The following is a 102,962-nucleotide window of genomic DNA, read 5'->3' on the forward strand; positions in this document are numbered from 1 at the left end:
GACCGACCACCGTTTCTGCTGACCTCTCGAGAAACAACCGAATGATCCCGCTTCAGCAGTCGCCCGATCGCCCGGTACGATTGCCCCTTCGCCAGCTCACGAGAAATGATTTCTCGCTCGTCCGGGCGCAGTTCGACACCCCGCACTGCGACAATAGTTCCTTTCCGGCAGGCCCGTTAAATGAATGCTATGATCTTACCAAGCACGTGGTGCACTGATCATATGACCCCGCCCTCGCATACCCGTACCTGGACCGATGCCAACGCCCAGCGCGATTTCTTCTTGCGTCACGGCGGCCAGCAGATCCCACTGTCAGAAGCTCGACCCGGTGACATCGTCTATTTCGAACAGCAAGGAACCGGTGGACCAACACCGGCGGACCCGGGAACCGTTCATCACGCCGCCCTGGTTACATCGGTCACCCCGGACGGCGATATCCACTACACGCAGCACACCGATTCACGGCTGAATGTCAGCCTGAACGGCCGGCTGCCCCACAATGAGTTCGAAGAGGGACAGCAGAAGGTGGTCGTCGTTCGAGTCAACCCGAACTGGTACGGACACTGAGGAATGTGCATCCGGGAGGTGGCCAAAGAGTATCAGCATGAACCCGGAGCCGATACATCAGGCGGGCAACGACATTGCCGATATCTCGGCTGCTGCCCGGGAACGTACCAAGAACCTCCTGGCAAGCCTCGATGATGCGGCGTCCGGGGCTCCCGGCTGGCGCAGCGGCCAGGAACTACGGAATCTGCGACAGGCGTGGGAGCGACGCATTGAGCAACTTGTTGACGACACCGCGAATGCGGCACAAGCACTGAGAGAAGCAGCAGGTACCGTAGCGGCCAGCGATCAAGAGGGTGAACGGCGCATGATGCAGGTTCTCCACGACATGACCGGAGAAAGCCGGTGACGAGGATGCCGGCGAACGCCTCGGAAGCTGGTGTTCGGCCGACGCTGCGGTGGTGGCTTCTCGGCGGCCTCCTTCTGGGCGTGGCCAGCGTGGGCATCGGTGTGTGGGCAGTCCAACTCAGCTACGACGTAGTACGCGAACGGGAACGAACCTGCAACGGTCGCATTCCTGTGCCGCACACGGCGTTCGCGTTGGGGTGGACAGCGGTCGCACTGGCGGCGGCAGCACTCGGCACAGCGTTGGTGGCGCATGCGCTGCGCCGCCAAGGTGACCGCATTACCGCGTCAATCCTCGCCCTTCCGCTAATGGGCGGGGGCGTCGTCGCCACGGTGGCGGCCGCGCTTACCAGGGCATGGATCCTCGCCCTCGCCGGAGTGGTAGCCGTTACGTCCGGAATCGCTTTTACGTTTGTGCGCCGTGGCCGCACGACCGAACTCTCCACTGCTTCACGACGCGGGAGCGGTGCCCTCATCGGCATTGAAATCGCTGGAGCGATCCTGGCCACACTGCTGACGCTGTTCCTGCTCACCAGGGTCTACTCAGACGCGCCCACGCATGCGCATATCTGTTCCGGCTGACAGCCGACGGCAACGCCCGGGGTCGGCTGGCGTCGTGCCGTCGTCATGGCGTCAGGGACTTGCACCACGTGTCGATGGTGGCGACATCGGCCCAGCGGGGAAGCGGACACCGACGACCTCGGTGAGCACAGGACCCGGCAGTATCAGTGGCTCAGGATGCGTCTCAAGGAGATCAAGACACCGTTCGTGGTTGGCGTCGTCCTGGTTGAGCACCGCGACCAGCGGCCCGTGTCGCATACGATCACGCCGTGTGATGCCCGAACTCGGTACGCAGGATGTCTTCTGACCGCTCCGCGAGACCGGGTTCAGCATGCATGATCCTCGCAAACGGCAGCCGACGGCGACGGGCGGACGGCGACGCGGTGCCCGCCTCGTCGTCGGAAGGGTGGCTCTTCACCAGTTCCAGCGCGACTGCACGGAGCGCCCTCGCCTGATCCGGCGTCAGCCGATCTACCAGACGATGTAGCTCCTCATAGTCGTGATCGGCGGGCATGGTGTCAGTGTGGCGCAGGCTTGCGGGATCTTGTCGCCAACTGTGGCGATCCGGAAGCAAGGAGTCACATGCTCGGACGTCACCAGGAGACGGGACCGTTCTCGTCGAAGAAGCCGGCGGTGGGGCCGTCCGGTTCGGCGGTGGCCAGCTCGATGGCGATCTTGGCGCCCTGGGCCGGGGTGCGGTCGCCCATGTGGCCGTTCAGGTCGGTCGCGCACAGGCCGGGAGCGCAGGCGTTCACGGCGATCCCGGCGTCCCGCAGCTCCCGCGCGTACTGCACGGTGACCGCGTTCAGCGCGGTCTTGGAAGTGCTGTAGGCGAAGTACAGGCCGAGGGTGCAGCCGGGCGCGGTGTGCCGGGCGAGCGAGCCCAGCCCGCTGGAGACGTTGACGATGCGGGCCGAAGGGGCGTTCCTCAGCAGCGGCAGCATCGCGTTGGTCACCGCGACGACGCCGAACACATTGGTCTCGTAGACCCGGCGCAGGTCCCCCAGGCTCGTCTCGCTGGGCGGGGTCACCAGGTCGTTGGTGATGCCGGCGTTGTTGACGAGGATGTCCAGCCGGCCGAAGTCGGCGGAGATCAGCTCGGCGGCCTCGGCGACGGACCGCTCGTCGGTGACGTCGAGCCGGACGAACCGGGCGTCCAGCCCCTCGCCGGCCAGTTCGGCGACCGCCGCCGCGCCGCGTGTCTCGTCGCGGGCCGAGGCCAGCACCGTGATGCCGAGCTGGCCGAGCCCGCGCGCGATCTCCTTGCCGATGCCCTTGTTGGCCCCGGTCACCAGGGCCACCTCCGTGGTCGTCATGACCCGCAGTCCAGTACCTGGTGCGCGCTCAAGGTCAAGGCCGGCGGCCGGAAGACCACTCCCGCGGTCAGTGGCCCCGGTCGACGCGCTCGATCCGCTGGGTGACCTCGGTGGCGGCCTCGCGGCCGGACCGGCCGGCGCGGCGGGCGTTGAGGAACTCGATGATGATCGGGATGACGGAGACCAGCACGATCGCCACCAGGATCAGTTCGATGTTCCTGCGCACGACGTCGAACTGGCCGAGGAAGTAGCCGAGCACGGTGACCCCGCTGGCCCAGACCGCACCACCGATGAACGAGTACGTGAAGTAGCTGCGCGGCTCCATCCGGCCCACGCCGGCCATCGCGGTGATGAAGGTGCGCACGATTGGCACGAACCGGGCGAGCACGATCGCCCTCGGCCCGTACTTCTCGAAGAAGGCGTGCGTGCGGTCCACGTACTCCTTCTTGAACAGTTTCGAGTCCGGCTTGCTGAACAGCGCCGGCCCGACCCGGTAGCCGATGCCGTAACCGACCACGTTGCCCACGAAGGCGCACACCGTCAGCAGCACGCAGGCCAGCCACAGCGGCGTGCCGATCCAGCCCTTGGCCACGAACAGGCCGGCGGTGAACAGCAGCGAGTCGCCGGGCAGGAAGAACCCGATGAGCAGGCCGCACTCGGCGAAGACGATGCCGCACAGGCCGATCAGCACGTACGGACCCAGCAGGTGCAGCAGGTTCTCCGCGTTGAGCAGGCTCAACGGGCCACTGGACGCCGCGAGGGTGGGCATGACGGTGGTCACGGGGACAAGGTACATGGGGCCACCTGAGAGAAACCTGTCGGCGGCGTTGGAGATTCGTCAGAGCAAGGTGATCAGTGCGGCCACCGCGCCGGCGGCCAGGCCGAGCAGCACGGCCAGCAGCAGCACCCACCCGGCGGCCAGCGGCCGGCTCGGCTCGCCGGCGCCCGGGGCCGGGGACGCCGCGGGCGCGGGACCGGCCGGCGGCGCCGGCTGGCCGGCGCCGGTGACCAGCGGATCGGGCGGACCGTCCACACCGGAACCGGAGATCAGCCCGTAACCGGGGCCGAGGCCAGCGACCTCGTGCCCGCCGGTGCCGGGCACCGCCGGGTCGTCTCCCGGCGTGAGGTGGACGCCCTGACCGGTCGCGGTCACCGGGCTCTCCGCCGGGGTGGGTGGGAGCGGCGCGCTCGCGGCCTGTGCCCGCAACGCGTCGGCGAGCAGCCGTTCCGGATCCTCCGTGCTCACCGTTCCGACGCTAGCCTACCGCGCTGGCGACCGGCAGCGACCTGCGGAAACTCGTCACGGCCTCACCCATTCCCCGCAGGCCATCACGCGCACCGGGCGCAGTTCGGCGTCCAGCAGCACCAGGTCGGCGGCCAGGCCGGGGCGCAGCGCGCCGGTCCGGTCGGCGCGGCCGAGCAGTGCCGCCGGCCGCGTCGCGGTGGCCGCCACCGCCTCGACCACGGTCAACCCGCAGCCCCGCACCAGGTTGCGGAACGCGGCGTCCATGGTGAGCGTGCTTCCGGCCAGCGAGCCGCCGCCGTCCAGGGTGGGCACCCCGTCCCGCACGGTGACCCGCAGCCCGCCCAGGTCGTACACGCCGTCGCCGATGCCGGTGGCCGAGATCGCGTCGGTGACCAGCACGGTGCGGTCCGGCGCGGCGTGCCGGGCGGCCAACCGGACCGCGGTCGGGTGCACGTGCACCAGGTCGCAGATCAGCTCGACGGCGACCCGCTCGTCGTCCAGCAGCGCGCCGATCGGGCCGGGCTCCCGGTGGTGCAGCGGCCGCATGCCGTTGAACAGGTGTGTGGCCACCGTGGCCCCGGCGTCCACCGCCGGCCGGACCTGGGCCTCGGTGGCGTCGGTGTGCCCGATCGCGGCGAGCACCCCGGCGCCCGCCAGCCGGCGCACCGCGTCCACCGCGCCGTCCAACTCGGGGGCGAGAGTGACCATGCGGACCTGGCCGCGCCCCGCGCCGAGCAGCGCGTCCACCGAGGCGGGGTCCGGCGGGCGCAGCACCGCCGGGTCGTGCGCGCCGCAGCGCGCCGCGGAGAGGAACGGACCCTCCAGGTGGATGCCGGCGACCAGGCCGTCCTCGGCCAACTCGGCCAGCGCGGCGATCTCCCTGGCCAGGTCCGGGACCGGCCGGGACACCAGGCTGGCGAGCATCGTGGTGGTGCCGTGCCGGCGGTGCGCGGTGACCGCCCTGGCCACCCCGTCCGGATCGGCCGAGCCGAATGCCTCGCCAGCGCCGCCGTGGCAGTGGATGTCCACGAACCCGGGCACCACCCAGCACCCGATGGCGTCCACCGACTCGCCGGGCGGCGGGTCGCCGTCGCCGACCGCGGTGATCGTCGCGCCGCGCACCGCGACCCAGCCGCCGGCCAGCACGCCGTCCGCGCCGACCACGTCGCCGCCGCGGATCACCACGTCGTTCGCCGGGCCGGTCATCGGGACTCCCCGGCCCGCGAGCCCTGGCGCGCGCCGCGGTCTCTCCGGGAACCGCGCCTCGGCACGATCATGGCCGCTCCAACAGGTCGATGGCGAGCAGGGCGGCGCCGAGGCAGCCGGCCTCGTCGCCGAGTTCGGCCAGCCGGATCTCCGGCCGGCGCTGGAAGGTGGCCAGCTCGTCCAGCCGCGCCCGCAGCGGCGCGACAAGGGTCTCGCCGGCCAGCGCGAGGCCGCCGCCGAGCACCACGGCCTGCGGGTCCAGCAGCGTCGCCACCAGCAGCAGGCCCCTGGCCAGCGCGTCCACCGCGTCCCGCCACACGGTAAGCGCGTCGGCGTCACCGGACCGCACCGCGCCGGCCACGTCCACCGCGCCGCGCACCGGCCGGCCGGTGCGCTCGGTGTAGCGGCGGGCGATCGCCGCCGAGGACGCCACGGCCTCGACGCAGCCGCGCTGGCCGCAGCCGCACGGCTCGCCGTGGCCGACGTCCACGTGCCCGATCTCGCCGGCCCGGCCGCCGCCGGAATGCAACCGGCCGCCCACCACCAGCGCCGCGGCGATCCCGGTGCCGATCGGCATGACCACCGCGTCGGTCAGCCCGCGGGCCGCGCCGAGGCGGTACTCGGCCAGCCCGCCGGCGCGCACGTCGTGCCCGAACGCCACCGGCAGCCCCAGCCGGCCGCGCAGTTCCCCGGCGAACGGGAACTCTCGCCAGCCCAGGTTCGCCGAGAAGACGCCGACGCCGCGGCGGTCGTCCACCACGCCGGGCAGCACCACGCCGGCGGCCTCGACCGGGCCGTCCGCCGCCCCGGCCAGCTCGTCCACCAGCTCACCGACCGCGCCGACCACGGCCTTGGCGGTGGCCTCCCCGTCGCCGGCCCGGGGCGTGCGCCGCCGCCGGTGCGCGAGCGCGGTCACCGACCGCGCCGTGCCGGCCACCAGCGCGGCCTTCGTCTCGGTGCCGCCGACGTCGACGGCCACCACCTGCCTGGTGCGCTCCACGCTCCGATCCTCCGTCACCGGAGCACCGATGGTCTATACCAAATTCGCCGGTCTTCGCGCGTCACGCGGGTGCGCCGCCGCGCTCAGCGCGGCACGATGATCTTCTGCAGGGCGTCCAGCGCGCGGCTGGCCGTCGACTTGACCGTGCCCTTGGAGATTCCGGTGGCCTCGGCGATCTCCGCCTCGGTCAGGCCGCCGTAGTAGCGCAGCACCAGCACCTCCCGCTGCCGCGGCGGCAACTGGGACAGCGCGTTGACCACCGCCTGGTGTTCGGCGGTCAGCATGGCCAGGCTCTCCGCGGACCGCGCGTTGGCCACGTGCGGCGGCGTGTAGTCCCGGGCGGTCTTGCGCCGCCGCAGCACGCTGCGGGACCCGTTTACCACCGCGGTGCGCAGGTAGCCGAGCGCGGCGGAGGCGTCTCGCAGGGTGTGCCAGTTGCGATGCAACCCGGTGAACGCCTCCTGCACCACGTCCTCGGCGGTGGCCGGCTCGTCCACCAGCAGGATGGCCAGCCGGACCAGGCGCATGCGGTGGGTGCGGTAGAGGTCCTCGAGGGTCAGCGGGCCGCCGGCCGGGCGAGCCGGCGGGCTGGCGTCGACAGCGCGTAGGTGGCCGAGGGTCCGCTCGACGGTCCGCTCGGCGGGATGGGTCACCGGCGCCTCGCCGTCCTGCCGCCCATGCACGCCCTGACAGTACCCAATGGGTGACGCTGCCCGGTCACGGACGACTCACGTCAAGGTTTCACAGCGTCGCTGGCGGCCTGTTCCGGAACCCGACCGACCTGCGATGACGAGCATGGGAACGCGCCGGGCACGTTCGGCGAACAGGCACCGACGTGCCTGGGGCCGGGCGGTACCGTCCACCTCGAGCCACCCGCGGACGAAACAGGTAGGAGGCCGAGGCGGCATGGCGACGTTCGCCGTCGAACTGTGCTACGGGCGGGACACGGCCGAGCAGGAGCGGGTCCGGCCCGAGCACCGCGCGTACCTCCGGCAGCTCGCCGAGCGCGGCGTGGTGCTGGCCAGCGGCCCCTTTCCCGACGAGAACGGCGGCCTGGTCATCTACCAGGTCGCCGACGAGGCCGAGCTGCGCGCGGTGCTCGCGGATGACCCGTTCAGCAAGGCCGGCGTGATCGTCCGGACCACCGTGCGCCAGTGGAACCCGCTCTTCGGGACCTGGATCTCCTGACACCTGTTCCCGGAACAGGCACTGACGGCCGGTCAACCGTCCTGGCGGACCGCCGCCTGGCCGCCGGGGCCGACCGGGCGGGATGCCTCGGCGCCGCGGCGGCGCACGTCCTCCTCGGCGGCCCGGTCCGTCTCCGCCACCGTCCGGTTCGACACCGCCTCGATCAGCCGCGGCAGCCAGCCGCGCATCGCCCGAACCGCGCCCACCCAGCCGGGCACGTAGACCGACCGGGCACGCCGGGTGATGCCAGAAACCACCGCCTCGCCCACCGCGGACACCGGATAGGTGCGGCCGGCCGGACCGGGCAGCTTGGCGCGCATCCTGCCGAACACCGGGTGCTGGTCCGCGCCGGCCACCATGTCCGTGGCGATCCAGGAGAAGTAGCCCACGCCGACGTCCACGCCCAGGTGCTTCACCTCGGCCCGCAGGCAGTCGGCGAACGCCTCGCAGCCGGCCTTGCTGGCGCAGTAGGCGGACATGCCCGGCGCGTGCTCGATCGCCGCCAGGGAGGACACCACCAGGCAGTAGCCGCGCCGGTCGATCAGGTGCGGCAGGCAGGCCCGCACCGTGCGCCACACGCCGAGCAGGTTCACCTCGATGGTGCGGTCGAAGGCGGCCGGGTCCATGGAGCGGACGAACCCGGTGGGCGCGATCCCGGCGTTGGCCACCACCACGTCGATCCCGCCGAACCGCTCGACCACCTCGGCCACCGCCTTCTCCAGCGCCGCGGCGTCGGTGACGTCGACCTCCCAGGCGGCGGCGTCGGACCCGCAGGCGCTGGCGGTCTGCCGCAGTTGCTCACCCTCCAGCCCGAGCAGAGCCAGCCGGGCGCCCCGGCCGGCGAGCCGGCCCGCCACCTCGGCGCCGATTCCCCGGGCCGCCCCGGTGATCAGGACGACCTTACCCGCGACATGCCACTCGCCGGCCACCGGAACCTCCCTGTTACGCAGCCGTTCTCGCCAAGCTCCGGGGAGACTCTAGACCTACCTACTACGAGTAAGCTACTGGCGAGTTAAAGATCGTTGTCCCGGGCCCGCTGCTTCCGGTGGACATCGTCGCCACGCCGCAGCGCCGGACGATACGGTGACCGCGCATCGGCCGGGGTGCGCTGACCTCGCGGCGTGCGGCGGACTCGCCACCGCGTCGAGGGGCGGGTGACTCGTACGATGACCGTAGATACGGCGTTTGCGCAGCCTGCAGGGCACTGTGAGCGTCATTGGCGAACCGGTCCAGCGACCAACCGGCCGCCAGCCCCGTGCCAGCGGCCGGGGTGCCGGCGGCGTGGCGACCGCACGGGCTCGCTGAATGGCGCGAGCTTTTGAACAAGGCACTGAGGAGGACGACCGATGCCCATCGCGACCCCCGAGGTCTACGCGGAGATGCTGGACCGGGCCAAGGCGAACGAGTTCGCCTACCCGGCCATCAACGTGACATCGTCGGAGACGCTGAACGCAGCCCTCCGCGGCTTCGCCGAGGCCGAGAGCGACGGGATCATCCAGATCTCGACCGGGGGCGCGGAGTTCCTCTCCGGCACGAAGGTCAAGGACATGGTGACCGGCGCGGTGGCGTTGGCCGAGTTCGCGCACGTGGTGGCGGAGAAGTACCCGGTCAACATCGCGCTGCACACCGACCACTGCCCGAAGGAGAAGCTGGACGGCTATGTCCGGCCGCTGCTGGCGATCAGCCAGGAGCGGGTGAACAGCGGGCAGAACCCGCTGTTCCAGTCGCACATGTGGGACGGCTCGGCCGTCGAGCTGGAGGAGAACCTGCAGATCGCGTCCGAGCTGCTGGAGCAGGCGGCCAAGGCGAAGATCGTGCTGGAGATCGAGATCGGCGTGGTCGGCGGCGAAGAGGACGGCATCTCCCACGACATCAACGAGAAGCTCTACACCGCCCCCGGCGACTACCTGAAGACCGCCGAGATGCTGGGCACCGGCGAGCGCGGCCGCTACCTGCTCGCCGCCACGTTCGGCAACGTGCACGGCGTCTACAAGCCGGGCAACGTCAAGCTCCGCCCGGAGATCCTCAAGAACGGCCAGGAGGTCGTCACCGAGAAGCTCGGCCTGCCGGCCGGCTCCAAGCCGTTCAACCTGGTCTTCCACGGCGGGTCCGGCTCGCTGCTGGAGGAGATCCACGAGGCGGTCTCCTACGGCGTGGTGAAGATGAACATCGACACCGACACCCAGTACGCGTTCACCCGGCCGATCGCCGCCCACATGTTCACCAACTACGACGGCGTGCTGAAGGTGGACGGCGAGGTCGGCAACAAGAAGGCGTACGACCCGCGGAGCTACCTCAAGCAGGCAGAGCAGTCCATGGCGGCCCGGGTGACCAGCGCCTGCGAGCACCTGAAGTCCGCCGGCCGGATGCTCGCCGGCTGACCCCTTCCTCGCCCACCGCATTCAGCGGGCTCAACGGGGGTTCGGGCACCCCTCGAACCCCCGTTGAGCCCGCTGAATGCGGAGTCGGCGGGTGCGCCACGCTTCCGCGCCGTACCAGCCGAGGGCCAGCACCGCGGCGGTGGCCGCCGCGGACGGTTCGGACACCGGCGGCGCGGCGATCCACTCGGCCTGGCCGGCCAGGGCGAGGTAGCCGGCGCCGGTGACGACCACCGCGCCGGTCAGCGGCGCCACCGCGCCGGGCAACCCGGCCAGCGCCACCGCGTCCACCGCGAGCCCGACCGCCAGCAGGTAGAACGGCACCGTGGACGGCGGGAACCCGGCACCGACCAGCACCGCCCACACCACGCAGCGGTAGCCGACGTAGCCGGCGGCCACCGCGGTCGCCGCCCACTGCCGGTCGACCAGCCGCCGGGTCACTACCAGGACCAGCGTGGCGGCGAGCACGCCCCACAGCGGGTACACCCAGTCCGGCACCGGAAGGGCGAAGTGCGCCACCGCGACCCGGTCGACCGGGTGGCCGATCTGGTTCGCGGCGAACGCCAGCAGGCTGGGCTCGGCGTACGGGTGGCCGGCGTCCCAGGACCGCAGTTCCAGCACGCCGTACTCCTGGTGCTGGTTCGGGAAGAGCACGTTCTCGAGGAAGAAGAACGCGAACGCGCCGAGTAACGCGGTGCGCGGCCGGCCGAGCGGCGCCGCCCGCCACCAGCCCACCGCGGCCCCGGCCACCATCAGCGCGGTGCCCAGGTAGAGCAGCGCGTGCGACGGGCTCCACGCGGTGATGTCCAGGCCGTTGACCCGATGGTTGATCACGTCCAGCGGGATGGCCACCAGGAAGATCCCGGTGCCCCACTGCATCAGCCGCAGCGCCCGTTGGTCCACGCCGTAGCCGGTGTAGGTGTGGAACACCACCAGCGCGACCACCAGCACGGTGCCCACGCTGTTCAGCAGGTGCGGCGGCGCGAAGTCGTCGCGCAGCCACCGGAAGTGCCAGGAAACGTCCCAGGAGGAGCCCAGCACCTTCAGCGTCAGGGCAACCAGCCACAGCCGGTACAGCCCGACCACGGCCGCCTCCGGCGTGGCCCGCCCGGCCGTCCCCCGGGTCCAGTACGCGCTTCTCAGCTCGGTAAACCGGCGAGTAACCCCCGTCGTCACGCGAGCATCATTCCCCCGCGTCCGCCCCCGGCAAAGGGCTTTGCGGCAAGTTCCGGGGGATTCGCGGGATCACCCTTACGGGTGGGTGACCGGACTTGCCCGGAGAGTGGCCAACCAGCAGGGTCGGCGAGGGTGGACGAGCCCGGGGGGAGGTGAATGGCATGAACAAGCGGGTGATCGCGGGTGTCATCGTCACGGTGCTGATGCTGGCCGGCGCGGGCGTGCTGGTCCGGGTGCTCCGCTGAACGTGCGGCGGCGCGGGTCCCCGGGACGAATGACGGGCACGGCCCCGCCTCACCGCGGTGGTGCGCGACGATGAGGGCATGACTTCGTCGCACGGCAATCTCATCAGCCCCGAGCCGACCCGGCTGCCCGAGCGGCCCGAGCCGCAGGCCGCCATCGACGGTGGCGCCGATCCCGCCGAGGTCGCCCGGGCCCACCCGGACTTCTGCGAGGCGTGGGCCCGGCTGGCCGAGCAGGCACTGGCGGCGGACCACGTGATCAACGCCTACGCCTTCGCCCGCACCGGCTACCACCGTGGCCTGGACCAACTGCGGCGCGCGGGCTGGAAGGGGCACGGGCCGGTGCCCTGGGCACACCGCCCGAACCAGGGCTTCCTGCGCGCGCTGGCCGCGCTGTCCCGGGCCGCCGCGCGGATCGGCGAGGAGGACGAGCACGCCCGCTGCCGCCAGTTCCTCGCCGACTGCGACCCGGAGGCGCCGACCGCCACCGCCGTCGGCTGACCGCAACGCACCGGGGCGGGCACGGTCACACCAGGCCGCGGACCAGCCGCAGGTCCTCGGTGTGCCGGTACCACGTCCACCGGTTCACCGGACGGGGATGCGCCACCCCGTCGGAGACCGCGCGGGTGGGCAGGCAGCCGATCTCGAACGCCCGCCCGGTGGCCGTGCGGGTGCGGCGCAGCAACAGCCCGTGGCGCACCCGCACGGCCACGCCGCGGCCGCGCGGGTCGGGGCTCACCTCGATCCGGCTCGCCTGGCCGCGCAGGATCCGCTCGTTGTCGCAGTACGCCACGCCGCGCACCGGGCCGAGCGTGCCGCTGCCGAGCAGCACTCCGCCGCTGTCGTCGCGGACCAGCGGCACCGGGTCCGGATCGCCGGCCACCGCGAGGTCCAGCGCCCGCCGCGGATCAGTGGGCAACCCCCACAACTCGGCCACCGCCGAGTCCGCCGAACGCGGAACGTAACCAACGGGCACCTCGCCCAGCCGCTCGGTGCGCAGCAGCCGCAGCACCACGGCGGCCAGGTCGGCGTCCGTGCCGAACACCACCAGCCGCCGCCCGCCCAGCTCGCCCAGCAGCGGGTCGACATGCGGCTTGCCCGGCCGCGCCGGCACCTCGTGCCACTCCACGTCGTCACGCTGGGCAACCGCCCGCCACTCCCCGTTGGCCGCGTCGTTTCCGCAGGCCAGTGCGACCACGTTCACGCTCGGCTCCTGGTTTACGCTCGTGCACCGGCATCGCTCGTCCGTCCGGGTTGGAGTTTCACATGCCGGCAATCGTCCTGATCGGCGCCCAGTGGGGCGACGAGGGCAAGGGCAAGGCCACCGACCTGCTCGGCGAGCGGGTCCAGTGGGTCGTGCGTTACCAGGGTGGCAACAACGCCGGGCACACCGTGGTGCTGCCCGACGGGCAGGACTTCGCGCTGCACCTCATCCCGTCCGGGATCCTCACCCCCGGCGTCACCAACGTGATCGGCAACGGGGTGGTGGTCGACCCGGGCGTGCTGCTGGAGGAGCTGGCCAGCCTGGAGGAGCGCGGCGTGGACACCAGCCGGCTGCTGGTCTCCGCCGACGCGCACTTGATCATGCCGTACCACGTGGCCATCGACAAGGTCACCGAGCGCTACCTGGGCAAGGCCAAGATTGGCACCACCGGCCGCGGTATCGGCCCGTGCTACCAGGACAAGGTGGCCCGGGTCGGGGTTCGGGTGCAGGACCTGCTGGACGAGAAGATCCTCCGGCAGAAGGTGGAGGCCGCGCTGGAGGTGAAGAACCAGATCCTGGTCAAGGTCTACAACCGCCGGGCGCTGGACCCCGAGCAGGTCGTGGACACCGTGCTGGCGCAGGGCAGCCGGTTCGCCTCCCGGATCGCGGACACCCGGCTGCTACTCAACCAGGCCCTGGAGCGCGGCGAGACGGTGCTGCTGGAGGGTTCCCAGGGCACCCTGCTGGACGTCGACCACGGCACCTACCCGTTCGTCACCTCGTCCAGCCCGACGGCCGGCGGAGCGTCCGTGGGCTCCGGTATCGGCCCGACCCGCATCGGCACCGTCATCGGCATCCTCAAGGCCTACACCACCCGGGTCGGCTCCGGCCCGTTCCCCACCGAACTGCACGACGCCATGGGCGAGCACCTGCGCAAGGCCGGCGGCGAGTTCGGCGTCACCACCGGGCGGTCCCGCCGCACGGGCTGGTTCGACGCGGTGATCGCCCGGTACGCGGCCAGGGTCAACGGGATCACCGACTTCTTCCTCACCAAGCTGGACGTGCTCTCCGGGCTGGAGAAGGTGCCGGTCTGCGTGGCCTACGACGTGGACGGCCGGCGGGTCGACGAGATGCCGATGACCCAGACCGACGTGCACCACGCCGTGCCGGTGTACGAGGAACTGCCCGGCTGGTGGGAGGACATCAGCCACTGCCGCACCTTCGAGGATCTGCCGGCCAACGCGCGGGCCTACGTGCACCGGCTGGAGGAACTGGCCGGAGCCCGGGTGTCCGCGATCGGCGTCGGACCCGGCCGCGACCAGACGATCGTCCGCCACGAACTGGGCTGACGGTCGCCGGGTTCACTCCCGGGACAGGGCGGCCTCCTCCAGGTCCAGCTCACGCAGCACGGTGCGGAGCACCTCGTCATCGATCCGGCCGGCGTCCCGCGCCGCCACGAACACCTCGCGCTCGGCGTTGAGCATCGTGCGGCGCAGCCGGCGGAACGTGGCGGCCGGGCTCTCCAACTCCTGGCGGCCCAGCCGTTCCCACGCCGCGTTGCCGCGCAGTTCGGCGATCGCCCGCAGGCGCCGCACCACGTGTTCCGGCGGTGTCTCCGCACTGATCTCCGCGTCGAGCCGGTCCAGTGCGGTCCGCGCGGCCCGGTGCTGGATCTCCGCCTCGGCCAGCGCGTCGCGTTGCGCCTCGCCACCGCCCAGCCGGAGCGTGCGGATAATCCAGGGCAGGGACAGCCCGTGGATCAGCAGCGTGCCCACCGTGACCACGAAGGCCAGCAGGACGATCGCGTCCCGCCCTGGGAACGGGGTCCCCGCGCCGGTGGCGGCAGGCAGCGCCGCAACCGCCGCCAGCGTGACCACGCCGCGCATCCCGGACCAGCCGACCAGCATCGGCGCCTGCCACGGCACCGGGTCCCTGGCCCGCAACCGCGGCGAGGCCCAGCGCGGCAGGTAGGTGGCCAGGAAGACCCACCCGATCCGCACCAGGATGGTCGCCGCCAGCACCGCCGCGCAGGCCACGACGAGCGTGGTGCCCGACCACCCCGCTCCGCCCACCCCCGCGGCCACGGCCCGCACCGAGAGCCCGATCAGCCCGAAGACCAGCGACTCCAACAGCACGTCCAGCGCGCGCCACACCGCCGTCTCCTGCAACCGCACGGCATACCCGGCACGCGGCGCGTTGTGCCCCAGGTACAGCCCGGCCACGACGACGGCGAGCACGCCGGAGGCGCCGACCTCCTCGGCGGCCAGATAGGTGCCGAACGGCACCAGAAGCCCGAGCGCGCACTCCAGCACCGCGTTCGCCAGCCGCTGCCGCACCGCATGCACCACCAGCGCGGCGGCCAACCCGACGACGACACCCCCGACCATGGCGAGCGCGAACTCGCCCAGCCCGCGCAGCCAGGACACCCCCGCCCCGACCACCGCCGCGACCGCCACCTTGTACACGGTCAGCGCGGTGCCGTCGTTGACCATGCTCTCCCCGCTGAGCACGGTGATCACCCGGCGGGGCAGCCCGAGCTGGCGGCCGATGGCCACCGCGGCCACCGCGTCGGTCGGAGCCACCACCGCGCCCAGCACCATGGCCGAGGACAGCGGTAGGCCGGGCAGCACCAGATGCGCGACCACGCCGACCACCACCGTGGTCACCAGCACCAGGGCCACCGCGAGCAGCGCGATCGGCCGGACATTGGCCCGGAACCCCAGGTAGGAGCTGTCCAGCGCGGCCGAGTAGAGCAGCGGCGGCAGGATCAGGGCGAGGACGAGGTGGGGGTCGAGCGCCGGCGCGGGAATCCCCGGCACCAACGAGATGACCAGCCCGACGGCCACCAGCAACAGCGGCGCCGACCACCCCAGGCGCCGGGCCACCGCGGCCACTGCCAGCGACCCGGCGAGCAGCGCGAGCATCTCAACGCCGGACATCCCGACCACCCCCTGCCACCGCATGGACGCGTGTGGTCACACCGGTGTCCCCCGCCCGGAAGCCGGTGCCGATCCGCCGACGCGGTACCCGGCGCGGGCGAGGATGACGGGGTAAGGATGAGGGGGATACCGCAACCGCGCAGGGGAGGTTCGCGGATGGGATGCCAGCACGTTTCGGAACTCATCGAGGGGGTGCGGCCGGGCACCCCGGAGGGCTGTGCCGAATGCATGGCCCTGGGCGAGCGGGGCTGGGTGCACCTGAGGATGTGTCTGACGTGTGGACATGTCGGCTGCTGTGACTCCAGCCCGCACCGGCATGCGACCGCGCACTACCGGCACTCGAATCATCCGGTGATCCGATCCTTCGAACCCGGCGAGGACTGGCGATGGTGCTACGTGGACGACCGGCTCGTCTGAGCACCGGCCGACCGTCCCGCCGGCTTGCCCGGGGCTGCACCATCGGGCGCAGCCGATACCGCCGGCTGACTCCCGGCGGGCCACCCGGGCGGCGGTGCGCCACGCGCCCCGCGGCTGGTGGACCCGGTGCCGCCGACTATTCTGGCCAGTCGTGCGTGTCCTGGTGATCGGATCCGGTGCCCGCGAACATGCCCTCGTTCTCGCCCTCGCGCGGGACCCCCGGGTAACCGCGCTGGCGTGCGCGCCGGGTAACGCGGGCATCGCCGCGGTGGCCGAGGCCGCCGCGGTCGACGTGGCCGACCCGGCGGCGGTGGCCGCCCTGGCCAGGCAGTGGCGGGCCGACCTCGTGGTGATCGGCCCCGAGGTCCCGCTGGTCGCCGGCGCGGCGGACGCGGTGCGCGCCGCCGGCATCCCGTGCTTCGGGCCGTCCCGGGCGGCCGCCCGGATCGAGGGCTCCAAGGCGTTCGCCAAGGACGTGATGCGCGCGGCCGGCGTGCCCACCGCGGACAGTGCCGTGGTGGACAACCCGGCAAACCTGGACGCCGCGCTGGCCCGGTTCGGCCCCACCTTCGTGGTCAAGGACGACGGGCTGGCCGCGGGCAAGGGCGTGGTGGTCACCCCGGACCGGCCGGCCGCCAGGGCGCACGCGATGACCCTGCTGGACGGCGGCCACCCCGTGGTCCTGGAGTCCTATCTGGACGGTCCGGAGGCCTCGCTGTTCTGCCTGGTCGACGGGACCACCGTGGTGCCACTGCTGCCCGCCCAGGACTTCAAGCGGGTCGGCGACGGCGACACCGGGCCGAACACCGGCGGGATGGGCGCCTACGCGCCGCTGCCGTGGGCGCCCGAGAAACTCGTCGACGACGTGGTCACCCGCATCGTCCGGCCCACCGTCGAGGAACTGGCCGCGCGCGGCACCCCGTTCTCCGGGCTGCTCTACGCCGGCCTGGCGCTGACCTCCACCGGCCCCCAGGTGATCGAGTTCAACTGCCGGTTCGGCGACCCGGAGACCCAGGCGGTGCTCGCCCTGCTGGACACCCCGCTGGCCGGCGTGCTGCTGGCCACCGCCGAGGGCCGGCTCGCCGACCTGCCACCGCTCGCCTGGCGGCCCGGCGCGGCGGTGACCGTGGTGATCGCCGCCGAGGGCTACCCCGGGCGGCCCCGCACCGGCGACGTGATCACCGGCGCCGACGCCGAGGGCGTGCTGCACGCCGGCACCCGCCGCCGGGACGACGGCGCCGTGGTCTCCTCCGGCGGGCGGGTGCTGTCGGTGGTCGGCATCGGCGCCGACCTCGCCGCCGCCCGCGAGGACGCCTACCGGCGGGTCGCCGCCGTGCACCTGACCGGCTCGCACCATCGCACCGACATCGCGCTGCGCGCGGTGCGCGGCGACGTCTCCGTCCCGGTGCCGTCCTGACGGCGTTTCCCGCCGCGGAGCCGCCGAACGCGCCGGGGCGAAGCCCCTGGGATCGTGGGGTCGGGGCGAGCTACCAGGACAAACCGGAGCGTGCCCGGTTACTGCGAGCCCCGGCGACACGATCGCGGCGCGCGTCCAGGAACAGGCACTGAGCCCGACCCGCGTTCGCCGGACGACATCGCCGTTCGGCCGGGCAACCGGAACCGGAACCATCCGCCGCTCGGCCGCGTCCCAACTCAGGTATGCCTCACATCCGGGTGAGTAACCTGTCCGGGTGAAGCCGAACGGGTAGGCGAGCGTATGGGGGTACTCATGGCGGTCCTGCCGCGGGCACGGGGCCGGGGCGCGACCGTCCCGACCGCCTACCGCCGGGCCGACGCTGCCGTTCCGGCCGTTGGCCGCCGGGCAGGGCGCGCTCCCGGGAACGTTCCGCCGCGGTGACCGGTACCGGCAGCCTTGTGCTGTCCACGCTTGAGTTCGGCGTGTTGTGGGACGGTGAGCGGCTTCCCGACCCGCACGCCGCGCTCACCCTGCCCCCGCTTGGCCGCACCGAGGCGGAGCGGGCCACCCTCACCGAGAAGGCGTGGGCCTCGCTGGCCGACCGGGGCCTGGCCAGGGGCCGGCGCGCGGTCCCGGAACTCGCCGACCGGCTCGCCATACTCGCGCATCCGGAGGTGTGCGTGGACATCCTGGTACGGTCCGACCGGGAGACCAGCGCGCTCGCCGCGGCCCGCGGCGAGCAGGCCATGCTCGCGGTCATCGACGGCGACACGGTCTTCCTGGTGGAAACCAGGGACACGGCGCTGGCCGAGGCCGCCGTCTCGGTCGCCGGCGACGTCCCCGCCGGATTCGGCGAACCGGTGAGCCTGCCCACCGAGATCCTGGACGCCGCGGCCGCCGCCCCCGGCGGGTTCGCGGACGAACTGGCCGTCCGTGGCGTGCCCGGTGCCGACGCGCGAGTCCTGGCCGCGATGTGCGAGGGCATCGCCACCCGCGGACGGTTCGGTGCGGAGAGCACCCGTTCCGGCCGGCCGGCGGTCCGCGCCGACCGGGTGGTGGCCTTCCACGACACCCCGCGCGGGCGGTACCTGAACCTGGCCCGGCGCGACGTGCACGGCCGGACGTGGACCACCATCGGCCCGGCGGACAACCTTCGCCTGGCCGGCTGCGTCTGGGACCTGCTCGACGAGGTCTGACCCGCTCCGGACCCGGGCTGCCCTGCCACCTCCGCGCCCCGGGCGACGCGATCACGACGTGCGTCCGCACCAGGCGCCGACGCGCGGCGTGACCGCTGCTCCGGGTGGAGCAATTCCTTACCGGCGCGGAACCGCCGCCCCCGGCCCACCGTCACCACCCTCGCGGACCACGACGGAGGTGGGCGATGGTCGACGGCGACCCGCAACCATCGACGCAGGTACCCGGGTGCGGCGCACCGGCAACCGCCGAGATCACTCCACCGGGCGGTGTTGCCCCGCCCGCGCTGCTCGCCCGCCCGCCTACCTCGAGCATGGGGGCCGTGCCGCGCACCGGCCGCCGGCGCCCGCCATCCGGCCGAACCCGGCGGTGCCCTGGACGGAGCCAGCCGTGATCCTCCAGCAGACCACCGTTTCGCTGTCCGCCACCGCCTACCAGGTGGCGTGGGAACATCTCGCCCTGCCCGCGATGCCGATCGTGCTGTACGTGCCCGCCGAGGGAACGCACCCGGAGGAGCGCGAACTCGTCCGCCGATCGGCATGGGCCGAACTGCGCGCCCTCGGCGCCGCGGGCCGGCGCGGGCTGGAACCCTGGTTCGCTGGCGCGCTGCGGCTGCTGGCCCGGCCCCGCCGGTCCATCGACCTGCGGTTCGGCATCGGCCGGAACGCGGTGCGCGGGCTCACCGCCGCCGGGGAGGACGACGCCGTGCTGGCCGAGCGGGCCGGCGGCACGGTGCGCCTCCGGCCGGTCGGCCCCGGCACCCTCGCCGAGCAGATCGTCGGGCTGCTGCCGCCGCACCCACCCGGACCGGGTTCGGCGGTCTCGCTGCCGGTCGACGACGTGGACGCGGCCGCACACGACGCCGGGGGCGCGCTGCTGCCGATCGCCGATCACCTGCGCGGCGGGGGCGTGCCGGCGGAGGCGCTGCGCGCGCTGGCGGCGATGACCGAGGGCATTCTCCGGCGCGGCCGGTTCGGCGCCGCGCTGCGGGACGGCCGCGGGCGCCGGCGCCGCCTCGCGCGGGGCGTCGCCGTGCACGACACCCCGGCCGGCCGGTACCTGATCGCGGCCCACCGCGCCGGCGATCCGCCGCGCACCACGGTGGGTCCGGCCGACCCGGCCACGCTGGCCGGGCACGTCCGGGCGTTGCTCGACGAGCCGGCCTGACCGGGCTTCCGGCCGGTAAGAAACGGCTCACCGGGCGGCCCCGGCGATCTAGAGTTCTTCCGGAACCACCACGTGCGGCCGCGCGTCAGACGTGGTGGCGGCTGCGCAGGAGGGGGTAAGGGCCGTGGCGGTCTCGAAGTACAACGCCGACGCCATCGAGCAGTGCCGCACCATGGCGAGCACGCAGGCCAGCCAGTTCGGCGGCCTGGGCGACGGCTTCGCGCACGTCGGCGGCAACGCCGCGATCTTCGGCAAGCTGGCCAACTCGGCAGGCCTCTCCGCCGCGGTCGACAGCCTCAACGGCACGGCGGCGGCCGAGTTCGCGGCGGCGGAGCGGCTGCTCGGCAAGGTGGAACGCGCGCTGGACGCGGTGCTGTCCTCGGTCGGCAACGTCGAGGACGCCAACCGGCACACGTTCCGGCGTCCGGCCTGACCGGCACCGCCGCGAACACGAGTGACGGGGAGGACTCGAGGTGGGTGCGAAGGACGAGGTGGCGGCGCTGCCGGGCGGGCAGGCCCTGGCCGATCTCGCGGACAAGGTGGACGGCGCCCAGCCGGAGGCCATCCGGCAGATCGCCAGGCACTGGACCGATGCGGCGAGCAGGTGCGGCGAGTGCGACACGGCGGTGAAGAACTCGGTGGCCCAACTCGACGGCGCGTGGCAGGGCGGCTCCGCCGACGGGTTCGTCGCCTACATGGCCGGGTTCGGCAACGCCGGCGCGTCCCTGCAGCAGGCGCTGACCAGCGCGGCCGGCGACCTGAACTCCGCCGCCGATGCACTGGAGAGCGCCAGGGCCTCGGTGGATAACATCTGCGAGCGGCTGCTCGGCCAGGTCCGCCAGTACCGGGCGCAGCACGAGCACGACTCGCCGGACGAGACGAACGCCGCGATCGAGCGGCTGTGCGCCGAGGCCGCGGGCGACGCCCGACCCAAGGTGGCCGAGGCCGACCACGCACTGGCCACCGCGCTGGGCAGGCTCAACGGCCACGCCGGCGCCATCTCCCCGAAGTTCTCCAGCCTGGCCGATCCGAATACGCAGCCCTTCGTGCCCGCGCCCGGCCGCACCATCGACTGGCAGCCGACCGCCGCCCCACCGCAGGTCACCGACCCGCAGAGCGCGGGAGGCGCACCGGGTGCACCCGGTGGCGCGCCGGGCGGGCCCGGCGGGGGCGTGGCTGCCGGCGCCGGTGACGGCGGTGGTTACCAGGCCCTCGCGGCGCACGGCAGCGGGTACGGCGGGTACGGCGGTGGCGGGTACGGCGGTGGCGGGTACGGCGGTGGCGGGTACGGCGGCGGTGGGGACAGCGGCGGCCCGCCGTCGCCCGGTTTCGCGGCGCCCAGCGGCCAGGTCAAGGACTGGATCGAGCAGGCCATCGAAATCCTCCGCGCCCAGGGCGTCCCGGTGGACAAAATGAGCCCGGACCAGATCTGGGCGATTATCCAACACGAATCCGGTGGAAATCCGCATGCGATCAACAATTGGGATTCGAATGCCGCCGCTGGGCACCCGTCAAAAGGGTTGATGCAAACAATCGACTCGACGTTCAACGCCTACAAGTTGCCTGGGCACGACGATATCTGGAACCCGGTGGACAACATTATCGCCGGGGTCCGGTACGCGATCGCGCGGTACGGCTCGGTGTCCAACGTGCCGGGCATCCAGAGCATGGAGCACGGCGGCGGATACCGCGGCTACTGACAGGCTGTGCCCCGGCGCCGCGATCGCGCCGCGCGCTCGCGGAACAGGCACTGACGGCCGCCCGCCCGGGGTCCTCGGACGGGGCGGATCTCCGTCCGGCCGTGGGCGGCGCGGCACCTAGGCTGGCGTCATGCTGCACAGCACCAGCCGGATGACCGCCGCCGCCCGTGCCTCCGTTCCGCCGTTCCACGTGATGGAGGTGCTGTCCGCGGCGGCGCGCCGCCAGCGGGTCAAGGGCGACGTGGTGTCCCTGGCCGCCGGGCAGCCGTCCAGCCCGGCGCCCGCGCCGGTGCTCGCCGCCGCCGAGCGGGCGCTGCGCGAGCATCCGCTCGGCTACACCGAGAACCTCGGCATGCCGGAACTGCGCGAGGCGATCGCCGGGCACTACGCCCGCCGACACGATCTCGACGTGTCACCGGACGAGGTGGTGGTGACCACCGGCTCGTCCGGCGCCTTCCTGCTCGCCTTCCTCGCCGCGTTCGACGCCGGGGACCGGGTGGCGCTGCCCCGCCCCGGCTACCCGGCCTACCGCAACATCCTGCGCGCGCTGGGCTGCGAGGTGGTGGAGCTGGACTGCGGCCCGGAAACCCGGTTCCACCCCACGGTGGAGCAACTCGAGGCGCTGGAGGCGCCGGTGCGCGGCCTGGTGGTGGCCAGCCCCGCCAACCCGACCGGCACCGTGCTGGACCCGGCGGAACTGGCCGAGCTGGCCGGGTGGTGCGCCGAGCACGACGTCCAGTTCGTCTCCGACGAGATCTACGACGGGATCAACTTCGGCCGGCGCAGCGGCTGCGCGTGGGCCACCTCGCGGGACGCCGTCGTGGTGAACAGCTTCTCCAAGTACTTCGCGATGACCGGGTGGCGGCTGGGCTGGATGCTGCTGCCGCACCGGCTGCTGCGCGCGGTGGACTGCCTGGCCGGCAACTTCACCGTCTGCCCGCCCACGCTGGCCCAGCACGCGGCGGTCGCCGCGTTCGACCCCGAGTCCTACGCCGAGGCCGACGCGCACGTGGCCCGCTACCGCACCAACCGCGACCTGCTGCTCGCCGGGCTCACCGAGCTGGGCATCACCCGGCTCGCCCCGGCGGACGGTGCCTTCTACGCCTACGCCGACGTCTCCCACCTCGGCGAGGACTCGATGGCGCTGTGCCAGCGGCTGCTGGACGAAACCGGTGTCGCCGTGGTCCCCGGCATCGACTTCGACCCGGCCAACGGCGGCCGGTTCGTGCGGATGTCCTTCGCCGGCGTCACCGAAGACGTGCGCGAGGCGTTGCGCCGGCTCGGCGAGTGGTTGCCCAGCGTATGATCATCCGGCTGTTCTTTTACGTGTTAAGATTCTTTCACGACTGAAGGGGAGGTCGCCGTGTGGGCCGTCATCGGAGTGCTGCTGCTCGTCTGGCTCGTGGTGACCGTGCTGGGGGCGCTGCTCAAGGGTCTGTTCTGGCTGGCCGTGATCGGCGGGGTGCTGTTCATCGGCACCGCCGCCTACGGCGCGATCAAGAACCGCACCTGAGCTGAGGGCGCTCAGCGACCGGCCGGGAGCACGCCGAACTGGGCCAGCCGGGCACGGATGTGGCCGGGGTTGGTCCACTGCGCGGCATGCAGCCCAGCCTGCCGCGCGCCGTCCACGTTGACCCGCTTGTCGTCCAGGAACAGGCAGTCCTCCGGGCGGGCGCCGAGCCGGTCGACAAGCTGACGCCAGATCTCCGGGTCCGGCTTGGCGATGCCCAGGTCGCCGGAGAACATCAGGTGCCGGAACAACCCGGCCCACGGCTGGCGCTCCGCGGCCCGGCCGAAGGAGGCCGACGCGTTGGACAGCAGTGCGAGCGGCACCTCGGCGGCGGACAGCTCGACCAGCAGCGCCAGGGTGCCCGGGTCGGCGTGCAGCCACCCCGCGATGTCCGCCCGCGCCAACTCGGCGACGAGGTCGTCGTCCACCCGCACGCCGAGCCGCCGGCCCACGGCGCGCCAGTACTCGGTGTCGCCGCAGCCGCGGTCGTAGCGGTCCCGCTCGGCCCAGTACGCCGGAAGCAGGTCGGCGGGCGAAACCCCGAGCATCCCGGCCAGCCGGGGCAGCGCGGCGGTCGGCCGGCTGATCACCTCGCCGTAGTCGAACACCACCCAGTGCACGTCGTCCCTCTCCGGTTGCAAGATCGCCATACCCGGAGCGGTGAGACTACGCCGCGCCCAACCGGCGGATCACCTCCCGCACGTCCGCGGCGGTGACGTCGCGGTGGGTGACGAACCGGACGCGGCCGGACATCGGGGTGGCGAGCACGCCCAGGCCGGCGAGCCGGTGCAGGGTGGCCGGCGGGTCGGCCACCTCGGCGAGCACGATGTTGGTCTCCGGCCGGGTCACCCGCCAGCCGAGGTCGCGCAGGCCGTCGGCGAGCGTGGCGGCGTTCGCGTGGTCCTCGGCGAGCCGGTCGATGCCGTCCAGCGCCACCAGGCCGGCCGCGGCAAGCACCCCGCCCTGCCGCACCCCGCCGCCGAGCATCTGGCGCACCCGCCGCGCCTCGGTGACGAACTCCACCGATCCGGCGACCAGCGACCCCACCGGCGCGCCGAGCCCCTTGCTGGTGCACACCTGAACCGAGTCGACGTCGCCGACCAGCGCGGACGGCTTGACGCCGAGCGCGACGGCGGCGTGCCAGATCCGCGCGCCGTCCAGGTGCACCCGCAGGCCCGCCGCGCGGGCCGCGGCGAGGAGTTCGGCGTGCGCCTCGACCGGGGTGACCACGCCGCCCGCCGCGTTGTGCGTGTTCTCCACGCAGAGCAGCGTGGTGCGCAGCGCGTAGTACGGTCCCGGCCCGCCGGCGGCGGCGCGGACCGCGGCCGGCGAGGGGCGGCCGGGCGCGGCGTCCCAGTCCAGCACCTCGGGCATGCCGCCGGCCAGCCACGCGGCCGTGCCCAGCTCGTGGTCCAGCACGTGCGCCCCGCGCGGGGCGAGGAACCGCTCGCCGCGGCGCAGGTGCAGGGTCAGCGCGATGAGGTTGCCCATCGACCCGCTGGGCGTCCACAGCGCGGCGGGCACGCCGAGCAACTCGGCCACCCGCTCCTCCAACCGGCGAATGGTCGGGTCGTGGTCGAGCACGTTGTCGCCGACCTCGGCGGCCGCCATGGCCGCGCGCATCTTCTCCGTCGGCTTGGTGACCGTGTCGGACCGCAGGTCGATCGGCGCGAGCGTAGCCACGATCCGATGACATCACACCCGCGCCGGCTGCACCGCATGATGCGATGATCGGAATGTGACGTGGATCGCCGGCGCGGTTCGTGCAACCGTGGGCGGCGGGCGTTCCGTCCGGTAGGTGCAGGCACGACGAGCGGAGAGAGTCCGCGTGGACCAGCGCGACGAGCAGGAGTTCGCGGAGTACTTCGCGGCCCGGCGGGACGCCGTGCGGAGGACGGCATTCCTGCTCTGCGGGGACTGGCACCGGGCGGACGACCTTGCCCAGACGGCGTTCGTCGCCCTGCACCGGAGGTGGCGCAAGGTGCGGGACCGCGGGGCGCTGGACGCCTACGTGCGGCGCACGCTGGTGCGCGCGGTGATCGACGAGTCGCGGCGGCCGTGGCGGCGGGAGCGGTTCGTGGACGAGATGCCGGACGTGCCGGTGGCCGGCGCCGACGTGAGCGAGACCGTGGCGCTGCGGCAGGCGCTGATCCCGGCGCTGCGCCGGGTGCCGCCGCGCCAGCGGGCGGTGCTGGTGCTGCGGTTCCTCGACGGCCTGGACGTCGCGGCCACCGCGCAGGCGCTGGGCTGCACCGAGGGCACGGTGAAAAGCCAGACGGCGCGGGGGCTGGAGGCGCTGCGCACCGAACTGGGGGACGCCCTGGACGACCTGCGTCCGGCGTCGTGAACGGGGCGAGGAGGTGACGGACGTGGACGAGCGGGAACTCGCGGAGGTGTTCCGGGCGGCGGTGCGGGACACGCCGCCGGCGTCCTTCGACGAGCGGGACGTGGTGGCCGCGTCCCGGCGCGCCCGCGCCCGGCAGCGCACCGCGATCGTGGCCGGCTCGACGCTCGGGGTCGCCGTGCTGGTCGGCGGCGCGGTGGCCGGCGCCGACCTGCTGCATGGCCCCGCGCACGAGGTGGCGAGCGGCCCGGAGCAGAGCACGACGCACGGCAGGCCCCCGATGAACACCTTCGGCCTGCCGGTACCCGGCACGCCGGCCCCGCACAGCTTCCCGGAGGCGACGCCTGAGCAGGGGGGCGGCGCCGGCGGGGAGGTCGGCCCGAGGGCCGACGGCACCCGGAGCGGGTGTGGTCCGGTGGACCGGGAGCTCGCCGCCGCCCTCGCCGGCGAGCTCCCGGCCGCCGCCGCCGGCGGGCTGCCCGTGGCGGTGGACGCCCAGTGCCCGCAGGGTGCCCGCGCCGCCGGTTACCTGGTGCGGGACGGGGACGACCTGGGCGTGTTCTCCGTGGTGCTGGTGCCGGCCGGAGCGCAGCGGTCGGTGACCCAGTTCTCCGGCCCGGGGAGCAGCACCACGGTCAGCGTGACCACCCGCAGCGGTGGCCAGCTCACCGTGGTGAGCAAGGCGCAGCGCGGGTCGACCGGGGCGCCGTTCGGCGACCGGGTCGCGGCGATCGCCGCCGACCTGGCCAGCCGCTACTGAGCCTCACCCGGGCGGGTCGGCGCTGAGCAGCCGAAACCCGCGCGGGTGCCGCGGTGGCCGGCCTGGCACCATCGGACACCATGACCACGGCGAGCACGCCGAAGGGCGAGCGCCGGCGTCAGGCGCTGGTCGAGGCGGCGGCCGAGCTGCTGGTGGAGGGCGGCTTCGACGCGGTCCGGCACCGCGCGGTCGCCGACCGGGCCGGCCTACCGCTGGCGTCGACCACGTACTACTTCCGGTCCCTGGACGAGCTGGTCGAGGCCGCGGTGGAGCACCACGCCCGCGCCGAGCTGGCCAGGGGCCGGGCCCGGCTGGCGGAGCTGGCTGTCGGGCCGCGCGGGGTGGACTCGCTGGTGGAGATCGTGCTCGACCTGCTGCTCGGCCCGGCGTCGCAGGCCGGGGACGCGGAGGCGGTGCTGCTGCGCTACGAGCGGCTGGTGGCCACCGGGCGGCGGCCCTACCTGCGACCGCTGATGCGCCGGCTGGGCCGCGAGCTGGACCTGCTGCTGCTGGAGATCTTTGCCAAGTCCGGGGTGCCGGCCGACGCGGAGCGGGTGGACCGGCTGGTCGCCCTGGTGGACGGGGCGGTGGTGAACGCGCTGATCGAGGTGGACCCGGACCCGCGTGGCGCGGCCCGCCGCATGCTGCGCGCCGCCCTCTCCTGACCGCAGGCGGCGCACGTAGGCTTCGGCGCGTGACCGTCAAGCCGCGCATCCCGGACGTGCTCGCCGCCCGCTACGCCTCTCCCGAGCTGGCCACCGTGTGGTCGCCGGAGCACAAGATCGTGCTGGAGCGCGAGCTCTGGCTGGCCGTGCTACGGGCCCAGGCGGAACTCGGTGTGGACGTGCCGGACGGGGCGATCGCCGACTACCAGCGGGTGCTCGACCGCGTCGACCTCGCGTCGATCGCCGAGCGGGAGCGGGTCACCCGGCACGACGTCAAGGCGCGGATCGAGGAGTTCAACGCGCTGGCCGGGCACGAGCACGTGCACAAGGGCATGACCTCCCGCGACCTCACCGAGAACGTGGAGCAGTTGCAGGTGCGCCGGTCGCTGGAGCACGTCCGGGACCGGGTGGTGGCGCTGCTGGCCCGGCTGGCCCGGCGCGCCGCCGAGCACGCCGAACTGGTGATTGCCGGCCGCTCGCACAACGTCGCCGCGCAGGCCACCACGCTGGGCAAGCGGTTCGCCACCGCCGCCGACGAGTTGCTGGTCGCGCATGCGCGGCTGGAGGAGCTCCTGGACCGCTACCCGCTGCGCGGCATCAAGGGGCCGGTGGGCACCGCCCAGGACATGCTGGACCTGCTCGGCGGGGACGCGGCGAAGCTGGCCGCGCTGGAGGAGCGGGTGGCCCACCACCTTGGCTTCGCCACCGTGCTGACCAGCGTCGGTCAGGTGTACCCGCGGTCGCTGGACTTCGACGTGGTGTCCGCGCTGGTCCAGGTGGCCGCCGCGCCGTCCAGCCTCGCTACCACGATCCGGCTGATGGCCGGGCACGAGCTGGTCACCGAGGGATTCAAGCCCGGCCAGGTGGGTTCCTCGGCGATGCCGCACAAGATGAACACGCGCTCATGCGAGCGGGTCAACGGGCTGGCCGTGGTGCTGCGCGGCTACCTGTCCATGGTCGGCGAGCTGGCCGGTGACCAGTGGAACGAGGGCGACGTGTCCTGCTCGGTGGTGCGCCGGGTGGCGCTGCCGGACGCGTTCTTCGCACTCGACGGGCTGCTGGAAACGATCCTCACCGTGGTCGACGAGTTCGGCGCCTACCCGGCGGTGGTCGGTCGGGAGCTGGACCGCTACCTGCCGTTCCTGGCCACCACCAAGGTGCTGATCGCGGCGGTGCGGGCCGGCGTCGGTCGGGAGACCGCGCACGAGGTGATCAAGGAGCACGCGGTGGCCGTGGCCCTGGCCATGCGGGAGCGGGGTGCCGAGCGCAACGACCTGTTCGACCGGCTGGCCGCCGACCCTCGGCTGCCGCTGGACCGGCCGGCGCTGGACGCGCTGCTGGCCGAGCCGCTGTCGTTCACCGGCACCGCCGGCGAGCAGGTGGCCTCGGTGGTCCGCCGGGTGGACGAACTCGTCGCCGAGCACCCGGAGGCCGCCGGCTACGCGCCCGCCCCCATCCTGTGACCGGGGATAGCGTCGTTGCCGTGGCTTCCGCAGTGACGATCGACTCGCTGGTCGCCTACCCGGTGAAGGGCTGCGCCGGCGTCGCCGTGACCGACGCCGAGGTCACCGCGACCGGGCTGGCGCACGACCGCAGCTTCATGCTGGTCGACGCCGACGGCGGGTTCGTCAGCCAGCGCACCCGGCCGGCGATGGCGGTGATCCGGCCCCGCGTGCTCGGCGGCGGTGCCCGGCTGGTGCTGTCCGCGCCCGGCGCGCCGGACCTGGCTCTGGACGTGCGGGTGGACGGTCCCCGCCTGGCGGTCTCGGTGTTCGCCTGGGACGGCAAGGGCGTGGACCAGGGCGACGAGGCCGCGGAGTGGTGCTCCGCGGTGCTCGGCGAGCGGTGCCGGCTGGTTCGGGTGCCGCCCGAGCACGACCGGGTCACCTCCGGCGAGACGCCGGGCAGCACCGGGTTCGCCGACGGGCACGCCCTGCTGGTCGCCTCGCTGTCCTCGCTGGACCACCTCAACGCGCGGATCATCGAGCGCGGCGCGCAGCCGGTGCCGATGAACCGGTTCCGGCCGAACGTGGTGGTCACCGGATGGGCGGAGCCGCACACCGAGGACCGGGTGCGCCGGGCCGCCCTGGGCGGCGTCGAGGTGGGCTTCGCCAAGGTGTGCGTGCGCTGCACCGTCCCCATGGTCGAGCAGGAGACCGGCCGCCGGGACGGCCCGGAACCGATCCGCACCCTGGCCGACTACCGGCGCGAACCGGACGGCGGGGTGAGCTTCGGCATGAAGGCCGCGGTGCTGCGCCCCGGCCGGATCGCCGTCGGCGACCCGGTCCACGTGCATGCCTGGGCCACCTGACGGACCTCCCGGCTCGCCGGCTCACTCACCAGGCGTAACGGTCGGCGGCGATTTCGCCGACTTGGTGCCGCCCGGTCACCTGAGGGTCAAGCCGGTGTCACTCCGGCGCGGCGCCATGGGGGCATGGGATCCCCGCTCGCCGTCTCGTTGTCCGGCATCACGGCCGTGACCCTGCACCACGGTGCGGACCTGGCCGCCGAGCTGGACCGGAGGAACGTGCCGCTGTCGCTGCTCGTGGCGCCCCGGCCGGGCCGGGAACGGCCCAGCGCCGAGGTGCTGTCCTGGGTGGCCGAACGCGCCCGCGGCGGTGACGCGGTGGTGATGCACGGATACGACCACGACGACAACCCGTGCCGGCTCGGCGCGCTGGTCCCCCGGCCCAGGGCCGAGTTCGCCGCGCTGCCGGCGCACGAGGCGGGGCTGCGGCTGCTGGCCGCCCGCCGGCTGCTGCGCGAGTTCGGGCTGGCCACCGGCTGCTTCGCCGCGCCCCGCTGGCGCGCCTCCCGGGGCACGCTGGCCGCGCTGCGCCGGCACGGCTTCGCGGTGTGCGCCGACGCGGAGGCGGTCCGCAGCCTGCGCACCGGCACGGAACTGCGCGCCAGGGTGCACGGTTTCGGCGGGCTGGCCGGCGGGGAGGCCGCCGAGCCGTGGTGGTGCCGGGCGCTGGTGCTGGGCGTCGCCAGGGCGGCCCGCCGGGGCCGGCCGGTGCGGATCGCGGTGGACGCCGCCGACCTGGCCCGCTCCGGCCCCCGGCAGGCCGTGCTCGACGCCGTGGACATCGCGCTGCACCACGGCATCGAGCCGACGACCTACGCGGCGTTCGGCCCGCCGGCGGTGCGGCCGGAACGCGTGGTGCGGAGCCCGTCCCGGGACCGCGGTCAGACCTCGGACGGCTCCCCGACGGTGAGCACCCTGACCGCGGTGCCCTCCGGGGCGAGCCGCTCGAACAGCCCGTAGTGCAGTTCCGGCCTGGCCAGCACGGCCTCGTGGATGGGCACGCCCACCCGGGGCGCCACCGCGCGCAGGAACTCCACCGCCTCGGCGGCCTTCAGCCACGGCGCGCCGGTCGGCAGGCCGAGCACGTCGACGCGCTGCTCGGGCACGAAGAAGGAGTCGCCGGGGTGGTAGAACGCGCCGTGGTCGACCACGTACCCGGTGTTCGGCACGATCGGTACCTCGGGGTGGATGACCGCGTGGTCGCCGCCGACCGCGTGCACGGTGGCGCCGCCGATCTCCAGCACGTCGCCGGGGCGGGCCGTGCGCGCGGTGGTCAGCCCCAGTTCGGCGACCTGGCCCGCCGAGCCGGGGTCCACCACGACCGCCGCGTCCGGGTTGGCGGCGGCCAGCGCGGGCAGCCGGTCGGCGTCCAGGTGGTCGAAGTGCTGGTGGGTGATCAGGATGCCGTCCAGGTTCCGCTCGCCCTCGAACCCGGAGGAGAACACGCCGGGGTCGAACAGCAGGCGGGCCGAGCCGGTGTCGACAAGTACGCACGCATGTCCGAAGTGGACGATCCGCATCGGGTTACCTTTCCGGCCGGCAGTTTCCGCACCCCACCCTAGGGCCCGGGGCGTGGCGCGGCCGCCACGGCGCCGTGCTCAGAGCCGGGCGAGCAGGTCGGCCTCGCCGGCGGGGGTCAGCCCGGCCCGGCGCTCCCGGTCCAGGCCGAGGCTCCGCTCGTAGCCGAGCGCGTCCCTGGCCACCTCGGCCAGCGGGCGGGGCCGCAGCCCGGCGGCCAGGGTGGCGGTGGTGTCGTGGGCGACGAAACCGTGGTGGGTGCTCGGCGCCCACAGCGGCAGCGACCGCGGCCCCGCCCAGGGCGTGACACCCGCCTCGAGCAACGTCTCCACCGGGACCGGCACCAGTTCGGTGCCCGGCGCGCCCACCGCGTCGGCGATGTCCCGCAGCACGTCCAGCAGCGGCCGCGCCGGTCCGGCGCCGTCGAAGGTGCCGGGCAACCGCTGCTCGCTCGCGGACACGATCCACGCGGCCAGGTCCCGCACGTCGACGTACTGGAACGGCTGCTTGGGGACGTCCGGCACGGCCACCCGGCCGCCCCGGGAGAACCGGGCCGGCCAGTAGCCGAACCGGTCGTACCGGTCGCCGGGTCCGACGATCAACCCGGCACGCACCACGAGTGCCCGCTCGCCCGTCGCCTCGCGCACCGCGTTCTCGCTGGCCACCTTGATCCCGCCGTACAGGTGGGGATCGACCTCCGGTGTGGGCCGATCGGCCTCGGCGGTCACCGGGTCGAGCAGCGGAGCGTCGGTGGTCTGCCCGACGGTTTCGGTGTCCGCGTACACGTTGATGGACGACACGAACGTCCAGTGCCCGGAGCGGTCGGCCAGCGCCCGCAGCGCCTCGCTGACCCACCGGTAGGACATGGTCGCCACGTCCACCACGGCGTCGAACCGCTCCCCGGCCAGCGCGGCGAGGGCGTCCTCGGCGTTCCGGTCCACCCGGACCAGCCGCGCCCCGTCCGGCACCGTCCCCGACTCGCCGCGCGCCGCGCAGACCACCTCGTGGCCCCGGCGCACCCCCTCCTCGGCGACCGTGCGGCCGAGGAACACCGTCCCACCCAGCACCAGCATCCGCATGTGCTCACCCTGCCGCCGAGATCGCGGCCCCGCCACGGCTCTCGCGCACGGCGAACGCCGACGCCACCCGGGCCGACCTCCCGCGATTTCGGTCCGGCTCACCTTGCCGGGTAGTCTTCGCAGGTACCGTCGGCCTGGAGAAACACGGGAGCATCCCCAGTGGCCCGAGTCGTTGTCGACGTCATGCCCAAGCCCGAGATTCTCGACCCGCAGGGCCAAGCGGTGGCCAAGGCGCTGCCCCGGCTCGGCTTCGAGGGCGTGACCAGCGTCCGTCAAGGCAAGCGCTTCGAGTTGGAGGTCGACGACGCCGTTGACGACGCGACACTCGCCAAGATCGCGGAAACCTTCCTGGCCAACCCGGTGATCGAGGACTGGGTGGTGCGGAGGGTCGAGCCGTGAGCAGGATCGGCGTGATCATCTTCCCGGGCACGCTGGACGACGTGGACGCCGCCCGCGCGGTGCGGCACGCGGGCGCCGAGGCGGTGGCGCTCTGGCACGCCGACGCCGACCTGCGCGGGGTGGACGCGGTGGTGGTGCCCGGCGGCTTCTCCTACGGCGACTACCTGCGGGCCGGCGCGATTGCCCGGTTCGCCCCGGTGATGGGCGAGGTGGTGGCCGCGGCGAAGCGGGGCATGCCGGTGCTCGGCATCTGCAACGGCTTTCAGGTCCTCTGCGAGGCCGGCCTGCTGCCCGGCGCGCTGACCCGCAACGCCAGCCTGCACTTCGTCTGCCGGGACCAGTGGCTGCGGGTGGAGAACACCGCGACGGTGTGGAGCACCCGGTTCGAGCCGGGCGCGGAGATCCTGGTGCCGCTGAAGTCCGGGGAGGGCTGCTACGTCGCCGACCAGCACACCCTCGACGAGTTGGAGGGCGAGGGCCGGGTGGTGTTCCGCTACCTGCTCGACTCCGGCGGCGGCACCGGCAGCCCGAACGGCTCGCGCAACGACATCGCCGGGATCACCGACGCGCGCGGCCGGGTGGTCGGCCTGATGCCGCACCCGGAGCACGCGATCGACCCGCTCACCGGGCCCACCGACGACGGCCTCGGCCTGTTCCTCTCCGTGCTCGACGCGGTGGGTGCCGCCGGTGCGCTCGCGGAGGCGGTGAGCGGCCGGTGACCAGCATCCAGCAGATCGATACGGTCGAGCACGCCGCGGCCACCCGGGATCACCCGCAGCCGTACCGCGAGCTGGGCCTGAAGGACGACGAGTACCAGCGGATCCGGGACATCCTCGGCCGCCGTCCCACCGACGCCGAGCTGGCCATGTACTCGGTGATGTGGAGCGAGCACTGCTCCTACAAGTCCTCCAAGGTGCACCTGCGCTACTTCGGCGAGACCACCACACCGCAGATGCGGGAGAAGATGCTCGCCGGCATCGGCGAGAACGCCGGCGTGGTCGACGTCGGCGACGGCTGGGCGGTCACCTTCAAGGTGGAGAGCCACAACCATCCGTCCTATGTGGAGCCCTATCAGGGCGCGGCCACCGGAGTCGGCGGCATCGTGCGGGACATCCTGGCCATGGGCGCCCGGCCGCTGGCGGTGATGGACCCGCTGCGGTTCGGCCCGGCCGACGCCCCGGATACCCGGCGGGTGCTGCCCGGGGTGGTCGCCGGCATCGGCGGCTACGGCAACTGCCTGGGCCTGCCCAACATCGGCGGCGAGGTCGTGTTCGACCCGTCCTACGCGGGCAACCCGCTGGTCAACGCGCTGTGCGTGGGCGCGATGCGGGTGGAGGACCTGCACCTCGCGCACGCCACCGGCGTCGGCAACAAGATCATCCTGTTCGGTGCGCGTACCGGGCTGGACGGCATCGGCGGGGTATCCGTGCTGGCCAGTGACACCTTCTCCGGCGAGGAGACCGGGCCGGGCCGCAAGAAGCTGCCCAGCGTGCAGGTCGGTGATCCGTTCACCGAGAAGGTGCTCATCGAGTGCTGCCTGGAGCTGTTCCGGGAGGGCCTGGTGGTCGGCATCCAGGACCTCGGGGGCGCCGGGCTGTCCTGCGCGACCAGCGAGTTGGCCAGCGCCGGCGACGGCGGCATGCGGGTCGAGCTGGACCGGGTGCCGCTGCGCGCCGAGGGCATGACCCCGGCGGAGATCCTGTCCAGCGAGTCCCAGGAGCGCATGTGCGCCGTGGTCCGTCCGTCCGATGTGGACGCCTTCATGCGGGTGTGCGACAGGTGGGAGGTGACCGCCACGGAGATCGGTGAGGTCACCGAGGGCGACCGGCTGGTGATCACCTGGCACGGCGAGACCGTGGTGGACGTGCCGCCGCGCACCGTGGCGCACCAGGGTCCGGTGTACCGGCGTCCGGTGCAGCGCCCCACCGACCAGGACGCGTTGCGGGCCAACATCCCGGACGCGCTGCCCCGACCGTCCACTCCGGACGACTTGCGGGACACCGTGCTGCGGATGGCGGCGTCGCCGAACCTGTGCTCGCGGCGCTGGGTGACCCAGCAGTACGACCACTACGTGCGCGGCGGCACCGTGCTCGCCCAGCCCGCCGACGCCGGCATGATCCGGATCGACGAGACCACCGGGCGCGGCGTGGCGGTGTCCACCGACTGCAACGGCCGGTACGTGCGGCTCGACCCGTATGCCGGCACCCAGCTCGCGCTGGCCGAGGCGTACCGCAACGTCGCGGTCACCGGAGCCACCCCAGTGGCGGTGACCAACTGCCTGAACTTCGGCTCGCCCGAGGACCCCGGCGTGATGTGGCAGTTCGAGCAGGCGGTCCGCGGGCTGGCGGACGGCTGCGTGGCGCTGGGCATCCCGGTCACCGGCGGCAACGTCAGCTTCTACAACCAGACCGGGTCGACGGCGATCCTGCCCACCCCGGTGGTCGGCGTGCTCGGCGTGATCGACGACGTGCGGCGGCGCATCCCCACCGGGATCGGCGGGCAGGCCGGCGACGCGCTGCTGCTGCTCGGCGAGACCCGGGACGAGTTCGGCGGCTCGGAGTGGGCGCACGTGGTGCACGGCCACCTCGGCGGTCGCCCGCCCGCGGTGGACATGGCCCGGGAGAAGCTGCTCGCGGAGATCCTCGTCGCCGGGTCGCGGGACGGCATGGTCTCCGCCGCGCACGACCTGTCCGAGGGCGGGCTGGCTCAGGCGCTGGTCGAGGCGGTGCTGATCGACGAGACGGGCTGCCGGATCGCGCCGCCGGACGGCGTCGACCTCTTCGTCTGGCTGTTCAGCGAGTCGGCCGGGCGGGTGCTGGTCACCGTGCCGCGCACCGAGGAACCGCGGTTCACCGACATGTGCACCATGCGCGGGCTGCCGTGGACCCGGATCGGTGTGGTCGACCCGGACGCGCGGGCACTGGAGATCCAGGGCGTCGGCTCGATCGGCGTGGCGGAGCTGCGGGAAACCTGGGAGGGCACCCTGCCGGCGCTGTTCGACTGACCTTCGGGCTGCCCTCACGGGCCGGCTCGGTCAGTTCGTCCCGGGCAACACCGCCAGCCCACGATCGGCGGCCACCCGGGCCAGTCGCTCGTCGAACGTGGCCAGTTTCGACGCACTGACCCGTTCGGCGGCGAGCAGCACGCAGCAGTCGGGCATCTTCAGGCCGGTATGCGCGCGAATCTCGGCCAGTCGCGGCGCTTCGCTGCCCATGGTGGGCACGGCGGTGATCTCCAGTTGGCTGACCAGAATATCGATCACCCGGTCCGCCGCGCCGCGGACCACCGGGCGGACCAGCGTCTCCGCCAGGGCCAGTGCGCTGGTGGCGAACGGGCTGCCCGCCTGCTCGGCGAGCAGGGCGGTGGCCGTGGCGTGATGCGGGTCGGTGTCGTCGAGGTAGGCGATCAGGATCGTCGCGTCGAGCGCGATCACTCCGGCCACTCCTGGTGCAGCCGCTCCAGGTAACCGGCCTCGTAGGTGCCGGAGAGCGCGCCGGCGTTCGCGGTGATGAGCCGGCGCCGGTGCTCGACATCGCCGCGCAGTGCGCGCTGCCCCTCGTTGATCAGGCGCGCAGCAACTGGGGCGGCGTCTCGCCGGGCCACCGCCGGGCCGCCGCGGCCAGCGCGGACTGCACGTCGTCGGTCGCGGTGATCATGTACCGCTGCCGCTCGGTGGGCATACCCGTATCCTACTGAGGTGCAACACTTGGTGCAGCACCGGGCCGATCAGCCGTCCGGGCAGAGCCGGGCGAGGCGTTCGGCGGACGGGGTGCCCGGCTCGGCGGTGAGCACCAGCAGGTGCTGCTCCTGCGGGCCGGCCAGCCGCATCATCTCGTAGTCCAACTCCAGGTGGCCGAGCACCGGATGCTGGTACTCGACCGGACCGTAGCCCGGCTCGACCACGTCGTAGTACGGCCACCAGGCGCGGAACTCGGGGCTCGCCTCGGTGAGCTCGTCGACCAGCTCAGTGACCCGGGCATCGTCCGGCCAGTGCGTGGTGGACGCGCGCAGCCGGGCGATCAGTTCCCGGCCGACGCGCTCCCAGTGCACGTACATCTCCCGGGCGCGCGGGTCGAGCAGCGTGAAGCGGAGCAGGTTGCGCTCCCGCACCGGCAGGTCGGACCAGCGGGTGTGCAGCGCCTCGGCCGGCGCGTTCCACGCCAGCACGTCGAGGCGGTGGTCGCACACCCAGGCCGGGGTGGGCAGCGAGGTGACCACCCGGAGCACCGGCGCGCGCACCTCCTCGGCCGGTGCCGGCGTGCCGGCCGCCGGGCCCTGCTCGGCGAGGGCGAACAGGTGGGCCCGCTCGTCGTCGTCCAGCCGCAGCACCCGGGCCAGCGCGTCGAGCACGCTGCTCGACGGCTGGTGCGCCACGCCCTCCTCCAGCCGCGTGTAGTAGTCCACGCTGAGCCCGGCGAGCAGCGCCAACTCCTCGCGTTGCAGCCCGGGGGTGCGGCGCAGGCTGCCGCCCGCGATCAGCCCCACCTCGCCGGGCCCCACCCGGGTTCGCCGTGACCGCAGGAACGTGCCCAGGTCACCGCCGGTTGTCGCGCTCACGCCTCATTCACCCCTGCCGCCGGATTCCACCCAGTATGGGCCAACCGGGTGCGCCGCCTCCCCGCCGGGGCTCCGGCATCCAGCGGGCGGAACGGGGCTCCGCAGGGTCCTCGGGGAGGAGCAACCCCCGTTCGGCCCGCTGCATGCGGCGTCAGTTCCGGCCCCGGCGCGTTCCTCGACTCGTCATCGTCGCTCCGTCCAGGTCCGGAACGCGCCCTCAGCCGAGCGCCAGTGCGGTCAACCGGTCCGTGGCGCCGTTGAAGTAGTCCTGGTCACCGGGGAACACCCCGCTGTCGGCGTACTGCCAGAACGTCCAGAACGCCCAGCCGGCCGGCAGGGTGCCCGGACTGCTCGCGTAGCGGGCGATGAACAGCGGGTTGGTCGAGCCGAGGCCGGACCAGTTCCCGGTGCACTGCGTCCACCAGGTCGTCGACGTGTAGACGGTGGGGTAGCGGCTGGTGCGGGCGTGCACCCGGTCGCTGAACGCCTGGATCCACGAGCGCATCGCGGCCTGGCTCAGCCCGTAACAGGCGGCCCCGTACGGGTTGTACTCGACGTCCAGCATGGGCGGCAGTGTCTTGCCGTCCCGGGACCAGCCGCCGCCGTGGTTGACGAAGTAGTCGGCCTGGGTGGCCCCGCCGGACCGGTCCGGCAGCGCGAAGTGGTACGCGCCGCGGATCAGGCCGGCCTGGTAGGAGCCGTTGTACTGCTGGGTGAACGAGGGGTTGGTGTACCCGGTGCCCTCGGTGGCCTTGACGTAGGCGAACTTCGCACCGTTGGCCACCACCGACGTCCAGTTCACGCTGCCCTGGTAGGCGCTGACGTCCAGGCCCGGGGTGCGGACGACGTTCGGCAGTACGCCCGACCCGGGCTCGCGGCCCTCGTGCTTGACGATCTCCGAGCCGGCGTGGTCGGCGTCGGGGTGGGTGATCCCGGGCTCCGCGGGGACGCCGGCGGGCGTGGCCGCGGCGCCGGGCGTACCGGCCAGGCCGCATAACAGTGCGCTGGTGAGGAGGCCCGCGGCGGCCGGCACCAGCCGCCACCGGGCACCGAGCATGAGTCGCATCGTGGACCCCTTCCTGGGTGGGACGCCGGCCGCCGGGTGGCGGCCGGCAGGCGACGAGTGTGCTTGACAATGAACCAAAAGTCACGCTTTCGCGTTACTAATTTTCTGTTCACCTGAACGGGCGGCGGACGATCAGCCGAGCGCCAGTGCCCTCAGCCGGTCGAGTGAGCCGTTGAAGGAGTCCTGGTCGCCCGGGAAGGCGCCGGCGTCGTCGTACTGCCAGAAGGTGTGGAAGTCCCAGTCGAACGGCATCGGGCCGGGGTCCGCCGCGTACCGCGCCAACCACAGCGGGTTGGTGTCGCTGAAGTCGCCCAGGTTGCCGGTGCAGGCCGACCACCACCGGGTCGAGGTGTAGATCGTCGGCCACCGACCGGTACGGGCATGCACCTGGTCGCTGAACGCCCTGATCCAGCCGACCATGTCCCGCTGGGACAGCCCGTAGCAGATCGGCCCGTACGGGTTGTACTCGATGTCCAGCGCGGGCGGCAGCGTCCGGCCGTCCGGCGACCAGCCGCCGCCGTGGTCGACGAAGAAGTTCGCCTGGGCGACCCCGTCGGAGACGTTGGGCAGCGCGAAGTGGTAGGCGCCGCGGATCAGGCCGGCCTGGTAGGAGCCGTTGTACTGCTGAGCGAAGAACGGGTTCCGGTAGGTGGTGCCCTCGGTGGCCTTGACGTAGGCGAACGCCGCCCCCTTCGCGACCACCGCCGCCCAGTCGACGTTGCCCTGGTGGCTGCTGACGTCGAGGCCCTGGGTACGGGCCACCCGGGGCGGCGGCACACCGCGGGACCGGCCGGTCCCCTCGCGCCGGGCGATCTGCGCGCCGGCGTGGTCGTCGTCCGGATTGGCCGGACCGGCCGGCGGGGCGGCGGGGCGCGCGTTCGGCGCGGGTTCCGCCTGCGCCGGGGCTCCGGCCGGAAGCAGGGCGGGTGCGGCGCACAGCGCGCCGCCGGTCACCGCCGCGAGCAGCGCCCGCAGCATTCCTCGAACAAGCGATCTCATGGTGGCCTCACAGGTGCGAGCTGGGGCCAGGGGCGGCGGGCACGTGCGGCGCCGCCCTCCGACCGGACAGTGTCGCCGCCTTACCAACTGATTAGCTATATTTGCGGTTAATTTGTCACGGACATGGTGCAAGGAATGCGGCCGACCAGGGCTACCGGTGGCAACCCGTTCAGCGGAGCGCGAATGCGTGCAGTTGGCGCTGGTCGCCGTTGAAGTAGTTCTGGTCGCCGGGCAGCGGTCCGGAGTTCGCGTACTGCCAGATGCGATGCACCGTCCACCCGGCGGGCAGGGCACCGATGCGCGGGCCGTACCGCGGGATCCACAGCGGGTGCGCGCCACCCAGGCTGCGGTCGTTACCGGTACACCGCGCCCACCACCGGGTGCTGGTGTAGATCACCGGGTAGCGGCCGGTCCGCGCCCGCACCCGCTCGCTGAACGCCCTGATCCAGCCGACCAGGTCCCGGGGGCTCATCCGGTAGCAGGCATCGCCGTACGGGTTGTACTCCATGTCCAGCGCCGGGGGCAGCGTCCGCCCGTCGGGTGACCAGCCGCCGCCGTGGTCGACGAAGAAGTTCGCCTGGGCGGCGCCGTCCGACCGGTCCGGCAGGGCGAAGTGGTAGGCGCCGCGCACCAGGCCGGCCCGGTAGGAACCGTTGTACTGCTGGGCGAAGTACCGGTTGTGGTAGGTGGTGCCCTCGGTGGCCTTGACGTAGGCGAACCGGGCGCCGCCCGCGGCCACCGCGGCCCAGTTGACCGCGCGCTGGTGGGCGCTGACGTCCACCCCCCTGGTCAGGCCGGCCCGGGGCGTGGGTGGCGCGGCGCGCTCCAGCACCCCGCCCTCGTGCGCGGCGATCTGCGAGCCGAGGGCATGGTCGTCCGCGTCGCCGGCAGTGGCGCCGGCCTCGGCCGGAGCGGTCGGTGCCAGGAGCAGGACGGTGGCGGCGAGCGCGGCCCCGCCGATCATGGCGATGCGGCGGCGGGCATGGGTTGACGCAATCACGGTTCCCCCTTTGGGCGGGTCCGCCTGGGCGCGGGACAAACGGCGCCGCCGCGAATAGCGGGAGGCCGCGGCGGCGGTTGAGTCCTAACCCCGTGCCGGCCGGGCAGCAATTCGCGCTAACTCGTCCGGCTTACCTTTCCGGGCGTCGAAAGACGTAACCGCGTCATGCGTTCGATGTCATTCCCCGAACCGTTCACCGGGTGGGAAAGTCGATCGGCCGATTCCCGGCCACGGCCCGCTCCGGCCGGCCCAGCACGGTGCTCGAGGACCGCCGGGCCACGGCGCGCGGAGGCCGCGCGGTGTCGTCCTTCCGGGTGGTGTTGCACCGGAACGGGCCGAATCGCCGTGATATCCACCAAAGAGGGGGTCGGCTCGTCCGTCCGGGGCACGGCCCGGGTGCCGGCACCGCCGGCCGGTTCCAGCTCTTGGCGCCCGGCCGGCGTCCGCCCGGCACGGAACGCGGTGCCGACCACGCCGCCCGGGGTGGCCGCCGGAGCACCGTGGTCCCGGCCGGGCCGGACCGCCGCTCCCGGCGGGGCAGGGCCCCGGCGGGCCGGAACCCGGTGCGGTGGGGAGGCGCGGGACTGCCCCAAAAGGGGCTCGCCGGAAAGCGCGATGTAAGTCACGCAGAGTGCTCATGAGGGGCGGTTTCTGCCGGCAAACACCCGGCTCACGGCCGCACAACGGGCCAAGCGGCCGGTGCATAGTCGGTCACCGTCCGCCATGATTGGGTGGTCACGTCCGTATCCCCCCACTCGGGGGCCGCGCGAGGATGAGGTGACCCGTGGGGTGGACCGGCCTCACGCGCGGACGACCGCCCCGTATCCGGGTAGCAGAGAGCAGGTGATCTCCCTGGTCGGCGACGGGCTGGTGGAGGCGAAAGCCGCCGAGCACCCGCCGCGGGCGCTCGATGTGCGGCACGAGCGAGCGGGCCGCGGCCCGACCTCCGCCGGGCGGAGGTGGTGATGGACCAGGTCAGCCAGCACCTCCCGGGCGCGGGTGCCGCCGTCGGGCACGACGTGCTCACCGGCGCGGAGTCGTTCGCCAGGATGTGGGCGGCCGCGGTGATCGGCACCAGCTACGTGCCGATGACCAGGGCCGAGGTGGTCGTCCACCTGCACTGCCTGACCGACCAGTTGGTGGAGGCGCTGTTCGCCAACCCCTTCCGGGCCGCGGTGGGCTACCAGGTCGGCGCCAAGCTGGTCGAGGCCCACTTCACCGGCACCGAGTCGTTGAGTCGGACGATTCACCTGATCGGCGACGAGTTGCTGGTCGAGCTGGGCGTCGTCGAGGACGAGCGCATGCGGTCCCGGCTGGCCGCCCTGCAGGGCACCCTGGCCGCCGGCTACGCGCAGGCGCTGAAGGAGCGGACGTTGCGCGAGCAGGAAGCCATCCGCCAGGCGGTGCTGGACGCCAGGGACCACGCCGAGGCGGCGCTGCGGGCCAGCGAGGCCCGGTTCCGGGCGATCTTCAGCGAGGCCGCCATCGGCATCGGCATCGCCGATCTCTCCGGCCACGTCGTGGACGCCAATCCGTCCTTTCTGGACATGCTCGGGTTCACCGCGGCGGAGATGCGCAGCCGCAACGTGGTCCGGGACTTCATGCATCCGGAGGACGCGGCCAGCGTGTGGCGGCTCTACGAGGAACTGGTGCGCGGCGAGCGGGACCACTACCGGGTGGAGAAGCGGTTCTACCGCAACGACGGCGAGGCGGTGTGGACCCACCTCACCGTCTCCCTGGTCCGCGACGACCGCGGCGAGCCCAAGTACCAGCTCGCCATGGTGGAGGACGTCACCGACCGGCACCTGCTGCAGAACCGGCTGCGGTACCAGGCGCTGCACGACCCGCTGACCGGGCTGCCCAACCGCGCGCTGTTCCTGGAACGGCTGCAGCGGGCGTTCAACACCACCACCCCCGGCGCCAGGGTGGGCCTGTGCTACCTGGATCTGGACGGGTTCAAGGTGATCAACGACAGCCTCGGCCACGACGTCGGCGACCAGTTGCTGGTCGCGGTCGGCCGCCGGCTGGACGAGTCGGTGTCCGGGCCGGGCCGGCTGGTGGCCAGGATGGGCGGGGACGAGTTCGTCATCCTGGTGGAGGGCACCTCCGGCACCCAGGACGTGGTGGACGTGGCCGACCGGGTGCTCCGCTCGCTGGAGAATCCGGTGCGCATCGGCGGGCACGAACTGTCCATCTCGTCCAGCATCGGCATCGTCGAGCGGGCCGTCGAGGGCACCACCTCGGCCGACCTGATGCGCGACGCGGACATCACGCTGTACTGGGCCAAGGCGGACGGCAAAAGCCGCTGGGCCCTGTACGACCCGGAGCGCAACGCCCGTGAGGTGGCCCGGTTCACGCTGTCCGCGACCATGCCGGCGGCGCTGGAGCGCGGCGAGTTCTTCGTGGACTACCAGCCGCTGGTTCGGCTGGACGACAGCACGATCGCCGGCGTCGAGGCGCTGGTGCGGTGGCAGCATCCCGAGTTCGGCCGGCTCGCTCCGGACCGGTTCATCGCGCTGGCCGAGGAGACCGGGCTGATCGTGCCGCTCGGCCGGTGGGTGCTGCGCGCCGCCTGCCAGCAGGCCCGCGCCTGGCTGGACGCCTTCGGCGAGTGCGCCCCGTTCGTCAGCGTCAACCTGGCGGTGCGCCAGTCCCGCGACCCCGGCCTGGTCGCCGACGTGCGGCGGATCCTGGACGAGACCGGGTTGCCCGCCACGCACCTGCAGCTCGAGCTGACCGAGAGTGCGATCATGGACACCGCTGACGAGCCGCTGGAGGCGCTGCGGGCGCTGTCGGAGATGGGCGTCCGGATCGCCATCGACGACTTCGGCACCGGCTACTCCAACCTGGCCTACCTCCGGCATCTCCCGGTGCACGAACTGAAGATGGCCGGTTCCTTCATGGAGGGGCTGCGCGCGGCCGAGGGCGCCGACCCGGTGGACGCGCAGATCGTGGCCACCCTGGTCTCGCTGGCGCACGCGCTCGGCCTGACGGTCACCGCCGAGGGGGTGGAGACCGCCGCGCAGGCCGAGCGGCTGCGCCGGATCGGCTGCGACTCGGCGCAGGGCTGGTTCTTCGCCCGGCCCGGTAGCCCGGCCGACATCGAGCGGCTGCTGGCCCGCTGAGCGCGAGCGGCTCCGGCTACCCGCGGCGGCTGCGCTCGTGCCGGGTGCGGGTCTCCGGGGTGCCGTAGAGCAGCGCGGCACCGTTGACCAGGGCGAGGTGGCTGAACGCCTGCGGGAAGTTACCGGTCGCCCGCCCGGCGGCCGGGTCGTACTCCTCGGCGAGCAGGCCGACATCGTTGACCAGCCCGAGCAGCCGTTCGAACATCGCCTCCGCTTCGGCGCGCCGGCCGGCCAGCGCCAACGCGTCAACGAACCAGAATGAGCAGGCCAGGAACGACCCCTCCCGGCCGCGCAGACCGTCCACAGGGGACGTTTCCGCGCCGGTGGTGTAGCGGGCGACCAGGTCGCCGTGCTTCAGTTCCCGCTCCACCGCGGCCAGCGTGGCCAGCACCCGCTCGTCGGTGCCGGGCAGGAAACCGACCGCGGGAATCCGCAGCGTGGCGGCGTCCAGTTCGGTACCGCCGTAGTATTGGGTGAACGCGCCGACCTCCGCGTTCCACCCCTTGTCCAGCACCTCGGCATGCACCTGGGCGCGGATCTCCCGCCAGCGGTCCACCGGCCCGGGCAGGCCGTCCTCCTCCACCGCGCGGATCGCCCGGTCGAAGGCCACCCACACCATCACCCGGGAGTGGGTGAAGTGCCGGGCCGGGCCGCGCACCTCCCAGATGCCCTGGTCGGGCTCCTGCCACATGGTTTCCAGGTGGGCGAGGAGGCCGCGCTGCATGGCCCACGAGTCCGGGGTCTCCGCGATCCCCCGCTCGCGGGCCAGGTGCAGCGCGTCCATCACCTCGCCGTAGACGTCGAGTTGCATCTGCCGGTGCGCGGCGTTGCCGATGCGCACCGGCCGGGCCCCCTGGTAGCCGGGCAGCCAGTCCGCCTCCCACTCGATCAGGTGCCGCTTGCCGGTCACCCCGTACATGATCTGCACGTCAGCCGGGTCACCGGCGACCGAGCGCAGCAGCCAGTCGCGCCAGGCCACCGCCTCGTCGGAGTAGCCGAAGTTGTCGAAGGCGAGCAGGGTCAGCGTGGCGTCGCGGAGCCAGCAGTACCGGTAGTCCCAGTTGCGCTCGCCGCCGAGCGCCTCGGGCAGCGACGTGGTGGGGGCCGCGACGATGCCGCCGGTCGGCGCGTAGGTCAGCGCCTTGAGCGTGGCCAGCGAGCGGTGCACCGCCCACTCGTGCGGGCCGGTGTAGGTGGCCCGGCTGGTCCAGTCCAGCCAGAATCGCTCGCTGCTCCGGACCACGGCGGCCGGGTCGACCGAGGGTGGCAACGCGTCCAGATCCGCCACGTACTCCATGGCCCACGCCAGCCGCTGCCCCTCGGCGACGGTGAAGGTGGCCGAGTGCGCCCGCTCGTGCGGCACCCGGAACGGCAGCCGGTCGCCGCGCAGCAGCACCGCGTCCGGCCCGGCCACGGCGAGGATGCACTGCTGGTGGTCGCGGGTGATCCGGCGGACCCAGGGCACCGAGTCGGCGTAGGCGAACCGGACCACCCACCGCATGCCCACCTCGACCTCGCCGGACACCCCCTCCACCACGCGCACCAGGCACGGCTGGTCGATGCCGTCCCGCTCCCTCGGCGGCATCGTGTCGACCAGCCGGACCACGCCGTCGTCGGTGCGGAACTCGGTCTCCAGCACCAGCGTGTTGTCCCGGTACCGGCGCCGCACCTCGCGGACCGCCGCGGTGGGCGCGATTCGCCAGTGCCCGCAGTCCCCGTCGCCGAGCAGCCGGGCGAACACCGAGGGACTGTCGAACCGCGGCAGGCACAGCCAGTCCACCGAGCCGTCCAGCCCGACCAGCGCGGCCGTCCGCAGGTCGGACAACAGCGCGTAGTCCTCGATCCGCCCCGGCCCCACAGCGTGCCCAACCACGTCACCGAATCTAGCCGTCACTCCGCTGGCTCGCCGAGGTGCCCGGCGGCGTGCTGGCCACGCGGAACGTCAACGACTTCGCGGACACCGACGTGGCGATCGTCGGTCCGTGGCCGGTGCGGACGGAACCGTGAGCCGGGGCGGGCGGCGCTGCCCACCCCGGCTCACTCCCGGTCAGCGCGCCTGGACCTGTCGCTCCGGCACGTTGAAACCGGACACCGTGACGATCGGGGCGGCGCCGGCGAGGTCGGCGGTGCGGTAGCGGGCCTGCAGGGTCACCGTCTCACCCGGCCACAGGGTCACGTCGTCGTCGGACCAGGTGACCGGCAGCACCAGGTCGCCGTCGTGTCCCTTGTGGACGCTGGCGCGCAGGAAGAACGCCACCGGGCCGTTGCCGGCCGGGTTGGTCAGCGTCACCGACGTAATGGTCATGTCGCCGGAGCGGGTGCTCGACGCCCGCGCGTCGACCGTGCCGCGCGGCAGGTGCTGCAGCCCGGTGAGGTCGGCGTACCCGCTCTGCGGGGTGTCGTACCAGGTCGACTTGTCCCAGTTCAGCGTGTCGTCCTTTGTGGACAACCAGTACACGTTGCGGTCCAACACGTTCCCGGCGGCGTCGAGCAGCAGTAGCCGGACGAAGTAGGCGCCGGACACCCCGGTGGGCTTCGGCACCGGGTCCAGCCGGGTGGAACCGCTGTCCTTCGCGGTCACCGCCGTGGTCGTCCGATCGGATTTCACCGCGCCGGACAGGTCGAACACGGTGGTCCGCACGGACAGTCCAGGTACGTCGGCCAGCCCGGTGTTCACCAGCGCCACCGAGCGGTCGTCGTAGGAGTACTGCACGTGCAGCGGGCGCAGCGCGGTCTTGGCGCCGAAGTACGACCCGGCCGGGGACAGCGCGTGGTCGAACAGGTGCCAGTACAGCGTCGGCCAGGCGTTGTTCAGCATCCAGTAGATGACCCCGGTGGCCGGATTGTCCTTGTTGGACTGGTCGCGGCCGAACGACTCGAACTCGGCGCGGTTGACCTCGTAGTTGGCCAGCTGCGCCTTGCCGACGAAGTCGTCCAGGCTGGTCGGTTTGCCGTACCGGTTGGCCAGCGCCGTGGCGAACGACCCGAGCTTGTCGAACTCGGGGCTCGGCGAGAGGTGGTACTGCGGCTTCGTCGGGTTCCGCCACAGGTCGTCCAGCTCCGCCGGGGACAGGTACTTCCGCAGCGTGTCCAGCTCGGGGATGGTGGGCCCGGGACCGACCTCGGAGGCGAAGCCGAAGGAGCCGCCCAGCCTGCCGGCGTACCAGTAGTTCGGCGGCACCCACCAGTACGGGCCGTCCATCTTGTTGCCGGAGGCGCCGAGCTGCGGGCTGGACGCCTTCGCGGCGGACGGAATGATCGGCACCTGCCAGTCGGCGGCGCGCAGGCCGGCCAGGTACTCCTGCTCCACCCTCGCTGGCGGGGCGGTGTCGCTGCCGACGTAGAAGCCGATCACGCTGGGGTGGTTGCGCAGCCGCTGGCCCTCGGTGGCCGCGGACGCCGCCGCCACCGCGTGGTCCGCCTCGGTGAACGAGTCGTACGACTGCCACTTCGAGCAGCACTCCCAGCCCGGCAGCAGCATGATGCCCATCCGGTCGGCGAGCTGGTACAGCTCGTCGTTCTCCTCCTTGCCCTCCAACCGGATCGTGTTCAGCCCCAGGTCACGGACGTAGCCGAGCTGGTCGGCCAGCCGCTTCGGGTCGTAGCGCAGGAACAGGTCCGAGGCCCAGCCGCCGCCACGGAGCAGCACCGGCCTGCCGTTGACCACGAACTGCCGGCCACCCGAGGCGTTCACGGTGGACTTCACGTCCCGGATGCCGAAGTCGGTGCCGGCGGAGTCGGACAGGTGGCCTGCGGTGCTGGCGGTCAGGTCCAGGTGGTACAGCGGCTGGTGGCCGTACTGGTACGGCCACCACACCCGCGGGTGCGCGATCCGCAGTTGCGGGTAGTCCGCTGGCGCGAAGGTCACGGTGCGCGTCTCGTTCGGCGCCAGGCTGACGTTCCGGGCGAACGTGATGTCGCCGATCGTGCCGGCCACCGCGCTGGTCACCGGCCGCGGCGTGTTGTTGCGCACCTCGGCCTTCACGGTGAGCGCCGCGCTTTCCAGACCGGGCAGTGCCAGCGCGGTGACCACCCGCGGGTTCCGCACCGACACCGGCCCGGACTCGGCGATCTGGACGTCCCGCCAGATGCCCATGTTGTTGTCGGGCGCGGGTTGCGTCCAGTCCACGAAGCTGATGATCAGTTGCTTGGCGGGGTCCGCCGGGAAGGCCTTGATCGCGACGGCGTTGCCGCCCCGGCGCAGCAGCCCGGTGACGTCGAACTCGTGCGCCGGGTAGGCGCCGGCGACCTGGTCCGGGCCGGCGACCCTGCTGCCGTTCAGCCATACCTCGGCGCTCGGGATGACCCCGCCGGTGAGCCGGAGGAACGTGTGGTTGCCCGGTTTCGGGTCGGCCGTGAAGGTGCGCCGGTACCACCAGGGCACGGCGAAGTCCTTCCGGTCCACCTTGTCCCGCAGGTTGGTGGAGTAGCCGAGGTCCGGGTACCTGCCCGCGGCGACGAGCCCGCCCATCACGGTGGACCGGGCGGGCACGGTGAGCCAGCCGGTGTCCCGGTAGCCGGGCGCGGAAACCTGGGCGCCGTCCTGGCCGACCGTGCCGCTGGAGGCCATGCGCCAGTTCGGGATCGTGGTGACCCGGCCGGGGTCGGCCGGCGCGGCGACCCCGTCCCCGGGGGTGGCCGTCGCCGGTGGCGCTCCCGGCATGGCCAGCGCCGCGCCGAGGGCGGCGACGAGTAGGGGGACCCGCTTCCTGCGGAGTGCGGCCGTCCCGCCGCGGGGCGGCCGGCGGCGGTGCCCGCCGTGGTCGCCTCGGCTGCCGCGCCTGGGCACGATCATCGGAACTCCTCGGGAGGTCGGGCGGCGGCGCCAACAGATTTGTAAAGAACCTTTCTCTTCGGCCAAGGTGCGGCGCAATGCTCCATTGGGCCCACGTTTCCGTTGCCGTTACCCCGATCGGCCCGCGCCGAACGAACGGTGCGGCCGTGACCGACGTGTACGCCGGTTCCGGTCATACCGAGATCGCGGGTTCGGTAGGTTGACCACCATGTGGAGAACCTGGCGGCGTCTGGCGGTCGGCCTCGCTGCCCTTTCCCTGCCCGGCGCGCTGATCGCCGGCTGCTCAAGCACGTCGACCGGCACGCCGACGCCGACCGGCACCGGTGCCTCTTCGGCCACCGCCGGCCCGCCGTCCAGCGCCAAGCCGTCCTCAACCCGGCCGAAGACGATCGACCTCAAGGGGGTCGATCCCTGCCAGATCCTGACTCCGCAGCAGCGTCAGCAGTTGGGGTTCCAGGGCGGCGGCAACCCGTCGAACGCGTCCGACGTGTACCAGCACGCGAAGACGTGCGAGTACTACGACCACGGTGAGGACCTGTCCGGCGACTTCATGCTCGTTACCACCAAGGGAATCGAGGGCTTTTCCGACGGCACCTACAACGCCGAGACGCAGCCGATCCAGGTGAACGGCTTCCCGGCGTTGATTGCGAAGATCCCCGGTATGGCGATCTCATGTGCGGTCGTCGTCGACGTTGCGGACGGGCAGTTCCTGGACGTGCAGTTCGTCTCTCCGGGCGGCGACGGGTCCAAGCAGGGCCTGATGTGCCAGAAGGCGCAGCAGATGGCACAGGCGGCGGTCGGTTCACTCGCCGCGAGGTGACCAAAGTCCCGGCCAACTTGTCCGGAACTGATCCACCGTGTCATGCGTCAGCAGTAGAGTCATCACAAGCGCACAGCGTTGGATGAGGGAGGCGGGCGGTGTTCCTCGCTGATGGCGGTCCGGTGACGCCCCGTGCGGCGGCGACCAACACGACCACGCCCAGTGGGCCGCACAAGCTCAAGATCGACCCTTCGGCCATTCCCGAGGCGCGCAAGCTGTTCGAGAAGGCCATGAACGATCTCCGCGCGCAACTGCAGCAGGCGACGTACGACCTGCAGGCGCGTAACTGGGCCGGCGACCCGGTGAGCAAGGAGACCGCGCAGAAGTTCAACCAGCACACCTTCGACGGCGCGGACGCGGCTATCCAGGCGCTGACGGGGTACCACAACCAGCTCAAGGCGGCGCACGACGCGCTGCTGCGGAGCGAGCAGCAGTACACGCGCGTCGAGGGTGACAACGCGGCACTGTGGGGCAGGTCCCAGCGCGCCTGACGCCGCTCCGCCACACACCTGATCGACCTGGCACACCTGCACAGAGGGGGCGACCTGGATGGGTGACCACCGATGGCGTGGCTATGGCCACCCAGAGCTCTACAAGATGATCCACGAGGGGCCCGGTCCCGCGGCGTCCACCGGGTTGGACGAGCGCTGGGGCACCATCGCGAGCACGCTGGAGCAGATCAACAGTGACCTGAACCAGGGCCTCGCCAAGCTGGGGGCGAGCTGGGAGGGCGCCGCCGCGGACAACGCGCAGCAGGGCCTCTCCCCGCTGGGGCAGTGGGCCACCGACGCGCAGACCGGCGCCAACGTGATGAAGATTTCCGCGCAGGACCAGGCGAACTACATCGCCACCGCGCGGTCCTCGATGCCGGAGCCGGTGCAGGTGACCACCGAGGCGCCGTCCACGCTCGACATGATCGCCGCCGGGGCGTCCGGCAACCCGTTCGCCATCGCCGACGTGATCCGGCAGCAGAACGACCACGAGGCCCAGGAGGCCAGGCAGGCGGCCGCCGCGGACAAGGCCGTCCAGGTCATGGAGACCTACCAGAGCAGCTCCGAGTGGAACGCCAACACGCTCGGGCAGTTCGTGCCGCCGCCGGACGTGGTGGTCGACACCCCGCCCCCGGCGGGCAGCGGCGCCGGCGGTGGGGTCGGCTACGCGGGCCCGCCCGGCTACTACGCCGGCTCGGGCGCCGGCGGTCGCGGCCGCACCGCCGCCACCTTCGCCTCCGGCACGTCCGGCGGCTGGACCAGGCCGTCCGGTGGCTCCGGCCCGACCGGCGGCTCGGCGTTCACCGGCGGCGGCGCTGACAGTGGCGGCTCCACCTGGAGCAGCGGCAACCTGCCCAATCCGGCCACGCCGCCAGGCACCGGGCCGGGTGGCGGGCTCCCGATCGGCGACGGCCAGGGTGCCGGCCGCCCCGGACCGGGATTCGGCGGCGGGCTGCCGCTGGGCCCCGGCCTGGGTGGTGGGGCCGAGGAGAACCTGCCCCGCGGTGGCCGCTTCGGCGGCACCGGTCCGCTCAGCCCGGAGGAACTGGCCGCGCGGGGTGGCGGTACCGGTAGCGGCGGCGGCCGGTCCGGGCTGGCCGGGGCGCGCGGTGCCGGTGTGCTCGCCGAGGAGGGCCCGCTGGGCCGGGGCGGCGCCGGCATGGTCGAGGGCGAGCCGGCCGGCCGTGGCGGGGTCGGCGGCCCGATGGGCGGTGCCCGAGGCCGGGGCGAGGACGACGACGAGCACCAGCGGCCGGACTACCTGGTCGAGACTGAGGACGTGTTCGGTGACGAGCGCCGGGTCGCCCCACCGGTGATCGGCGCCTGACCGCGCGGGTCACGGACACGGGAGCCCGCCGGACCGGTCATCCGGGTACCGGCGGGCTCCCGGCGTGCCGGGGCCGCCGCTGGCGAGGTTCTAGGCTCGGATCGTGCCAACCCGCCGTCCCGTTGACCCGAACGATCTGCGTACCGCGGTGGCCCGGGTGCTGCCCTGGCTGGCCGGCCGGGCACCTGAACCGCGGCGTGCCGACCTGGCCGAGGCCGTCCGGCTGAGCCTGCGCACGCTGGAACGCGTCGCGCCTGGGCGCAGCGTGGAGGTGCGGGTGCCGCCGTTCGCGGCCGTGCAGTGCGTGACCGGCCCCCGGCACACCCGGGGCACCCCGCCCAATGTGGTGGAGACCGACCCGCGCACCTGGCTGGAGCTGGCCACCGGGCGGCTCGGCTGGTCCGACGCGGTGGCCGAGGGCCGGGTCGCCGCCTCCGGCGTCCGGGCCGACCTCACCGGCCTGTTGCCGCTGGTCCGCGTCGGGGAGGAGGTCGGGGACGAGTAGGGGATGGCGATGTGTTCCGGGCCACGGCCGCACGGGGTGTCACCGGTCGCGGCCGACCTACACTAAGGGGGCACCCGCTGGCGTCTCGAGGGAGTTCTCGGTGGTCACCGGCCAGTCAGCCGATGGAACAGCACGCTCCGACGTCCCTCCGGTCGAGCTACCCGAATCCGAACCCCGCGAGGAGTGCGGCGTGTTCGGCGTGTGGGCGCCCGGCGAGGAGGTCGCCAAGCTCACCTACTACGGCCTGTACGCGCTGCAGCACCGCGGCCAGGAGGCGGCGGGCATCTCGGTCGGCGACGGCGGCCAGGTCGTGGTCTTCAAGGACCTCGGGCTGGTCAGCCAGGTCTTCGACGAGCAGGTGCTGTCCTCGCTGCACGGGCATGTCGCGGTGGGCCACTGCCGCTACTCCACCACCGGGTCCACGACCTGGGAGAACGCCCAGCCGTCGTTCCGGACCACGGCCGCGGGCAGCGGCCTGGCCCTGGGCCACAACGGCAACCTGGTGAACACCGCCGAGCTGCGGGACCGGGCCGCCGAGGCCGGGGTGGACACCCGGTACGGCGCCACCTCCGACTCCGACCTGGTTTGCGGGCTGCTCGCGGTGACCGCCGCGGACACCGGCATCGAGCAGGCCGCACTGCGCCTGCTGCCCACCCTGCACGGCGCGTTCTCCCTGGTCTTCTCGGACGAGTCGACGCTGTACGCGGCGCGCGACGCGCATGGGGTGCGGCCGCTGGTGCTCGGCCGGCTGGAGCGCGGCTGGGTGGTGGCCAGCGAGACCGCCGCGCTGGACATCGTCGGCGCCTCGTTCGTCCGCGAGGTCGAGCCCGGCGAGCTGCTCGCCATCGATGCCGAGGGGCTGCGGTCCTCCCGGTTCGCCGCGCCCGAACCCAAGGGCTGCCTGTTCGAGTACGTCTACCTGGCCCGCCCGGACACCACCATCGCCGGCCGCTCGGTGCACGCCGCCAGGGTGGAGATCGGCCGGCGGCTGGCCGAGGAGCACCCCGCCGACGCCGACCTGGTGATCCCGGTGCCCGAGTCGGGCACGCCCGCGGCGATCGGCTACGCGCAGGGCTCCGGCATCCCCTACGGCCAGGGGCTGGTGAAGAACTCCTACGTGGGCCGCACCTTCATCCAGCCGTCGCAGACGATCCGCCAGCTCGGTATCCGGCTCAAGCTGAACCCGCTGCGCGAGGTGATCCGCGGCAAGCGGCTGGTCGTGGTGGACGACTCGATCGTGCGCGGCAACACCCAGCGCGCCCTGGTGCGGATGCTGCGCGAGTCCGGCGCGGTCGAGGTGCACGTGCGGATCGCCTCGCCGCCGGTGCGCTGGCCGTGCTTCTACGGCATCGACTTCGCCTCCCGTGCCGAGCTGATCGCCAACGGGCTGGACCTGGACGGCGTGCGCCGCTCGATCGGCGCCGACTCGCTCGGCTACATCTCGCTGGACGGCCTGGTCGCCGCGTCCGACCAGCCGCGCAGCCGCCTGTGCGCGGCGTGCTTCGACGGCAACTACCCGATCCCGCTGCCGGAGGACGCGCTGATCGGCAAGCACCTGCTGGAGGGAATCGAGAAGGGCGTCGCCGGTTCCGCCGCGCCCACGCTGCCCTCCGGGTACGGTGCCGAGGACGCACTGCGCAGGCCGTGACGATGACCGAGACCAGCTCCCACGGAGACTCAGACGTGACCATCGAAACCGCCGGGCCGAGGACCACCTATGCCGCCGCCGGTGTGGACATCGCCGCCGGTGAGAAGGCGGTGGAGAAGCTTCGCCCGTTCGCGGAGCAGGCCACCCGGCCCGAGGTGCTGGGCGGCATCGGCGGCTTCGCCGGGCTGTTCAAGCTGAAGCTGGACCGGTGGAAGGAGCCGGTGCTCGCCTCGTCCACGGACGGCGTGGGCACCAAGATCGCCATCGCGCAGGCGCTGGATGTGCACGACACGATCGGCATCGACCTGGTCGCCATGGTGGTTGACGACCTCGTGGTCTGTGGCGCCGAGCCGCTGTTCCTGCAGGACTACATCGCGGTCGGCCGGGTGGTGCCGGACCGGGTTGCCGCGGTGGTCAAGGGCATCGCCGAAGGGTGCAAGCAGGCCGGCTGCGCGCTGCTCGGCGGGGAGACCGCGGAGCACCCGGGCCTGATGGGCGACGGCGACTACGACCTGTCCGCCACCGGCGTCGGCGTGGTCGAGGCCGACGCGGTGCTCGGGCCGGAACGGGTGCGGCCGGGTGACGTGGTGATCGCCATGGGCTCGTCCGGGCTGCACTCCAACGGGTACTCGCTGGCCAGGCACGTGCTGCTGGACATCGCCAGGGTGCCGCTGTCCGGGCACGTCGAGGAGTTCGGCCGCACCCTCGGCGAGGAACTGCTCGAGCCGACCCGGATCTACACCAAGGACTGCCTCGCGCTGATCGCGGAGACCGACGTGCGGACCTTCGCGCACGTCACCGGGGGCGGCCTGGTGGCCAACCTGGCCAGGGTGCTGCCGCAGGGCCTGACCGCCAGGCTGGACCGGGGCACCTGGACCCCGGCCCCGGTGTTCGCGCTGATCGCCCAGCGCGGCCGGGTGGAGCGCGTGGAGATGGAGAAGACGTTCAACATGGGCGTCGGCATGGTGGCCGTGGTGTCCGCCGAGGACGTGGACCGCGCGCTCGCCGTGCTCACCGCCCGGCACGTGCCGGCGTGGACGCTCGGCGAGGTGGTCAAGGCCAGCGACCCGGACGCGCCGCGTGCCGAACTCCGCGGCAACCACCCGCGCTTCTGACCTGCCTGGCCGGTCCGCGGGTACCGCAAACGCCCCGGATGGCGGTCGTCAACGGCGGCGACCCCCGGGTTACTCCTCCGGGGAGCGCCGGCCGCGCTTGGTCTCCGCCCGCCGGCGCTTGGCCGCCAGCCGCCGCTCCACCGAGGCACGGCTCGGCCTGGTGGGCCGGCGCCGAGGTGGCGGCGGCTGGGCGGCCGCCAACAGCAGCTCGGCCAGCCGCTCCCGGGCGGCCCGCCGGTTCGCCAGTTGGGAGCGGAACTCGCTGGCGGTCACCGTGAGCACCCCGTCCACCAGCCGGCTGCGCAGCCGGGCGAGCAGCCGCGGACGCAGGTGCTCCGGTACCGACTGGGCGCGGCCCAGGTCGAAGGACAGTTCCACCCTGCTGTCCGCGGTGTTCACGCCCTGCCCGCCGGGGCCGGACGACCGGGAGAACCGCTCGTGCAGCTCCGCCTCGGGGATCACCAGCCCCTCGGTCACCACGATGTCGTCGGCCATGCCCCCAGCATGCCGTGCGCGGTGGGTTACGCGGGGTCCCCGGTGGTATCGAGCACGGTGCTCGGTGACGGTGCGGCGGTGGTCGCGCGGACCACCAGCTTCGGCTCCAGCAGGTGCCGCACCGGGGTGGTCCGCTGCCCGCGCACCCGCTCCAGCAGCGCCTGGCCGGCCAGCCGGCCCATCTCCATCCTGGGCTGGTCCACGGTGGTGAGCGAGATGTGCCGGAGCGCGGCCAGCGAGGTGTTGTCGTACCCGACCACCGAGACGTCCTCGGGCACCCGCAGGCCGGCGTCCTCCAGCGCGGAGATCGCGCCGATCGCGTTGAGGTCGTTGGCCGCGACGATCGCGGTCGGCGGCGGGCCGGAGGCGAGCAGTTCCCGCACCGCCCGCGCCCCGGCGGCGTCGGTGTACTCGCTGGGGACCACCACCGGGGGCAGCCCGTGCCGGCGCATCGCGGCCAGGTAGCCGCGGCGGCGGGTGCCGGACTGCGAGCCGCCACCCCCGTCCAGGTGCACGATCCTGGTGTGGCCCAGCGAGACCAGGTGGTCCACGGCCAGCCCACAGCCGGTCTGCCCGTCGTCGTTCACCGTGTCCACAGCAGACAGTCGGGAGGATCGGGAGACCAGTACCACCGGGCCCTGCTCGGCGGCGGCCGCGATCGCCGAGGCCGGCACCACCGGCCCGAGCAGGGCCAGCCCGGCCGGGCGGAAGGAGAGCAGGCTGGCCACCGCCCTGCGCTCCCTCGGCGCGCTGCGCCCACCGGTGTTGATGATCAGCTCGAAGCCCTCTGCGCTGGCCGCCTCGTCCAGCCCGTCCACCACCTCCGCGAAGAAGGCGTTGTGCAGGTCGGAGACTAGGACGCCGAGCACCGTGGAGGTGCGGCTGGCCAGCGAGCGCGCCATCGCGTGCGGTGAGTAGCCCAGTTCCGCGGCGGCGCGCAGCACCGCGGCCCGCCGCTGCTCGCTCACCTTGGGGGAGCCGCGCATCACCAGGGACACCAGGGCGCGCGAGACGCCGGCACGGCGTGCCACGTCCTCCATGGTCGGCCGGCTCACCACGCCTTCCTTTCCGCGAGTTCGCGCGCGACCGCGATCGCGTCGCGAGGACGCGCCAGACGCGCCCCGGTCACGTCCCGCGGCACGGCGCCCTGCCACCGCGATCGCGGGGCCTGGCGGCCATGCCGCGCAACGTGGTCGAGTTGGCTGCCGCGGCTTGGCGCACACATCAGGGAGCCTCCTCACCCCTCGTTGTGCCCGAAATTGGCCGTGACCCTTGACACGAGTGTGAGCGAGGCTACAGCATTAGCGCGCTCCAACCAATAGAGCGCTCTAACGATCAACCGCAGCTACCAGGACGGAGACCCCGGATGCGGATAGGAGTTGCCGGAGTCGGGCGGATCGGCGCCATGCACGCGGCCAACCTCGCCGCGCTGGGCCGGCTCGAGGGGGTGGTGCTGTTCGACCCGGTGCCCGGCCGCGCGGAACAGGTCGCCGGGCAGTTCGGCTCCGGTGTGACCCACGTCGACGACCTCGACGGGCTGCTGTCCGTATGCGACGGCGTGCTGCTGGCCACCCCCACCGACACCCACCCCGCGATGCTGCGCCGCTGCCTGGCCGCGCGGGTCCCGGCGCTGTGCGAGAAGCCGATCGCCAGTGACCTGGACGAGATGCGCGCCCTGGTGGACGAGGTGGAGGCGTCCGGGGTGGAGGTGCTGGTCGGCTTCCAGCGGCGGTTCGACCCCGCCGTGGTCGAGTTGCACCGCCGGATCCGCGGCGGCGAGGTGGGCACGGTCTACCTGGTGCGCGCCATTGGCAACGACGCGCGGCCGCCGGAGGCCGGCTACCTGCCCGGCTCCGGCGGCATCTTCCGGGACCTGCTGATCCACGACCTGGACGCGGTTCCGTGGTTGGTCGGCGAGCCGGTCGAGGAGGTGTTCGCGTCTGGGTCGGTGCTGGTCGACCAGGCCTTCGCGGCCGCGGACGACGTGGACAACGCGGTCGCGGTGCTCCGGTTCGCCGGCGGTGCGCACGCGATGCTCGCCGGTGGCCGGCACGACCCGCTGGGCTACGACCACCGCATCGAGGTGCTGGGCAGCAAGGACTCGCTGGCCGTCGGCGTGGACCCGCGCACGCCGCTGACCTCGCTGGAACCCGACGGTCCCCGGGTCGCCGAGGACGCCTACCCGGGGTTCGCCGAGCGGTTCCGCCGCGCCTACCTCAACGAGATGGCGGTGTTCGCCGACGTCGTCGCGGGCCGGGCGGCCAACCCGTCCCCGGCCCGCGACAGCCTGGTCAGCCTGCGGCTCGCGCAGGCCTGCGAGGAGTCCCGCCGCTCCGGCGCCCCGGTCCGGATCGGGGTGCCGGCATGAGTTGGCCCGTCTCAAGCCGGGACCACAGCGCGCGCTGGGGCCGAGCGGTCGCGCGCGAACTCGCGGAAAAGGACGCAACATGACCGTGAAGATCGCCGCCGCGCCGATCTCGTGGGGCGTCTGCGAGGTACCCGGCTGGGGTCGGGTGCTCCCGCCGGCCACCGTGCTCGGCGAGATGGCCGACCTCGGACTTGCCGCCACCGAACTCGGCCCACCCGGTTACCTGCCCACCCGCCCGGCGGATCTCAAGGGGCTGCTCGCCGGGCACGATCTCGACCTGGTCGGCGGGTTCCTCGCGGTGGTGCTGCACGACGCCGCGGCTGCGGAGTCCACAGTGGACGCGGCGGAGCGGTCCGCGGCGCTGCTCGCCTCGGCCGGCGCCGAGGTGCTGGTGCTCGCCGCGGCCACCGGCTTGGACGGCTACGACGAGCGGCCCACCCTCGGTGTCGCGCAGTGGCGGCGGCTGGTGGACACCGCCGCCAGGGTGCGGGACGTGGCCGCCCGGCACGGGCTGCGTACCGTGCTGCACCCGCACGTGGGCACCCACGTGGAGCGGACCGGCGAGGTGGAGCGCTTCCTCGCCGATTCCGATCTGCCGCTGTGCCTGGACACCGGTCACCTGCTGATCGGTGGCACCGATCCGGTGCAACTGGCCCGCCGGCACCCGGACCGGATCGGGCACCTGCACCTCAAGGACGTCCGCGCCGACCTCGCCGAGGCGGTCCGCACCGGACGGCTCGGCTACGCCGAGGCGGTGCGCCGGGGCATCTACGTGCCGCTCGGCGACGGCGACGTGGACGTCGAATCCATGGTCCGGTTCGTGCATGGCGCCGGTTACCGGGGCTGGTACGTGCTCGAGCAGGACACCGCGCTGGGCGAGGCGGACCCGGTCGACCTACCGGCCAGGCACACCGCGCGCAGCCTCGACCATCTCGACCGCATCATCGGTCGGCTACCCGCCGGCGGGCGGCCGTGACGCCGCACCTCCGAGGACGATGACGTCCTCGCCCTCCCGACTCCCCTTCCCCACGAGGAGACCGACAATGACGTCACCCCAGCTCTTCGAACCCCCGGCCGGCCGCCGGCCCCGCCGCGTGCGGGCCCTGCTTGGTTCGGCGCTCGCCGCCGGTGCGCTGCTGGTCGCCGGCTGCTCCGGCCCCGCGGCCAGCAACGCGCCCACCGCCACCTCCGGCGGCGGATCCGGCGGCAGCGGCGGGCCCATGCACGTCGCGGTGATCACCCACGGCACCGCGGGCGACGCGTTCTGGAACGTGGTCAAGAACGGGGCCCAGGCCGCCGGCCGGCAACTCGGCGTCCAGGTCGACTACAACTCCGACGGCGACCCGGGCAACCAGGCCAAGCTGATCGACAACGCGGTGGCCCAGCACGTGGACGGCCTGGTCGTGTCGATGGCCAACCCGGACGCGCTGAAGACGTCCATCCAGAACGCGGTCAAGGCCGGCATCCCGGTGGTCACCATCAACTCCGGAGGGAGCCGCAGCGCCGAGTTCGGCGCCATCGCGCACGTCGGCCAGGACGAGACCATCGCCGGCCAGGAGGCGGGCAAGCGGCTCGCCGCGGCCGGGAAGACCAAGGTGCTGTGCGTGATCCACGAGGCCGGCAACGTCGGGCTCAACCAGCGCTGCGACGGCGTCCGCCAGGGCTTCGGCGGTGGGCAGGTGCAGAACCTGCAGGTGGACATCAATAACCCGACCGACGTGCAGTCCCGGATCAAGGGCGCGCTGGAGTCCGACAACTCCGTCGACGCGGTGCTCACGCTGAACCCGCAGGTGGCCTCCAGCGCGGTGAACGCGGTCAACGAGGCGCACTCCAAGGCTGCGGTGGCCACCTTCGACCTGAACTCCGACGTGGCCTCCGAGGTCGCTTCCGGCCAGGTGCTCTTCGCCGTCGACCAGCAGCAGTACGAGCAGGGCTACCTGCCGATCGTGATGCTCAAGCTGTACCACGACAACGCCAACACGGTGGGCGGCGGGCGCCCGGTGCTGACCGGGCCGGGCTTCGTGGAGAAGTCCAATGTGGACAAGGTCGCCAAGTATGCCCAGCAGGGCACGCGGTAGGGAGGCGGTGTCGATGACCGTCCCCGACCGCGGCCCCGACCGCCCACTCGGGAAGGGGGTGAGGGGCCGATGACCCGCCAGACGGCGGTGCCGGACGCGGCCGCCGCGCCGGCGCCCGGGCCGGCATCGGCCGGGGACGAGCGGCTGGCCCGTACCCGGCTGCTCAACCAGCTCGTGGTGCGCCCGGAACTCGGCTCGGTGCTCGGCGCCGTGCTGGTGTTCGTGCTGTTCTCCGTGGTCACTGACCGGTTCCTCACCCCGTCCGGGGTGGCCACCTGGCTGGACGACTCCGCGACCCTGGGCATCATGGCGGTGGCCGTCTCGCTGCTGATGATCGGCGGCGAGTTCGACCTCTCCGCCGGCGTGATGACCGCGTCCACCTCGCTGGTCACCGCGATCTTCGCCACCCAGCTCGGCTGGAACACCTGGGCGGCGCTCGCCGCGTCGCTGGTGTTCGCGCTGCTCGTCGGGTTCCTCAACGGGTGGCTGGTGATGCGCACCGGGTTGCCCAGCTTCATCATCACGCTGGCTTCGTTCCTCATGCTGCAGGGCCTGAACCTGGGCGTGACCCGGCTGATGACCGGCACGGTGCAGGTGTCCGGCATGCGGTCGGCGGCCGGCTACGCGTCCTCCGGGTTCGTCTTCGCGTCCACCATGGACATCGGCGGCACCACCATCCAGGTGTCCATCCTGTGGTGGCTGCTGGTCACCGCGGTGGCGTCCTGGGTGCTGATGCGCACCCCGTTCGGCAACTGGATCTTTGCGGTGGGCGGCTCCTCGGCCAGCGCCCGCGCGGTCGGCGTGCCGGTCACCCGCACGAAGATCCTGCTGTTCATGACCACCGCGACCGCGGCGTGGCTGGTCGGCAGCATCAACATCCTGCGGTTCACCACCGCGCAGGCCAACCAGGGCATCGGGCTGGAGCTGCAGTTCATCGTCGCCGCGGTGGTCGGCGGCTGCCTGCTCACCGGCGGGTTCGGCTCGGCGGTCGGCGCGGCCGTCGGTGCGCTGATCTTCGGCATGGCCCGGCAGGGCATCGTGTTCGCCCGCTGGGAGAGCGACTGGTTCCAGCTCTTCCTCGGCGCCATGCTGCTGGCCGCGGTCCTGGTGAACAACGCCTTCCGCCGCCGGGCGGAACGGGTGAGGAGGTGAGCCGGGTGACCGCTGGACTGATCGAGGTCCGCGACGTCGGCAAGACCTTCGGCAGCGTGATCGCGCTGCGCGAGGTGTCCACTGTGGTCAACGCCGGCCAGGTGACCTGCGTGCTCGGCGACAACGGCGCCGGCAAGTCCACCCTGATCAAGATCCTGGCGGGGGCGCACCAGCACGACACCGGCGAGTTCCTGGTGGACGGTGCGCCGGTGCGGTTCAACTCGCCGAGGGACGCGCTGGAACGCGGCATCGCCACCGTCTACCAGGATCTCGCGGTCGTTCCGCTGATGAGCGTGTGGCGGAACTTCTTCCTCGGTTCCGAACCGAAGGTGGGCTGGGGACCGTTCACCATGGTCGACCGCCGGAAGGCCAAGGAGCTGACCAGGGCCTCCCTGGCCGAGTTGGGCATCGACCTGCGCGACGTGGAGCAGCCGGTGGGCACGCTCTCCGGCGGCGAGCGGCAGTGCGTGGCCATCGCCCGCGCCGTGCACTTCGGCGCCCGGGTGCTGATCCTGGACGAGCCCACCGCCGCGCTCGGCGTCAAGCAGGCCGGCGTGGTGCTCAGGTACGTGGCCCAGGCCCGCGACCGCGGCCTCGGGGTGGTGCTGATCACCCACAACCCGCACCACGCCTACCCGGTCGGCGACCGGTTCCTGCTGCTCAAGCGGGGCCGCAGCCTGGGTTGCTTCGACAAGGCGGACATCACCCTGGCGGAGCTGACCAGGCAGATGGCCGGGGGCGCGGAACTGGAGGCGCTGGAACACGAGTTGCGCGCGGTCGGCGCGGTGGACGGCGGCTGATGGCCGTCCCGGAACTGCTCACCGTGGGCCGGGTGGGGGTGGACCTGTACCCGGAGCAGAGCGGCGTGCCGCTGGCCGAGGTGCGCAGCTTCGCCAAGTCGCTCGGCGGCACCGCGACCAACGTCGCGGTGGCCGCCGCGCGGCTCGGCCGGCGGTCCGCCGTGCTCACCAAGGTCGGCCCGGACGGTTTCGGCGACTACGTCCGGCAGGCGCTGACCGGTTTCGGCGTGTCGCCGGAGTTCGTCGGCACCGCTGAGGACCTGCTCACCCCGGTGGTGTTCTGCGCGCTGGACCCGCCGGCCGACCCGCCGCTGCTGTTCTACCGGCTGCCCACCGCCCCGGATCTCACGCTCACCGAGGTCGACGTGCCCTGGGACGTGGTCCACGAGGTGCCGCTGCTCTGGGTGACCGGCACCGGCGTGTGCGCCGAGCCGGCCCGGTCCACCCAGCGCCGCATGCTGGCCCACCGCGGCCGGCGCGAGCACACCGTGCTGGACCTCGACTACCGGCCGATGTTCTGGTCCGATGTGGACAAGGCGCGGCGGGAGATCGGCTGGATGCTGGACCACGTCACGGTCGCGGTCGGCAACCGGACCGAGGCGGAGGTGGCCGTGGGCACCGCCGACCCGGACGAGGCGGCGCGCCGCATGCTGGACCGCGGGGTGCGGCTGGTGATGGTCAAGAAGGGCGCGGAAGGCGTGCTGGTGGCTACCCCGGAGGGCAGTTGGACCGTGCCGCCGCGCCCGGTCGACGTGGTGTGCGGGCTGGGAGCCGGTGACGCGTTCGGCGGCGCGCTCGCGCACGGCCTGCTCGCCGGCTGGGACCCGGTGCGCATCGCCGGCTACGCCAACGCGGCGGGCGCCCTGGTGGCCGCCCGGTTGGCCTGCGCGGACGCCATGCCGGACGCGGCCGAGGTCGAGGCGTTCCTCGCCGCCGCCGGCTGACCTTCGGGGTGGGAACACCGTCACCCCGGGAACAACCCGCCGCGCGGGTGTGCACGAACGTTCGGCATCACTCGAACGATGCCTCTGACAGCCTGTTCCGGAACCGGACCGACCCTGCGGTGACGAGTATGGGAACGCGCCAGCCGGGAACCTACTGAGCCACCCGGCCACGCGTCCGGCACTGGTGCGCAGGAAACGCGCACCGTCGCAGGGTCGCTTCGGCCGGGCACATCGAAGGGTTGGACCCGCCGTGGCGGGCGGGTCCAACCCTTCGAGTCAGCGTGCGGTCAACGACGGTACTCGTCGTACTCGTCGTCGTACGGGTCCTCGAACCTGTCTTCGTCGTGCCGGTTGCCCGAGGACTTGCCGGACAGCTCGCGCTGCAGGGCCTCGAAGTCCGTAGGGGGAGTGTTGTACTTGAGCTCTCGGGCTACCTTCGTCTGCTTGGCCTTCTGTCGGCCGCGCCCCATGGCTCGACCCCCTCGCACAGTGACGGGGCGGCCGGGGGAACGGCGGCCCCGCTCGTCTCGACAACTAGTTCCTGGTAACTACCGTACCGTGCCGATGGGGTTCCATGCGACGCGGCAGGGGTGTGGATGAGTTGATGTCCACTGCGCCTCTCCTCGCCCCGCGGCGCCGTGCCACCATGGGCACGTGCCTCAGCCGTTCGTCGCCTACCTGAGGGTGTACGAACCGTTGTCGGCGTTTGACGCTCCGTTGGCGGAGCGGCTGCGGGAGGTCGCCGAGCGCGCCCCGCTGCCGCATTCAGCCGTCGGTGAACGTGAGCGCGAGCTGTGGCTTCGATCACAGTTGGCGGCGTCGCCCCGGCTGTTGCCCGGCGAGCTCCCCAACGGCAGCGCGGACCCGGCCGCACCCCTGGACGTGCTGACCCTGGACCCCGCCGACGTGCCGGTCGACGAGACGGCCACCGTCGGGGCGGGGCCGCTGGTCTGCCCGCTGGACGTCCGGCCCCGGGCGGCCGCCGCCCTGGTGGGCTTCATGGCCAGCGCCTCGGTGCCGCTGCGCGAGGTGGCGCTGGGCGTGTCCGCCGAGACGGCGCGGTCCCGGGCGTCCTCGGTGATGGCCGAACTGTCCGGCGGCGCGGTGCACGTCGTGTCCAGCACCTGGACGGTGCCGCTGCCCTGGTTCGCCCTGTTCGACCCGGAGGCCAAGCACGTGGTGCTGGCGCCGAGGGACGACCCGGCCCGCCAGGTCTGCTGGCGCACCGCGATGACCGACGCCCGGCGGCGCACCGCCAGGGCGCACGCGGTGGCCCGCTCGGCGCTCGGCGAGGACGGCCCGGTCCGGGTGCTGCGGGACACCGGAAGGTGGCTGGAGCACTTCCACCCGCACTCGGCCGTCGAGCTGGACTACGGCGGGCTGGTGCAGCTCATGGACGACGAGACGCTGCTCGCGGATACCTCGGCGGAGGACGTCAACGCCATCGTGGCGGCGCTGGAGGTGGCCGACGCGGATGAGGTGGCCAAGCGCTACGAGCGGCTCCGCGAGTTCTGGGGCGACGTGGCCGCGCACGAGCGCTACGGCTGACGCGGTCAGTCGCGGTCGCCGGTCTCCGGCGGCTCGGCCGGCTCGCCGCGGGCGGCGGCGAGCAGTTCGTCCACCGACGCCCGGCCCTGCTGGTAGCGGCTGGCGATCTCGGCGTTCAGCCGGTCAACCACCGCCTGCACCTCGCGGCGCCGCTGGGACACCGACGCCTCCTCGGCGACGAACGTGCGCAGCGCCTGGTCCAGCTTGCCGTCGGACAGCGAGGTCACGTCGGACAGGTCCACGTCGGCGACCAGCGCCTCCACGTGCCTGCGGTGCGCCTCCGCCCGGGAGGGTTCCAGGGTCTGGTAGCGGCCGTGGCCGGTGGCCGGGCCCAGGGCGTTCACCGCGAGGATCTTGGCGAGCTGGTCCACCACCGATGCCGAGCCGCCCTCGGACCGCCGGCCCTGCTCGGCCCGGACGATGTCGATCCGCGCGTGCAGCAGCCGGCGCAGGTAGGACAGGTCCGTCTCCTCCTGGGCGGCCTCGTCCCGCAGCGCGCGCACCTCGCCCAGCGGGCGCTGCTCGATGCCCTTGGTGTAGTCCGGAGCGAGCACGCGGTCGATGCGCCGGCGCCCGCCAGGACGGACCTCGATCACATGACCATCCTGCGGCACACCGTTGTCGGACGCCAACACCTGCCACCCTCCTTGTGAGCGTTATTCAGTACCGCCCCAGCGACCACGGGCCCCACGCCCGTGCGAGCGGGCGGTGTGGCGACCGTGCCTGGCGACTGCACCGGCTCCCTGAGTAACGCGAACTTCCGAAACGACACAGTTGTGCGCTGCTGTGCATGATCAGCCTGTTGCCCGCACGCCGAGCAGCTCGCGGACATCGGCGGCGGGAAGCGGGGGGCGCTGGGCGATCCTCGCCAGACCCGCCGCCCTGGCCACCAGCTGCGCGTTGTCCTTGACCCGCTCGCCCCTGGCGTAGCTGAGCGTGTCCTCCATACCGACTCGGAGGTGGCCGCCGGCGGACAGCGCGGCCAGCATCACCGGAATGGCGGTGCGACCGACACCGGTGGCCGAGAACGACGCGCCCTCCGGGAGCAGCCGCAGCGCCGCGACCAGGGTCTCGGTGTCGCCCGGCATCCCGCCGGGGACGCCCATCACCAGGTCCACGTGCACGTGGCCGCCGGCCGGCGGGCCGTGCCGGTCGAGCAGCCGGCGCAGCGAGGCGAGCTGGCCGAGGTCGAAGATCTCGTACTCGGGCACGATGCCGCGCTCCCGCATCCGCTCGTGCAGCTCGACGATGAACTCCCAGCGGTTCATGAACACGTCGTCGCCGAAGTTCACCGTGCCCATCGTGCAGGACGCCGAGTCCGGCATGGCGTCCAGCACGCGCAGCCGGTCCCGCTCGTGGTCGGTGACCGCGCCGCCGGTGGACAGCTGCACCACCAGGCCGGTCTCCGCGCGCAGCGCCGCCACGGTCTCCTTGAGCAGCCCGAGGTCGAGGGTCGGCCGGGTGTCGGCGTCCCGGATGTGCACGTGGATCATGCCCGCGCCCACCGCCTCGCAGTCCCTGGCCGTGCGGACAAGCTCGTCCAGGGTGACAGGCAGGTTCGGCACGTCGGCCTTGGCGTGTTCGGCCCCGGTCGGCGCTACCGTGATGAGCGTGCCCACCGGGGTGGTGTGGACCGTCGACGCTGACATGGTCGCGATCCTGGCACAACTCGGCCCGCTCCGGACGCCGTACGGCACCCTCGCGCGTGGTGAAGCCGGTGTGGCTACCGCCCGAGCCGGCGGATGGCCTCGCGTCCCGGCGCGGTCTGCTCTTCGGGGACCGAGTCGGGGTCCACCGCGGCCGGTACCGCGCGGTCGTCCTTGCCGGCGACGAGTTCGGCCTCCACCGGAGCGGACCGCTTGAGCAGCGCGAGCGCGACCGGGCCCAACTCGTGGTGCCGGACCACCGAGCCGATCCGGCCCACGGTGCGTTCCCCGGCGAGCACCGGGTCCCCGGGTTCCGGCAGCGCCTCCAGTGACCCGTCCAGGTGCAGCAGCACCATCCGGCGCGGTGGGCGGCCCATGTTGTAGACCTTGGCCACCGTCTCCTGGCCCCGGTAGCACCCCTTCTCCAGGTGCACCGCGGAGCCGATCCAGTTCAGCTCGTTGGGGATCGCCTTCTCGTCGGTGTCCACGTCCAGCCGGGGGCGCAGCGACTCCACCCGCAGCGCCTCGAATGTCCAGCTCCCGGCGGCACGGGCGCCGGCGGCGGTGAGCCGGTCCCACCATGTCTCCAGGGACTCACGCGGCAACCACAGGTCGGCGGCGTCCGGTGCCGGCCAGGGTCGCCGCTGCGCGAACCCCCCGCCGTCCAACGCGGCCACGCCCTCCGGCCGCTCGGGCACGGCCACGCCGGCGGCGGCCAGCACGGTCTCCGTGCTCGGACCGACCACGGACAGCACGGCGAGTTCGGCGGTGGCGTCCCTCGGTTCGACCTTCGACCAGAACACCATCGAGCTGAGGTAGCCGAGCAGCGGCTCGGCGTGGCCGGGGTCGACCGACAGCCACACGCAGCCGTCCAGGTGGGCCAGCACGGCGTGGTGCTCGACCCGCCCGTGCGCGTCGAGCACCAGCGCCTCGGTGCCGGCGCCCTCGGGCAGTGCGGTCAGGTGCTGCGAGGTCAGCGCGTGCAGCCAGGTCAGCCGGTCCTCGCCGGGCACGGCCAGCACCCCGCGGTGCGAGCGGTCCACCACGGCCGCCCCACGCGCGGCGGCGCGCTGCTCGGCGAACGGGTCACCGAAGTGCCAGGGCACCCCGGCGTCCGGTGAGCCGTCCGGCGGCGGCACCGCGCCCGGCCGGCGGAGCAGCGGCGATGTCATGGCGGCGGTGGGGTTCACGCAGTGCCTCCGGCGTTCACACAGTCACGGCAGGTACCTGACAGAGCGAGGTGGCTCCCGTCCAGGTCGAACCCGAAACGCTGGCGCAGTGTTCCCGCCAGGTCGTCCAGCAGGTCACAGGGCACCTCCTCGACGCGGCCACACCGGTGGCAGACCAGGTGCACGTGCTCGTGCTCGTCGGCGGAGTAGGTCGGCGCGCCGTGCCCGAGGTGGGTATGCCGGACCAGGTTCAGCCGCTCCAGCAGGTCCAGGGTGCGGTACACGGTGGTGATGTTGACCGTCGGCGCGGTGCGCTGCACGTGCTGGCACACCTGCTCCGGCGTGGCGTGCCGCAGCTCCCGGACGGCGTCCAGGACAAGCTGCCGTTGCGGGGTCATCCGCATGCCGCGCTCGTGGAGCGTCCTGCGCAGCGCCGTCCGCTCGGACCGTGACCTGCTCCCCACCTGCTTGCTTCCCGCGCCCCGGCCGGGCGTCCCCGAGGACTCGGCGGTCGTGCCCACGCCTCGATCGTATGCCGGCCGGCGTGGGTAGGCTCGGTCACGTGCGCGTACTCGCGATGCTCGACGGGACCCTGACCGACCCGGACGCCCCGCACATCCGGGTCGACGACCTCGGCCTGATGCGCGGCGACGGGATCTTCGAGACGATCCTGGCGGTCGACGGCCGACCACGCGAGCTGGGGGCGCACCTCGACCGGCTGGCCCGCTCGGCCGCCATGACGGACATCCCGCTGCCCGACCGCGCGGCCTGGGAGCGCGCGGTGCAGGCGGTGCTGGACAACTGGCCGGCCGATGGGGAGATGGCGCTCAAGCTGGTCTGCACCCGGGGCGTCGACGGCGGGGATGGCACGCCGACCGGGTTCGCCCTGGGCATGGAGATCGGCGAGCGCGTCCGGGCCCAGCGGCGGGACGGCATCTCCGTGGTCACCCTGGAGCGCGGCATCGACCCCGGCCTGGCCGACCGCGCGCCGTGGCTGCTGCTCGGCGCGAAGACGATCTCCTACGCGATCAACATGGCGGCGCAGCGGGAGGCGGAGCGGCGCGGCGCGGACGACGTGGTGTTCACCGCGTCGGACGGCTCGCTGCTGGAAGGGCCGACGTCCACCCTGGTGGTGGCCTCCGGGCGGACCCTGCGCACGCCGCCCGCCCAGCTCGGCATCCTGCCCGGGACCACCCAGGCGGCCCTGTTCCGCGGTGCCGAGCGCGCCGGGTGGGCGACCAAGGTGGAGCCGTTGCGGGTGCCTGATCTGCGCGCCGCGGACGGCGTGTTCCTGGTCTCCAGCGTCCGGCGGATCACCCGGGTACACACCCTGGACGGCGAGCGGCTGACCGACTCGGCCGACCTGCACGCCGAGCTGGTCGGCTACTACGAGTCCGAGTACTGACGTTCCCACCAGCCGACCCTGCCGGGCCCGCCCGGCAGGGTTTTTCGCGTATGACCGCGGACGCCGCTGCGTAGCCGGTGCTGGTCCGCGTGCTCGGCGTGCCCGAGCGTACGGCGATGGCGTGGACGGCGGCCGAGGCGGGAACCGGCGGGGCGCCCGCTCATCCCGCCACACGTTCCAGCAGCGCGGACACGTGCGGCTGCATCGGCTGGCCGACCATCGCCCGCTCCTCCACATAGGCGAGCTTGCCGTCCACGATCCCGTACAGCCGCTTGGCCGCGTTGACCTCCTTGGCGGTCGGGGTACGCGTCACGATGTCGGTGGCCAGCTCCCAGGACGTCTGGTTACGCGGCTTGCCGAAGAAGATCTCCGCGATCCCGGTGGCATGCGCCAGCAGCACCTCGATGGTGTCGTCCGGCTGCGGCCGCCACCAGCCCACCTCGCGGGCCGCCGGCCGGATGACCTCGCCCTCGGAGTCCAGCAGCCACGCCCGGGCCTCGTAGTAGAGGAACGGCCGGCCGTCGTGCGCGAAGGTCACCTGCTGGCCGAACCGGTACGGGCCGTCGATCGTCGGGTAGACGACCTCCCCCTCGCCGCGCCACACGCCGACCAGCGGCAGCAGCGCCAGGCACCGCTCGTGCAGGTCCGGGCCCTGCCTCAGGTTGGCCGTGTCCGGGGCGACCGGCAGGTCGTCGAACTGGGGCAGGTTGCGGTCCCGGGTGTGTGCGGCGCGCTCCGCGGCGGCGCGCAGCGCGGCATCGCCGCTGCCCGGTTCGGCTCCGTTCGCCCCGGGAGGTGGTGTGTTCGGTGCCATCGTCCCTTGCTGCGCTCAGCGGTGGTCGGCGTACAGGCGGTACACCACGTAGGCGGAGAACCATGCCACCGCGAGGACCATGACAACCAGCAGGCCGGTGAAGAAGTGTTCCACGGCCCGAGGATATAAGCGCGGTAGCGGGCGACCTTCACCGTGGTGGGTGCGCACCGGGTGAGTCCCGTCTCAGTGCCGGCGCGGCCGCGGCCGGCGCCGGCACGGGGAGGGCCCGGCGGCCGAACCCCGGCCACCGGGCCCTCCCCGTGCTGCTCCGTCAGGCCACCGACACCTGCAGCTCGTGCAGGCCGGGACCCTCCGCGGTGACGGTCGCCTCACCGTTGCCGGCGCGGTGCAGCGCGCGCACCGTCCAGGAACCGGGGGCGGCGAAGAACCGGAAGTCACCCTCCGGGGAAGACACGACCTCCGCGGTGAACTCGCCGGTGGCGTCCAGCAACCGGACGAACGCTCCGCCGACCGGCTCGCCCGCGGCGAGCACCTTGCCGGTGAGCACGACCTCCTTGCCGGCGTCCACGTTGGCCGGCAGGGTGGCCGTCTGCTGTGGGGCTCCGCATCCGCTCATGCTCGGGCTTCCTTTCCGGGACCGACCTCGACCGGGACGCCGACCAGCGACCCGTACTCGGTCCACGATCCGTCGTAGTTCTTCACATCGGAGTGGCCGAGCAGTTCCCGCAGCACGAACCAGGTGTGCGAGGAACGCTCGCCGATACGGCAGTACGCGATGGTCGGCTTGCTGCCGTCCAGGCCCGCCTCGCCATAGATCTCACGCAGCTCGTCGTCGGAGCGGAAGGTGCCGTCCTCGTTGGCCGCCTTGCTCCACGGCACGTTGATCGCCGACGGGATGTGACCCGCCCGCTGCGCCTGCTCCTGCGGCAGGTGCGCCGGGGCGAGCAGCTTGCCGACGAACTCGTCCGGGGACCGCACGTCGACCAGGTTCTTCTTGCCGATCGCGTCGACGACCTCGTCCCGGAACGCCCGGATCGAGGTGTCCGGCTCCTTGGCCTGGTACTGCGTGGCCGGGCGGTTGACCTCCTCCTTGTCCAGCGGCCGGCCGTCCAGCTCCCACTTCTTGCGGCCACCGTCGAGCAGCTTGACGTTCTCGTGGCCGTAGAGCTTGAAGTACCAGTACGCGTACGCGGCGAACCAGTTGTTGTTGCCGCCGTAGAGGATCACCGTGTCGTCGTTGCCGATGCCACGCTCGGAGAGCAGCTTGGAGAACCCGTCCCGGTCGACGAAGTCCCGCCGCACCGGGTCCTGCAGGTCCTGCTTCCAGTCGATCTTCACCGCGCCCGGGATGTGGCCGGCGTCGTATGCGCTGGTGTCCTCGTCCACCTCGACGAACACCACCCCGGGCGTGTTGAGGTTCTCCTCGGCCCACGCTGCCGAGACCAGCACGTTCTCGCGACTCATCGAGCGGCTCCCACTTCTGTCTACTTCGGATGGTGTTGAGGGGTTTACTCGGCCCTCACCGGCGTCCTCCACCTGCGGATCAGCAGGAACATCTCGCAACCGAGGCAGAACCCGGTTGCCGCGTTGAGGAGGGCGGCGACGAGTGCCGCTGCGGTGGCGACCACGCCGACGGCGGTGAGTCCCGTGGCGTAGCCGATCGTGCCGACCAGCGCGAAGACGAAACCGACGCCCTGGGCGAACCGGACCGGTGCGGCCTCCTCCCGCTCGTCGGTGGGCTTCAACCGGGGCCTGACCACCGCCCGGAACACCTGACCCCACGGGTTCAGCCGCAGGCTGACGAACGCGCACAGGGCGAAGATGAGGGTCTGCGCGGCGAGCAGCCGCCACGACCCGGTGAGCAGCACAACGGCCAGGATCGCGCTGGTTATCCACGCCGAGAAGCGCGGACCTCGGGGATCTACCGGGGGATCTGCGGGCATGGCGACGGCCTCCCGAACTCGGACGGTGGAATGGGCCCGGCAGGGGCGGCTCGCGGGCGCCGATGCGCGCGGTCGGGCAGGATGAGCGGCGCGCCGGCGGGACGAGGAAACCGCCCGGTCAGCGCGCTCGACACAGGCTGCTGTCAACGCGGCACAGGTCGACTGCGCGGCGCTTGGTGAGCAGCGTGTGCATAACCCGCAGGCTACCGGAACCAACCGGCCCTCGGGAGGGGCGTGCCAGCAGGTGGAACGAGCGTGCCGATCGGGCGAACGTCGCCCCGCCGATACTCCACCCGTCCGCACGGGTTGCGCCGGAGGAATCCGCCGGTTCACCGGTGGCGGCGGGTGTGGTCAGGCCGGCAGGTACGGCCGCAGCGCGGTGAGCAGCGTGTCCGGCTTGGGTACGCCGCCGACCCGGAGCAACTCGGTGCCGCGCGGGTCGTAGGCCAGCGTGGTGGGCGCGCGGAGGACGCCGAGCCGGGCGGCGACCTCCGGGGTGTCCGTGACGTCCAACTCGACGTGGCGCAGGCCCTCGGTGCGGGAGGACAGCTCGGTGAGCACCGCCCTGGCCGGCCGGCAGGAGGTGCAGTAGCTGGTGGTCACCTGCACCAGTGTCACCGGGGCCGGCCCCTGCTCCGGGTGCAGCAGCGCGCGCACCGCGTCCGGCAGCGCGTCGCCGGGCGCGGTGTCCCCGGTACGTGCCGCGCCACCGCCCGGTCCGCCGGCGCGGCCCGGCCGGATGCGGCCCTCGCGCCGGCGCAGCAGCACGGCGACCAGCACGGTCACGGCGAGTGCCCCCAGCAGCGCCCACAGCCCGGTCATTTGCCCAGCGCCCTCCCGTTGAACGTGACGTTCTTCGCGGTGCCCTCGATCACCAGCGCGGCGTTCTCCACGTGCACCTTGGTCGGCTTGGCCGCGAACGGCAACGTGCCCGGGTCCAGCCGGAAGGTGAACATCCTGGCCACCGACTGCTGTACCACGTCAGGCACCCGCAGCGAACCGAGCGCGCTGTTGCCCAACTCCACCCGGCGCGCGGAGATCTGCAGCTGGCCGCCGACCAGCGCGAGCACCGCGTGCGCGGTGACCTGGATCTGCTGGCCGGCGATGTCGGTGCTGCCGGTGAGCTTCACCGGGGCCTGGGTGGCGTCCTGGGAACCGGACTGCCCGGACTGCCCGCCGCGCGCGTCGCCGGAGCCCTGGTCCTCCTGCGGGTCCGGCTCGATGGTCAGGTCCGGGATGCCCAGCAGCCGGCCGATGTCGCTGGCCTTGAACCGCAGGCTGCCCTCGACGTCGTCCACGGTGGCGGTGTTGGCCTGGCCACCGAGCGCGTCGGACAGCGACAGCCGCACGTGGTAGAGGTCGGCGACCAGACCGACGTCGTGCAGCTTGTCGCCGAGCGGCACCCCGTTCGCCTTGACCGTGATGTCCCGGTAGTCGCCGGCCAGCGCCTGCGCGAGGAATGGGAACCCGTTGATCCGCACGTCCGGGTCCTCGGAGAGGGCCAGCTTCGCCCGCATCTGCTTGGACACCTGGTACTCGGCGAACGCCGCCAGGCCGAAGTCGGCACCGACCAGCAGCGCGACGAGGACCAGGACACTGATCACGAGCTTCTTCACGTTCCGTCCGTTCCGTTCGTCGTCCTTGCGGTTCCGGGTGCCGCCGCGCCGAGTTCTGCCGCAGTCCGGTGTACCAGTTCCGCGGCCGGCGCGGGCCGGCCGCGCCCGTTCCGGGAGCGTGACGGGCCGCCGTGCGAGGTGAGCCAGTCGTGTGACAAGCCTGTAACACTTGTGACGATGGCCGAGCGACCTGGGCTGATGCTGGCCATGGCAGGTATTCTCCGGTTCATCTCCAGGCAATGGGGCCGGGTTGATCCCCAATTCGGCCCTGCGCCGGCCAGCTCCGGCCCGCGGCCGGGAGAAGGAGCGCACAGGATGAGCGTTGACCTGCTGCTGTTGACCAACGACCCCGATCCTAGCTCGGTGCTGCCCGCGCTCAGCCTGCTGCCCTACGACGTCCGCCCGGTGCAGCCGGAGGTGTCCGCCCTGCTGGACGCGGGACCGCACGACTCGGTGCTGGTGGACGCGCGGGTGGATCTGGCCGGTGCGCGGAGCCTCTGCCGGCTGCTCGGGTCCAGCGGTGTCGACGTCCCGGTGGTCGCGGTGGTGACCGAGGGCGGCCTGGTCGCGGTGACCGCCGAGTGGGGTGTGGACGAGATCCTGCTGCCGGACGCCGGCCCCGCCGAGGTGGACGCGCGGCTGCGCCTGGTGCGGGCCCGCTGCGCCGCGGCCAAGCAGGGCGGCGACGGGGCGCTGCAGCTCGGTGACCTGGTGATCGACGAGGCGACGTACACCGCGCGGTTGCGTGGCCGCCCGCTCGACCTCACCTACAAGGAGTTCGAGCTGCTGAAGTACCTCGCCCAGCACGCTGGCCGGGTGTTCACCCGGGCCCAGCTGCTGCAGGAGGTCTGGGGCTACGACTTCTTCGGCGGCACCCGCACGGTGGACGTGCACGTCCGGCGGCTGCGCGCCAAGCTCGGCCCGGAGCACGAGCAGATGATCGGCACCGTGCGCAACGTTGGGTACAAGTTCGTCCGCCCGCCACGGCCCGGCGGCCTGCGCCGCGGTGAGGTCGAGCACGCCGCCGAGTCAGCGCCGGACACCGACACCGAGGCGGGCGCGTCGCCGGACCCGTCGCTCTGGGCGGGCCTGCGCGGCTGAGCCGCCGTCACGCGGGTGGGTTAACGTCACCCACGTGACGCGGTTGGTCTGGCGGGACGAGCTGCCCGGCGAGGAGTCCGCCCAGGTGAGCGCGCTGCTCGAGGCGGCGGAGGCGGCGGACGGCGTGGCCCCGGTGGGTGAGCCCGCCCGCTCCCGCATCTCCGGCGGTCCCGGTGGTGCGCACCTGCTCGCCTTCGCCGACGAGCGGCTGGCCGGCTACGCCGCGCTGGACGTGGTGGGCGACGCTGGCGGCCGGCAGGTCGCCGAGTTGGCGGTGCACCCCGAGCTGCGCCGGCGGGGCGTGGGTGCCGCGCTGCTGGCCGCGCTCGTGGAGCGGGTGGCGCCCGGCGAGTCGGACGCCGAGCGGCTGCGGGTGTGGGCACACGGCACCCTGCCCGGCGCCGCGCGGCTGGCCGAGCGCGCCGGCCTGCGCAAGGTGCGTGAGCTGCTGCGCATGCGGCGGCTGCTGGACGACACCCTGCCGGAGGCGCCGCTGCCGGGCGGCGTACGGCTGCGCACCTTCGTGCCCGGCCGTGACGAGTCCGCCGTGGTGTACGTCAATCACCGGGCGTTCGCCTGGCACCCGGAGCAGAGCGCGATGACGGTGGAGGACCTGCGCCGCCGGGAGGGGGAGAGCTGGTTCGACCCGAACGGCTTCCTGCTCGCCGTGGACGCCGACGACCGGCTGCTCGGCTTCCACTGGACCAAGGTGCACCCGGACGTCGGTGGGGAGCCGTTCGGCGAGGTCTACGTGGTGGGCGTGGACCCGGACGCGCAGGGCGGCGGGCTGGGCAGGTCGCTCACCGTGGCGGGGTTGCGCCATCTGCGCGACATCGGTCAGCGGCAGGTCATGTTGTACGTGGAGGGTGACAACGCCCCGGCGGTCGCCGTCTATATCCGGTTGGGCTTCCGAGTTTGGGATGTCGATACCCAGTTCGCGCGCTGAGCTGGTATCGATTCAGCGGGGTCACGGACCGCATACGCGCAGGTCACGGCTAGGCCACAAGGGCGACACCGAGAGATGTCAAACGCGTGGCCTTCTGGCATGTTCACCCGCCGTTAACCCCTACAGGGGCATGCGTCCACCCGCGGCACCTAGCGTCCGGGGTGAGCGGCCTCTCCCGCCGCGACCCGAAGTCTGCCCCACATGGAGGAACCAGGTGAAGATCAAGCGGCACGCTGCTGCGCTCAGCCTCGTCGCGGCGAGTGCGCTGGTGCTCTCCGCCTGCGGTAGTGACAACAACACGCCGGGAACCGGTGGGGGTTCCGCAGCAGGCGGAGCGCCGGTCGCCTGTGGTGGCAAGAAGGCACTCAAGGCCAGCGGCTCCACCGCGCAGGCCAACGCGATGACCCGGTTCGAGTCGAAGTACGCGCAGGCGTGCGACGGCTACGACATCAACTACACCCCGAACGGCTCGGGCGCCGGCATCAACGAGTTCGTCGGCAAGCAGACCGACTTCGCCGGCTCGGACTCGGCGCTGAACGCGTCCAAGGGCGAGACCGACAAGGCCAAGCAGCGTTGCGACGGCAACGACGCGTGGAACCTGCCCATGGTGTTCGGCCCGATCGCGATCACCTACAACGTGCCCGGCGTGAACGACGTCGCGCTGGACGGCACCACGCTGGCCAAGATCTTCAGCGGCCAGATCACCAACTGGAACGACCCGGCCATCGCCGCGCTGAACAAGGGCAAGACGCTGCCGGACCAGAAGATCGTGGTGATCTTCCGTAACGACCAGTCCGGCACCACCGACAACTTCCAGCAGTACCTGCAGGCGGCGTCCAACGGCGCATGGACCAAGGGCGCCGGCAAGGACTTCGTCGGCGGCGTCGGCGAGGGCGCCAAGGGCAACGACGGCACCTCCGCGGCGCTGAAGAACACCCCGGGCGGGATCACCTACAACGAGTGGTCGTTCGCCAAGGCGCAGAACCTGAACATCGCCAAGCTCGTCAACCTGGGCGGCGGTGACCCGGTCACGCTGAGCGCGGACTCGGTGGGCAAGGCGATCGCGGACGCCAAGACCAAGGGCAACGGCAACGACCTCGCCCTGGACCTGTCCTCGATCTACGGAACCAAGACGCCGGGTGCCTACCCGCTGGTGCTGGCCACGTACGAGATCGTCTGCTCCAAGTACGCCGACGCCGACACCGGCAAGGCCGTGAAGGCGTTCCTGACGGTGGCGGCGACCACCGGACAGCAGGGCCTGGACCAGAACGGCTACATTCCGCTGCCGTCGTCCTTCCAGTCCAAGCTGACCACCGCGATCAACGCCATCGGCTGATCCCGGCGCCGGGCGTCGATCGCACGAGAAGCAAGTGAACCTCACGACGCAGTGGGTGCTCGCCCGGGCCGTCCGTCTCTTGTGGTCGGCCCGGGCGAGTGCCACATGATTGGTGCCATGTCCGACCCCCTCGGCAACTCCCTGCCGGCGCGCCGACCAACCGTCCGGCGCCCCGGGGACACGATCTTCCAGTTCCTGACCACCGCATCCGGCCTGGCCATCGTGCTGTCGATCGTGTTGATCGGCGTCTTCCTCCTGCTGAAGGCGGTGCCCTCACTCGCGGCGGACCAGGCCAACTTCCTGCTCAGCCCGAACTTCGTCACCACGGGCGGCAAACTCGCGTTCGGCATCCGCGATCTGTTCGTGGTCACCGTGCTGTCCTCGGTGTTCGCGTTGGTGATCGCCATGCCGGTGGCCATGGGCATCGCGCTGTTCCTCACCCAGTACGCGCCGCGCCAGCTTGCCCGTCCCTTCGCCTACATCGTCGACCTGCTGGCCGCGGTGCCCTCGGTGGTGTTCGGCCTGTGGGGAATCAAGGTGTTCGGCCCGGTGCTGGAGCCGCTGGAGCGGTGGCTGAACGGCAACCTGGGGTGGTTCCCGCTGTTCGCCAACGGCAACGTGTCGATCAGCGGCGGTGGCACGATCTTCACCGCGGGCGTGGTGCTGGCGGTCATGCTGCTGCCGATCATCACCTCGGTGTCCCGCGAGGTGTTCCAGCAGACACCGACCATGCAGATCGAGGGAGCGCTCGCGCTCGGCGCGACCAGGTGGGAGATGATCAGGACCACGGTGATCCCGTTCGGGCGCAGCGGCTACATCGCCGCGTCCATGCTCGGGCTGGGCCGTGCGCTCGGCGAGACCGTGGCCGTGCTGATCATCCTGCGGTCCGCCCCGGAGCCCTCGCGGATCAGCCTCTTCGACGGCGGCTACACGTTCGCCTCGAAGATCGCCTCGGCCGCCTCCGAGTTCACCGAGGCGCTGCCCACCGGAGCGTACATCTCCGCCGGACTGGTGCTGTTCGTGCTGACCTTCGTGGTGAACGCGATCGCCCGCTGGATCGCGGGAGGAAGGGTGCACCGGCCGTGACGACGACAACCTCCCTGGACCGGCCCGCGGCGCCGCAGCCCTTCCAGCGGGTGAGCGGCGCGCGCAAGCTGAAGGACTGGGTGGCCACCATCCTGGTCGGCCTCGCCTTCGTGGTCGCGGTGATCCCGCTGGTGTGGCTGCTGGTCACGGTGATCACGAGTGGCTACCGGGCGTTGATGTCCTCGGCATGGTGGACGCACTCGCTCAAGGGAGTGCTGCCCGAGGAGTTCGCCGGCGGCGTCTACCACGCGATCATCGGCAGCCTGCTGCAGAGCCTGGTGTGCGCGGTGATCGCCGTGCCGGTCGGCGTGCTCGCCGCGATCTACCTGGTCGAGTACGGGCGCGGCCGGGTCGCCAGGATGACCACCTTCATGGTGGACATCCTCTCCGGCGTGCCGTCCATCGTCGCGGCGCTGTTCATCTTCGCGCTGTGGATCGGCACGCTCGGGTTCCAGCAGAGCGGGTTCGCGGTGTCGCTGGCGCTGGTGCTGCTCATGCTGCCGGTGGTGGTGCGCTCGACCGAGGAGATGCTTCGCCTGGTGCCGCAGGAACTGCGCGAGGCGGCCTACGCGCTGGGCGTGCCGAAGTGGAAGACCATCGTGCGCATCGTGCTGCCCACGGCGATGTCCGGGATCGTCACCGGCGTGATGCTCGCGCTGGCCAGGGTGATGGGCGAGACCGCCCCGGTGCTGGTGTTGGTCGGGTACAGCCGCTCGATGAACTTCAACATCTTCAACGGCAACATGACCTCCCTTCCGCTGCTCATCTACTCCGAGCTGAACAACCCGACCCCGGCCGGGCAGCTCCGGATCTGGGGCGCGGCCCTCACGCTGATCATTCTCGTCATGTCGTTCAACCTGGTGGCCGTCGCGCTCTCGCGGTTCTCGGCCATCAAGACCAAGTGAGCGGGCGGTAATCCGACCATGGCCAAGCGCATCGACATCAAGGGACTGAACCTCTACTACGGCAGGTTCCACGCCGTGGACAACGTCACCCTGTCGATCCCGCCGCGGAACGTGACGGCGTTCATCGGCCCGTCCGGCTGCGGCAAGTCGACCGTGCTCCGCTCGCTGAACCGGATGCACGAGGTGATCCCGGGTGCCACGGTGGACGGCAAGGTGTTGCTGGACGGCGAGGACATCTACGACGCCGGCGTCGACCCGGTGGAGGTCCGCCGCACCATCGGCATGGTGTTCCAGCGGCCCAACCCGTTCCCCACCATGTCCATCCGGGACAACGTGGTGGCCGGGCTGAAGCTCGCCGGCGTGCGCAGCAAGAGCCGGCTGGAGGAGGTGTGCGAGCGCTCGCTGCGCGGCGCGAACCTCTGGGAGGAGGTCAAGGACCGGCTGGACCGGCCGGGCGGTGGCCTCTCCGGCGGTCAGCAGCAGCGGCTGTGCATCGCCAGGGCCATCGCCGTGCAGCCCGACGTGCTGCTGATGGACGAGCCGTGCTCGGCGCTGGACCCGATCTCCACGCTGGCGATCGAGGACCTGATCACCGAGCTGAAGAAGGACTACACGATCGTCATCGTCACCCACAACATGCAGCAGGCGGCCCGGGTGAGCGACATGACGGCGTTCTTCAACCTCTCCGGGGTGGGCCGGCCCGGCCAACTGGTCGAGGCGGACGACACCGAGAAGATCTTCTCCAACCCGGGCAAGAAGGAAACCGAGGACTACATCTCCGGCCGCTTCGGCTGAGCCCACGTCGCTTCGGCCGAGCCGCACCGCAGACGACGGCCCGCGCCCGTACCCGGGCGCGGGCCGTTCGCGGTCGGTCAGACGATCTCGTCGTTGCCGTAACCGGGCATCCTGCCGGTGACCACGAACACCACCCGGCGGGCCACCGACACCGCATGGTCGGCGAAGCGCTCGTAGAACCTGCCGAGCAGGGTGATGTCCACCGCCGCCGGCACCCCGTGCGGCCAGCCCTTGTCCATGATCACCGTGAACAGGTTGCGGTGCAGCTCGTCGATCTGGTCGTCGGCCTCCTCCAGGCTCTTCGCCAGGTTGACGTCCTGGGTGCGGACGACCTGCTCGGCTTGCCGGGCCAGGTCCACCGCGACCCGCCCCATCTCGGCGAACTGGTCGCGCACCGAGTCGGGGAGCACCGCATGGGGATGCCGGCGCCGCGCCGCCTTCGCGACGTGCAGGGCCAGGTCGCCCATCCGCTCCAGACTCTCCGCGGCGTGGATGGCCGCGAGCACCTTGCGCAGGTCGGTGGCCACCGGCGCCTGCAGGGCGAGCAGCGAGTAGGCGTACTCCTCGCAGTTGGCGCGAGCGTCGTCGACCTCCGCGTCGCCGCCGATCACCTGCTCGGCCAGGTCGAGGTCGGCGTCGAGCAACGCCCGGGTGGCTCGCTCCATGGCGGTGCCGACCATTCCGCACATGTCCGCGAGCTGGTCGATGAGCCGGCTGAGCTGGTCGTGGTAGGCCTCGCGCATGGGGATAGAGCCTACGTCCAGCGCGTCGCCGCCACAGGATCCGTCGGTGTACCGGAGGTGAACCCGGCGCAAACAGCAGGGTTCCGGCCTGGCTCGGGCTCGCCGGTCAGGACGCGCAGGAGGCGTCCGCGCCGTTCACCGCGGACACGTCGCCCGGCACGGAGGGCTGGCTCGGCGCGCCGGAGGCGGCGGCCGGTGAGGTGGGGGTGGTCACCTTCCCGTCGAACTCCGGGCCGAGCAGCAGCACCACCGCGCTGCCCATCGACGGGTCCTGTTGCAGGGTCGCGCCGGGTACCGCCACGGCGAGCGCCTGGGCCACCGCCTGGCCCGCGGAGGAGAACCTGATCAGGGTGTGCGGCACCTGCTCCGGCGAGTTGTCCACCCGCACCACCTCGAAGCCCTGCTTGCGCAGCGCGTCCGCGGTGGTGCTGGCGATCCTCACCTTCGTGCTGCCGCCGTTGAGCACCTGGATCTTCATCGGGTTCCGGTCGCCGGCGCCGCTGTTGTCGCCGCCGGGCGCGGAGGGTGCGGACGGCGACTGGGCGGCGGGTGGCGTGGCTCCCTCGCCGGGCAGCGGGGTGCCGTCGATGACCGCCTGGAACAGCGCCTTGGCCTCGTCCAGCTTGGGCAGCTCGTGGAAGGTCTTGGCGTCGCCGGTGCCGGACTCCTGGGTCTGGTGCGGCATGGTGAGGAAGTCGACGCGGCCCGCTTCGAGACCCTGCAGGGACTGGGCCAGCGGCAGCAGTTGGTCCACCGAGACGTTCTCGCCGAAGGTGGCCGAGGCGAATGCGTTGAGGAAACGGTTCATCTTGGCCGGATCCAGCAGCACCTGCATGGACATGGCCTTGCGCAGCAGGGCGGACAGGAACCGCTGCTGCCGCTGGATGCGCTCGTAGTCGGTCTTCTGCTCGCCCTGCACCTTGCGCGCCCGGACGAAGCTCAGCGCGGCGTCACCGGAGATGGTCTGCCGGCCCGCGTTCGGGATCACCACGCCCAGCTCGTCGTCCTTGATCGGGCGCGCCACGCACATCTCCACCCCGCCCACCGCGTCCACCATGGTCTTGAAGCCCTGGAAGTCGATGCCGACGAAGTGGTTGATGCGCAGCCCGGACAGCTGCTGCACCAGCTTGGTCACGCAGCGCGGCCCACCCACCTCGTACGCGGTGTTCAGCTTGACGCCCTTGGCCTCGGGGACCTGCTTGCCCGTGTACCGGTCGGTCTTGCTGTCCCAGGCCTCGCAGGCCGGCCGGTCCACCTCCAGGTCGCGGGGAAACGACACCACCACGACGCGTTTCCGGTCGGCCGGGATGTGCGCGACCATCACCGTGTCCGAGCGGGCGCCCTGCACCTCGTCGGCGGTGCCCACGCCTTCGCTCGCGGGTGCGCCCGCCCGGGTGTCCGACCCGGCGAGCAGGAAGTTCTCGTCGCTTTCCTGGCGCACCGGCTCCACGATCGCGGACGAGTTCTCGTCCAGCGATGCCACCCGCTGGAACTTGTGGTCCACCAGCGTGATCGCGCCCCAGCCGATGCCGGTGGCCAGGAACACCACGCCGGCCGCCGCGACCGCGCCGATCTTGGCCCCTAACTCGACCTGGGACCGCCGGCGCCCACGCCGTTCTCCCTGCTCGGCGACCTCGGGGTCGGCAGATTCGTCATCTTCGGCCTCACCTTTCGGTTCGGCCCCAAGTGAGTCCCAGTCGTCGTCCTCCTCGGAGAACCACGGCAGGAACCGCAGGAACCGCTGGAACTTGCGCCGCTTGTCCCGGCGCAGCCGCTCCTCCTCGGCAAGCTCGTCGTGCACCGCGGAGAACCGGGCCAGGGTGTGGTCGACCTCGCGCCGCTTCTGGATCTCCTCGTTGATCGGCTCCAGTTCGGTGGTCAGGCTCGCCGGGTCGACGTCCTCCCGGCGTTCCGGTCCGGGCCGCTCGGAGCGGCCCGGCGCGGCCTCCTCGGGGCGCGGCGTGCGCACGCTGCCCATGTCGACCGGGGGCTGCTGCCGGGTGAGTTCGGCATCGGCGGAGGCGTCCGCGCCCATCCTGGCCCTGCTCGCGGCGGCCGCCGCGGCACCGGGGGCGGCCGGTCCACCGGGGCCGCCGGGCGCGCGCCTCGGGCCGGACTGCGCCGAGGTGCCGCCGGCCGGGCCTGGCGCCCCCGGCCGTGGCGGGCGGGGCGCGAGCCGGGCTCCGCTCGGCTGGTCCGGGTTGAGCCGGTTGCCGATCCCGGTCGCGGGTGGCTCGCCGTCTGGTCCGGGGATCGGCCTCCTGCCGGTGCCGTCGCCGCCCCGGCCGGCCGGGTCGGGGCGAGGGTGCCGCCCGGTGCCGGGTGGCCCGGGGGGACCCGCCAGGCTGCGCGGTGGCTGACCGGGCGCCGGCCGTGGTCCGGTCCCGGAGCGCGGCGGGGCGGTGGGCACGCCGCGGCGGCCGGTCGCCGATCCCGGCGGCGGAGCCGGCTGGCCGGCCGGCGGGTTGGGCAGCGGGTGCCGCCCGGTGCCGGTCGGCGGTTGCCCGGTGTAGCCGTTCGCGCCGGGCACGCGTGGTGGGCCACCGGGTACCTGGTGGGGGCCGCTGCCCATCCCGGGGTGCGGGCCCGAGGCGGTGCCCGGCGTGGGATGCGGACCGCTCGACGTCCCCGGATGCGGTGGCGGGGGTGGGACGGGATGGCGGCCGGTGCGGGGTGACTGCGGGGTCCGACCGGGAGCCGGGCCGGCCCCGTTGCTCTCGGCAGGGCGCGATGGGCTGGGAGCGGGGTGCCGGCCGGTGCCCTCGTACGGCGGCACCGCGTCCGCATCCCGGCTGGCGGCGGCCTCGGCCTCCTGCTCCTCCTGGGCACGCCGCCGGGCGGCTCTTCGCCCGGTCGGCGAAGCGGGCGGCGGTGGAGTGTCGTCGTCGGGTTGGGCGTGGCGCCGCCCGGATCGGCTGCGCAGCGGTGTCGGCGGTGGTAAGGGATCGTCGTCGTCCGGTTTCGCCCGGCGACCGCCGGAACCCCGCACGGCCGGTGGCGGTGAGTCGTCGTCATCGGGTTGCGCATGCCGCCGGCCGGAGCGGCCGATCCTCGGCACCGGCGGTGGGGTGTCGTCGTCGGGTTGGGCGTGGCGCCGCCCGGATCGGCTGCGCAGCGGTGTCGGCGGTGGTAAGGGATCGTCGTCGTCCGGTTTCGCCCGGCGACCGCCGGATCTCGTCGCCGCGACGGGCGGTGGCGTGTCGTTCGACCTCGCCCGCCGCCGGCCGGAACGGCCCCGTTCCGGCGGGGTGGCCGAGTCGCGGGCCGCGGACCACGCCGAGCCGCCCGAGTCCTCCGGCGGCGTGGGCCGGGGCAGCTTGGTGCTCGACCCGCCGTGCTTGGCGACAAGATCCGACACGGTGAGACCACCGGCGTCCTCGAGTGAGCGACGGCGCCGGCGGCGCTGGCCGGACGAGGCGTCCCGGGGACCGTCATCGCCGCGGCGTGGGTCGTCGGGCACCCGGTCTCCCTCCGTACCTGTCGTCGGACGCGCTCGCGTACCGCACGGTCATCACAAGTTGACGTCGGCTGGGACACAGTGGAGCCAACACGAGGCGTGCGACCCAGCCCACGCGATAGTACGGATGGTCGCCACTTCTGACGACAGGCAGGGAATGTGGTTTTACGGGCCGTACCCGGTTACGTGGACGTTCTTAGGCCGAATGGGCGAGCGCTGACGCGGCTGACGCCTCCTAGTAGCTGGCCGCACGCTGCCCGCTGATCGCCCGGCGACCTGCGGCCGCGCCCGCGAGCCGGACCCGGCCGCCCTCCCGGTACGCGACCGCGTTCCGCCCGGACTGCTTGGCGGCGTACAGCAGGTCGTCGGCGCGGAGCAGTTGCTGCTCCGCGCCGACCGGCGGCCCGGAGGCGTCCGAGGTGCCCGGCTCGTGCGCGAGCCCGACGCTCACCGTGACCCGCAGGCCCGGCACGATCTGCCCCCAGGGGTAGTGCTCGACGCGGGCGCGGGCGGCCTCGGACACGGCGACCGCCGCCGGCGCGTCGATCCCCGGCAGCACCAGCACGAACTCCTCACCGCCGTAGCGGGCGCAGAACGCGCCCTCCGGCAGGCCGTCCTGGAGCAACTCGACCACGCGCTGCAGCACCCGGTCGCCGACCAGGTGCCCGTAGGTGTCGTTGACCTGCTTGAACCAGTCGAGGTCGACCAGGGCCACCGCGAGCCCGTCCGGCGACCCGCACTGCTGCGCCACCAGAGACACCAGCCGCTGGTCCAGGTAGCGGCGGTTGTAGCTGGCGGTGAGGCTGTCCCGCATGCTCTGCTCGCGCGCCTCGGCGTGCTCCCGGCGCAGCCGGGCCACCTCGCGGCGCAGTTGCTCGGGAATCTGCGGCTGCTCGTCGTGGTCGGCGTAGACGAGGTCGAGCGCGGAGCGCAGGTGCTGGTACGCCTGCCGCCACTGGCCACGGGAGGCGAGCAGGGTGGCGATCGACTCGTGTAGCTGGACCAGGCCCGAGGTCTCCGCCGGGGCCGGCCGGGCGGGCGCGTCGTCGGCGCCGTGCGGGCCGTCCGGCGCCCGCCACGCCGCGGCACCGCCCCGAGCCGAATCCGGCTCGGTGACGTCAGGTCGCAGTACGGTCACCGCACTCACCTCCCTACCTCCGGGGTGTCGTCTGGTAAGACTCGGCTCTTGAGGTGACGGGACGCGCCGGTGCGGGATTTCGCTCAACCGGTTGACCTCCTGCTGCTCCGAACCGGTGACTCTCTGTGAGCCCACGCACCGCCGCCTGCCTCTGTGATCGGCATTCGGCGCCCGCCGGTTGAGGGGTGACAACCCGCTTCCCGCAATGAATGTGACTGGATTCACAAGCGTGGATCTAGGTGGCCGGGCAGGGCGAGAAGCCGTACGCCGTGCCATCCAGCAGCACTACGTGGACCAACCCGATCTGCTGTCCGACGTCCCCCTGATCGCGACGCACCGTGACAGTGACCGCGATGCGCAACACCAGCCCGCGGGGGTGCTCGGTACTGCCCGAGGGCAGCCATGCGGGATCCGGCCGCAGCGACGACATGGCTGGCTGGAACGTCACCGTCATCCCGTCCAGACCGCACAGCCGGCCGGTGAAGTCCGGGTGCTGGGTGCGGCGCAGCACGTCCTGCTCGGCCTGCACGCCCCGGTCCGCGGCCGCGTCCAGCTCGTCGAAGTAGCGCTGGACCAGGCGCCGGTCGGCATCGCTCACCCGGACCGGGCTCGGTGAGCCGGCCACGGCGCTGGTGCAGCCGGCGCCGCAGGACCCGGCGACCGCGACGGCGGCGAGCCAGCCGGCGGCCGCGCGCCGCCCCCTGGGGGGTGCCAACTCAGCCGCCCGAGTGCATGAGCTCGGCGCCGGCCGGCACGGTGGCGTCCTCCGGGTCGGCCAGCCAGCCCTCCGGCAGCACCACCCGGCCCGGCGAGCCCTGCCGGCCCCTCGGCCCCTCGGCGTCCGCAGGGAACGGCACGTCCGGGTCCAGCCTGGCGAGCAGATCGTCCAGCTCGGCCAGGGAGGCCACCAGCCCGAAACGCTGCCGCAGCTCCGAGCCGACCGGAAAGCCGCGCAGGTACCAGGCCATGTGCTTGCGCAGGTCGCGGACGCCCCTGTGCTCGCCGAGGTGCTCGCTGAGCAGCTCGGCATGCCGGCGGAGCACCCGGCTCACCTCGCCCAGCAGCGGCGGCTCCGGCGCCGGCTGGCCGGCGAAGGCCGCCTGCAGGTCGCGGAACAGCCACGGCCGGCCCAGGCAACCGCGGCCGACCACGACCCCGTCGCAGCCGGTCTGCTCGACCATCTTCAGCGCGTCCGCCGCGGCGAAGATGTCCCCGTTGCCCAGCACCGGGATGCCGGTCACCGCCTCCCTGAGCCGCGCGATGGCCGACCAGTCGGCCTCGCCGGAGTACCGCTGCGCCGCGGTCCTGGCATGCAGCGCCACCGCCGCGGCGCCCTCCGCCTCGGCGATCCGCCCGGCGTCCAGGTAGGTGGTGTGGTCCCCGTCGATGCCGATGCGGAACTTGACCGTGACCGGGATGCCGGCCGGCTCGGCGGCCCGCACCATGGCCCGGACGATCTGCGCGAACAGGCGCCGCTTGTACGGCAGCGCGGCACCGCCGCCCCTGCGGGTGACCTTCGGTACCGGGCAGCCGAAGTTGGTGTCGACGTGATCGGCCAGGCCCTCGGCGGCGATCATCCGCACCGCCTCGCCCATGGTCGCCGGGTCCACGCCGTAGAGCTGCATGGAGCGCGGGTACTCGCCCGGGTCGAAGGTGATCATCCGCATGGTCGCCGGGTCCCGCTCGACCAGTGCCCTGCTCGTGATCATCTCGCAGACGTACAGGCCGGCGCCGTACTCGCGGCACAGCCGCCGGAACGCGACGTTGGTGATGCCGGCCATCGGGGCGAGCACCACCGGCGGGTCGACCGCGTAGGGGCCGATCCGGAGACTGGGGCGCTCGGGATGCACCCGTCCATTGTCCGTGATCCACCCGGAAGCTCCGGCCGGCCTCCTCGCGGTGACGGTTGGTGAGCGTGCGGTCGCGGTGGGCGGGTCGAGCCTGCGCGCGGTAGCGGCTGGGTAGCCATACCGGGTAGTCCCTGGCGGAGTCCGACGGCGCGGGAGGAGGTCCACCGATGGCGTGCGAGGGGACGAGGAAGGCCCGTGGTTCGACGGCCGTCTCACGGCACGCTGGTGACCACGGCCCGCGCCGGGACCGTCAGGTGCGCGACCCGGCGGGGAAGAGGGTGGCGAGGTGAGCGGGTCCGAGGGCGGCACCGCGCCGCGGGATCTGGGCGAGCCGGAACGGCAGCGGCTGGCCCGCAACCTCGCCGAGCTGCTGCAGGAGCTGCGGGTCGGCCAGGCCGGGGTGCAGATCCTGTTCGGCTTCCTGCTCAGCGTGATCTTCAGCGAGCGGTACGCGCGGGCCACCGGGTTCGAGCGGGGCGTGCACTTCGCCGCCGTGGTCTTCGCGGCCGCCGCCACCCTGCTGCTCACCGCGCCGGCGGCGTGGCACCGCCTGCTGTTCCGCGCCGGCCGCCGGCCGGAGATCATCCGAGCGGCGAACGGGTTCGCGCTGAGCGGGCTGGTCTGCCTCGCCGCCGCGATGACCGCCACCGTGATGCTCATCGGCGACCTGGTGTTCGGCCTGCGGGCCGGTGTCGTGGTGGGCGGGGTGACCGGGTTGGCCTTTCTGGTGCTCTGGTTCGCCGTGCCGCTGCGCAGGCGGTTTCGTGCCCGCTCGCCGGCACCGGCCCCGGAGCGAAACGCCGGTGGCGGCCGCGGCTAGGAGGTGAACTGCTCGTTGGCGAAGGCGAGCAGGAAGGGCAGGGCCGCGCGGGCGGTGCGCCAGGTGTGCACCAACCCCGGCTCGAACCGCATGGACACCTTCTGGCCCCGGGCGGTGAGTGCCGCGGCGATCCGGCGCGACGTCGTCATGTCGGTCTGCGCGTGGTCGCCGGCGTCGAGCATCACCGCGACCGGGTAGGGGAACGGCATGGTGGGGATGTACCGCCGCGGCGTGTTCGCGTCGATCAGCGCCGGGTTGCCCTGCAGCAACGACACCGCGCTGCCCGGGTCGTCGTACGGCAGGGTGACCAGCATCGTGGCGTACTCGTCGACGTGGTGCAGCCCCACGTTGAGCGCGCAGAACCCGCCGCCGGACATCCCGGCGATCGCCCGGTGCCGGCGGTCGGCGATGGTGCGGTACCGGGCGTCGATCCGCGGCACCACCGTCTCGGTCAGGTAGCTCTCCAACTGCGGGCCGCCCGGGACGTTCAGGCACTCCCAGTCCGTGGTGGGCACGCCCGCGGAGACGGTCGGCGCCACGATGATCATCGGCTGGACGAGCTGCCGCTCGAGCAGTTGGTGCATGGTGTTCACCGCGTCGCCCGCGGTGAACCAGTCGTCCGCGCTGCCGCCCGGGTAGCCGTGGATCAGGTACACGACCGGGTAGCGCCGGTTCCGGTTGGCCGGATCGTCGTAGCCGGGCGGCAGCATGACGTTGGTCTGCGCGGCCGTGACCGGCACGCCGTGCGCCGGGTCCGGGATCGTGGTCCGGTCCATCCGAGCGGCGTACGGATCACCCTGCGGACGGTCGGCCGGCCGGGTACCGCCCTGGGCGTTGTTGAGTGCCTGCCGCGCGTTGGACATGTACTGGTCGTCGGCCGCGCTGATGGCGGCCAGGCTGGACCCGAACCCGGCCGCCCAACCGGTGCCGCGCTGCAGCAGCAGCCCGAGGTCGTGCGGCGTGCGGACGTAGCCGACGTAGCTGTTCAACCAGGTGACGGCGGACAGTCCGAGCAGCGCCGCGACCACCACCACCCGGGTGGTCAGCGAGTGCGGCGGCGTGATCCGGGTAGGGACCCTCCGCCTCGGCCGGAAGAAAAAGTACGCGGTCACCAGCGCGGCCAGCAGCAGGGCGCGCCAGATCATCGGCGACTCGAGGATGCCTCTGGCCACGGCGTGCTGCGCGACGTCGTCGGGAAGCACCGGACCCGGGTCGACTCGAGGCACCGAACCTCCTCCGCCTGCGGTGGTCCTCCGCTCCATGAGGACGCGCGGAACCGTGACAGCGTTGCCAGGATTCCCGCTTGCTCCGGGCCGTGATCTGCCTCACCGGCCGCTCCACCGTGGCTCAGCGTCGACCCGCACCGCATGGTACGTCGCGGCGCCGCCGGTGGCCGGGTAGAGAAATCAAGACCACTGCGACGTGCTGACCCGGGTCGGTACTCTGTCTCCGGGCCACTAGCTCAACTGGCAGAGCAGCGGACTTTTAATCCGCGGGTTCGGGGTTCGAGCCCCCGGTGGCCCACCTCTCGTGGTCAGGACTTCAAGGCTGGTGGGCGCTGGAGTGTGCTCGCCGGGCACCCGTCCCGCGGCGCCGGGCGACCGCGCGCCTGATCAAGTCGAGGCGATCAAGGGTTTTGACTCCGCGGCCGGGTGGGTAGCACACCCAGCGTGATGCCGGACCGGGAGTTTGTCGTGGACCCGTGCGGCGGGAACTGCCCGCCCTGGCTGTGGACGGTGGCGCTGCACCTGGTGCGGGCCGCCTTCGTCGCCGGCCGGGTTCCTGTGCACCGTGGCGCTCTCGTCGACCGCGCACGCCGGCACGGTGCCTTCCGACCACCAGGGGCCTCGGCGACCGCAACACCACCAGCGGGAATCACGGGGTGGCGTCGGGGAACCAGGTCAACCCCAAGGTGACCGCCCCGGTGACGGTGGATCGCAACGCCGTCGGCGTGGCGGGCAACGCCAACCCCTCCTGAGGTACGAGTCGGTCTCGGCGCGGCCGAAACAGTCACCCCGCACCGCGGTCCCGGCACGAACTGCCGGGACCGCGGCGCGGGTAGGGCGATTGCGCCGGAGGGCGGCTTTCCCAGCCGTGTCCGGGCTCAGCGGGGAGGGGCACCGGCGAGGACGGTGCGGGCGTCGGGGGTGCGCTGGACTAGGTCGCGCGCCAGCTTGCCGAGCGGCAGGCCGTGGGCCTGGGCGTAGCCGCGGAGCCGTTGGAAGGCGTCGGCGCTGGACAGGTCGCGGGTTTCGGCGAGAAGTCCGCGGGCTTGGGCGATGGTGGCACGGGCGTTGAGGGCCACCTCGAGATGCTGGCTCAGTGTGGTGCTGCGCCGCGTGGGGTGATGCTGCAGGATTCCCACGGTGGTCAGGGCCTGCCCGAGCCGGGTCTCCTGCTCGGTCAGGGTGCCGCCGTCGGCTTAGAAGAGGTTCATCCCACCGAACGTGCGCCCGTCCAACCGGTGGGGGCCGCGCGTGCACCGCCTGGAAACCGGCATCGAGCACGGCGGGGACGAACTGTGGCCACCGGTCGCGGTGGCCGCCGAGGTCGTTGCCGAAGACCGTCCGTCCCTCGCGGAAACATTCCATACAGGGTCTCTGGCCGAGTTGCAAGTGCAGCAGTTCGAGCGTCTCGATGCGTTCGTCGGATGCGACGGCGAGGCGGAGGGTGCCGCGCTGGTCGCTGAGCATGAGGCCGGCCGCCGAGGCGTGCAGCTGGGTGACGTAGTAGTCGACCAGCCGCTGCAGCAATTCGATGGATGAACACGTCCGACTCGCGATGCCTTGTCGTATCCGTCAGCGGCGTCGATCTCTCCAGCATTTCCGTGTTCGAGCCCGGGCGCCGTGGCGCTACCCACAGGTCTGCGGCGGCAAAGCTGATCAGAAATGGTGCGCTTCGGATCCGCGTTGGGAGGCGCGGACGAAAACCGGACGCCGCTTCCCAGGAAGGTCTCAGGACCAGAGTGGCGCACTCGGAAATGGAGGTCGATCGGGAAGGCACTCCGCCAGGCCGGCCACGGGAGCCCGTGCACGACGCCCGGCGCGTGGCCGCCGTGGTGCAGGCCGCGGCGGCCACCCTCGACGCCGAGCGTGCACTCGCCGGCAGCGGGCGGTCTGAATCGCGCACGACGCGGGCCCTGGGGAGCCTCCGCACGCCACCACCGTGTGGGGCCCCTTTCTCGTCCGGCCACGCGCACCGCGGTGCCTGCCGGGGCCCGCGGACCGCCGGGCCCGGCGACGCGCCGCTGGCGGCACCCCGCTGGCGAGACCTCTCCCGGAACGGGCGGGTCAGCAGGCGGTGACGTGCCGCGCCGGGGTGGGTGTGAGATGCCGGCGCGCGTTGATCAGCGCGATCCGCGCGTCGACGAGTTCGTCGGCGGTCAGGTGCGCGCTGGCCTCGAGCGCGGCGGCGGCGGCCGCGCCGACGAAGTCGGACCGGTCGGCGTGCGGGGCGGCGGTGTCGTGCAGCGGCTCCGCCCACCGGCGCGGCTCGGGTATCGGCGCGTCCGGGTCCAGCCGCAGGAGCTGGAGCAGCGTGTCCTCGACCACGCGCCGCAACTGGTCGATGGCCGTTTCGTCCATGCCGATCACAGTAACCAGGGGGACTGACAGGAAAACGCGCCCGCGGCGTTCGCGCCGGGGTGACGAAGAACGCAGTCGCCCGGCGCGTCGCCGCACACGTGCCACCGGGGACGGTGCTCCAGAAGCAGACATCGGAGGATTATGGTCGCGGGCGCGGGTGGCGCCGGTGCGCGATCACCCGGTGGTTGGCGGACCGAGCGTCGAGGAGGCGATGGGATGTCCACGGCAGGCGGCGACGGGCGGAAGGCGCTGCGTTCGCACGAGTGGTTCTCCGGCTCGGACGTCAACGCGTTCGTGCACCGCTCCTGGATGAAGAACCAGGGCACCCCGGACCGGATGTTCGACGGCCGGCCCGTCATCGGCATCTGCAACACGTTCTCCGAGCTCACCCCGTGCAACGGCCACTTCAGGGAACTCGCCGAGCAGGTGAAGCGCGGCGTGCTGGAGGCGGGCGGCTTTCCCGTGGAGTTCCCGGTGATGTCGCTGGGTGAGACGCTGCTCCGGCCCACCTCGATGCTGTTCCGCAACCTGGTCAGCATGGACGTCGAGGAGTCCATCCGGGCCAACCCGATGGACGGCGTGGTGCTGCTTTGCGGCTGCGACAAGACCACCCCGGCGCTGCTGATGGGCGCGGCAAGCTGTGACCTGCCCACCATCGTGGTATCCGGAGGTCCGATGTTGACCGGCCGGTTCCGTGGCCAGCCGCTTGGTTCCGGCACGAGCGTCTGGGCGATGGGCGAGGACGTGCGCGCCGGGCAGATGTCCGAATGCGACTTCCGCGCCGCCGAGTCCGCCATGTCCCGCTCCCCGGGCCACTGCAACACCATGGGCACCGCCTCCACCATGGCCAGCATGGTGGAGGCGCTCGGTCTCGGCCTGCCGAACAACGCGGCGATCCCGGCCGTTGATGCGCGGCGGCGGGTGCTGGCCAGGGACGCCGGGGTCCGCGCGGTCGAGTTGGTGCACGAGGACCTGCGCATCTCGAAGATCCTCACCAGGCCCGCGTTCGAGAACGCGATCCGGGTCAACGCCGCGATCGGCGGCTCCACCAACGCGGTGGTGCACCTGCTGGCGCTGGCCGGCCGGGTCGAGGTGCCGCTCGAACTGGACGACTTCGACCTGCTGGTCCGCAACATCCCGCTGCTGGTCGACCTGATGCCGTCCGGCCGGTTCCTGATGGAGGACTTCTTCGACGCCGGCGGCCTCCCCGCGGTCATCCGCGCGCTGGGCGACCTGCTGCACACCGACGCGCTCACGGTGACCGGCCGCACCCTCGACGAGAACAACGCCGACGCCCCGGCGTGGAACACCGAGGTGATCCGGGACCGGGACAACCCGGTCACGGAGAGTGCCGGCATCGCCGTGCTGCGCGGCAACCTGGCCCCGGACGGCGCGGTGATCAAGCCCTCCGCCGCCAGCCCGGACCTGCTCAAGCATCGCGGCCGGGCGGTCGTCTTCGAGGGCGTGGACGACCTCCGGGCCCGGATCGACGACGACGACCTGGACGTGGACGAGAACTGCGTGCTGGTGCTGCGCGGCGCCGGGCCGAGGGGCTTTCCCGGTATGCCGGAGGTGGGCAACCTGGCGCTGCCCCGCAAGGTGCTGCGCCGCGGCGTCCGCGACATGGTGCGCATCTCCGACGCCCGGATGAGCGGCACCGCGTACGGCACGGTGGTGCTGCACACCGCGCCGGAGGCCGCCGCAGGCGGGCCACTCGCCCTGGTCCGCGACGGCGACATGATCGAGCTGGACGTGCCGGCCCGGCGGCTGCACCTGGACGTCCCCGACGAGGAACTGGCCCGGCGCCTGGCGGAGTGGACGCCGCCGCCGGCCCGGGCCACCGGCGGGTACCAGCGGCTGTACGTGGAGCACGTGCTGCAGGCCGACCGGGGTGTGGACTTCGACTTCCTGGTCGGCCGCCGGGGTGCCGAGGTGCACGGACACAATCACTGACCGTTGGAGGTGCGTGATGACTTCGGGTGAGGTCGCGGTGGTCACCGGCGCCGGCTCAGGCCTCGGCCGGCACATCGCCCGTGCGCTGCTCGGCGACGGCTACCGGGTGGCGCTGGCCGGCCGGCGGGCCGACGCCCTCCGGGAGACCGCCGGGGACGCCGAAGGGGCGCTCGTGGTACCCACCGACGTCACCGACCCGGACTCGGTGGCCGCGCTGTTCGACGCGGTGCGGCGCACGTTCGGCCGGCTGGACCTGCTGGTGAACAACGCCGGCACGTTCGGAGCGCCCGGTGCGGTGGACGAGGTGTCCCTCGCCGACTGGCAGCGCGCCGTGGACACCAACCTCACCGGCGCGTTCCTCTGCGCGCACCACGCCGTGGGGCTGATGAAGGAAAAGGACCCGCCGGGCGGGCGGATCATCAACAACGGCTCCGTCTCGGCGCACAGCCCGCGGCCGGGCAGCGTCGCGTACACCGCGACCAAGCACGCCATCACCGGGCTGACCAAGTCGATCTCCCTGGACGGCCGGGCGCACAACATCGCCTGCGGGCAGATCGACATCGGCAACGCGGCCACCGAGATGACCGCGGCCATCGCCCGCGGCGCCCGGCAGGCGGACGGCCGCATCGTGCCCGAGCCGACGTTCGACCCGGCACATGTGGCCACCGCCGTGCGGTACATGGCCAGCCTGCCGCTGGACGCCAACGTGCAGTTCCTGACCATCACGGCCACCGCCATGCCGTTCATCGGCCGCGGCTGAACCCCGCCGATCAGGCCGGCAGGGACAGCAGCACCACCGGTGTCGTGGTCGGCCGCGTCGAGCCACCCGCCGGCTCGACGGTCACTCCGATCCGCTGCGCGTCCCCGGCTGGTGTGAATCCGAGCTCCCCGTCGCAGCCGGTCGCCGGTCCAGGCACCAGGCCGGCCGAGCGCGGCCCGGACGGGCCGATCAGCCAGGCCTGGTAGGCGCGGCCGTTCGGGGTGGGCGGCAGGCCGGAGGCCAGCAGCAGGGCCTCGCCGCGGGATCGGGAGACCACCACGGTCGCGGTGCCGCCCGCGGCGCCGGCACCGGACACCGCCCGCGCGTCGGGCGCGCCGAGCACCGCGGCTATCCGCTCGGTGCAGCCCAGTGCCCGGGAAAGCTGCTGCTGCGCGGTGTCGAGCTGGCGCTGGGTGCGCCAGGCCAGCGCGCCGAGCGCGCCGGACAGGCCGAGGAGCAGCGCCGCCCCGGCCACCGCCAGCCGCAGCGGCCAGCGCCGGGGCGCTGGCCCGGCCGGGTGTGGCTGGTGGGCCGGCCGGAGCGGCGGATCCTGCCTGGTCCGGGTGACCGTGGCGAGTACCCGGTCACGCAGCGCCTCGGGTGGCCGGGTGGCCACCGCCGCGCCCAGCCGGGCGGCCGTGGCCCGCAACTCGTCGACCTCCTGAGCGCACGCCGGGCAGGCGGCGAGATGCTGCTCGAACAGCCGGCGCTCGGGCTCGTCCAGGGCGTCCAGGGCGTAGGCGCCGGTCAGCGTGTGCGCATCCGGTGTCACTGCCGCTCCGCGAGTCCGCGGGCGCCACCGGCCGACATGGCGCCGCTCATCTGGTCACTCCCAGGCAGTCCCGCAGCCGGATCAGCCCGTCCCGCAGCCGGGTCTTCACCGTGCCCAGCGGAGCGCCCAGCAGCTGGGCCACCTCCCGGTAGGTGTAGCCGCGGTAGTAAGCCAGCACCAGGGACTCCCGCTGCAACTCGGTCAGCGTGCGCAGGCAGCGCCGCACCCGCTCCCGCTCCAGGCGGCCGGCTACCGACTCGGCGACCTCGTCGAACGGCCGCCCCTCGGCCAGCGCGCCGGCCCGGCTTTCCCGGTCGGCCGAGGACTGCGCGGAACGCACCCGGTCCACCGCCCTGTGGTGCGCCAGGGTCAGCACCCAGGCGAGCGCGCCGCCCCGGGCCGGGCTGTACCGGGTCGCGGTGCGCCACAGCTCCACCAGGACCTCCTGAGCGACCTCCTCGGACTGGGCCGGATCGCGCAGCACGCGCAGCACCGTCCCGTAGACCGGGCCGGCCACCATGTCGTAGAGCCGCTCGAACGCGGCCTCGCTGCCTCGGGCCACCTCGACCAGCAGCTCGTCCGGCGTCCTCGCGGCGGCTTCGGCGGCCGGTAACGGGCGCCGGCGCGCCGGCCCCGCGTGCTCGTCCATCCGCGGCCCTCCCACGGCTCGTGCGGCCCGTACCACCGGGTCGCCCGGAAAGCGATTCGCGGCCGGGCACCCGCCCGGATTGCCCGACACGGCGTGTCTCCCGCCGGATCACCGGGCCGCCCAATCCGGCGGCTCCGCCGCGCCGAACACCCGTCGAGCGGCGAGCCCGCCCCGGAGCGGTCGCAAGGCTTCCATGATCGACGGGTCGGGCACATGCCGTGACCACGGGGCCGCGAACGAAGGAGCAACCATGGCCGCCACCGCCCACCCCCTCGTCCACTCGCCGAACCGGCTGGTCGGCGGCGTGTTCGGCGCCGTCTACGTGCTGGTCGGCGCGGTCGGGTTCGCGATCACCCGGGGCGCCGACCTGGCCGCCACCTCCGGCCCGCAGCTCATCATCTTCGAGCTGAACCCGCTGCACAACGTGGTGCACGTGCTGGTCGGCGGCCTGCTGGCCGGCGCGGCGCTGGGTGCTGCCCGTGCCTCCCGGGTGGTGAACACCCTGGTCGGCGCGGTCTACCTGGTGGTGGGCGTCGCCGGGTTCTTCGTGGCCGGCAGCCACCTGAACATCCTCGCGGTGAACCAGCCGGACAACCTGCTCCACCTGGCCAGCGCGGCGCTGTTGCTGGGCGTTGGGCTGACCCGGTGATGATCGCGGGCCGCGGCGGGAGGGAGGTGAGCGCCAGCGCGCGGCCCTCCCACCCTGCCGCCGTTCGACCCTCCGGCTGCCGACTCGTTGCGCCGCGTGACCGCGCACCCGGGCCGGTACGCGCCGCCCGAACGGCGTAGCTTGATGGCTTGTGGTGGCATCCGCGATGGGGCGGCCTTCCGGCAACCTTCCCGCCGAAGTAACCAGCTTCGTCGGGCGGCGCAACGAGGTGTCCGAAGCTCGCCGGCTGCTGACCCAGACCCGCCTGCTCACCCTGGCCGGTCCGGGCGGGGTCGGGAAGACCCGGCTGGGCCTGACCGTGGCCGGGCAGTTGCGCCGCGCGTTCCCGGACGGCGTGTGGCTGGTCGACCTGGCGCCGCTGGCCGACCCGGAACTGCTGCCCGTGGCGGTGGCGGATGCGCTGGGCGTGCGCGACGAGTCCGGCCGCCCGCTGCCGGACGTGCTCCGGGCGCACATCGCCGACAAGTCCCTGCTGGTCGTCCTGGACAACTGCGAACACCTGCTGGAGGCCTGCGCCGAGCTGGCGGTCACCCTGCTGCGGGCCGCGCCCGGGGTGCGGATGGTCGCCACCAGCCGGGAGCCGCTGCGGGTCGACGGCGAGCACGTGTTCACGGTGCCCCCGCTGGCCATGCCCGAGGACCCAGACGCGCCGTCCCGCGAGGTGATGGCCACCGAGGCGGTGACGCTGCTCGCCGAGCGGGCCGAGGCGGCGGTGCCCAGCTTCACCATGCGTCCCGAGGACGCGCCCACCGCGGCCAGGATCGTGCGTGCCCTCGACGGGCTGCCGCTGGCCATCGAACTCGCCGCCGTTCAGCTGCGGGCGCTCTCCCTGGAGCAGTTGCTGGAGCGGATCGATGACGCGCTGGGCCTGCTGGCCGGCGGTATGCGCTCGGGACTGCCCCGGCAGCGCACGCTGCGCGCGATGATCGACTGGAGCTTCGACCTCTGCTCGCCGGAGGAACGCACGCTGTGGGAGCGGCTGTCGGTGTTCGCCGCCAGCTTTGACCTGGACACCATGGAACGGGTGTGCGGGGGCGAGGGGCTCGCCGGCGAGGCGGTGGACCTCATCGTCGGCCTGGTCGACAAGTCCATCGTGCAGCGCGAGCAGCACGGGGACGCGGTCCGCTACCGGCTGCTGGAGACGATCCGGCAGTACGGGCGGGAGCGGCTGGCCGCCTCCGGCACCGAGACCGAGCTGCGGCGCCGGCACCGGGACTGGTACCAGGGGCTGGCCGCCCGGCTGGATGCGGAATGGTACGGGCCGCACCAGCTGGACTGGTTCCGGCGCATGCGGACCGAGCACGCCGATGTCCGCGCGGCCCTCGACTTCTGCCTCGCCCACCCCGACGAGGCGGCCACCGGCCTGACCATCGCCTGCGAGCTGCGCGTGTACTGGCATGCCAGCGGGTCGCTTGCCGAGGGCCGGCACTGGGTGCGCCTGCTGCTGGACCGGCACCCGGAACCGGACGCGGTGCGCGCCAGGGGCCTGCGCACCGCCGGCCTGCTCGCGCTGTACCACAACGACCTCGGCGGGGCCCTGGTGGCCACCCGGGAGGCTCGGGAACTGGCGTTGCGCCTGGACAACCCGGTGCTGATCGCCTGGTCCACGCTGGCCGCGGGGTTCGCCACCCTACTCGGCCAGGACATCCGCACGGCGGTCCCGCTGCTGGAGGACGCGGTGGCGCGCATGCGCGCCACGCGGGACAACGGCGGCATCCTGCTGTCGCTGATGGTGCTCGCCAACGCCCTGCTGCTGCTCGGCGACGAGGACCGCGCCGTGCTCCTCGGCCGAGAGGCGGTGACGTTCAGCAAATCCATCGGCGAGTCCTGGATGCGGGCCTGGCTGATGTGGGTGCTGGGCATCGTCGCCTGGCGACAGGGCGACCTGCGGCGGGCCGCGGAGTACGAGCGGGACGGCATCCGGCTCAAGCGGGCGTTCCAGGACGGCGCCGGCATCGGCCAGTGCAGCGCGGTGCTCGGCTGGATCGCCGCGGCCGAGGGGCGGCCGGAACGCGGAGCCCGGTTGCTCGGCGCGGCCGACGCGGTCTGGCGGCGCACCGGCTCCTCGCTGTACCGGCACCTGGTCGACCTCAACGAGAAGGTGGTCGCCGAACTGCGCAGCACCCTGGGCGACGACGGGTTCGACGCCGCCTTCGCCGAAGGCACCCGGCTCACCCTGGACGAGGCGGTGTGTTACGCGCTGGAGGAACGCACCAGGTCACGGCCCCGCGGCGCGGAGCGGGCGCAGGACACCCTGACCCGCAGGGAGACGCAGATCGCCGAACTGATCGCCGAGGGCCTGACCAACAAGGAGATCGCCGCCCGCCTGGTGATCTCGCAGCGCACCGTGGAGACACACGTCGAGCACATCCTCACCAAGCTGGGGTTCTCCTCGCGCACCCAGGTGGCGAGCTGGTTCACCGGCGAGCGGTCCGCCTGATCCGGCCCAGCGCCCCGGCCACACACGAAAGGCCGGCACGAAAAAGTGGGTTGGCCGCGCCTCCCGCGCGGGCCAACCCACCACGTCCGGTCCTGGCGCGCCACCCCGAACAGACGCGCCGACCCGGCCTCTCGCGGATGTCGCCGCCGTCCGAAGCGTCATCCGCCGGGAAGGATGTCCCCCGAGACACCCAACCCATCACCCACAACCCCGAAATGGGCAAGTCCAGAATCGCGCATCCGTGCCGCGCTGCGCAGGCCCGAACGGCATCGGTTCCCGGGTCCAACGGCCCAGGACCGATGGGCCCCAGGTCCCGGAGCTCGGCGCGGCCAGCGCCTCAGCCGGCGACCTCGTCGGCCCGGAACCGGCCCGGCCCGCGGTGATGCCGCCCACCACCGGGCCGAGGGTCCGATCCGTCCCTGCTGGTCGGCAACTGGCAGCGGATGGCGTACTCGACCAGCGCGGTCAGCGCCTTGGCGGCGAACCGGCGATCCCGGGCGTCACAGGTGACCATCGGCACGTGCGGGCCGATTTCCATGGCTTCCCGGATCCGGCGCTCGTCGTAGGTCATCACGCGACCGAAGTCGTTCAGCGCGATGATGTAAGGCAGGCCCCGGTCCTCGAAGAAGGACACCGCCTCGGCGGCGTCCTGCGGGCGGCTCGCATCGGTCAGCACCACCGCCCCGATGGCACCCCGGACCAGGTCGTCCCAGAGGAACCAGGACCGCTCCCGGCGCGGCGTGACGAAGAGGTAGAGCAGCAGGTCGGCGTCCAGCGCGACCCGCCCGAAGTCGGTGCGGACCGTGACCGTGCGCTCGCTGCACGCGGTGACCAGGTCACTGACGTGCTTACCGGCTTCGGTCATCAACGCCTCCATGGTCAGCGGCGCGTTCTGCGACACCGACCCGAGGAAGGTGGTCTTCCCCGCCCCGAAGCCGCCGGCCACGACGATCTTCGCGGAGTTCAGCGTTGACGTGCCTGTGTTGCTGCCCGATGTGCTAGAGCCGACGTAGTCCACTCAACACCCTCTCCATCAGCGCGAGGTCCGGCTTGTCGCCGTCGGTGGAGGCGTTCTGGTGCACGTTAATCAAACCGAGCCCTGCCATGTCGCCCAGCAACACCTTGGCCACGCCCAGAGGCAACGACAGCAACGCTGCCACCTCCGCCACCGACCGCGGCTGCGCACACAGCGAAGCCACCGCCCGGTGCTCCGCCTGCGCGAGCGCGGCGGCGTTGTAGCCCCGTTCGCTGGTCGACACCAGGGTTTCGATCTCTAGATGGTAGTCGGACTTCGTCCGGCCCCGGGTCCACGCATACGCGCGGACGATCGCGGCGGCGTCCTCCTCGGTCTCCTCGTACTCCGGCTCCCCCTCGTAGGCGTGCCTGGCCTGGGTTTCGTAGGCCGCGGTGCCCGCCGGGGGTGGAGTCATCCCGCGCCTCGGCTGGCCGTACTCGCCGTACTCGCCGCCGTCCGGGTAGGGCGCCGGGGCCCCGCGCTCCCCGGCGACCGGCTCGGGCTGGCGGTGTCCGGCCTCGCGTCTGCGAGGCGGCTCCGCCTGGGGCTCGGGCTGGGACCGCTCGCGTTGCCGGCGGCGGCCCACCCCGCTGTCGAGGGTGAAGCCCTGGAGAAGATCGGCGAAGGTCTGCTCGGAATTCTGCTCGGAGCCAGCACCGTTACTCATCATCACCTCACACGGGCTGACGGGCCATCGACTGACGGGTCCCCTGCAGATGGGCCCGCAGCTCAGGCGTGAGCATCTGACCGACCTGATCGACGAGCACGGTCATCTCGTAGGCGACCTGCCCGACGTCGCAGTTGGGTGCCGCGAGGACGGCGAGGCACGAGCCGTCCCTGATCGACATGAGCAGCATGATGCCGTGCTCCATCTCAATCACGGTCTGCAGGACCCGCTCGGCGTTGAAGCACCGGGCCGCGCCCTGGGTGAGACTGGCTACCCCGGCGGCCACGGCCGCCAGTTGCTCGGCACGGTCCTCCGGCAGCCTGCTCGACGCGGTGAGCAGCAACCCGTCGACCGAGACCACCACAGCGTGCGCGACGCCGGGGACGCGCTCGGTGAAGTTGCTGACCAGCCAACCGAAGCGATGCACCTGCCGTGACTGGGGTGAGGTCATGGGTTCTCCTGCCCATATGGGTTGTCGTTTTCCTGGAGGGCGCTGGGGCGACCCTGCCGCACGCCCGCCTGGTAGTTGCTGAGGAAGCCGCGGGTGCGCTCCGGATTGCGGTGCGACGGCGTGCTCTCCGGCGCGGTGTTCGAGGGCCGCTGGGCCAGGCTCGGCAACAGGTGCGCCTTGGGCTTGCGCCGCGGCAGCCCGGCGGAGGTGACATCCACGGCCTCCGCCTTGGCCGCAGCGGGTTCGGGCCGCTCCGGAACTGCCGGTGGCGGGCTGGCCGGCGGCGGGGCGGAAGTCTCGGCCGGTGACGGCGGCGCGGCCGGCAGGTCGATGCCCGGTCGGCTGGGCTCCGCCGGCCGGCTGCTACCCGCCGGCCGGCTGGTCTCCGCGGCCGGAGCGTCCTCCCGGGGCGCCGACGCGGCCGGTCGCTCGGACCCGCTCGCCTCCGGCGTGGGGTCGAACCAGCTGAACGCACCGTCGTCCGCGGGCGGGGCGTAGTCCTGGAAGCCGCTCCCCGGGGCGCCGTACTCCGCGAAGCCGTTCGCCGCGTCGACACCGGCCTGCTCGGCCGGGCGGACGGTGTCCGAGAAGGCCGGCGTGGGTGAGTACGGCTCCGGCTCCGGCTCCGCCGGAATCACCGGGTGCTGCGCGGTCTCCGCGGCCCACGTCGACTCGTCGCCCGAGGACCACGACGGCGTGCCGAGCAGCGGGTCCTCCGAACCGGAGCCGGATCCGGCGTCCGCCGGCTGGGTCGGCGCGAACCAGTCCTGCGCGCTTCCGTTGACGCCGCTGTCCAGGCTGCTGGCCCCGTTCACCCCGTTGCCGCCGAACAGCGGCGCGGTGGGCTGCGGCGGCTCGGCCGGCGGCCCGGACTGGCCGGGCACGCGCAGCGAGCCGTCCTCGGCGTCGCCGCGCGGCGGCTCCGAGCCGGTGGGCGTGAACAGGTCCGCGGCCGGGGAGATCGCCGGCGGCAGTGGCGGGACGGCCCCGGCCGCCGGACCGGAGGCCGGCCGCCGCGGTTCGAGCGCGTGGCGCTCGGTGCCCGGCCCGGCCGGGTCCATGCCCGGCCGGCTGGTCTCACCGGGCCGCAGCGGCTCGAACCCGGGCCGGCTGGTCTCGCCGGGCCGGGACGGCTCGGTACCGAAGCCCGGCGCGGGCTCGGCGGGCTGGCCGCCGAAGCCCTGCAGCGCGTCGGCCGGCTGGGTCGGCGGGCCGCCGTCCCACGCGGCGCCCTGCTGGGCACGGCCGGCTCCGCCGAACGCGTCGGCCGCCGCCGACCGCCGGGGAAGCCCTCCCGGGCCGGCCGGTGCGCCCGGGGTGCCCTGGTCCGCCGCGTTCGGGTTGGCCAGCAGTTGGCCGACGCCCGAGCCGTTGGCCGCCGTCGCGGGCGGCGTGGTCAGCTCGGCCGGGGTGAAGCCGCCGAGCGTGCCGCCGAAGTCGGCCGGACCGCGGCGCTCCTTGGTCCGCACCAGCTCCGCCGGTACCAGCACGAACGCGCGCAGGCCGCCGAGATCCTCGTCGCTGAACAGCCGGACGCTGAAGCCGTGCCGGCTGGCCAGCCGGCCGACCACGAACAGACCCATCTGCCGGGACACCGGCACCTCGCCACCGCCCTCGGCGGACACGCGCTTGTTGGCGTCCTCCAGCTCGGCCTCGCTCATGCCGATGCCCTGGTCGAGCACGTCGATGAGCACCGAACCGTCGCGCTGCTCCCGGCTGCCCAGGGTGACCTGGGAGTCCGGCGGGGAGAAGTTGGTGGCGTTGTCCAGCAGCTCGGCCAGCAGCCGGACCAGGTCACCGGCGGCGTACCCGACGACCTCCGCGTTGGCCTCGGACTGCACCACCGCGCGCTCGTAGTGCTCGATCTCGGACACCGCGGCGCGCAGCACGTCTCCCATGGGCACCGGCTTGCTGAACCGGCGGGCCAGCTCGCTGCCGGAGAGCACCATCAGGTTCTCGTTGTTGCGCCGCATCCGGGTGGCCAGGTGGTCCAGCTTGAAGAGGTTGGCCAGCTGGTCCGGATCCTCCTCGTGCTGCTCCAACTGCTCCATCAGCCGCAGCTGGCGCTCCACCAGGCTCTGGCTGCGCCGGGAGAAGTTGACGAAGATGTTCCGCAGGTTGCTGCGCAGGCCGGCCTGCTCGACGGTGGACCGCACCGCCTGGTTGAGCACCGCGTCGAAGGCCCTGGCCAGCTGGCCGAACTCCTCCGTGGTGTCCAGCGGCATGGGCTCGAGCATCATGTCCTCGGTGTCACCCTCGTGCACCTTGGCCACGATCTCGGGAAGCCGGTTCTCCGCCACCTCCAGCGCGGTGCGGCGCAGCACGTTGAGCGAGCGCAGCAGGTAGCGACCGATCACGAAGCCGATCGCGGCCGCGACCACCAGGGTGGACATCAGCAGCACGGACGCCGCGCCGGCCCGGGTACTGGTCTGGTCCTGCAGGCTGGCCGCGGTGCGCCCGAGCTCGTCCGCGAGCGATCCGCTCACCTTGGCCATCAGCGCCGAGGTGGTGTCGGAGCTGCGGTTCCAGTCCTCCACCGGGATCGGCAGCGAGGTGTCCGCGTTCTGCCCCCGGCCGCTGGTCGGCCGGTCGGACGTTCCGGTGGCCCTGCTCAGCGCGAGCTGCTCGAACTGCTTGCGCAGGTTCACGTCGGAGCCGGCCACGCTCTGCTGGTAGAGCCCCTGCTGCGCGGGGGTGGCCAGGGCGAGGAAGTCGGCCGTCTTGTCCTGCAGCCGGACGTCGGACTCCTGCAGCGTGCGCAGTTCGGTGCCGAGCAGGTGGCCGCGCAGGATTCCGGCCAGCACGATCGCGTGTTGCAGGTGCACCTCGTCCTGGGCGATCAGCAGGTCCTGCAACGCGGAGGCGGTACCGGACAGCGCCGGGTCACCGAGCTGGCTGGACAGCGCCTGGCCGAAGTCCAGCAGTCCCTTGGTGACGGTGCTGTAGTTGGCCACCGCGGTCACCGCGTCGGTGCTGCCGGACAGCACCTGCTGGCGCAGCGCCGGCAGGCCGCCGAGCAGCCGCAGCGCGTCCTGGTAGCGGCCGGTCGCGGTCTCGCCGAGGTTCGGGGTCTTCGCCGCGGCGTCCCGCATCGCGGCCTCGGCCGTGTCCACGCTGCGGCCTTGCTGCTGGATCGCCGTGTTGATCGCGGCGTTGCCGTCGGAGAGCCGGGATGCCGCGAGGGTGCGCTCCTGCTGGACGGCGGAGATCACCGGAGTAAGGCTCGCCTGCAGTTTCACCAGGCGTTGCGACGCCTCGTACGAATTCGCACGGTCCACCTGGGTCTGAATCTGCAGAATGCACAGCGTGACGGCGACAATTACCGGCACCGCCAGGACAGCCGCCAACTTGACCGGCAGTCGCCAGTTCCGCCAGTCCACGAGAGCAGACCACCCGGACCGCCGCCGACGTGCGCCCACGTAGGAATCTGGGACTACTTGCCCTGCTACAGTCACGAGACGGGCCCCACAATCAGAGCGGACTGCTCACTGGACTGTATCACGATGCGGTCTCCTCCTGGGATGTCGGATGCCTGGCAGCATCACATCCGTCTACCGCCGCCTGTTGCGGTAGATCTCCTCTCGCTATGTGAGCTTTGCCCGGTGACGAGTCGGGCTGCCGTGCCAGGCTGCCACCTCGCGCTCGGGGTCCACGCCATGCCCTGAGATGCCGAACGGCCACCATAGTCGAGGGTCCACTCACCAACGTCATCGCGGCTTGAGCAATAACGTGATCGCCAGTAAACTCCCGGTAGCGAGACCGATTGTCAGCCGGCATCAGTTATCGCGCTCCCCGGTACAACGATCTGGTGGGACGGTGGGTAGTCGGGATCGGGTGTCCGTGACCAAGTCGTAATGATCACCATGGGCGCCTCGGTCCGTCAACTGCGGCTGGTCGGGTAGGCGTGGTACATGTCGCCTCGCTACCTATGTCGCCGCGGTTGGCGTCCCGGGCGGCCGCCCCGGCCCCGGTGCCTGCGGTTATGGCAGACGTGCCCACACGCTTGCTCAAGCATTCATGTATCCAAGTCGAGGCGTCGCTCCGCTCGCACGGTAAGGCCAGGTTTATAGCGGCCCACCTGCGGCTATGTCAAGTGTGCGGGAAGTTGCCGCGCCGTTAATCTCGGCGAAAATCCGGCCACGCGTAACCCGCGCCAGGTTATTGCCGTGGCGTTGGCACGCGTGCCATGTGTGAATCGGGTTGAGCTGGCCGAAGAAGAATATTCGACGCTGCCGGCCGACCGGGCCGGGTGAATAGGCGGTCGACGGCCGGCAAGAACGGCGTGGTTCGGAAATTCCGGTCCCGCCGGGTGAGAGCCGCGTGGTCCGTGCCGCGGGGAGATCCCGGTGCGGGCGCCCGCGCACCGGGAGCGGGTGCGGCGCGCCGTGGCGAAGCTGGATCATGCCCGCCGGTCGGACCGCCCGGGAGCGGTCGCGCGGAAACGTCCGGTAGACCAACGCGGCCCTGGAGGCAATGCCGTTAAGTTTGGGTGTTTGGGCAGGCCAGTAGGGGGGTGGCCGGGCCGGTATGGCGGATGTTCTGGTCGGTGGGGCGTTTGACCCGGTAGGAGTTGTGCCGGGCGCGTTTGACGGCG

The 102,962-nt window shown here is 72.7% G+C and carries 103 protein-coding genes and 1 tRNA gene; 53 read left to right on the forward strand and 51 right to left on the reverse strand.

The window, feature by feature from the left end; all coding sequences use genetic code 11:
• On the reverse strand, window positions 1-146 hold a 146-nt coding region (locus tag FFT21_RS30740), incomplete at its 3' end, for a helix-turn-helix domain-containing protein (RefSeq protein WP_192909618.1).
• A 76-nt stretch (window positions 147-222) separates the two neighbouring features.
• On the opposite strand from FFT21_RS30740, the gene FFT21_RS18385 reads away from it, so the two are divergent.
• The 3 genes from FFT21_RS18385 to FFT21_RS18395 are packed head-to-tail and all read left to right on the forward strand — an operon-like array spanning window position 223 to window position 1,491.
• The gene (locus FFT21_RS18385) at window positions 223-567 is read left to right on the forward strand and encodes an amidase domain-containing protein (RefSeq protein ID WP_192909619.1); all 345 of its coding nucleotides are present in this window, start codon (window positions 223-225) and stop codon (window positions 565-567) included.
• A 37-nt stretch (window positions 568-604) separates the two neighbouring features.
• Window positions 605-913: a hypothetical protein gene (locus FFT21_RS18390; protein WP_137815139.1), complete on the forward strand. Its 309-nt coding sequence runs from the start codon at window positions 605-607 to the stop codon at window positions 911-913.
• Window positions 910-1,491: a hypothetical protein gene (locus FFT21_RS18395; RefSeq protein WP_137815140.1), complete on the forward strand. Its 582-nt coding sequence runs from the start codon at window positions 910-912 to the stop codon at window positions 1,489-1,491. The genes FFT21_RS18390 and FFT21_RS18395 overlap by 4 nt, the downstream gene beginning before the upstream one ends.
• A gap of 241 nt (window positions 1,492-1,732) precedes the next feature.
• Here the strand turns inward: FFT21_RS18395 and FFT21_RS18400 are convergent, their stop codons facing one another.
• The 7 genes from FFT21_RS18400 to FFT21_RS18430 all read right to left on the reverse strand — a co-directional run bounded on the left by FFT21_RS18400 (window position 1,733) and on the right by FFT21_RS18430 (window position 6,921).
• Window positions 1,733-1,984: a hypothetical protein gene (locus FFT21_RS18400; protein ID WP_137815141.1), complete on the reverse strand. Its 252-nt coding sequence runs from the start codon at window positions 1,982-1,984 to the stop codon at window positions 1,733-1,735.
• A gap of 79 nt (window positions 1,985-2,063) precedes the next feature.
• The gene (locus FFT21_RS18405; RefSeq protein ID WP_137815142.1) at window positions 2,064-2,786 is read right to left on the reverse strand and encodes an SDR family oxidoreductase; all 723 of its coding nucleotides are present in this window, start codon (window positions 2,784-2,786) and stop codon (window positions 2,064-2,066) included.
• Between the two features lie 67 nt (window positions 2,787-2,853).
• A complete protein-coding gene (locus FFT21_RS18410) occupies window positions 2,854-3,555 on the reverse strand; it encodes a DedA family protein (protein WP_137815221.1) in 702 nt (233 codons plus the stop codon).
• A 69-nt stretch (window positions 3,556-3,624) separates the two neighbouring features.
• Window positions 3,625-4,032 (reverse strand): hypothetical protein, encoded by a 408-nt coding sequence (locus FFT21_RS18415; RefSeq protein WP_137815143.1) that lies wholly within the window; start codon window positions 4,030-4,032, stop codon window positions 3,625-3,627.
• 54 nt (window positions 4,033-4,086) lie between these two features.
• Window positions 4,087-5,238 carry an N-acetylglucosamine-6-phosphate deacetylase gene (nagA, locus tag FFT21_RS18420; protein WP_137815144.1) on the reverse strand — a complete coding sequence of 384 codons (1,152 nt, stop codon included), beginning with the start codon at window positions 5,236-5,238 and terminating at the stop codon, window positions 4,087-4,089.
• A 67-nt stretch (window positions 5,239-5,305) separates the two neighbouring features.
• Window positions 5,306-6,256, reverse strand: coding sequence for an ROK family protein (locus FFT21_RS18425; protein WP_225978538.1), 951 nt, complete (start codon window positions 6,254-6,256; stop codon window positions 5,306-5,308).
• A 65-nt stretch (window positions 6,257-6,321) separates the two neighbouring features.
• The gene (locus FFT21_RS18430) at window positions 6,322-6,921 is read right to left on the reverse strand and encodes an RNA polymerase sigma factor (protein ID WP_137815145.1); all 600 of its coding nucleotides are present in this window, start codon (window positions 6,919-6,921) and stop codon (window positions 6,322-6,324) included.
• Between the two features lie 223 nt (window positions 6,922-7,144).
• Between FFT21_RS18430 and FFT21_RS18435 the strand changes: the two genes are divergently transcribed.
• Window positions 7,145-7,426 carry a YciI family protein gene (locus FFT21_RS18435; protein ID WP_137815146.1) on the forward strand — a complete coding sequence of 94 codons (282 nt, stop codon included), beginning with the start codon at window positions 7,145-7,147 and terminating at the stop codon, window positions 7,424-7,426.
• Between the two features lie 32 nt (window positions 7,427-7,458).
• Here the strand turns inward: FFT21_RS18435 and FFT21_RS18440 are convergent, their stop codons facing one another.
• Window positions 7,459-8,355, reverse strand: a complete 897-nt coding sequence (locus FFT21_RS18440; protein WP_137815147.1) for an SDR family oxidoreductase — start codon at window positions 8,353-8,355, stop codon at window positions 7,459-7,461.
• A 417-nt stretch (window positions 8,356-8,772) separates the two neighbouring features.
• Between FFT21_RS18440 and fbaA the strand changes: the two genes are divergently transcribed.
• Window positions 8,773-9,807, forward strand: a complete 1,035-nt coding sequence (gene fbaA / locus FFT21_RS18445; protein ID WP_137815148.1) for a class II fructose-bisphosphate aldolase — start codon at window positions 8,773-8,775, stop codon at window positions 9,805-9,807.
• Window positions 9,808-9,837: 30 nt separating this feature from the next.
• Here fbaA and FFT21_RS18450 read toward each other — a convergent pair whose 3' ends face one another.
• A complete protein-coding gene (locus FFT21_RS18450) occupies window positions 9,838-10,980 on the reverse strand; it encodes a hypothetical protein (RefSeq protein WP_137815149.1) in 1,143 nt (380 codons plus the stop codon).
• 323 nt (window positions 10,981-11,303) lie between these two features.
• On the opposite strand from FFT21_RS18450, the gene FFT21_RS18455 reads away from it, so the two are divergent.
• Window positions 11,304-11,723 carry a DUF3151 domain-containing protein gene (locus tag FFT21_RS18455; RefSeq protein ID WP_192909621.1) on the forward strand — a complete coding sequence of 140 codons (420 nt, stop codon included), beginning with the start codon at window positions 11,304-11,306 and terminating at the stop codon, window positions 11,721-11,723.
• A gap of 25 nt (window positions 11,724-11,748) precedes the next feature.
• Here FFT21_RS18455 and FFT21_RS18460 read toward each other — a convergent pair whose 3' ends face one another.
• Window positions 11,749-12,426 (reverse strand): hypothetical protein, encoded by a 678-nt coding sequence (locus FFT21_RS18460; RefSeq protein ID WP_137815150.1) that lies wholly within the window; start codon window positions 12,424-12,426, stop codon window positions 11,749-11,751.
• A gap of 62 nt (window positions 12,427-12,488) precedes the next feature.
• On the opposite strand from FFT21_RS18460, the gene FFT21_RS18465 reads away from it, so the two are divergent.
• On the forward strand, window positions 12,489-13,775 hold the full coding sequence (locus tag FFT21_RS18465; protein WP_137815151.1) for an adenylosuccinate synthase: 1,287 nt from the start codon (window positions 12,489-12,491) through the stop codon (window positions 13,773-13,775).
• 12 nt (window positions 13,776-13,787) lie between these two features.
• On the opposite strand, the gene FFT21_RS18470 is transcribed toward FFT21_RS18465, so the two are convergent.
• The gene (locus tag FFT21_RS18470; protein WP_137815152.1) at window positions 13,788-15,365 is read right to left on the reverse strand and encodes a Na+/H+ antiporter; all 1,578 of its coding nucleotides are present in this window, start codon (window positions 15,363-15,365) and stop codon (window positions 13,788-13,790) included.
• A gap of 156 nt (window positions 15,366-15,521) precedes the next feature.
• On the opposite strand from FFT21_RS18470, the gene FFT21_RS18475 reads away from it, so the two are divergent.
• The 8 genes from FFT21_RS18475 to FFT21_RS29230 all read left to right on the forward strand — a co-directional run bounded on the left by FFT21_RS18475 (window position 15,522) and on the right by FFT21_RS29230 (window position 22,773).
• Entirely contained in the window at window positions 15,522-15,782 is a 261-nt protein-coding gene (locus FFT21_RS18475) for a UBP-type zinc finger domain-containing protein (RefSeq protein WP_137815153.1), read from the forward strand.
• A gap of 151 nt (window positions 15,783-15,933) precedes the next feature.
• Window positions 15,934-17,199, forward strand: a complete 1,266-nt coding sequence (gene purD / locus FFT21_RS18480; protein WP_137815154.1) for a phosphoribosylamine--glycine ligase — start codon at window positions 15,934-15,936, stop codon at window positions 17,197-17,199.
• 437 nt (window positions 17,200-17,636) lie between these two features.
• Window positions 17,637-18,395, forward strand: coding sequence for an ESX secretion-associated protein EspG (locus FFT21_RS18485; protein WP_137815155.1), 759 nt, complete (start codon window positions 17,637-17,639; stop codon window positions 18,393-18,395).
• A 388-nt stretch (window positions 18,396-18,783) separates the two neighbouring features.
• Window positions 18,784-19,560 carry an ESX secretion-associated protein EspG gene (locus tag FFT21_RS18490; RefSeq protein ID WP_137815156.1) on the forward strand — a complete coding sequence of 259 codons (777 nt, stop codon included), beginning with the start codon at window positions 18,784-18,786 and terminating at the stop codon, window positions 19,558-19,560.
• 124 nt (window positions 19,561-19,684) lie between these two features.
• Window positions 19,685-19,993: a hypothetical protein gene (locus FFT21_RS18495; RefSeq protein WP_137815157.1), complete on the forward strand. Its 309-nt coding sequence runs from the start codon at window positions 19,685-19,687 to the stop codon at window positions 19,991-19,993.
• Between the two features lie 40 nt (window positions 19,994-20,033).
• The gene (locus FFT21_RS18500; protein WP_137815158.1) at window positions 20,034-21,260 is read left to right on the forward strand and encodes a transglycosylase SLT domain-containing protein; all 1,227 of its coding nucleotides are present in this window, start codon (window positions 20,034-20,036) and stop codon (window positions 21,258-21,260) included.
• 130 nt (window positions 21,261-21,390) lie between these two features.
• A complete protein-coding gene (locus tag FFT21_RS18505; protein WP_137815159.1) occupies window positions 21,391-22,566 on the forward strand; it encodes a pyridoxal phosphate-dependent aminotransferase in 1,176 nt (391 codons plus the stop codon).
• Between the two features lie 57 nt (window positions 22,567-22,623).
• Complete coding sequence (locus tag FFT21_RS29230; protein ID WP_192909622.1) at window positions 22,624-22,773, forward strand: hypothetical protein; 150 nt, start codon at window positions 22,624-22,626, stop codon at window positions 22,771-22,773.
• A gap of 11 nt (window positions 22,774-22,784) precedes the next feature.
• Here the strand turns inward: FFT21_RS29230 and FFT21_RS18510 are convergent, their stop codons facing one another.
• Both FFT21_RS18510 and FFT21_RS18515 read right to left on the reverse strand, forming a co-directional pair.
• Window positions 22,785-23,420, reverse strand: coding sequence for an HAD family hydrolase (locus FFT21_RS18510; protein ID WP_137815160.1), 636 nt, complete (start codon window positions 23,418-23,420; stop codon window positions 22,785-22,787).
• 16 nt (window positions 23,421-23,436) lie between these two features.
• On the reverse strand, window positions 23,437-24,453 hold the full coding sequence (locus FFT21_RS18515) for a GntG family PLP-dependent aldolase (protein ID WP_137815161.1): 1,017 nt from the start codon (window positions 24,451-24,453) through the stop codon (window positions 23,437-23,439).
• 145 nt (window positions 24,454-24,598) lie between these two features.
• Here FFT21_RS18515 and FFT21_RS18520 point away from each other — a divergent pair, with 145 nt between their 5' ends.
• From FFT21_RS18520 to FFT21_RS18545, 6 genes are all read left to right on the forward strand, one after another.
• Complete coding sequence (locus tag FFT21_RS18520) at window positions 24,599-25,117, forward strand: SigE family RNA polymerase sigma factor (protein ID WP_137815162.1); 519 nt, start codon at window positions 24,599-24,601, stop codon at window positions 25,115-25,117.
• Between the two features lie 13 nt (window positions 25,118-25,130).
• Entirely contained in the window at window positions 25,131-25,874 is a 744-nt protein-coding gene (locus FFT21_RS18525) for a hypothetical protein (protein ID WP_137815163.1), read from the forward strand.
• A gap of 80 nt (window positions 25,875-25,954) precedes the next feature.
• Window positions 25,955-26,539 carry a TetR/AcrR family transcriptional regulator gene (locus FFT21_RS18530; protein WP_137815164.1) on the forward strand — a complete coding sequence of 195 codons (585 nt, stop codon included), beginning with the start codon at window positions 25,955-25,957 and terminating at the stop codon, window positions 26,537-26,539.
• A 29-nt stretch (window positions 26,540-26,568) separates the two neighbouring features.
• Window positions 26,569-28,002 carry an adenylosuccinate lyase gene (gene purB, locus FFT21_RS18535; RefSeq protein WP_137815165.1) on the forward strand — a complete coding sequence of 478 codons (1,434 nt, stop codon included), beginning with the start codon at window positions 26,569-26,571 and terminating at the stop codon, window positions 28,000-28,002.
• A 20-nt stretch (window positions 28,003-28,022) separates the two neighbouring features.
• On the forward strand, window positions 28,023-28,850 hold the full coding sequence (locus tag FFT21_RS18540; protein ID WP_225978539.1) for an MOSC domain-containing protein: 828 nt from the start codon (window positions 28,023-28,025) through the stop codon (window positions 28,848-28,850).
• Window positions 28,851-28,973: 123 nt separating this feature from the next.
• A complete protein-coding gene (locus tag FFT21_RS18545; protein ID WP_137815166.1) occupies window positions 28,974-29,807 on the forward strand; it encodes a DUF2334 domain-containing protein in 834 nt (277 codons plus the stop codon).
• Here the strand turns inward: FFT21_RS18545 and FFT21_RS18550 are convergent.
• Both FFT21_RS18550 and FFT21_RS18555 read right to left on the reverse strand, forming a co-directional pair.
• Window positions 29,729-30,367 carry an MBL fold metallo-hydrolase gene (locus FFT21_RS18550; protein ID WP_137815167.1) on the reverse strand — a complete coding sequence of 213 codons (639 nt, stop codon included), beginning with the start codon at window positions 30,365-30,367 and terminating at the stop codon, window positions 29,729-29,731. The genes FFT21_RS18545 and FFT21_RS18550 overlap by 79 nt on opposite strands.
• Before the next feature lie 78 nt (window positions 30,368-30,445).
• Window positions 30,446-31,444 carry an NAD-dependent epimerase/dehydratase family protein gene (locus tag FFT21_RS18555; RefSeq protein ID WP_137815168.1) on the reverse strand — a complete coding sequence of 333 codons (999 nt, stop codon included), beginning with the start codon at window positions 31,442-31,444 and terminating at the stop codon, window positions 30,446-30,448.
• 159 nt (window positions 31,445-31,603) lie between these two features.
• Between FFT21_RS18555 and purS the strand changes: the two genes are divergently transcribed.
• Genes purS through purL form a run of 3 tightly spaced genes read left to right on the forward strand, consistent with a single transcriptional unit; the run spans window position 31,604 to window position 34,847 of the window.
• Window positions 31,604-31,843 (forward strand): phosphoribosylformylglycinamidine synthase subunit PurS, encoded by a 240-nt coding sequence (purS, locus tag FFT21_RS18560; RefSeq protein ID WP_137815169.1) that lies wholly within the window; start codon window positions 31,604-31,606, stop codon window positions 31,841-31,843.
• Window positions 31,840-32,562: a phosphoribosylformylglycinamidine synthase subunit PurQ gene (gene purQ, locus FFT21_RS18565; RefSeq protein ID WP_192909623.1), complete on the forward strand. Its 723-nt coding sequence runs from the start codon at window positions 31,840-31,842 to the stop codon at window positions 32,560-32,562. Before purS ends, purQ begins: the two co-directional genes overlap by 4 nt.
• Window positions 32,559-34,847 (forward strand): phosphoribosylformylglycinamidine synthase subunit PurL, encoded by a 2,289-nt coding sequence (purL, locus tag FFT21_RS18570; protein ID WP_192909624.1) that lies wholly within the window; start codon window positions 32,559-32,561, stop codon window positions 34,845-34,847. The genes purQ and purL overlap by 4 nt, the downstream gene beginning before the upstream one ends.
• Before the next feature lie 30 nt (window positions 34,848-34,877).
• Here the strand turns inward: purL and FFT21_RS18575 are convergent, their stop codons facing one another.
• From FFT21_RS18575 to FFT21_RS18595, 6 genes are all read right to left on the reverse strand, one after another.
• Window positions 34,878-35,276 carry a type II toxin-antitoxin system VapC family toxin gene (locus tag FFT21_RS18575; protein WP_137815171.1) on the reverse strand — a complete coding sequence of 133 codons (399 nt, stop codon included), beginning with the start codon at window positions 35,274-35,276 and terminating at the stop codon, window positions 34,878-34,880.
• Window positions 35,273-35,446: a hypothetical protein gene (locus FFT21_RS28865; protein WP_153816559.1), complete on the reverse strand. Its 174-nt coding sequence runs from the start codon at window positions 35,444-35,446 to the stop codon at window positions 35,273-35,275. The genes FFT21_RS18575 and FFT21_RS28865 overlap by 4 nt, the downstream gene beginning before the upstream one ends.
• 123 nt (window positions 35,447-35,569) lie before the next feature.
• Window positions 35,570-36,400, reverse strand: a complete 831-nt coding sequence (locus FFT21_RS18580) for a helix-turn-helix domain-containing protein (RefSeq protein WP_137815172.1) — start codon at window positions 36,398-36,400, stop codon at window positions 35,570-35,572.
• 217 nt (window positions 36,401-36,617) lie between these two features.
• On the reverse strand, window positions 36,618-37,466 hold the full coding sequence (locus tag FFT21_RS18585; protein ID WP_225978540.1) for a lysozyme: 849 nt from the start codon (window positions 37,464-37,466) through the stop codon (window positions 36,618-36,620).
• A 132-nt stretch (window positions 37,467-37,598) separates the two neighbouring features.
• Entirely contained in the window at window positions 37,599-38,465 is an 867-nt protein-coding gene (locus FFT21_RS18590; RefSeq protein WP_225978541.1) for a lysozyme, read from the reverse strand.
• Between the two features lie 169 nt (window positions 38,466-38,634).
• Complete coding sequence (locus FFT21_RS18595) at window positions 38,635-39,429, reverse strand: lysozyme (protein ID WP_137815228.1); 795 nt, start codon at window positions 39,427-39,429, stop codon at window positions 38,635-38,637.
• A gap of 825 nt (window positions 39,430-40,254) precedes the next feature.
• On the opposite strand from FFT21_RS18595, the gene FFT21_RS28870 reads away from it, so the two are divergent.
• Window positions 40,255-40,431 (forward strand): hypothetical protein, encoded by a 177-nt coding sequence (locus FFT21_RS28870; protein ID WP_153816560.1) that lies wholly within the window; start codon window positions 40,255-40,257, stop codon window positions 40,429-40,431.
• Window positions 40,431-42,590: a putative bifunctional diguanylate cyclase/phosphodiesterase gene (locus tag FFT21_RS30340; RefSeq protein ID WP_192909625.1), complete on the forward strand. Its 2,160-nt coding sequence runs from the start codon at window positions 40,431-40,433 to the stop codon at window positions 42,588-42,590. The genes FFT21_RS28870 and FFT21_RS30340 overlap by 1 nt, the downstream gene beginning before the upstream one ends.
• A gap of 16 nt (window positions 42,591-42,606) precedes the next feature.
• On the opposite strand, the gene FFT21_RS18605 is transcribed toward FFT21_RS30340, so the two are convergent.
• The gene (locus tag FFT21_RS18605; protein ID WP_192909626.1) at window positions 42,607-44,463 is read right to left on the reverse strand and encodes a glycoside hydrolase family 15 protein; all 1,857 of its coding nucleotides are present in this window, start codon (window positions 44,461-44,463) and stop codon (window positions 42,607-42,609) included.
• Window positions 44,464-44,637: 174 nt separating this feature from the next.
• Complete coding sequence (locus tag FFT21_RS18615) at window positions 44,638-47,385, reverse strand: glycoside hydrolase family 2 protein (protein ID WP_137815175.1); 2,748 nt, start codon at window positions 47,383-47,385, stop codon at window positions 44,638-44,640.
• Between the two features lie 208 nt (window positions 47,386-47,593).
• On the opposite strand from FFT21_RS18615, the gene FFT21_RS29235 reads away from it, so the two are divergent.
• The 6 genes from FFT21_RS29235 to purM all read left to right on the forward strand — a co-directional run bounded on the left by FFT21_RS29235 (window position 47,594) and on the right by purM (window position 53,291).
• A complete protein-coding gene (locus FFT21_RS29235) occupies window positions 47,594-48,205 on the forward strand; it encodes a DUF3558 domain-containing protein (protein WP_225978549.1) in 612 nt (203 codons plus the stop codon).
• Between the two features lie 98 nt (window positions 48,206-48,303).
• Complete coding sequence (locus FFT21_RS18625; RefSeq protein ID WP_137815177.1) at window positions 48,304-48,696, forward strand: transcriptional regulator; 393 nt, start codon at window positions 48,304-48,306, stop codon at window positions 48,694-48,696.
• 58 nt (window positions 48,697-48,754) lie between these two features.
• Window positions 48,755-50,023 (forward strand): WXG100 family type VII secretion target, encoded by a 1,269-nt coding sequence (locus FFT21_RS18630; protein ID WP_137815178.1) that lies wholly within the window; start codon window positions 48,755-48,757, stop codon window positions 50,021-50,023.
• A gap of 103 nt (window positions 50,024-50,126) precedes the next feature.
• The gene (locus FFT21_RS18635; RefSeq protein ID WP_137815179.1) at window positions 50,127-50,528 is read left to right on the forward strand and encodes a sterol carrier family protein; all 402 of its coding nucleotides are present in this window, start codon (window positions 50,127-50,129) and stop codon (window positions 50,526-50,528) included.
• Window positions 50,529-50,628: 100 nt separating this feature from the next.
• Entirely contained in the window at window positions 50,629-52,176 is a 1,548-nt protein-coding gene (gene purF, locus FFT21_RS18640) for an amidophosphoribosyltransferase (RefSeq protein ID WP_137815180.1), read from the forward strand.
• A 2-nt stretch (window positions 52,177-52,178) separates the two neighbouring features.
• Window positions 52,179-53,291 (forward strand): phosphoribosylformylglycinamidine cyclo-ligase, encoded by a 1,113-nt coding sequence (gene purM, locus FFT21_RS18645; RefSeq protein WP_137815181.1) that lies wholly within the window; start codon window positions 52,179-52,181, stop codon window positions 53,289-53,291.
• 69 nt (window positions 53,292-53,360) lie between these two features.
• Here purM and arfB read toward each other — a convergent pair whose 3' ends face one another.
• Both arfB and FFT21_RS18655 read right to left on the reverse strand, forming a co-directional pair.
• A complete protein-coding gene (gene arfB, locus FFT21_RS18650; RefSeq protein ID WP_137815182.1) occupies window positions 53,361-53,786 on the reverse strand; it encodes an alternative ribosome rescue aminoacyl-tRNA hydrolase ArfB in 426 nt (141 codons plus the stop codon).
• Between the two features lie 26 nt (window positions 53,787-53,812).
• Window positions 53,813-54,841 carry a LacI family DNA-binding transcriptional regulator gene (locus FFT21_RS18655; protein WP_137815183.1) on the reverse strand — a complete coding sequence of 343 codons (1,029 nt, stop codon included), beginning with the start codon at window positions 54,839-54,841 and terminating at the stop codon, window positions 53,813-53,815.
• A gap of 311 nt (window positions 54,842-55,152) precedes the next feature.
• Here FFT21_RS18655 and FFT21_RS18660 point away from each other — a divergent pair, with 311 nt between their 5' ends.
• From FFT21_RS18660 to iolC, 6 genes are all read left to right on the forward strand, one after another.
• The gene (locus FFT21_RS18660) at window positions 55,153-56,154 is read left to right on the forward strand and encodes a Gfo/Idh/MocA family protein (RefSeq protein ID WP_137815184.1); all 1,002 of its coding nucleotides are present in this window, start codon (window positions 55,153-55,155) and stop codon (window positions 56,152-56,154) included.
• A gap of 79 nt (window positions 56,155-56,233) precedes the next feature.
• Window positions 56,234-57,130: a sugar phosphate isomerase/epimerase family protein gene (locus tag FFT21_RS18665; protein ID WP_137815185.1), complete on the forward strand. Its 897-nt coding sequence runs from the start codon at window positions 56,234-56,236 to the stop codon at window positions 57,128-57,130.
• A gap of 67 nt (window positions 57,131-57,197) precedes the next feature.
• Entirely contained in the window at window positions 57,198-58,232 is a 1,035-nt protein-coding gene (locus tag FFT21_RS18670; protein ID WP_137815186.1) for a sugar ABC transporter substrate-binding protein, read from the forward strand.
• Between the two features lie 69 nt (window positions 58,233-58,301).
• Window positions 58,302-59,384 (forward strand): ABC transporter permease, encoded by a 1,083-nt coding sequence (locus FFT21_RS18675; RefSeq protein ID WP_137815187.1) that lies wholly within the window; start codon window positions 58,302-58,304, stop codon window positions 59,382-59,384.
• Between the two features lie 5 nt (window positions 59,385-59,389).
• Entirely contained in the window at window positions 59,390-60,184 is a 795-nt protein-coding gene (locus FFT21_RS18680; RefSeq protein ID WP_225978543.1) for an ATP-binding cassette domain-containing protein, read from the forward strand.
• Window positions 60,184-61,128 (forward strand): 5-dehydro-2-deoxygluconokinase, encoded by a 945-nt coding sequence (gene iolC / locus FFT21_RS18685; protein ID WP_137815188.1) that lies wholly within the window; start codon window positions 60,184-60,186, stop codon window positions 61,126-61,128. Before FFT21_RS18680 ends, iolC begins: the two co-directional genes overlap by 1 nt.
• A 287-nt stretch (window positions 61,129-61,415) precedes the next feature.
• On the opposite strand, the gene FFT21_RS18690 is transcribed toward iolC, so the two are convergent.
• Window positions 61,416-61,598, reverse strand: coding sequence for a DUF3073 domain-containing protein (locus FFT21_RS18690; RefSeq protein ID WP_137815231.1), 183 nt, complete (start codon window positions 61,596-61,598; stop codon window positions 61,416-61,418).
• Window positions 61,599-61,782: 184 nt separating this feature from the next.
• On the opposite strand from FFT21_RS18690, the gene FFT21_RS18695 reads away from it, so the two are divergent.
• On the forward strand, window positions 61,783-62,676 hold the full coding sequence (locus FFT21_RS18695) for a DUF8083 family protein (RefSeq protein ID WP_137815189.1): 894 nt from the start codon (window positions 61,783-61,785) through the stop codon (window positions 62,674-62,676).
• A 5-nt stretch (window positions 62,677-62,681) separates the two neighbouring features.
• On the opposite strand, the gene FFT21_RS18700 is transcribed toward FFT21_RS18695, so the two are convergent.
• The 4 genes from FFT21_RS18700 to FFT21_RS18715 form a co-directional block, all read right to left on the reverse strand.
• A complete protein-coding gene (locus FFT21_RS18700; RefSeq protein WP_137815232.1) occupies window positions 62,682-63,272 on the reverse strand; it encodes an RsiG family protein in 591 nt (196 codons plus the stop codon).
• 198 nt (window positions 63,273-63,470) lie between these two features.
• Window positions 63,471-64,325: a beta-keto acid cleavage family enzyme gene (locus tag FFT21_RS18705; RefSeq protein ID WP_137815190.1), complete on the reverse strand. Its 855-nt coding sequence runs from the start codon at window positions 64,323-64,325 to the stop codon at window positions 63,471-63,473.
• Window positions 64,326-64,399: 74 nt separating this feature from the next.
• The gene (ygfZ, locus tag FFT21_RS18710) at window positions 64,400-65,494 is read right to left on the reverse strand and encodes a CAF17-like 4Fe-4S cluster assembly/insertion protein YgfZ (RefSeq protein ID WP_137815233.1); all 1,095 of its coding nucleotides are present in this window, start codon (window positions 65,492-65,494) and stop codon (window positions 64,400-64,402) included.
• Window positions 65,495-65,508: 14 nt separating this feature from the next.
• Window positions 65,509-65,895: a Fur family transcriptional regulator gene (locus FFT21_RS18715; protein WP_137815234.1), complete on the reverse strand. Its 387-nt coding sequence runs from the start codon at window positions 65,893-65,895 to the stop codon at window positions 65,509-65,511.
• 158 nt (window positions 65,896-66,053) lie between these two features.
• On the opposite strand from FFT21_RS18715, the gene FFT21_RS18720 reads away from it, so the two are divergent.
• Window positions 66,054-66,896 carry an aminodeoxychorismate lyase gene (locus tag FFT21_RS18720; protein ID WP_137815191.1) on the forward strand — a complete coding sequence of 281 codons (843 nt, stop codon included), beginning with the start codon at window positions 66,054-66,056 and terminating at the stop codon, window positions 66,894-66,896.
• A gap of 160 nt (window positions 66,897-67,056) precedes the next feature.
• Here FFT21_RS18720 and FFT21_RS18725 read toward each other — a convergent pair whose 3' ends face one another.
• From FFT21_RS18725 to FFT21_RS18750, 6 genes are all read right to left on the reverse strand, one after another.
• Window positions 67,057-67,710, reverse strand: a complete 654-nt coding sequence (locus FFT21_RS18725; RefSeq protein ID WP_137815192.1) for a heme-binding beta-barrel domain-containing protein — start codon at window positions 67,708-67,710, stop codon at window positions 67,057-67,059.
• 271 nt (window positions 67,711-67,981) lie between these two features.
• The gene (locus FFT21_RS18730) at window positions 67,982-68,287 is read right to left on the reverse strand and encodes a DUF1416 domain-containing protein (RefSeq protein WP_137815193.1); all 306 of its coding nucleotides are present in this window, start codon (window positions 68,285-68,287) and stop codon (window positions 67,982-67,984) included.
• Window positions 68,284-69,135: a sulfurtransferase gene (locus FFT21_RS18735; protein ID WP_137815194.1), complete on the reverse strand. Its 852-nt coding sequence runs from the start codon at window positions 69,133-69,135 to the stop codon at window positions 68,284-68,286. The genes FFT21_RS18730 and FFT21_RS18735 overlap by 4 nt, the downstream gene beginning before the upstream one ends.
• Window positions 69,136-69,179: 44 nt before the next feature.
• Window positions 69,180-69,614, reverse strand: coding sequence for a DUF4395 domain-containing protein (locus FFT21_RS18740; RefSeq protein ID WP_137815195.1), 435 nt, complete (start codon window positions 69,612-69,614; stop codon window positions 69,180-69,182).
• 351 nt (window positions 69,615-69,965) lie between these two features.
• Window positions 69,966-70,436 carry a TlpA family protein disulfide reductase gene (locus FFT21_RS18745; protein WP_137815196.1) on the reverse strand — a complete coding sequence of 157 codons (471 nt, stop codon included), beginning with the start codon at window positions 70,434-70,436 and terminating at the stop codon, window positions 69,966-69,968.
• Entirely contained in the window at window positions 70,433-71,230 is a 798-nt protein-coding gene (locus FFT21_RS18750) for an LmeA family phospholipid-binding protein (protein ID WP_137815197.1), read from the reverse strand. Before FFT21_RS18750 ends, FFT21_RS18745 begins: the two co-directional genes overlap by 4 nt.
• 315 nt (window positions 71,231-71,545) lie before the next feature.
• On the opposite strand from FFT21_RS18750, the gene FFT21_RS18755 reads away from it, so the two are divergent.
• The 6 genes from FFT21_RS18755 to pstB all read left to right on the forward strand — a co-directional run bounded on the left by FFT21_RS18755 (window position 71,546) and on the right by pstB (window position 77,399).
• Complete coding sequence (locus FFT21_RS18755; protein WP_137815198.1) at window positions 71,546-72,331, forward strand: response regulator transcription factor; 786 nt, start codon at window positions 71,546-71,548, stop codon at window positions 72,329-72,331.
• A 34-nt stretch (window positions 72,332-72,365) separates the two neighbouring features.
• Window positions 72,366-73,277 (forward strand): mycothiol synthase, encoded by a 912-nt coding sequence (mshD, locus tag FFT21_RS18760; RefSeq protein ID WP_137815199.1) that lies wholly within the window; start codon window positions 72,366-72,368, stop codon window positions 73,275-73,277.
• Window positions 73,278-73,491: 214 nt separating this feature from the next.
• A complete protein-coding gene (gene pstS, locus FFT21_RS18765; protein WP_137815200.1) occupies window positions 73,492-74,613 on the forward strand; it encodes a phosphate ABC transporter substrate-binding protein PstS in 1,122 nt (373 codons plus the stop codon).
• Between the two features lie 117 nt (window positions 74,614-74,730).
• On the forward strand, window positions 74,731-75,699 hold the full coding sequence (pstC, locus tag FFT21_RS18770) for a phosphate ABC transporter permease subunit PstC (protein WP_137815201.1): 969 nt from the start codon (window positions 74,731-74,733) through the stop codon (window positions 75,697-75,699).
• A complete protein-coding gene (gene pstA / locus FFT21_RS18775) occupies window positions 75,696-76,604 on the forward strand; it encodes a phosphate ABC transporter permease PstA (protein ID WP_137815202.1) in 909 nt (302 codons plus the stop codon). Before pstC ends, pstA begins: the two co-directional genes overlap by 4 nt.
• A gap of 18 nt (window positions 76,605-76,622) precedes the next feature.
• Window positions 76,623-77,399: a phosphate ABC transporter ATP-binding protein PstB gene (pstB, locus tag FFT21_RS18780; protein WP_137815203.1), complete on the forward strand. Its 777-nt coding sequence runs from the start codon at window positions 76,623-76,625 to the stop codon at window positions 77,397-77,399.
• Window positions 77,400-77,476: 77 nt separating this feature from the next.
• Here pstB and phoU read toward each other — a convergent pair whose 3' ends face one another.
• The 5 genes from phoU to dusB all read right to left on the reverse strand — a co-directional run bounded on the left by phoU (window position 77,477) and on the right by dusB (window position 84,587).
• Window positions 77,477-78,142 carry a phosphate signaling complex protein PhoU gene (phoU, locus tag FFT21_RS18785; RefSeq protein WP_137815204.1) on the reverse strand — a complete coding sequence of 222 codons (666 nt, stop codon included), beginning with the start codon at window positions 78,140-78,142 and terminating at the stop codon, window positions 77,477-77,479.
• A gap of 106 nt (window positions 78,143-78,248) precedes the next feature.
• On the reverse strand, window positions 78,249-81,602 hold the full coding sequence (locus FFT21_RS18790; protein WP_137815205.1) for an LCP family protein: 3,354 nt from the start codon (window positions 81,600-81,602) through the stop codon (window positions 78,249-78,251).
• Between the two features lie 232 nt (window positions 81,603-81,834).
• On the reverse strand, window positions 81,835-82,737 hold the full coding sequence (locus tag FFT21_RS18795; RefSeq protein ID WP_371856824.1) for a GGDEF domain-containing protein: 903 nt from the start codon (window positions 82,735-82,737) through the stop codon (window positions 81,835-81,837).
• A 235-nt stretch (window positions 82,738-82,972) separates the two neighbouring features.
• Window positions 82,973-83,452, reverse strand: a complete 480-nt coding sequence (locus tag FFT21_RS18800; RefSeq protein ID WP_192909628.1) for a hypothetical protein — start codon at window positions 83,450-83,452, stop codon at window positions 82,973-82,975.
• A 1-nt stretch (window position 83,453) separates the two neighbouring features.
• The gene (gene dusB / locus FFT21_RS18805) at window positions 83,454-84,587 is read right to left on the reverse strand and encodes a tRNA dihydrouridine synthase DusB (protein ID WP_225978544.1); all 1,134 of its coding nucleotides are present in this window, start codon (window positions 84,585-84,587) and stop codon (window positions 83,454-83,456) included.
• A 286-nt stretch (window positions 84,588-84,873) separates the two neighbouring features.
• On the opposite strand from dusB, the gene FFT21_RS18810 reads away from it, so the two are divergent.
• Window positions 84,874-85,407 (forward strand): DUF6328 family protein, encoded by a 534-nt coding sequence (locus FFT21_RS18810; protein ID WP_225978545.1) that lies wholly within the window; start codon window positions 84,874-84,876, stop codon window positions 85,405-85,407.
• Here FFT21_RS18810 and FFT21_RS18815 read toward each other — a convergent pair.
• Window positions 85,404-86,633 (reverse strand): alpha/beta hydrolase, encoded by a 1,230-nt coding sequence (locus FFT21_RS18815; protein WP_225978546.1) that lies wholly within the window; start codon window positions 86,631-86,633, stop codon window positions 85,404-85,406. The genes FFT21_RS18810 and FFT21_RS18815 overlap by 4 nt on opposite strands.
• Window positions 86,634-86,858: 225 nt before the next feature.
• Between FFT21_RS18815 and FFT21_RS18820 the strand changes: the two genes are divergently transcribed.
• Window positions 86,859-86,931 (forward strand) — tRNA-Lys (locus FFT21_RS18820).
• A 580-nt stretch (window positions 86,932-87,511) separates the two neighbouring features.
• Here the strand turns inward: FFT21_RS18820 and FFT21_RS18825 are convergent.
• Entirely contained in the window at window positions 87,512-87,712 is a 201-nt protein-coding gene (locus FFT21_RS18825) for an ANTAR domain-containing protein (RefSeq protein ID WP_192909629.1), read from the reverse strand.
• A gap of 172 nt (window positions 87,713-87,884) precedes the next feature.
• Between FFT21_RS18825 and FFT21_RS18830 the strand changes: the two genes are divergently transcribed.
• Window positions 87,885-88,172: a hypothetical protein gene (locus FFT21_RS18830; protein ID WP_137815209.1), complete on the forward strand. Its 288-nt coding sequence runs from the start codon at window positions 87,885-87,887 to the stop codon at window positions 88,170-88,172.
• A 525-nt stretch (window positions 88,173-88,697) separates the two neighbouring features.
• Here FFT21_RS18830 and FFT21_RS18840 read toward each other — a convergent pair.
• Complete coding sequence (locus FFT21_RS18840; protein ID WP_137815210.1) at window positions 88,698-88,991, reverse strand: hypothetical protein; 294 nt, start codon at window positions 88,989-88,991, stop codon at window positions 88,698-88,700.
• 216 nt (window positions 88,992-89,207) lie between these two features.
• Between FFT21_RS18840 and FFT21_RS18845 the strand changes: the two genes are divergently transcribed.
• Both FFT21_RS18845 and FFT21_RS18850 read left to right on the forward strand, forming a co-directional pair.
• Complete coding sequence (locus tag FFT21_RS18845) at window positions 89,208-90,944, forward strand: IlvD/Edd family dehydratase (RefSeq protein ID WP_137815211.1); 1,737 nt, start codon at window positions 89,208-89,210, stop codon at window positions 90,942-90,944.
• A 16-nt stretch (window positions 90,945-90,960) separates the two neighbouring features.
• Window positions 90,961-91,704 (forward strand): SDR family oxidoreductase, encoded by a 744-nt coding sequence (locus FFT21_RS18850; RefSeq protein ID WP_137815212.1) that lies wholly within the window; start codon window positions 90,961-90,963, stop codon window positions 91,702-91,704.
• Window positions 91,705-91,714: 10 nt separating this feature from the next.
• Here FFT21_RS18850 and FFT21_RS18855 read toward each other — a convergent pair whose 3' ends face one another.
• The gene (locus tag FFT21_RS18855; protein WP_137815213.1) at window positions 91,715-92,476 is read right to left on the reverse strand and encodes an anti-sigma factor; all 762 of its coding nucleotides are present in this window, start codon (window positions 92,474-92,476) and stop codon (window positions 91,715-91,717) included.
• A 46-nt stretch (window positions 92,477-92,522) separates the two neighbouring features.
• Window positions 92,523-93,125 (reverse strand): ECF RNA polymerase sigma factor SigK, encoded by a 603-nt coding sequence (gene sigK / locus FFT21_RS18860; protein WP_137815214.1) that lies wholly within the window; start codon window positions 93,123-93,125, stop codon window positions 92,523-92,525.
• Window positions 93,126-93,375: 250 nt separating this feature from the next.
• Between sigK and FFT21_RS18865 the strand changes: the two genes are divergently transcribed.
• Both FFT21_RS18865 and FFT21_RS18870 read left to right on the forward strand, forming a co-directional pair.
• Window positions 93,376-93,774, forward strand: coding sequence for a DUF4383 domain-containing protein (locus FFT21_RS18865; protein ID WP_137815215.1), 399 nt, complete (start codon window positions 93,376-93,378; stop codon window positions 93,772-93,774).
• A gap of 166 nt (window positions 93,775-93,940) precedes the next feature.
• Window positions 93,941-96,235, forward strand: a complete 2,295-nt coding sequence (locus FFT21_RS18870; RefSeq protein ID WP_137815216.1) for an ATP-binding protein — start codon at window positions 93,941-93,943, stop codon at window positions 96,233-96,235.
• A 337-nt stretch (window positions 96,236-96,572) separates the two neighbouring features.
• Here FFT21_RS18870 and FFT21_RS18875 read toward each other — a convergent pair whose 3' ends face one another.
• From FFT21_RS18875 to FFT21_RS18890, 4 genes are read right to left on the reverse strand one after another with little or no spacing between them, the layout of a single operon-like run.
• Window positions 96,573-97,202, reverse strand: a complete 630-nt coding sequence (locus tag FFT21_RS18875; RefSeq protein ID WP_137815237.1) for a GTP-binding protein — start codon at window positions 97,200-97,202, stop codon at window positions 96,573-96,575.
• Window positions 97,203-97,233: 31 nt separating this feature from the next.
• Window positions 97,234-97,917 carry a DUF742 domain-containing protein gene (locus FFT21_RS18880; protein WP_137815217.1) on the reverse strand — a complete coding sequence of 228 codons (684 nt, stop codon included), beginning with the start codon at window positions 97,915-97,917 and terminating at the stop codon, window positions 97,234-97,236.
• A gap of 7 nt (window positions 97,918-97,924) precedes the next feature.
• Entirely contained in the window at window positions 97,925-98,368 is a 444-nt protein-coding gene (locus FFT21_RS18885; protein WP_137815218.1) for a roadblock/LC7 domain-containing protein, read from the reverse strand.
• Window positions 98,365-101,580: a nitrate- and nitrite sensing domain-containing protein gene (locus tag FFT21_RS18890; RefSeq protein WP_192909630.1), complete on the reverse strand. Its 3,216-nt coding sequence runs from the start codon at window positions 101,578-101,580 to the stop codon at window positions 98,365-98,367. The genes FFT21_RS18885 and FFT21_RS18890 overlap by 4 nt, the downstream gene beginning before the upstream one ends.
• Window positions 101,581-102,962 lie beyond the last annotated feature (1,382 nt).

The sequence above is a fragment of the Gandjariella thermophila genome, from assembly GCF_005405885.1.
Lineage (GTDB): Bacteria > Actinomycetota > Actinomycetes > Mycobacteriales > Pseudonocardiaceae > Gandjariella > Gandjariella thermophila.

Bases quoted from the DNA above. Each gene is read 5' to 3' on its own strand.
- purM (WP_137815181.1), top strand. From the start codon at position 52,179: ATGACCGAGACCAGCTCCCACGGAGACTCAGACGTGACCATCGAAACC.
- FFT21_RS18530 (WP_137815164.1), top strand. From the start codon at position 25,955: ATGACCACGGCGAGCACGCCGAAGGGCGAGCGCCGGCGTCAGGCGCTG.
- FFT21_RS18585 (WP_225978540.1), bottom strand. From the start codon at position 37,466: ATGCGACTCATGCTCGGTGCCCGGTGGCGGCTGGTGCCGGCCGCCGCG.
- FFT21_RS18735 (WP_137815194.1), bottom strand. From the start codon at position 69,135: ATGAGTCGCGAGAACGTGCTGGTCTCGGCAGCGTGGGCCGAGGAGAAC.
- FFT21_RS18410 (WP_137815221.1), bottom strand. From the start codon at position 3,555: ATGCCCACCCTCGCGGCGTCCAGTGGCCCGTTGAGCCTGCTCAACGCG.
- FFT21_RS18435 (WP_137815146.1), top strand. From the start codon at position 7,145: ATGGCGACGTTCGCCGTCGAACTGTGCTACGGGCGGGACACGGCCGAG.
- FFT21_RS18690 (WP_137815231.1), bottom strand. From the start codon at position 61,598: ATGGGGCGCGGCCGACAGAAGGCCAAGCAGACGAAGGTAGCCCGAGAG.
- FFT21_RS18385 (WP_192909619.1), top strand. From the start codon at position 223: ATGACCCCGCCCTCGCATACCCGTACCTGGACCGATGCCAACGCCCAG.
- pstB (WP_137815203.1), top strand. From the start codon at position 76,623: ATGGCCAAGCGCATCGACATCAAGGGACTGAACCTCTACTACGGCAGG.
- FFT21_RS18885 (WP_137815218.1), bottom strand. From the start codon at position 98,368: ATGACCTCACCCCAGTCACGGCAGGTGCATCGCTTCGGTTGGCTGGTC.
- FFT21_RS18665 (WP_137815185.1), top strand. From the start codon at position 56,234: ATGACCGTGAAGATCGCCGCCGCGCCGATCTCGTGGGGCGTCTGCGAG.
- FFT21_RS18455 (WP_192909621.1), top strand. From the start codon at position 11,304: ATGACTTCGTCGCACGGCAATCTCATCAGCCCCGAGCCGACCCGGCTG.
- FFT21_RS18545 (WP_137815166.1), top strand. From the start codon at position 28,974: ATGGGATCCCCGCTCGCCGTCTCGTTGTCCGGCATCACGGCCGTGACC.
- iolC (WP_137815188.1), top strand. From the start codon at position 60,184: ATGGCCGTCCCGGAACTGCTCACCGTGGGCCGGGTGGGGGTGGACCTG.
- FFT21_RS18730 (WP_137815193.1), bottom strand. From the start codon at position 68,287: ATGAGCGGATGCGGAGCCCCACAGCAGACGGCCACCCTGCCGGCCAAC.
- sigK (WP_137815214.1), bottom strand. From the start codon at position 93,125: ATGGACGAGCACGCGGGGCCGGCGCGCCGGCGCCCGTTACCGGCCGCC.
- FFT21_RS18550 (WP_137815167.1), bottom strand. From the start codon at position 30,367: ATGCGGATCGTCCACTTCGGACATGCGTGCGTACTTGTCGACACCGGC.
- fbaA (WP_137815148.1), top strand. From the start codon at position 8,773: ATGCCCATCGCGACCCCCGAGGTCTACGCGGAGATGCTGGACCGGGCC.
- FFT21_RS18705 (WP_137815190.1), bottom strand. From the start codon at position 64,325: ATGTCAGCGTCGACGGTCCACACCACCCCGGTGGGCACGCTCATCACG.
- FFT21_RS18510 (WP_137815160.1), bottom strand. From the start codon at position 23,420: ATGGCGATCTTGCAACCGGAGAGGGACGACGTGCACTGGGTGGTGTTC.
- FFT21_RS18465 (WP_137815151.1), top strand. From the start codon at position 12,489: ATGCCGGCAATCGTCCTGATCGGCGCCCAGTGGGGCGACGAGGGCAAG.
- pstC (WP_137815201.1), top strand. From the start codon at position 74,731: ATGTCCGACCCCCTCGGCAACTCCCTGCCGGCGCGCCGACCAACCGTC.
- FFT21_RS18865 (WP_137815215.1), top strand. From the start codon at position 93,376: ATGGCCGCCACCGCCCACCCCCTCGTCCACTCGCCGAACCGGCTGGTC.
- FFT21_RS18755 (WP_137815198.1), top strand. From the start codon at position 71,546: ATGAGCGTTGACCTGCTGCTGTTGACCAACGACCCCGATCCTAGCTCG.
- FFT21_RS18590 (WP_225978541.1), bottom strand. From the start codon at position 38,465: ATGAGATCGCTTGTTCGAGGAATGCTGCGGGCGCTGCTCGCGGCGGTG.
- FFT21_RS18615 (WP_137815175.1), bottom strand. From the start codon at position 47,385: ATGATCGTGCCCAGGCGCGGCAGCCGAGGCGACCACGGCGGGCACCGC.
- FFT21_RS18390 (WP_137815139.1), top strand. From the start codon at position 605: ATGAACCCGGAGCCGATACATCAGGCGGGCAACGACATTGCCGATATC.
- FFT21_RS18405 (WP_137815142.1), bottom strand. From the start codon at position 2,786: ATGACGACCACGGAGGTGGCCCTGGTGACCGGGGCCAACAAGGGCATC.
- FFT21_RS29235 (WP_225978549.1), top strand. From the start codon at position 47,594: ATGTGGAGAACCTGGCGGCGTCTGGCGGTCGGCCTCGCTGCCCTTTCC.
- FFT21_RS18505 (WP_137815159.1), top strand. From the start codon at position 21,391: ATGCTGCACAGCACCAGCCGGATGACCGCCGCCGCCCGTGCCTCCGTT.
- FFT21_RS18845 (WP_137815211.1), top strand. From the start codon at position 89,208: ATGTCCACGGCAGGCGGCGACGGGCGGAAGGCGCTGCGTTCGCACGAG.
- FFT21_RS18400 (WP_137815141.1), bottom strand. From the start codon at position 1,984: ATGCCCGCCGATCACGACTATGAGGAGCTACATCGTCTGGTAGATCGG.
- FFT21_RS18595 (WP_137815228.1), bottom strand. From the start codon at position 39,429: ATGATCGGCGGGGCCGCGCTCGCCGCCACCGTCCTGCTCCTGGCACCG.
- FFT21_RS18470 (WP_137815152.1), bottom strand. From the start codon at position 15,365: ATGTCCGGCGTTGAGATGCTCGCGCTGCTCGCCGGGTCGCTGGCAGTG.
- FFT21_RS30340 (WP_192909625.1), top strand. From the start codon at position 40,431: ATGGACCAGGTCAGCCAGCACCTCCCGGGCGCGGGTGCCGCCGTCGGG.
- FFT21_RS18555 (WP_137815168.1), bottom strand. From the start codon at position 31,444: ATGCGGATGCTGGTGCTGGGTGGGACGGTGTTCCTCGGCCGCACGGTC.
- FFT21_RS18725 (WP_137815192.1), bottom strand. From the start codon at position 67,710: ATGGCACCGAACACACCACCTCCCGGGGCGAACGGAGCCGAACCGGGC.
- FFT21_RS18660 (WP_137815184.1), top strand. From the start codon at position 55,153: ATGCGGATAGGAGTTGCCGGAGTCGGGCGGATCGGCGCCATGCACGCG.
- FFT21_RS18630 (WP_137815178.1), top strand. From the start codon at position 48,755: ATGGGTGACCACCGATGGCGTGGCTATGGCCACCCAGAGCTCTACAAG.
- FFT21_RS18715 (WP_137815234.1), bottom strand. From the start codon at position 65,895: ATGCGGATGACCCCGCAACGGCAGCTTGTCCTGGACGCCGTCCGGGAG.
- FFT21_RS18880 (WP_137815217.1), bottom strand. From the start codon at position 97,917: ATGAGTAACGGTGCTGGCTCCGAGCAGAATTCCGAGCAGACCTTCGCC.
- FFT21_RS18475 (WP_137815153.1), top strand. From the start codon at position 15,522: ATGGGATGCCAGCACGTTTCGGAACTCATCGAGGGGGTGCGGCCGGGC.
- FFT21_RS18850 (WP_137815212.1), top strand. From the start codon at position 90,961: ATGACTTCGGGTGAGGTCGCGGTGGTCACCGGCGCCGGCTCAGGCCTC.
- FFT21_RS18670 (WP_137815186.1), top strand. From the start codon at position 57,198: ATGACGTCACCCCAGCTCTTCGAACCCCCGGCCGGCCGCCGGCCCCGC.
- phoU (WP_137815204.1), bottom strand. From the start codon at position 78,142: ATGCGCGAGGCCTACCACGACCAGCTCAGCCGGCTCATCGACCAGCTC.
- arfB (WP_137815182.1), bottom strand. From the start codon at position 53,786: ATGGCCGACGACATCGTGGTGACCGAGGGGCTGGTGATCCCCGAGGCG.
- FFT21_RS18840 (WP_137815210.1), bottom strand. From the start codon at position 88,991: ATGGACGAAACGGCCATCGACCAGTTGCGGCGCGTGGTCGAGGACACG.
- FFT21_RS18740 (WP_137815195.1), bottom strand. From the start codon at position 69,614: ATGCCCGCAGATCCCCCGGTAGATCCCCGAGGTCCGCGCTTCTCGGCG.
- FFT21_RS18870 (WP_137815216.1), top strand. From the start codon at position 93,941: ATGGGGCGGCCTTCCGGCAACCTTCCCGCCGAAGTAACCAGCTTCGTC.
- nagA (WP_137815144.1), bottom strand. From the start codon at position 5,238: ATGACCGGCCCGGCGAACGACGTGGTGATCCGCGGCGGCGACGTGGTC.
- ygfZ (WP_137815233.1), bottom strand. From the start codon at position 65,494: ATGACATCGCCGCTGCTCCGCCGGCCGGGCGCGGTGCCGCCGCCGGAC.
- FFT21_RS18745 (WP_137815196.1), bottom strand. From the start codon at position 70,436: ATGACCGGGCTGTGGGCGCTGCTGGGGGCACTCGCCGTGACCGTGCTG.
- FFT21_RS18675 (WP_137815187.1), top strand. From the start codon at position 58,302: ATGACCCGCCAGACGGCGGTGCCGGACGCGGCCGCCGCGCCGGCGCCC.